Origin of the sequence: Flavobacterium anhuiense (assembly GCF_004151235.1) — a bacterium.
GTDB lineage: Bacteria > Bacteroidota > Bacteroidia > Flavobacteriales > Flavobacteriaceae > Flavobacterium > Flavobacterium anhuiense_A.
On the sequence record NZ_JUIV01000007.1, the window covers coordinates 115,343 to 206,060 of the forward strand.

Annotated in this window: 85 protein-coding genes and 2 tRNA genes (1 of these 87 only partly in view); 44 read left to right on the plus strand and 43 right to left on the minus strand. The window is 32.4% G+C overall.

The features are described 5' to 3' along the window. The 3 genes from NU08_RS11020 to NU08_RS11030 form a co-directional block, all read right to left on the minus strand. A protein-coding gene (locus NU08_RS11020; RefSeq protein ID WP_129747159.1) for a phosphoenolpyruvate carboxylase crosses the window boundary here: on the minus strand, positions 1-1,312 show its 5' portion. The gene continues 1,274 nt to the left of window position 1, outside the view; only the first 1,312 of its 2,586 coding nucleotides appear in the window; its start codon is at positions 1,310-1,312; the stop codon falls past the left edge of the window. A 92-nt stretch (positions 1,313-1,404) separates the two neighbouring features. Continuing rightward, complete coding sequence (locus NU08_RS11025; protein WP_008468989.1) at positions 1,405-1,884, minus strand: Lrp/AsnC family transcriptional regulator; 480 nt, start codon at positions 1,882-1,884, stop codon at positions 1,405-1,407. Positions 1,885-1,961: 77 nt separating this feature from the next. Beyond that, positions 1,962-3,116, minus strand: coding sequence for a M14 metallopeptidase family protein (locus NU08_RS11030; protein WP_129747160.1), 1,155 nt, complete (start codon positions 3,114-3,116; stop codon positions 1,962-1,964). A 312-nt stretch (positions 3,117-3,428) separates the two neighbouring features. Between NU08_RS11030 and NU08_RS11035 the strand changes: the two genes are divergently transcribed. Further along, the gene (locus NU08_RS11035; protein WP_129747161.1) at positions 3,429-3,884 is read left to right on the plus strand and encodes a helix-turn-helix domain-containing protein; all 456 of its coding nucleotides are present in this window, start codon (positions 3,429-3,431) and stop codon (positions 3,882-3,884) included. A gap of 84 nt (positions 3,885-3,968) precedes the next feature. Here the strand turns inward: NU08_RS11035 and NU08_RS11040 are convergent, their stop codons facing one another. After that, positions 3,969-4,520, minus strand: a complete 552-nt coding sequence (locus tag NU08_RS11040; protein ID WP_129747162.1) for a 1-acyl-sn-glycerol-3-phosphate acyltransferase — start codon at positions 4,518-4,520, stop codon at positions 3,969-3,971. A gap of 64 nt (positions 4,521-4,584) precedes the next feature. On the opposite strand from NU08_RS11040, the gene NU08_RS11045 reads away from it, so the two are divergent. The 5 genes from NU08_RS11045 to NU08_RS11065 are packed head-to-tail and all read left to right on the plus strand — an operon-like array spanning position 4,585 to position 7,468. Next, entirely contained in the window at positions 4,585-5,250 is a 666-nt protein-coding gene (locus NU08_RS11045) for a spermidine synthase (RefSeq protein ID WP_129747163.1), read from the plus strand. Between the two features lie 4 nt (positions 5,251-5,254). After that, a complete protein-coding gene (locus tag NU08_RS11050; protein ID WP_129747164.1) occupies positions 5,255-5,932 on the plus strand; it encodes a peptidoglycan DD-metalloendopeptidase family protein in 678 nt (225 codons plus the stop codon). A 6-nt stretch (positions 5,933-5,938) separates the two neighbouring features. After that, positions 5,939-6,415 (plus strand): hypothetical protein, encoded by a 477-nt coding sequence (locus NU08_RS11055; RefSeq protein ID WP_129747165.1) that lies wholly within the window; start codon positions 5,939-5,941, stop codon positions 6,413-6,415. 12 nt (positions 6,416-6,427) lie between these two features. Next, positions 6,428-6,952 (plus strand): hypothetical protein, encoded by a 525-nt coding sequence (locus tag NU08_RS11060; RefSeq protein ID WP_129747166.1) that lies wholly within the window; start codon positions 6,428-6,430, stop codon positions 6,950-6,952. A gap of 48 nt (positions 6,953-7,000) precedes the next feature. Next, positions 7,001-7,468, plus strand: a complete 468-nt coding sequence (locus tag NU08_RS11065) for a nuclear transport factor 2 family protein (protein WP_008468974.1) — start codon at positions 7,001-7,003, stop codon at positions 7,466-7,468. A gap of 234 nt (positions 7,469-7,702) precedes the next feature. Here NU08_RS11065 and NU08_RS11070 read toward each other — a convergent pair whose 3' ends face one another. After that, entirely contained in the window at positions 7,703-9,190 is a 1,488-nt protein-coding gene (locus tag NU08_RS11070; RefSeq protein ID WP_129747167.1) for an aminotransferase class V-fold PLP-dependent enzyme, read from the minus strand. Between the two features lie 185 nt (positions 9,191-9,375). Here NU08_RS11070 and msrA point away from each other — a divergent pair, with 185 nt between their 5' ends. Then, positions 9,376-9,909 (plus strand): peptide-methionine (S)-S-oxide reductase MsrA, encoded by a 534-nt coding sequence (gene msrA / locus NU08_RS11075; protein WP_129747168.1) that lies wholly within the window; start codon positions 9,376-9,378, stop codon positions 9,907-9,909. A gap of 175 nt (positions 9,910-10,084) precedes the next feature. Beyond that, complete coding sequence (locus tag NU08_RS11080; protein ID WP_129747169.1) at positions 10,085-11,653, plus strand: protein adenylyltransferase SelO; 1,569 nt, start codon at positions 10,085-10,087, stop codon at positions 11,651-11,653. Between the two features lie 107 nt (positions 11,654-11,760). On the opposite strand, the gene NU08_RS11085 is transcribed toward NU08_RS11080, so the two are convergent. Together NU08_RS11085 and NU08_RS11090 are read right to left on the minus strand one after the other, a co-directional pair. Continuing rightward, positions 11,761-12,729 carry a YpdA family putative bacillithiol disulfide reductase gene (locus NU08_RS11085; protein ID WP_129747170.1) on the minus strand — a complete coding sequence of 323 codons (969 nt, stop codon included), beginning with the start codon at positions 12,727-12,729 and terminating at the stop codon, positions 11,761-11,763. Position 12,730: 1 nt separating this feature from the next. Beyond that, the gene (locus NU08_RS11090) at positions 12,731-13,204 is read right to left on the minus strand and encodes a CYTH domain-containing protein (RefSeq protein WP_129747171.1); all 474 of its coding nucleotides are present in this window, start codon (positions 13,202-13,204) and stop codon (positions 12,731-12,733) included. A 261-nt stretch (positions 13,205-13,465) separates the two neighbouring features. Between NU08_RS11090 and NU08_RS11095 the strand changes: the two genes are divergently transcribed. Continuing rightward, positions 13,466-13,990, plus strand: a complete 525-nt coding sequence (locus tag NU08_RS11095; RefSeq protein ID WP_129747172.1) for a hypothetical protein — start codon at positions 13,466-13,468, stop codon at positions 13,988-13,990. A 98-nt stretch (positions 13,991-14,088) separates the two neighbouring features. Here NU08_RS11095 and NU08_RS11100 read toward each other — a convergent pair whose 3' ends face one another. The 8 genes from NU08_RS11100 to menD all read right to left on the minus strand — a co-directional run bounded on the left by NU08_RS11100 (position 14,089) and on the right by menD (position 23,235). Beyond that, positions 14,089-15,129, minus strand: coding sequence for an o-succinylbenzoate synthase (locus tag NU08_RS11100; protein ID WP_129747173.1), 1,041 nt, complete (start codon positions 15,127-15,129; stop codon positions 14,089-14,091). Between the two features lie 140 nt (positions 15,130-15,269). Then, the gene (locus tag NU08_RS11105) at positions 15,270-16,508 is read right to left on the minus strand and encodes a tetratricopeptide repeat protein (protein WP_129747174.1); all 1,239 of its coding nucleotides are present in this window, start codon (positions 16,506-16,508) and stop codon (positions 15,270-15,272) included. 211 nt (positions 16,509-16,719) lie between these two features. Then, the gene (locus tag NU08_RS11110) at positions 16,720-17,397 is read right to left on the minus strand and encodes a metal-dependent hydrolase (RefSeq protein WP_129747175.1); all 678 of its coding nucleotides are present in this window, start codon (positions 17,395-17,397) and stop codon (positions 16,720-16,722) included. Positions 17,398-17,429: 32 nt separating this feature from the next. Next, positions 17,430-18,392 carry a 1,4-dihydroxy-2-naphthoate octaprenyltransferase gene (menA, locus tag NU08_RS11115; protein ID WP_129747176.1) on the minus strand — a complete coding sequence of 321 codons (963 nt, stop codon included), beginning with the start codon at positions 18,390-18,392 and terminating at the stop codon, positions 17,430-17,432. A gap of 94 nt (positions 18,393-18,486) precedes the next feature. After that, positions 18,487-19,320, minus strand: a complete 834-nt coding sequence (locus NU08_RS11120) for a 1,4-dihydroxy-2-naphthoyl-CoA synthase (protein ID WP_129747177.1) — start codon at positions 19,318-19,320, stop codon at positions 18,487-18,489. Positions 19,321-20,120: 800 nt separating this feature from the next. Next, entirely contained in the window at positions 20,121-20,975 is an 855-nt protein-coding gene (locus tag NU08_RS11125; RefSeq protein ID WP_008468957.1) for a S1 RNA-binding domain-containing protein, read from the minus strand. A 170-nt stretch (positions 20,976-21,145) separates the two neighbouring features. Then, positions 21,146-21,487 (minus strand): DUF2853 family protein, encoded by a 342-nt coding sequence (locus tag NU08_RS11130; protein ID WP_091131571.1) that lies wholly within the window; start codon positions 21,485-21,487, stop codon positions 21,146-21,148. A gap of 86 nt (positions 21,488-21,573) precedes the next feature. After that, complete coding sequence (gene menD, locus NU08_RS11135; RefSeq protein WP_129747178.1) at positions 21,574-23,235, minus strand: 2-succinyl-5-enolpyruvyl-6-hydroxy-3-cyclohexene-1-carboxylic-acid synthase; 1,662 nt, start codon at positions 23,233-23,235, stop codon at positions 21,574-21,576. A 179-nt stretch (positions 23,236-23,414) separates the two neighbouring features. On the opposite strand from menD, the gene NU08_RS11140 reads away from it, so the two are divergent. Both NU08_RS11140 and NU08_RS11145 read left to right on the plus strand, forming a co-directional pair. Next, entirely contained in the window at positions 23,415-24,590 is a 1,176-nt protein-coding gene (locus tag NU08_RS11140; protein ID WP_129747179.1) for a thioredoxin family protein, read from the plus strand. 14 nt (positions 24,591-24,604) lie between these two features. Next, positions 24,605-25,102 (plus strand): GNAT family N-acetyltransferase, encoded by a 498-nt coding sequence (locus tag NU08_RS11145; protein WP_008468951.1) that lies wholly within the window; start codon positions 24,605-24,607, stop codon positions 25,100-25,102. Between the two features lie 128 nt (positions 25,103-25,230). Here NU08_RS11145 and NU08_RS11150 read toward each other — a convergent pair whose 3' ends face one another. Both NU08_RS11150 and NU08_RS22335 read right to left on the minus strand, forming a co-directional pair. Beyond that, positions 25,231-25,818, minus strand: coding sequence for a glutathione peroxidase (locus NU08_RS11150; RefSeq protein WP_129747180.1), 588 nt, complete (start codon positions 25,816-25,818; stop codon positions 25,231-25,233). Between the two features lie 343 nt (positions 25,819-26,161). Next, complete coding sequence (locus NU08_RS22335; protein WP_165352449.1) at positions 26,162-26,305, minus strand: hypothetical protein; 144 nt, start codon at positions 26,303-26,305, stop codon at positions 26,162-26,164. A gap of 269 nt (positions 26,306-26,574) precedes the next feature. Here NU08_RS22335 and NU08_RS11155 point away from each other — a divergent pair, with 269 nt between their 5' ends. The 4 genes from NU08_RS11155 to NU08_RS11170 all read left to right on the plus strand — a co-directional run bounded on the left by NU08_RS11155 (position 26,575) and on the right by NU08_RS11170 (position 29,108). Then, positions 26,575-27,105 (plus strand): RNA polymerase sigma factor, encoded by a 531-nt coding sequence (locus NU08_RS11155; protein ID WP_111369022.1) that lies wholly within the window; start codon positions 26,575-26,577, stop codon positions 27,103-27,105. Then, positions 27,105-27,893: an anti-sigma factor domain-containing protein gene (locus tag NU08_RS11160; protein WP_129747181.1), complete on the plus strand. Its 789-nt coding sequence runs from the start codon at positions 27,105-27,107 to the stop codon at positions 27,891-27,893. The genes NU08_RS11155 and NU08_RS11160 overlap by 1 nt, the downstream gene beginning before the upstream one ends. Positions 27,894-27,971: 78 nt before the next feature. Next, complete coding sequence (locus NU08_RS11165; RefSeq protein WP_129747182.1) at positions 27,972-28,358, plus strand: DoxX family protein; 387 nt, start codon at positions 27,972-27,974, stop codon at positions 28,356-28,358. Positions 28,359-28,376: 18 nt separating this feature from the next. Beyond that, positions 28,377-29,108, plus strand: coding sequence for a DUF3667 domain-containing protein (locus NU08_RS11170; protein ID WP_129747183.1), 732 nt, complete (start codon positions 28,377-28,379; stop codon positions 29,106-29,108). Positions 29,109-29,177: 69 nt separating this feature from the next. On the opposite strand, the gene ccsA is transcribed toward NU08_RS11170, so the two are convergent. Next, the gene (gene ccsA, locus NU08_RS11175) at positions 29,178-32,399 is read right to left on the minus strand and encodes a cytochrome c biogenesis protein CcsA (protein ID WP_129747184.1); all 3,222 of its coding nucleotides are present in this window, start codon (positions 32,397-32,399) and stop codon (positions 29,178-29,180) included. A gap of 287 nt (positions 32,400-32,686) precedes the next feature. On the opposite strand from ccsA, the gene NU08_RS11180 reads away from it, so the two are divergent. The 13 genes from NU08_RS11180 to NU08_RS11240 all read left to right on the plus strand — a co-directional run bounded on the left by NU08_RS11180 (position 32,687) and on the right by NU08_RS11240 (position 47,648). Next, positions 32,687-33,448 carry a Rossmann-like and DUF2520 domain-containing protein gene (locus NU08_RS11180; RefSeq protein ID WP_129747185.1) on the plus strand — a complete coding sequence of 254 codons (762 nt, stop codon included), beginning with the start codon at positions 32,687-32,689 and terminating at the stop codon, positions 33,446-33,448. Then, positions 33,432-33,959 (plus strand): KdsC family phosphatase, encoded by a 528-nt coding sequence (locus tag NU08_RS11185; protein WP_129747186.1) that lies wholly within the window; start codon positions 33,432-33,434, stop codon positions 33,957-33,959. The genes NU08_RS11180 and NU08_RS11185 overlap by 17 nt, the downstream gene beginning before the upstream one ends. 74 nt (positions 33,960-34,033) lie before the next feature. Then, positions 34,034-34,960, plus strand: a complete 927-nt coding sequence (locus tag NU08_RS11190) for a geranylgeranylglycerol-phosphate geranylgeranyltransferase (RefSeq protein ID WP_129747187.1) — start codon at positions 34,034-34,036, stop codon at positions 34,958-34,960. Then, positions 34,953-35,537: a Maf-like protein gene (locus NU08_RS11195; RefSeq protein WP_129747188.1), complete on the plus strand. Its 585-nt coding sequence runs from the start codon at positions 34,953-34,955 to the stop codon at positions 35,535-35,537. The genes NU08_RS11190 and NU08_RS11195 overlap by 8 nt, the downstream gene beginning before the upstream one ends. A gap of 10 nt (positions 35,538-35,547) precedes the next feature. Beyond that, positions 35,548-36,078, plus strand: coding sequence for a mechanosensitive ion channel domain-containing protein (locus NU08_RS11200; RefSeq protein WP_129747189.1), 531 nt, complete (start codon positions 35,548-35,550; stop codon positions 36,076-36,078). Positions 36,079-36,180: 102 nt separating this feature from the next. After that, a complete protein-coding gene (locus tag NU08_RS11205) occupies positions 36,181-37,281 on the plus strand; it encodes an AI-2E family transporter (protein WP_129747190.1) in 1,101 nt (366 codons plus the stop codon). Between the two features lie 78 nt (positions 37,282-37,359). Beyond that, entirely contained in the window at positions 37,360-39,192 is a 1,833-nt protein-coding gene (locus NU08_RS11210) for a hypothetical protein (RefSeq protein WP_129747191.1), read from the plus strand. A gap of 183 nt (positions 39,193-39,375) precedes the next feature. Next, entirely contained in the window at positions 39,376-39,888 is a 513-nt protein-coding gene (locus NU08_RS11215; protein WP_129747192.1) for a hypothetical protein, read from the plus strand. A 207-nt stretch (positions 39,889-40,095) separates the two neighbouring features. Further along, on the plus strand, positions 40,096-41,721 hold the full coding sequence (locus NU08_RS11220; protein WP_129747193.1) for a hypothetical protein: 1,626 nt from the start codon (positions 40,096-40,098) through the stop codon (positions 41,719-41,721). A gap of 170 nt (positions 41,722-41,891) precedes the next feature. Then, complete coding sequence (locus tag NU08_RS11225) at positions 41,892-44,423, plus strand: PIG-L family deacetylase (RefSeq protein WP_129747194.1); 2,532 nt, start codon at positions 41,892-41,894, stop codon at positions 44,421-44,423. Positions 44,424-44,537: 114 nt separating this feature from the next. Continuing rightward, positions 44,538-46,262, plus strand: coding sequence for a sodium:solute symporter (locus NU08_RS11230; RefSeq protein WP_129747195.1), 1,725 nt, complete (start codon positions 44,538-44,540; stop codon positions 46,260-46,262). A gap of 260 nt (positions 46,263-46,522) precedes the next feature. Continuing rightward, complete coding sequence (locus tag NU08_RS11235; protein ID WP_207214068.1) at positions 46,523-46,996, plus strand: hypothetical protein; 474 nt, start codon at positions 46,523-46,525, stop codon at positions 46,994-46,996. 22 nt (positions 46,997-47,018) lie between these two features. Beyond that, entirely contained in the window at positions 47,019-47,648 is a 630-nt protein-coding gene (locus NU08_RS11240) for an MCP four helix bundle domain-containing protein (RefSeq protein WP_129747197.1), read from the plus strand. 13 nt (positions 47,649-47,661) lie between these two features. Here NU08_RS11240 and NU08_RS11245 read toward each other — a convergent pair whose 3' ends face one another. From NU08_RS11245 to NU08_RS11275, 7 genes are all read right to left on the minus strand, one after another. After that, positions 47,662-48,075 carry a nuclear transport factor 2 family protein gene (locus NU08_RS11245; protein WP_129747198.1) on the minus strand — a complete coding sequence of 138 codons (414 nt, stop codon included), beginning with the start codon at positions 48,073-48,075 and terminating at the stop codon, positions 47,662-47,664. Next, positions 48,075-48,602 carry a TetR/AcrR family transcriptional regulator gene (locus NU08_RS11250; protein WP_129747199.1) on the minus strand — a complete coding sequence of 176 codons (528 nt, stop codon included), beginning with the start codon at positions 48,600-48,602 and terminating at the stop codon, positions 48,075-48,077. Before NU08_RS11250 ends, NU08_RS11245 begins: the two co-directional genes overlap by 1 nt. A gap of 179 nt (positions 48,603-48,781) precedes the next feature. Beyond that, the gene (locus NU08_RS11255) at positions 48,782-49,624 is read right to left on the minus strand and encodes a DUF2911 domain-containing protein (protein WP_129747200.1); all 843 of its coding nucleotides are present in this window, start codon (positions 49,622-49,624) and stop codon (positions 48,782-48,784) included. Between the two features lie 70 nt (positions 49,625-49,694). Continuing rightward, positions 49,695-50,357, minus strand: coding sequence for an HAD family hydrolase (locus tag NU08_RS11260; RefSeq protein WP_129747201.1), 663 nt, complete (start codon positions 50,355-50,357; stop codon positions 49,695-49,697). Positions 50,358-50,553: 196 nt separating this feature from the next. After that, the gene (locus NU08_RS11265) at positions 50,554-51,267 is read right to left on the minus strand and encodes a ThiF family adenylyltransferase (RefSeq protein WP_129747202.1); all 714 of its coding nucleotides are present in this window, start codon (positions 51,265-51,267) and stop codon (positions 50,554-50,556) included. A gap of 142 nt (positions 51,268-51,409) precedes the next feature. After that, positions 51,410-52,054 (minus strand): TatD family hydrolase, encoded by a 645-nt coding sequence (locus tag NU08_RS11270; RefSeq protein ID WP_129747203.1) that lies wholly within the window; start codon positions 52,052-52,054, stop codon positions 51,410-51,412. Continuing rightward, positions 52,054-52,653 (minus strand): DUF1684 domain-containing protein, encoded by a 600-nt coding sequence (locus tag NU08_RS11275; protein ID WP_129747204.1) that lies wholly within the window; start codon positions 52,651-52,653, stop codon positions 52,054-52,056. The genes NU08_RS11270 and NU08_RS11275 overlap by 1 nt, the downstream gene beginning before the upstream one ends. A gap of 99 nt (positions 52,654-52,752) precedes the next feature. On the opposite strand from NU08_RS11275, the gene NU08_RS11280 reads away from it, so the two are divergent. The 8 genes from NU08_RS11280 to NU08_RS11315 all read left to right on the plus strand — a co-directional run bounded on the left by NU08_RS11280 (position 52,753) and on the right by NU08_RS11315 (position 61,009). After that, positions 52,753-53,970 carry an MDR family MFS transporter gene (locus NU08_RS11280; RefSeq protein ID WP_129747205.1) on the plus strand — a complete coding sequence of 406 codons (1,218 nt, stop codon included), beginning with the start codon at positions 52,753-52,755 and terminating at the stop codon, positions 53,968-53,970. Between the two features lie 166 nt (positions 53,971-54,136). After that, on the plus strand, positions 54,137-54,505 hold the full coding sequence (locus tag NU08_RS11285) for a BlaI/MecI/CopY family transcriptional regulator (protein WP_066034576.1): 369 nt from the start codon (positions 54,137-54,139) through the stop codon (positions 54,503-54,505). Between the two features lie 8 nt (positions 54,506-54,513). Continuing rightward, a complete protein-coding gene (locus NU08_RS11290) occupies positions 54,514-56,121 on the plus strand; it encodes a M56 family metallopeptidase (protein WP_129747206.1) in 1,608 nt (535 codons plus the stop codon). 29 nt (positions 56,122-56,150) lie between these two features. Further along, complete coding sequence (locus tag NU08_RS11295; protein WP_008468912.1) at positions 56,151-56,519, plus strand: BlaI/MecI/CopY family transcriptional regulator; 369 nt, start codon at positions 56,151-56,153, stop codon at positions 56,517-56,519. A 10-nt stretch (positions 56,520-56,529) separates the two neighbouring features. Continuing rightward, on the plus strand, positions 56,530-58,380 hold the full coding sequence (locus tag NU08_RS11300; protein WP_129747207.1) for a M56 family metallopeptidase: 1,851 nt from the start codon (positions 56,530-56,532) through the stop codon (positions 58,378-58,380). A 67-nt stretch (positions 58,381-58,447) separates the two neighbouring features. After that, on the plus strand, positions 58,448-59,878 hold the full coding sequence (locus tag NU08_RS11305) for a serine hydrolase (RefSeq protein ID WP_129747208.1): 1,431 nt from the start codon (positions 58,448-58,450) through the stop codon (positions 59,876-59,878). 82 nt (positions 59,879-59,960) lie between these two features. Then, positions 59,961-60,104 carry an SsrA-binding protein gene (locus NU08_RS11310; protein ID WP_111368963.1) on the plus strand — a complete coding sequence of 48 codons (144 nt, stop codon included), beginning with the start codon at positions 59,961-59,963 and terminating at the stop codon, positions 60,102-60,104. A gap of 59 nt (positions 60,105-60,163) precedes the next feature. Beyond that, a complete protein-coding gene (locus NU08_RS11315; RefSeq protein WP_129747209.1) occupies positions 60,164-61,009 on the plus strand; it encodes an EamA family transporter in 846 nt (281 codons plus the stop codon). A gap of 79 nt (positions 61,010-61,088) precedes the next feature. Here NU08_RS11315 and NU08_RS11320 read toward each other — a convergent pair whose 3' ends face one another. Further along, positions 61,089-61,643, minus strand: a complete 555-nt coding sequence (locus NU08_RS11320) for a fasciclin domain-containing protein (protein ID WP_129747210.1) — start codon at positions 61,641-61,643, stop codon at positions 61,089-61,091. 214 nt (positions 61,644-61,857) lie between these two features. On the opposite strand from NU08_RS11320, the gene NU08_RS11325 reads away from it, so the two are divergent. Both NU08_RS11325 and NU08_RS11330 read left to right on the plus strand, forming a co-directional pair. Then, entirely contained in the window at positions 61,858-62,382 is a 525-nt protein-coding gene (locus tag NU08_RS11325) for an ExbD/TolR family protein (RefSeq protein WP_129747211.1), read from the plus strand. Between the two features lie 34 nt (positions 62,383-62,416). Beyond that, positions 62,417-62,941 (plus strand): ExbD/TolR family protein, encoded by a 525-nt coding sequence (locus NU08_RS11330; protein WP_129747212.1) that lies wholly within the window; start codon positions 62,417-62,419, stop codon positions 62,939-62,941. Positions 62,942-63,053: 112 nt separating this feature from the next. On the opposite strand, the gene NU08_RS11335 is transcribed toward NU08_RS11330, so the two are convergent. The 7 genes from NU08_RS11335 to NU08_RS11365 all read right to left on the minus strand — a co-directional run bounded on the left by NU08_RS11335 (position 63,054) and on the right by NU08_RS11365 (position 74,976). Continuing rightward, entirely contained in the window at positions 63,054-65,756 is a 2,703-nt protein-coding gene (locus tag NU08_RS11335; protein ID WP_129747213.1) for a T9SS type A sorting domain-containing protein, read from the minus strand. Between the two features lie 141 nt (positions 65,757-65,897). After that, positions 65,898-67,673 carry a 30S ribosomal protein S1 gene (gene rpsA, locus NU08_RS11340; protein ID WP_012024823.1) on the minus strand — a complete coding sequence of 592 codons (1,776 nt, stop codon included), beginning with the start codon at positions 67,671-67,673 and terminating at the stop codon, positions 65,898-65,900. A gap of 414 nt (positions 67,674-68,087) precedes the next feature. Then, a complete protein-coding gene (locus NU08_RS11345; protein ID WP_129747214.1) occupies positions 68,088-69,464 on the minus strand; it encodes a nucleoside permease in 1,377 nt (458 codons plus the stop codon). Positions 69,465-69,533: 69 nt separating this feature from the next. Beyond that, entirely contained in the window at positions 69,534-70,226 is a 693-nt protein-coding gene (cmk, locus tag NU08_RS11350) for a (d)CMP kinase (RefSeq protein WP_129747215.1), read from the minus strand. A gap of 190 nt (positions 70,227-70,416) precedes the next feature. Beyond that, positions 70,417-71,436 (minus strand): type IX secretion system protein PorQ, encoded by a 1,020-nt coding sequence (gene porQ, locus NU08_RS11355; RefSeq protein WP_129747216.1) that lies wholly within the window; start codon positions 71,434-71,436, stop codon positions 70,417-70,419. A 142-nt stretch (positions 71,437-71,578) separates the two neighbouring features. Further along, positions 71,579-74,032, minus strand: coding sequence for an endopeptidase La (gene lon, locus NU08_RS11360; protein WP_129747217.1), 2,454 nt, complete (start codon positions 74,030-74,032; stop codon positions 71,579-71,581). A 260-nt stretch (positions 74,033-74,292) separates the two neighbouring features. Continuing rightward, a complete protein-coding gene (locus NU08_RS11365) occupies positions 74,293-74,976 on the minus strand; it encodes a hypothetical protein (RefSeq protein WP_129747218.1) in 684 nt (227 codons plus the stop codon). A gap of 163 nt (positions 74,977-75,139) precedes the next feature. Here NU08_RS11365 and NU08_RS11370 point away from each other — a divergent pair, with 163 nt between their 5' ends. The 4 genes from NU08_RS11370 to NU08_RS11385 are packed head-to-tail and all read left to right on the plus strand — an operon-like array spanning position 75,140 to position 78,023. Then, positions 75,140-75,694, plus strand: a complete 555-nt coding sequence (locus NU08_RS11370) for an RNA polymerase sigma factor (protein ID WP_129747219.1) — start codon at positions 75,140-75,142, stop codon at positions 75,692-75,694. A 14-nt stretch (positions 75,695-75,708) separates the two neighbouring features. Then, complete coding sequence (locus NU08_RS11375) at positions 75,709-76,242, plus strand: anti-sigma factor (protein ID WP_129747220.1); 534 nt, start codon at positions 75,709-75,711, stop codon at positions 76,240-76,242. After that, complete coding sequence (locus NU08_RS11380; protein WP_129747221.1) at positions 76,226-77,284, plus strand: hypothetical protein; 1,059 nt, start codon at positions 76,226-76,228, stop codon at positions 77,282-77,284. The genes NU08_RS11375 and NU08_RS11380 overlap by 17 nt, the downstream gene beginning before the upstream one ends. 19 nt (positions 77,285-77,303) lie before the next feature. After that, complete coding sequence (locus NU08_RS11385; protein ID WP_129747222.1) at positions 77,304-78,023, plus strand: head GIN domain-containing protein; 720 nt, start codon at positions 77,304-77,306, stop codon at positions 78,021-78,023. Between the two features lie 92 nt (positions 78,024-78,115). Here NU08_RS11385 and NU08_RS11390 read toward each other — a convergent pair whose 3' ends face one another. The 6 genes from NU08_RS11390 to NU08_RS11415 form a co-directional block, all read right to left on the minus strand. Beyond that, on the minus strand, positions 78,116-79,420 hold the full coding sequence (locus NU08_RS11390) for an MFS transporter (protein ID WP_129747223.1): 1,305 nt from the start codon (positions 79,418-79,420) through the stop codon (positions 78,116-78,118). Between the two features lie 143 nt (positions 79,421-79,563). After that, the gene (locus tag NU08_RS11395) at positions 79,564-80,373 is read right to left on the minus strand and encodes a M48 family metallopeptidase (RefSeq protein ID WP_129747224.1); all 810 of its coding nucleotides are present in this window, start codon (positions 80,371-80,373) and stop codon (positions 79,564-79,566) included. Between the two features lie 84 nt (positions 80,374-80,457). Continuing rightward, positions 80,458-82,857, minus strand: coding sequence for a glycoside hydrolase family 31 protein (locus NU08_RS11400; RefSeq protein ID WP_129747225.1), 2,400 nt, complete (start codon positions 82,855-82,857; stop codon positions 80,458-80,460). A 187-nt stretch (positions 82,858-83,044) separates the two neighbouring features. After that, positions 83,045-84,952 (minus strand): 1,4-alpha-glucan branching protein GlgB, encoded by a 1,908-nt coding sequence (gene glgB / locus NU08_RS11405; RefSeq protein WP_129747226.1) that lies wholly within the window; start codon positions 84,950-84,952, stop codon positions 83,045-83,047. Positions 84,953-85,013: 61 nt separating this feature from the next. Continuing rightward, positions 85,014-86,294, minus strand: coding sequence for a glucose-1-phosphate adenylyltransferase (locus NU08_RS11410; RefSeq protein ID WP_119791109.1), 1,281 nt, complete (start codon positions 86,292-86,294; stop codon positions 85,014-85,016). Beyond that, positions 86,284-87,711 (minus strand): glycogen synthase, encoded by a 1,428-nt coding sequence (locus NU08_RS11415; RefSeq protein WP_129747227.1) that lies wholly within the window; start codon positions 87,709-87,711, stop codon positions 86,284-86,286. The genes NU08_RS11410 and NU08_RS11415 overlap by 11 nt, the downstream gene beginning before the upstream one ends. Positions 87,712-87,828: 117 nt before the next feature. Between NU08_RS11415 and NU08_RS11420 the strand changes: the two genes are divergently transcribed. Continuing rightward, positions 87,829-88,695 (plus strand): alpha/beta hydrolase, encoded by an 867-nt coding sequence (locus tag NU08_RS11420; protein WP_129747228.1) that lies wholly within the window; start codon positions 87,829-87,831, stop codon positions 88,693-88,695. Between the two features lie 50 nt (positions 88,696-88,745). Then, positions 88,746-89,390: an endonuclease III domain-containing protein gene (locus NU08_RS11425; RefSeq protein ID WP_129747229.1), complete on the plus strand. Its 645-nt coding sequence runs from the start codon at positions 88,746-88,748 to the stop codon at positions 89,388-89,390. Here NU08_RS11425 and NU08_RS11430 read toward each other — a convergent pair whose 3' ends face one another. From NU08_RS11430 to NU08_RS11445, 4 genes are all read right to left on the minus strand, one after another. Beyond that, positions 89,391-89,825, minus strand: coding sequence for a nuclear transport factor 2 family protein (locus NU08_RS11430; RefSeq protein WP_129747230.1), 435 nt, complete (start codon positions 89,823-89,825; stop codon positions 89,391-89,393). It lies immediately after the preceding gene. Positions 89,826-89,839: 14 nt separating this feature from the next. Beyond that, complete coding sequence (locus tag NU08_RS11435) at positions 89,840-90,292, minus strand: DUF1569 domain-containing protein (protein WP_129747231.1); 453 nt, start codon at positions 90,290-90,292, stop codon at positions 89,840-89,842. 165 nt (positions 90,293-90,457) lie between these two features. Then, a tRNA-Leu gene (locus tag NU08_RS11440) sits at positions 90,458-90,543 on the minus strand. Between the two features lie 6 nt (positions 90,544-90,549). Beyond that, positions 90,550-90,622, minus strand: a tRNA-Phe gene (locus tag NU08_RS11445). Positions 90,623-90,718 lie beyond the last annotated feature (96 nt).

Genomic DNA, 90,718 nt, shown 5'->3' on the forward strand with positions numbered 1-90,718 from the left:
CTTCACCATTGTTTTGCTGAATCGTTTTAATCGCTTGAACAGATTCTAAAGTATATCTAGTAATTTCATTTTCAAAATCAGCTGGATTTAGATTTCCTTTAACTTTCGATAAAACATTGATTTTTTGGTCTTCTGTCAATTCGAAATAATTTTTCGGAAAAACATCTGAACCAGAATTCAAATAATAATTTACAACATCTTTGAAAACTGCATTGTGAATTTTACTGTTTTGACGAATATCTAAAGTTGCAAAATGGAATCCGAATAAATTAATTTTTACTAAAAGAGCGTCTAATTCGTCCAAATATAAAGATTGATGCTTCTCAATAATTATAGTTCGAATTGTGTTTAATTGCGTTAATAATTCTTCTAATGTGATAAAAATATCTCCTTTAGAATAGAATACAGAACGATAAAGCTTATGTTCAAGTTCTGCAACTAAAGCATCTACACCTGAGAAAGTTAACTTACGTTTTAAGTTTCTCATTTCTACATAATAGCATTTCAAAATTGATGTACGCAAACGATCTGCAACTTTAAGCGTAATGTCTGTCGTAACAAAAGGATTTCCGTCACGATCACCTCCTGGCCAGAAACCAAGTTTGATTAGTTGATTGTGAATTGGATTTCCTTCTAAAATATTCTTTTGTAAGTAATGAACAATTTCTCCAGCTGTAGCATAAAAGACGTTTTCAAGGTACCAAATCAAACTTACCGCTTCATCATAAGGATTTGGTTTTTCTTTTTGAATGAAAGGCGTTTTTCCAAGCTGAGCCAGTAATTGTTTAATTTTCAGCAAATCATTTTGACGAATTGCTTCTGTCAAATCATTTATAATTCCTAAAACGGGACCAGGATAAAACTGAGTTGGATGCGCCGTTAAAACGGTACGAACATTAAAACTTTCTAGAAATTCACTTAATTCTTCGTCTTTTTCTTTAGCATCAGATTTCTCTTTGATGTCACGAAGAGATCCGCGTCCTTCCATGTTGTTAACTTCAGGAAAAGCTGCGTCTTCAATAGCATCAAACAATACAATCTGGCGCTCGATATATTGAATAAATCGAAACATAAGATCGATTTTTTCCTCTTCAGAAGCGTTATTTAAGAATTTATTTGAGAAGAAATCTACAATTTCTTTTGGTGTTTCTTGTTTTTTAAAGCCTGTTTCGCAAGTTTCTGTAAATAAAGGAAGTAAAACTCCCGTATTATCTATAGAATCAAATGGTAATGTTATGAAAACACTATTATAAATGTGGTATTTTGAGAGAACGTCTTGATTAAAACGCTCAATTTTTGGCAACGTATACATAATCGTGTTATAGTTGGTTGGTTAATTAGTCATAAAAAAACCCCAAGAATAAACTTGAGGTTATATTTTAATATAGCATTCAAGAAAAGTTCTTACATATTTTTGAAAATAGTATGCATCAAACGCTTCTTATCGTTTATACTTTCCTCTAATGAAATCATAGTTTCTGTTCTGTAAACACCATCAATATCGTCAATCATAAAGATAACTTCTTTCGCGTGCTTAGTATCTTTTGCTCTAATTTTGCAAAAGATGTTGAATTTTCCTGTAGTTACAGAAGCTACAGTTACGAATGGAATTTGATTGATTCTCTCTAATACAAATTTAGTTTGAGATGTATTATTAAGAAAAACCCCTACATAAGCAATAAATGAATAACCTAATTTATCGTAATCTAAGGCTAATGAAGATCCCATGATGATACCGGCATCTTCCATCTTTTTAACTCTAACGTGTACTGTACCAGCAGATATCAAAAGTTTTTTTGCAATGTCAGTAAACGGAACTCTCGTATTGTCTATTAACATATCTAAAATCTGGTGATCTACTTCATCTAAACGAAATTTACTCATAATTGTTTAATTAATATTACTAATTGCTATTACAAAGTATAAAATTATATATAAAAAACAACAAATTCACATAAAAATTAACTTTTTATTAATCCGTTAACAAATTTAACATTTTTATTTAAATAAAAATTTGCTTTCTGACCCGTTTTTGGAAAGTTTTGGAAATCGTCCGAATATTCTGCGCCTTTTGCGTCGTATTCGTAATGACCAAAATAATTTTCCAACTCGCCTACTTCAACTATGTAAGCGTTAAAATGAATCTTATTTTCGATTAATTCTTCTTTGTATTGTGCGACAAAATTCGTAATAATTTCGATACCATCATAATTTATTTTGACATTTTTATACATAAAATCATAAAAAACCACATTATTTTGTGAAATATTCAAATATTCGGAAAATCTATTGTCAACTAAATCGTTTTCGGATATCAGTTTAAAGCTTAAAATTAACGCGAAAAATATGAATTTCCTAGTGATTTCTCGCTCATAATCCTCTGGAAAATGTCCTGCCTCAAATAAGATAGTTGGAACGCCTAAAAACTGAAAAGTGTCTCCTATACAGTTAATATTGAAGGAGTCATCAAAACGTCCAACTTGTCCGGGAATATATTTTTGCAGTTCTTCATTGATTCCTGCAATTATATTAATGGCTTTTAATCTATTATCGTTTATGTCTCTTTCTTCATTATATGAAGGAGCTAAAAAAGAAACAGTTGCAGGTTTTCCAGTTGTTCCTGCTCCAAATATAGTACGCTGATCATGAAGATTAAAGCAGAAGTCAGGTTTAAATTCTTCAAAAATCTGGCGTAACACATTGCTTTCAGGTTGAGTCAAATCTTGCGAATCACGATTTAAGTCAATTTCGTTTGCGTTTGCTCTAGTATAAAGTCTTGCACCATCAGGATTAAGCATCGGAATGCAGTAAAATGTGAACGTATTCAGCATTTGTTTAGCAAAATCGGTATCGTCATTCAGTAAATTAATGAAATCAAATAAAGCTTTTGTAGTTGTACTTTCATTTCCGTGCATTTGAGACCATAGGTATGCGCGCGTTTTTCCCGTTCCAATTTGATAACTATATATAGGTTCTCCCAAAACAGATGTGCCAATAATCTGTACTTGACCATTTGTATTTAACTTATCTAAAAGTGGTTTAATATGATCTAAAGTTAGATATCTGCCAGATATGGACTGTTCTTTGTATTGTGTAAAAAGCTGTTCTAAATTCATTGCATTTCGATTAGTTTACAAAAGTAAACATCTTTATTTTTACAATTGTAAACTGATAAAAAAAATAATAATTTAGAATTGTAAACAGTTTTTGAAGAGTTTTGACATTATTGAGTATAACTTGTTTTAAGTGAGATTTTTATATCACATACAAATACTTAAATAAATAAATTTCAGTTAATTATAATTATCTATTTAAATTTTAAATTTAACATTAAAATGAACTCTAATTAAAATTACAACAATAATATTCAAATACTCTTTCTTTTTGTTTACATTTGTAAATGGAAGAATTTAAAGCACGAATTTACAATGGTAAACATAGATGATTTTGTAAAAAGACTTGAATCTGTATTGGAATATTATGGTTTAAACGCATCTGCTTTTGCTGATAAAATTGGCGTGCAACGTTCTAGTATGTCGCATCTTTTGTCAGGAAGAAATAGGCCAAGTTTAGATTTTGTAATGAAAATTCTAGAAGTTTTTCCAGATGTAGATTTATATTGGATTTTGATAGGAAGAGGAACTTTTCCTAAAATTAATAATGAAGAATCAGTTGAAACTCAAAAATCTTCTTCTCCTATTCTATCAAATGAAAATATGGGAAATGATTTATTCTCGGCTATAGAAATAAATTCGGAAGAAGAAAAAAGAGAAACCAAAAAAAATCCTGTTCTAAAAAACGAAAATTTCAGTTTGGAAGATGATCAAATTGAAAAAATTGTCTTGTTCTATAAAAACGGCACATTTAAGGCCTATTCTTCATAACGCAAAAATTAGCGCGTATTTGAATCTTTGTCCAGAAAATTTTCAAATACGCGATTCTCACGCGTTTGGAAAAATTCTCAGAAATTACAATTTTATGCCATTTTCAGGAATTTTTCCTAAAACACCTTCATAATGCTTCTTCAAAATTTCATAATCGGCTTCATAATTTCCGGTTGGATAAATTGCTTTGCCTAGATCCACTTCTTTTTTACCCCAATCAAAAGCAACGGGAACAATTGGCACATTCGCTTTAAGCGCAATAAAATAAAATCCAGTTTTTATTTCAGTAACTTTTTTTCTAGTTCCCTCTGGTGCAACAGCCAAACGAAAGATTTCTTTTCTATCAAAAATAGAAGCAATTGCATCCACTTTATTTAATCCGCCAGTACGATCTAGTGGCTCTCCGCCCACATTTCTAAAATAAAAACCAAATGGAAATTTAAATAACTCCTTCTTTGCTACAAAATTCATCTGCAATCCAGATATGCCGCGAGTTAATAGACCTATATAAAAGTCATGATTGCTGGTATGAGGCATTACTACTAATACACATTTTTTCACTTCTGCATTCTCTATTCCCACTATCTTCCAGCCCATTAGCTTATAAAAGATGAATTTGTATAATAGTTTTTTCATGAAAGATTTAATATTTGGTGCAAAATAAAAGATTTAATGGTAAATTTGAGTAAAAGCATAAAAAATGATTCGAAAATTTTTCAGTTATATAATTCCAATAAAAATATTTAAGAAAAAATCAGCTAGAAGCAAAATGATCGAAGTTACATGGGCAAATGGCGAATTAGTATTGGACACTGAAAACACAAATTATTCATACGGAAGTTTACAACGCATATTAAGGTATGGACTTCGAAATATTGGTTACGATAAAATCTTAGAAATGGAACATATTCTGCTATTGGGAGTTGCCGGCGGAAGTGTGGTCAAAACCTTAGTAGACGAGATTGCTTACAAAGAAAAAATTACAGGAGTTGAAATCGATCCGGATATGATTCAGATTGCCAATGAGTATTTTAATCTTAATCAAATTAAACAGTTAGAAGTTGTTATTGATGACGCATTTGAATTTGTGCTCAAGACAAAAGACAAATACGATCTCATTATTATAGACATTTTTGAAGATACGCATATGCCGAATTTTTTGTTTGAAAAGTTTTTTGTTGATAGAGTCTGCACTATTTTAAAAGATAATGGCTTTGTTTTGTTCAACACCATGATATTAGACGAAGCGCACAATGTTAGAAACAGAAAATATGTTGCTGAAGTAAATCCGAAAATGTTCAAAACCAAGATGCTGCCTCGCATAGAAATACATAACGAATTAATAATTATAAATAAAGTAGCTTAATTTTATGAAACCCCTTGCCTCAATTTTAAACGCCTTACCACCTACTAAAGTTATTGACACCTCAATTAATCTATCCGAATATGTACCTTTAAATTTATCGGTTTCGAATCAAGAACTGGCAAATCAGAAATTAGATACTTCGGAAGATTTTGAAAGATATATTTCAAGTTTTCTAAAAGAAAACAATGCCAAAGTTGCATTTGGCGGTTATATAGAAGGAAGATTTTTATATCAAAGAAGTCCTATTTTTTTAGATGCCTCAAAACCCGAACGCAATATTCACATCGGATTAGATTTGTGGGCAGAAGCTGGAACTGCTGTGCTTGCCGCACTTGATGGAAAAGTACATAGTTTTAAAAATAATATTGGTTTGGGCGACTATGGTCCTACTATTATATTGGAACATGAAGTAGAAAATGAGAAATTTTATACTTTATACGGACATTTGTCGTTAGAAAGTATAGAGAATTTAAATGTCGGAGACAATTTTAAGAAAGGTGAAAAAATTGCAACCTTAGGAAAAGCCTCTGTAAATGGCGATTATGCACCTCATGTCCATTTTCAGATTATCCACAACATTGGAGATTATTGGGGAGACTATCCTGGAGTCTGCAACACAAAAGACCTAAACTTCTATATCGAAAATTGTCCCGATCCTAACTTATTATTAAAAATTACTTAAATAGTTATGAAGAAAGCAGGATTGATTATATGTTTGTTGTTATTAATTGGATGTAAATCTAAAACCGTTAGCAGAGATACAGAAGATTTAAAAATTAAAAAAGTTTCTGGAGCAGATGTAAATGCAAATCAGCAGCGTAAAGCGTATGATTTAGGAAAGAGAGTCTTAGAAACTTGTAATACTTCAAAATTTAAACCTTTTAATGAAACGGAAGTAACTAAATCGGTTATGGAGAACACAACAGAAGAGCGTTTAACCAAAACCTGCCAAAGATTTAGACAATACTATGGAAGTTTTATAGATTTAAAATTAGATGGAGTTTACAAAACCAAACATGAAGTCATTTACCGCTATCATGCTTTGTACACCAAAAAAGTTGCCAATAAAGAATTGCGCATCTTTGTAAATGAAGACAATCTCATTTCTGCCATAAAATCTATGGATTGGGATGAAAAATTTGATGCCAAGTTAGCCGATCAATAAATTATAATACTTATGAATTTTAAACTACCGCTTCTTCTTTTATTATTTGTTTCAATATTTGCTTCTGCACAGCAAACTATTACTGTAAAAGGTTCTGTGCCATATCCTGCAACACAAGAATATACTTTTATCTGCGAAAAATATGCTTATTCTGGTGAGATAAATGTACAGATAGCCAAAACAGAAAAAGGCGGTATTTTAAAACTAACCATTTCTACGGCGAGCGACAAAGCAAAAATTGCTGGAGGCGTTTACGTTGATTTGACAAATGCCGATGTCATTGCTTGCACAGATAAAAATGTAAAAGAATCGGCAGACGGCAAAACAACTGCTTACTATTATTTTACACCCGCAGAATGGCAGAAGCTTAAAAAGACAGATATTTATGCGATAAGATTTATCATTGCTGGCGGGCCAGATATTTCAGGAAATCTAACTGGACATTTTACAGCTTATAGCAAAGTGAAATATTTCTCTACAGCGTTTGATAAATCTAAAAAAACATTTGATACAGCTAAAGAAATTAGTGTTTTATAGTGATTTTTTAATATAATAAATCTTATATTTAACATAAATATTTTTTTTATGAACTCAAATGAAGCCTTGATTACAAAATTTTATACCGCTTTCGCGAATGCCGACGCTAAAACCATGAGCGAATGCTATCATCCGAAAGTTCATTTTATAGATCCAGCTTTTGGTTTGTTAAAAGAAGAACAGGTTTCTAAAATGTGGGAAATGCTGCTGTTAAAAAGTAAAGGCAACTTAAAAATTGAATTTTCAAATGTTAAGGCAGACGACACAACAGGTTCTGCAAATTGGATTGCTACTTACAATTTTAGCAAAACAAACAGAAAAGTCATTAATAAAATTTCAGCCGAATTTATCTTTCAAGACGGCTTAATTATCAAACATACCGATAATTTTGATGTCTGGAAATGGTCTAAACAAGCCTTTGGACTTACCGGTTATTTATTAGGCTGGACTGGTTTCTTTCAGAAAAAAGTGCAATCGCAAGCTCTTTCTGCGCTGAAACAATTTCAAAAGATTTAATTTCCTTTTAAAAATTAAAAAAACAAACGCGACAGGTTTTTAAACCTTTCGCGTTTGTAACTTTGCGACCTCAATAACCACAGAGATAATCAAGAAAGCTTAAAAAAAAATCTTTGCGCTCTTTGCGTTAAAAAAACTAGCCACAGATTATAAAGATTAAAAGGATTTAAAAAAATCTGCGCTAATCAGTATAATCTGTGGCTAAAAAATCTTTATTGGCTTTTTTAGTAAAATCTAAGATTTAAACCAGCTTTCAACCAATTCGTCTTCAAACGAAGTAGCGTCTTTATGAATAAACTCATTGCGATTTTTATCATAAGAATAATCCAAAGCCCAAGTTTTATGATTGGCAGCCAATTCTTTAATGCTTTTACAAACAAAAGCAATTTCTTCATCAGTTGTAGTTGGGTGAATTGACATTCTAATCCATCCTGGTTTTTTGATCAAATCACCAATAGTAATTTCGTTGACCAATTTATTTGAAGTTTCCTGATCAACATGCAATAAATAATGGCCATAAGTCCCAGCACAGCTGCATCCTCCTCTAGTTTGAATTCCAAAACGGTCGTTTAAGATTTTAACCCCTAAATTAAAATGAAGATCATCAATAAAAAATGAAATTACCCCAAGACGTTCTTTGTGTTGTCCAGCTAAAATTTTGATATTTGAAACAGGATCTAATTCAGAGAAAACATAATTGACAATTTCATGTTCACGCTCCATAATGTTTTCAATTCCCATTTCCTCTTTTAGCTCAATTGCCAGAGCAGTTTTGATAACTTGAAGAAAACCTGGTGTTCCGCCATCTTCACGATCTTCAATATTATCAATATATTTATGCTCTCCCCACGGATTTGTCCAACTCACTGTTCCTCCGCCCGGACAATCAGGAATCATGTTATTGTATAATTTTTTATTGAAAATCAAAACGCCTGAAGTTCCAGGACCGCCAAGGAATTTATGAGGCGACATAAAAACAGCGTCCAAATAAGCTTCTGGATCAGCGGGATGCATGTCAATTTCCACATAAGGACCAGAACAAGCAAAATCAACAAAACAGACACCATTATACTGATGCATTAACTTTGCCGCTTCGTGAAAAGGAGTTCTTAAACCTGTAACATTAGAACAGGCAGTAATAGAAGCAATTTTGATTGTTCTATCTTTATATTTTTCTAATAATGCTTCAAGGTTCTCTAAATTAAAAAGACCTTTCTCGCAAGACGGAATAATCTCAACATCTGCAATAGTTTCCAACCATGAAGTCTGGTTAGAATGGTGTTCCATATGAGAAATAAAAACAATAGGTTTTTTTTCTGCAGGAACATTGGTAAAACTCTTTAAATTCTCAGGAACTTTCAATCCTAAAATACGCTGAAATTTATTGATAACTCCAGTCATTCCAGTTCCATCCGTAATTAAAACATCATCGTTGTTTGCATTGGCATGACGCTTTATAATATGTCTGGCATGATGATATGCTTTTGTCATAGCAGTACCAGATACAGTAGTTTCGGTATGAGTATTAGCGACAAAAGGACCAAACTGATTTAATAGTTTTTCTTCAATCGGACGATATAGTCTTCCGCTGGCAGTCCAATCTGTGTAAATTATTGATTTTCTGCCATAAGGCGAAGTAAATTCTTGATTTATACCGACAATATTCTGTCTAAATTCCTGGAAGTAAGTTTCCAGTGTCATGGTACTATTTTTGCTATTCATTAGTTGTGCCTTGTGTTTGATTGCAAATATATATAGTTTTTTTATAAAATTGCGAATTTATCAATAGTAAACTTCAAACACTATATTACCGTTTAGTATTTTTAGTTAAAACAACTTTTTTTTAATAAATTATCATAATATCCTATCGAATTAATAGGCATTAAACTTTAAAGAAAGTATTATTTATGGGAAATTTATCTGTAGCTACCTTTGGTGGCGGATGTTTTTGGTGTATAGAAGCTGTAATTCAGCGTTTAAAAGGTGTAGAATCAATAAAATCGGGTTATTCAGACGGATTTATAAAGAATCCTGCTTATCGTGAAGTGTGTACAGGCAGAACCGGACATGCAGAAGTGATTCAAGTGACTTTCAACCCTGACATAATTTCATATCATGACTTAATTTTCATTTTCATGACAAGTCATGATCCGACAACTTTAAATCGCCAAGGAGGCGATAGCGGAACTCAATATCGTTCGATAATTTTATATCACGATGATACGCAAAAAGAAATTGCAGAAAAAGTTTTTGAAGAAGTGCAACCTGCTTATGCAGATCCTATTGTAACGCAATTAAAACCTTTTGAAGTTTTTTACGAAGCCGAAGATTATCATCAAAACTATTATAATGAAAACTCCGAAGCTGGATATTGCCAAGTTGTGATCGATCCTAAAATTCAGAAACTTAAAAAAATGTATGCTGATAGATTAGCGGACTAATTTTATAAGTTTTGCCACAGATTATTTTTTTTTGTTTGCCAATTTCCACTAATTTTTAGATTTAGTTGAAAAAACATTCGTGAAAATTTGTGCAATTCGTGGCAAATAGATAACACAGAAAATCTTTTTAATCTTTTTAATCTTTGTAATCTGTGGCATATAGAAAGAAAACAAAATGAAAAATCTAAAAATAAATAATAGATTTACTGCCGAATTACCAGCAGATCCAGATTTGACAAATGAAATTCGTCAGGTAAAAAATACGCTGTTTTCGTACGTAAATCCGACACAGCCTTCAAATCCAAAATTGATTCACGCTTCTGAAGAAGTTGCTGAATTGGTTGGTATTTCTAAAGATGAAATTCAATCAGAAGAATTTCTGAATGTTTTTTCTGGAAAAGAGATTCTTCCGGAAACTAAGCCGTATGCCATGTGTTATGCAGGGCATCAATTTGGAAATTGGGCAGGACAATTGGGCGATGGCCGTGCTATCAATTTAACAGAAGTTGGAAGCAACAATCAATTTTATACGCTTCAATTAAAAGGTGCTGGAAAAACTCCATATTCAAGAACTGCAGATGGTTTGGCTGTTTTACGTTCTTCAATAAGAGAGTACTTATGTGCCGAAGCAATGCATTATTTGGGAGTTCCCACTACTCGATCGCTTTCACTTGCCCTCTCAGGAGATCAGGTTTTAAGAGATATTTTGTATAACGGAAATCCAGCTTATGAAAAAGGTGCTGTCGTTTGCCGAGTAGCTCCTTCTTTTATTCGTTTTGGAAGCTATGAAATGCTTACAGCTAGAAATGAATTGAAAAATCTTAAACAATTTGTAGAATTTACTATTAAGCATTATTTCCCTGAAATCACAGGAGAACCAAAAGAACAGTATTTGCAATTCTTCCAAAAAGTGGCTGATACAACGCGTGAAATGATCTTGCATTGGCAACGAGTTGGATTTGTTCATGGAGTAATGAACACAGACAATATGTCGATTCATGGAATTACGATAGATTACGGACCTTATGGTTGGCTAGAAAATTATGACCCTGACTGGACTCCAAATACAACAGACAGTCAAAACAGAAGATACCGTTTCGGAAATCAGCCTCATGTTGCTCAATGGAATCTGTTTCAATTGGCAAATGCTCTTTATCCATTAATTAATGAAGCTGCCCCTTTAGAGAAAATCCTAGACACATTTATAACTGACTTTGAAAAGGATTACAAAACAATGTTTTTGAGTAAACTAGGAATATTTACTTCAAGTGAAGCTGATGATAAAATCATTAAAGGTTTGGAAGAAATTTTGCAGTTATCAGAAACTGATATGACTATCTTTTTTAGAAATCTTAGTAAAATTAAAAAAGAGGATTCTGTAGAACAAGCATTCGAAAAAATAGAATATGCATTTTATATCCCTGAAGAAATAAAAGAAAACATTCTTGATGCTTGGCAAAAGTGGTTTACCGTTTATCTGGAAAGATTAAATACAGAAAAGCTTTCTGATGAAGAACGTTCAGAAAAAATGAACCAGATTAATCCAAAATATGTACTGCGAAATTATATGGCGCAATTAGCCATTGATGCGGCAGATAAAGAAGATTATTCTTTGGTTGATGAATTATTTCAGCTTTTGAAAAATCCATATGACGAACAACCAGAATCTGAAAAATGGTTTGCAAAACGCCCAGATTGGGCTAGAACTAAGGTTGGCTGTTCTATGTTGTCTTGTAGTTCCTAAAAGTTTTTTTGCCACGAATTACACGAATTTACGCTAATTTCCTTTTTATAAAGTAAAAACTAAACTTATAAAATTTGTGCAAATTCGTGCAATTCGTGGCAAACTTTTTACTTTGAGCTTATAAAATCGACAATCATATTAGCATGAACTCTCGAGTTTTCTATAAACCATTTATGAGTCTGCATTCCGCCACAAACTACTCCGGCAAGAAATAAACCTTCTACATTAGTTTCCATCGTTTCTGGATTATAAACAGGGATTTTCAGTTCGTCATTAGAAAGCTGAATTCCGATTTTTTCAAGAAAATTCAAATCTGGTTTATATCCCGTTAGTGCTAAAACGAAGTCATTTTCAATTGTAACTTTTCCGTTTGGTGTTTGAATTTCTACTTCATTTTCACGGATTTCGGTAATATTAGATTCAAAATAAGCTTTAATGCTTCCTTCTGCAATTCTATTTTCAATATCAGGTTTTACCCAATATTTTACACGGTTATTAATCTCATTTTTACGAATAACCATGGTAACTTCTGCTCCTTTTCTCCAACATTCCAAAGCAGCATCCACAGAAGAATTATTGGCTCCGACAACCAAAACTTTTCTGAACGCATATTCGTGTGCTTCTTTATAATAATGGCGGACTTTTGGAAAATTTTCTCCTGAAACATTCATTTCAATCGGAATATCATAAAAGCCGGTTGCGATTATAACATTCTTAGATTCGTAATTGTTTTTATCCGTTGCAATCTTGAAAATTTTTTGATTTTTCTGAATATCAAGAACTTTTTCAAATAAATTAATATTGAATTTGAAATAGCGATGAATATTTCTATAATATTCCAAAGCTTCTTGTCGTCCTGGTTTTGGCGCTAGACAATTGAACGGAATTCCGCCAATTTCTAATCTTTCTGCGGTAGAAAAAAAGGTCATATAAAGCGGATAGTTAAAAATACTATTAACGATTGCGCCCTTTTCTATAATTACATATTTTAATTTTTTCTTTTCAGCTTCTATTGCACAGGCAAGACCAATCGGTCCGCCTCCTACAATAACAAGGTCATATATTGATTCTGTCATTTTATTTTTGCCAGTCTTTATAAGGATTTTTGCTTAAATAAGCATTGTAATATCTTTCGTCGTTTGTAACTTCTTCTCCAAGCCATTCTGGTTTTTCAAAAATTTCAGCCTCAGAATTTAGTTCAATTTCAGCCATTACTAAGCCTTCATTTTCTCCATAAAATTCATCGACTTCAATTACATGTTCTCCAGATTGTATTTCGTAACGCGTTTTTTCAATTTTACCCTTTTCGCATAGTTTTAGTAATTCCTGTGCTTCATCAAGCGGAATTTCATTTTCCCATTCAAAACGAGACATACCGCCGCTATGGCTTATTCCCTTTATGGTTATATAGCCTTTATGCCCTTTTATTCTAACCCTAACTGTACGCTCAGGAGCAGAGCTCAAATAGCCTTGAGCAATTTTATTCTGAGTAAAAGCTTGATTCTTGTAAACGTCAGATTTTACAAGAAACTTTCTTTCTATTTCAACCATCTTAATTTTAGATTATTTTTTATGCAAGTTACTCATTTTAATCAAGCCTTTGAGCTTATAAAAAATGAAAAATATGTTAATTCATTATTTTTTATCCAAAACCAAAAGGAATCAAAATAACTGATTATTAACATCTTGTAATTATTATTTTAAGTAATTTTGATAGAATTAATTCCTCGTCAAACAACTAGTTATCAGTCTAAGACAATTTTACGCATAACTAAAAACTTACTACAGTTTAAACTCTAAAATAGAACGATCATGAATGTACCTTATGTTGTAATACCAATAGCACTAGGTGTAATCTGCGGGATTTTAGGTTACATACTAGGAAAAATTACTTTTAAGAATGATAATGCCCTTTCAACGTCTCTTCAAGCCGATTTAGATGTTTGCAAAGCGCATACAAAAAATTTAAATGCAAGAATCTTAAAATTAGAAGCTGAACTTGCCGCAAAAAACAAAACAATAGTTCCTGAAATAATTCCTTTCGAGCCTACATTAGCCTTAAATGCTTTAGGTAAAAAAGTAAAGGAAAATGACTTGAAAATAGTGGAAGGAATTGGACCAAAGATAGAATCCTTATTTATCGAGGCAGGAATAAAGACGTGGCAAAACCTTTCGCAAGCTTCAACAGAAAAGTTACAGGCTATTTTGGATGCCGGCGGTGAAAACTACGCTATGCATAATCCGAGTACTTGGGCAAAACAAGCATTAATGGCTTATCAAGGAAAATGGAAGGAATTGAAAGATTGGCAAGATAGTTTGTTGGGTGGAAAAGAGTGACTAAAAAAGATGCTGAGTTTCTAAGACGCTAAGATTTAATTACTAGATAACTAAAGACTTAAAAACTCAGAAACTCAGAAACTCAGAATCTTAGAATCTTAGAAACTTAGAAACTTTTCCCAACTCTTAGAAGAATTGTACCAAAGCTGGCCTTTTTTTACTTCAAGTGGACAATCTATATTATTAGTATATAATGTTCCAGTTCCTAAACCTTGTGGCATGTTTGAATTTAATGTAAATGCCCATTGTGCAATTGCGTTTAGTCCAATATTGCTTTCTAAAGCAGATGTAATCCACCAGCCAATATTATATTTTTCTGCTAAAGTGATCCATTCTTGCGTGCCGCGAAAACCGCCAATAAAGCTTGGTTTTAAAATGATATATTGAGGCTTAATATCCTTAAGCAATTTTTCTTTTTCTTCAAACGAAAACACCCCAATGAGTTCTTCATCTAAAGCAATAGGAAATGGTGTCTGTTTGCACAATTCAGCCATTTCAGCAATTTGACCTTTTTTGATAGGCTGTTCTATGCTATGAAGGTGAAATTGTTTTAATTGATTCAGTTTGTCTAAAGCATTGGTTGGAGAAAAAGCACCATTTGCATCTACTCTGATTTCTATTTCTTCTGCAGAAAAATGACTTCTGATAAATTGCAGTAATTCTAATTCTTTATGAAAATCAATAGCTCCAATTTTAAGTTTTATACAGCTAAAACCATCAGCCAATTTTTCTTCAATCTGCTGTTTCATAAAAGCAGATTCACCCATCCAAACTAATCCGTTTATGGTAATTGAACTTGAAGTATTGGTAAAATCAGACGGAAATAATAGATATGGATCTTCACTTTTAAGAGATAAAAAAGCTATTTCTATTCCGAATTGTATGGAGGGAAATTCTAATAAAGCATTCCAAAGAGCTGTTTCGCCTAAATGAATATTATCGCAAGCCCATTTTAGTTTCTCTTCATAATCTGAACGATCATCTGCGCTTAAGCCACGTAGAATACCACACTCTCCTATTCCTTTTTTGCCATTTTCTTCCAGTACTATAAACCAAGTTTCTTTCTCGGTCATTATTCCTCGTGAAGTTCCTGACGGACGTTTAAATTCTAGTAAGTATTTATGATAAGATGCGTTCATTTTTTTTTAAGTTGCTAAGATGCTGAGTTATTGAGATACTAAGTTCTGAAATACGGAGTTGAAAGAAGATGCTTTAAAAAGCATCTCACATCTAAGCTACTTAGAATCTTAGCATCTTAGTAACTTAGTATCTCAGCAACTTAGTTAAACAATTTTAAGATTTTTTCAAAATCTTTCGATGGTAAACCTGCTTTCTCAAATACTTGAAAATCAAGTTTCGTTTTTGCAATCCAGCTTAAACTATCAGTTACGTTTTGATTTTGATATTTTTTGTAAATGGCTTTGGCAGCACTGTAATCATCGCTCACTAAATAAGTATGAGCTAAATTTAATTTGACTAATAATTCTGTATCGTCCAGCTTTTCTCCTTCTTGAAGCGCTTTTAAGGCTTTTGCATATTGTTTGGTCAAAATATAGCAGTATCCAAGCGAACTGTAATCTAATGCAGTTGCTTTTCCTTCGTTTACAATTGTATTTAATTTCGGAATTGCTTCGTTGTATTTTTGAGCTTTTATTAAAGACGCCACTTGTGTTCTTAAATCGTTGAATACATTTTTAGAAATATCAGCATCTTTGTAACAGCTGTTTCCAAAATCTTTATACACTTTTGTTTTTTCGACAGCCAACAATTTTTGAAACTCATCATAACGATATTGTTTCATGATTTTATTGAGAATACAAACGCAAAAATCATCAGAATTGGCCATTTTCTGTGCCATTGTAGATGTTTTGCACAAACTTATAATTTCGTTTTTATTGTCCTGATTCCAACCACGGTTTAGTTTTGTATCTACCCAAGGCACTACTTCTAAAACTACTTTTTGACTTAAAAGCCAGTTTTTGCTTTCAAAACCAAACCAAATTGTGCTGATGTTTTCTTTTAAACAAGACGATTTATTTACAGATAAGCGTTTAGCATCTTTGCTAACAGGTTCTGCCTGAGAATAGCAAGCTTTATCAATTTTACCATCTGTAACATACTTTTTTGCATTTTCATTAGAGGTAAAAATCGAATAGGTGCATTCATCATCACCTGAAATTTTTGACATCAAGAAAACAGCACCTGCAGAACCTTGACTAACGCCTGTTGGATCTGGAATTGCTTTTAAAAGAGAGACCAAACTATTGGCCATTTCTTGATTTTTATCTAAAAGGGTAATTCTATAGACAATTTCTGTAGTTCCAACAGGTAAATCTTCTGTTGGTATAGAAATCCTATCGCGTGCTGGAACCATAATTTCTTTGGTTGTAGCACGTTCTTTATCCCAATAACCGTCTTTTTGTGCGAACGCGTTACAGGAGATTGCGATAAATAGTAATAAAATGTTTTTTCTGAAAGTTGTATTTTGTGATGACGCTTTAATTGCCACAGATTTCACAGATTAAAATGATTTTTACTTTTAAAACTCAAAATTCAATTAACATAGATTATGCCAAATAACTTTCTTATGGAATTGAGTGCCCTAGCCCCGATAGAGGCGGTATCTCCCGATTAACAAAACAAGGCTTTTTCAGCCGTAGTTTTTGTTAATCGGGAATTTAGCCGAAAGCGGGATTAGCTCCTTCTTTCGACTCCGCTCAAGATGACTATTATAATTCAATAGAATCTCCGATTGGCAAAAGCATTAAATCTTTTCCTTTATCAAAGAATTTACGGATTGATTCTTCGTGATTGATTTCGATATAACCAAAAGTATCATAGTGATATCCTAGAACTTTGTCACATTCTACAAAATCTGATGCAATAATAGCGTCTTCAACATCCATTGTAAAGTTGTTTCCAATTGGAAGAATTACCAAATCCAATTTTGTGCGAAGCGGAATCAATTTCATGTCATAGGTCAATGCCGTGTCTCCAGCAATGTAAATGTTTTTATGCTCGCCTTCGATTACAAAACCTCCAGGATTTCCTCCGTAAGAACCGTCTGGAAAACTACTTGAGTGAATGGCGTTTACATATTTTACTTTTCCGAAATCAAATTTCCAGCTTCCGCCATGATTCATTGGGTGTGAGTTGAATCCTTTTTTGGCATAGTAGCTTGCAATTTCAGCGTTTGAAACAATTACTGCATTCGTGTTTTTAGCAATGGCCTCAACATCTAAAACGTGATCAGCGTGTGCATGCGTTAGTAAAATATAATCGGCTTTTATTGTGCTAAGGTTGATTGATGCAGCTTGTGGGTTTCCGGTAATAAATGGATCCACAATAATGTATTTTCCTCCTACTTCAATTCCTAATGAAGCGTGTCCGTAGTATGTAATTTTCATTTTGTTACCTTTTTTAAATTAAACATTTGTTTTTATCTTCCTCCTAAAAAGAGGTTTACAATGATGTCTGAAATCAGCGAAATCATACACACTGTAAGTAATATAGAAAGCAAAAATGTGCTTAATGCCAGTTTTTTCAATTCTGGATCTAATAATTTTGGATCTTGGTTTTTGTAAACCGTGATTAAATGTTTTGTCAACGGAATATAAGCCAGTACAAATAAGTATTGGTCAAAGTTATAATCGCTTAAAATAGCAAATACAACCACCAAAACCATCGCTGTAATGATTAGGAAAAAGTGGTATTTTTTGGCATTTTGAGCTCCAATCTGTACTACGATTGTGTTTTTTCCTGATTTTTTATCAGATTCCTGATCGCGCATATTGTTTAAGTTCAGAACACCAACGCTTAATAATCCGATTGCTACAGCTGGAAGGATTAAAAGAGGATCGACTTCTTTTGCATACAAAAAGTTAACCCCTAAAGTACTCACTAATCCGAAGAAAATGAAAACGAATACATCTCCTAGTCCTCTATAGCCATACGCTGAATTACCTACGGTATATTTAATCGCCGCTACAATAGCTGCGATTCCTAATAGAAGAAAAAAGATAGAATATCCGAAATTATCTTTTCCAAAAGCAAAATAGATCAAGATTATAGCAGATAATAAAGTCAAAAGTGAAGTAATAATAATGGCTTTTTTCATTGCCTGCGGCGTAATAACACCACTCTGAATAGCACGTTGCGGCCCTACTCGATCTGCATTATCAGTACCTTTTACTCCATCGCCATAATCATTTGCAAAATTGGATAAAACCTGTAATCCTAAAGTTGTCAATAAGGCAAAACCAAAAACTTTCCAGCTGAATACTTCGGTTGGCGTATTGATAGTTTCGGTTGGATTTGACAAAGCATAAATACTTCCAACTATAATTCCGGAAACTGATAAAGGTAATGTGCGCAATCTAGCGGCTTCAATCCAATGTTTCATGTTTTAATTTTAGATTTTAGAATATAGATTTTAGATTATTATGTTCTGATTTAAAATTATAGATTGAAAATCTAAAATCAGAAATCTAAAATTATTAAGGTATCCATTTATTTTCACCGAAGTTTGGTTTTCTTTTTTCTAAGAAAGCGTTTCTTCCCTCTTTAGCTTCTTCGGTCATGTAAGCCAAACGAGTTGCTTCTCCTGCAAAAACTTGTTGTCCGACCATTCCGTCATCTGTTAAGTTCATTGCAAATTTTAGCATTTTTATAGATGTTGGTGATTTTTGAAGAATTTCCTGAGCCCATTCGTAAGCAGTAGTTTCCAATTCGTCATGAGGAATTACTGCGTTTACCATTCCCATTTCAAAAGCTTCTTGAGCAGAATAGTTTCTACCTAAAAAGAAAATCTCACGTGCTTTTTTCTGCCCTACCATTTTAGCCAAATATGCCGATCCATAACCACCATCAAAACTAGTTACGTCAGCGTCAGTTTGTTTAAAAATAGCGTGTTCTTTACTAGCAAGCGTCATATCGCAAACTACATGTAAACTGTGTCCGCCACCTACAGCCCAGCCTGGAACAACAGCAATAACTACTTTAGGCATAAAACGAATTAAACGTTGCACTTCTAGAATATTCAAACGATGCTGTCCATCATCTCCGACATATCCTTGATGTCCGCGTGCATTTTGATCTCCGCCGCTGCAGAAAGAATAAACTCCATCTTTTGTTGAAGGTCCTTCAGCAGAAAGTAAAACAACTCCAATTGAAGTGTCTTCTTGCGCGTCGTAAAAAGCTTGGTATAATTCTGAAGTAGTTTTAGGACGGAATGCATTTCTAACATTTGGTCTGTTAAAGGCAATTCTTGCTACTCCGTTGCATTTTTTATAAGTTATATCTTCAAATTCTCTGGCTGTAATCCAATCCATTTTGATTTTTTGTTTTAATAATTATACGGTAAAAATAAAGCATTTTTACTACTTTACCTACTCAATCTGCCTTAAGTCTTTGCTAAATTACCCTTCAATGTTAACAATTGGTATTTACTTACAAAAAATAACATTTTTTAACATTAGTTTAGAAAAATAATAATTAATTTTACACCCTAGAAATCAATGAGATAGAAAATATTTCAAAGATTTCAGATTGATTTTCTTTCACTGATTTATTAACCTAAAAAATGATTTTTTTGAGAAAATTTAAAAAATTTGTCGCTCATTTTTTTAGGGTTTTCACGAATAAACCTCAATTAAAAGAGCAAATGATTTATGTGTTTGTCGAAACTTCAAAAAGAAAAAAGTAACACCTAAGGTTAAATGTTAGAATTGTATCTATAATTAGTATAGAAATGATAACGAAAAGAGGAAAAAAGTACTAATTCGCACTTTCTAAAAGTTATTTTATAAAACCAATGGATGAGCCGTGAAATTTATTTTTTTGCTTTTGAGATAGGTACATTTATTATTTAAAAGACATACCCATCAATAGAATAATTTCTAAAATTCGTAAAGCTATTGTTCTGAGATGGACTCGAATTATTTTATTTCTGTTTTTTTTTAATTACAATTTTTTTTAAAACTGAATAAAAAGCGAAAGGCTGCTTGTAATGAGCAGCCTTTTGTGTTATAATAATTTTGCTAACACAAAATAAATTCCAAATTTTAAACTCCAAATTCCAATGGATTGTGTTGAATCAGTCTCGGAATTTGGAATTTTTAAATTGGAATTTCTATTCCTTTACCAAATAAATCCCGTCTTCTTTAATTTCAATCAGTTTTTCTTTGTATAAAGCTCCGATTGCTTTTTTGAATGATTTTTTACTCATTTTCAAAACGGTTTTAATGTCTTCGGGATGAGAATTATCATTCAATCTAAGAAACCCTCTGCTAGCTCTTAGCTCGCTTAATATTTTTTCAGCATTTGGTTCTATGCTTTCAAAGCCTTGTGCTTGAAGCGCAACGTCTATTTTATTGTCAGGACGAATGTTTTTGATATAACCGCGCATTCTGTCTCCAGTTCTTATTGAATCGTCATAAACTTCGTCTTTATACAAAAGCCCTTTGTGACGCTCATTTATGATAACATTGATTCCCATATCTGTAATATGAGAAACAATTAAATCAACTTCCTCTCCTTTTTCAACTGTCAACGTATCGTTGCTCAAAAATTGATTGGTTTTGCTTGAAGCGACTAAACGATTAGTCTGTTTGTCCATGTATAAATACACCAAGTAGCGTTTTCCTTTTTCCATTGGACGTGCCTGTTCTTTGAACGGAACAAGAATATCTTTTTCCATTCCCCAATCCATAAAAGCACCAACATTATTGATGTAGTTTACACGTAAAAGAGCAAATTCATTCAATAAAATGTACGGAACCAAAGTGGTTGCAACTGGTCGCTGTTCGTGATCTAAGTAAACAAAAACGATTAATTCTTCGCCAATTTCAAATACTTTTGGCACATATTTATTGGGAAGCAAAACGTCGTGAACTCCATCTGGATCATTTTCTGGGTCTCCTAAAAATAAACCAACTTTGGTATCACGTAATATAGTTAGCGTATTGTATTTTCCTATTTCTAGCATTTTTATAAGTTTCTAAGCAGTCGAACTGCTAAGTTTCTGAGGCGCAAAGGTACGAAGTTTGGTGCGGTACAAAGAAATTAATTTTAACAAAACTTAATTTGCAGGAAAAAAATAGAAAATCCCCTTACAACAGTCGTTATAAAGGGATTTTAAATTATGCCAAATGTATATTATTTGTAAACACTTTCTTTTTTAAAGTGAACTGTCAATAAATAATACACAACAGCTCTGTATTTGTGTTTGTTAGATTTTCCGTATTTTTCTAATACAGCGTGAATTGCTCCGAATAATTCTGGGCTATCTTTTAAACCTAGCTTTTTAACTAAAAAATTGTTTTTTACCGTCTCTAATTCAGATTCTTGAGATCCTGCTACAACTGATGCATCATCATTATATATAGAAGGACCGCAGCCAATGGTAACTTTAGTCAATAAATCCATGTTTGGAGTTACTCCACATTTATCTTTCAAATCTGAAGCATACTTTTTAATTAATTCTTCTCTCTTGCTCATAATTATATAATTTGGTGAATAATAGACCAAATGTATAATTAAGGAAGTTTTAAAACAATAATTTTAACAATAATTTTCTTTCAATTTTAAATTAAGTATTTAAAATACTGCTTTAAAACAACATCATTCTCAACTGTTGGCGTAAAGATTTCTAGAATACACGGGGTTTCGTTAGAATCATATAGAGAATTGATTCCGTTTTCTAATGATTGAACATCATGAGCTGTAAAATAATTTAAACCATACATTTTTGCTAAATGTTCTGCAGTCAATTTATGCGATGTTTCGAAATAAGTATTGAAAACAGGTTTTTCCTGATGTCCTGGAAGAATTCTAAAGATTCCTCCTCCTCCATTATTCACTAAAATAATCTTGAAATTTTTAGGAATATAAGAGTTCCACAGAGCATTGCTATCGTATAAGAAACTTATATCTCCAGTAACAAAAATGGTTTGTTTTTCGTTTCCAACCGCTGCACCGATTGCTGTAGAAGTGCTTCCGTCAATTCCGCTTGTTCCTCGATTGCAAAAAACTTCTATAGAATTATCAATATCAATAAGCTGTGCATAACGAATAGCAGAACTGTTGCTAATCTGTAGCATGCTGTTTTTAGGCAATGATTCGATTATTTTTTCAAAAACTTTAAAATCTGAAAATTCGATTTTATTTAAATAGTCTTTTCTTCTCTCTAATCTTGTCTGGTAAACCGTATTTACATTATTAAAATAATTACTTTTTACAAAAGATGTTTTTGAAAGCAAGTCTTTAAAGAAATCATTTGGCTGCATCTCAAAATGCTTGGTCAATGCACCAAATGTATCATAAGCCCGCAAAGTATCTATGTGCCAATGATGTTTTGGTTTGTATTTTCGCAGAAATCCTTTTATTCTTTTTGAAACCACCATTCCACCAAAAGTAACCAATACTTCAGGGTTAAATTTCTTAAAATCAAAATCATCAAAAGGCGTAATTAAAGTATCTATTGAATTGATAAAACTTTCGTGATGAAGATTTGAAGTCGTTTCTGTAAGCACGACAACAGATGGATCTGAAGCTAAATTTTCAATAATTTCTTTATCAATTGTATTCGCTTCGTTAACTCCAACTAAGATTAATTTTCGTTTTGCAGTATTCCAAACAGAAATTACTTCTTCATTATTTTCTATTATTAATGGAAAAGCTTCTGGCTTTGGATTTGTAATTTTTGGCTGTACAGAAAGCTCTTCTGTTGTTTCGTATAAAGGTTCTTCAAAAGGCGCATTAATATGCACGGGGCCTTTTTTAAGAATTGCAGTTTCAATTGCCAGATTGATTTTCAGATCATTCTCTTCTGATGCTTCTTCGGTTAAATTCGCATTGAAAACAGAATGATTAGCAAAAACATTTTCCTGACGAATGGTTTGTCCGTCACCAATATCAATTTTGTTCTGCGGACGGTCAGCAGAAATGACAATCAGTGGAATCTGACTGTAAAACGCTTCTGCCAAAGCAGGATAATAATTTAATAAAGCTGATCCTGAAGTACAGACTATTGCCGTTGGCTGTTTGGTTTGCTGTGCAATTCCTAAAGCAAAAAAAGCGGCACAACGCTCGTCTGCAATACTGTAACAGTTGAAGTTTGGATTTTGAGCAAACCCGATGGTTAATGGTGCATTTCTAGATCCTGGAGAAATTATAATATTGACAATGTCTTTGGCAGATAAAATTTCGATAATGCTTTGTGCAAGCGCTATTTTGGGGTAAATCATTCCTGTGGTGTATTACTTTTTTTTTTAAGAAAATTCTTTAATTCGTTTTTCCTCATCTTGCTTACAAAGTTACAAACTTCACACTTGATTTATGTTATAATTAGGAATATATTAAGGCTCTTTCTCGAAAAAGGGAATATATTTGTAAAATCGAATAATTAATAAAAGCCTGACCTAATATGCGTTTCTTATTTATACTTTTTTTATCTGTTACTTTTCAAACCATAACTTCTCAGAATCAATTTGTTCCTGTAGATGTTCCGTACAAAACGGCTTTAGAAAATGCAAAAAAAGAAGGAAAACCACTTTTTGTTATGCTTTATGCTGATTGGTGTCCACATTGTAATTTAATGAAAGCGGAAGTTTTGAGCGATCCTGCTGTTATGGATTTTTTGAATAAAAATTTTGTTTGCACTTATAAAAACATTGAAAAAGAAGAAGGAACTGCATTAAAGAATAAATTCAATACCAAATCGCTTCCTACTTTCTTATTTCTTGATAGTAATGAAACTTTAATTTATGCATTAAAAGGCGAAATGAAAAAGCCTGAATTCTTAAATGAACTCAACAATGCTTTGAATCCGAAAATGCAATTGCCTCATTTAGAGAAACAATTTCTTGCAGATCCTAGCAATTCAGATAAGTTCTTTTATTATTTAAATACTTTAAGAAAAGGAAAAGACAGAACAGAATTGTCAATACCAACGCATATTTATCTGAATACTCAAACAGACAAGCAATTGGTTAGCGAAGTAAACTGGCGAGTTATTGCAAATGGAGTTACTGATATTAAATCTAGAGAATTTCAGTATGTTTTAAATCATCAGAAAGAGTTTGCGGCTGTTGCTTCTCAAAATCGAGTTGACCGTAAAATTGAAAGTATTGTAAACGAACTGCTTCGTCCTTTGATTGACAATTTAGATACCGTAAACTATTACAAACAAAGAGAAGTTGCTAAATCGATCAGATTGCAAAAAACTGATTCTTTGGTTTTTAAATATGATTTAACATTGGCAGAAAGAACTGAAAAATGGGACTTTTACAAAAAAGTTACGCTCGAAGAAACCCAAAAATTGGTTTGGAATGATGCGAGCTTTTTAAAAGATATCGGAAACACTTATTTTAAACATATTAATGATAAAGAGAGTTTAAAAAAAGCCATCTCTTGGGTAGATCGTTCTTTAGAATTAAATGATTCGTATGACGGTAATTTGCTTGAAGCAAAACTTTACAATAAAATAAAAGACAAAAAGAAAGCTTTAGAATACGCCAAAAATGCCAAAGCCATAGCCAAAGAAATGGACTGGAATTCTAAAGAAGTAGACACTTTATTAGCTGAATTGAATACCAAATAACTGTAATAATACCAATGAGCATTATATTAAGACCTGCAACAACAAACGATTTGCAAAAAATTCTAGAAATTGTAAATCATTCCATATTACATACTACTGCTAATTATAGTTATGAAATTCAGACTTTGGAAGTTCAAACAAAATGGTTTGAAGATAAAATGGCTAAAAATCTTCCTGTAATTGTAGCCGATTTAGACGGCGAAGTGGTTGGTTTTGGGAGTTACGGGCAGTTTAGAGAAAAGATTGGCTATCAATATACTGTTGAACATTCTGTTTATGTGGTCGATAATATAATAGGAAAAGGAATTGGCTCTAAACTTTTGACAGAATTAATCCGTTTGGCTAAAGAACAAGGATATCATGTTATGATTGGCGCTATTGACGCTGATAATGCAGGAAGTATTGCTTTTCATGAAAAATTCGGATTTGTTGCTACAGGAACAATTCGCGAAGTAGGCTATAAATTTGACCACTGGTTGGATTTAGTTTTTATGCAGCTTATTTTGGTTTAACCGCAAAGCACGCTAAGAATACGCAAAGTTCGCAAAGTATCTAAAAACTCTTTCCCTTTGCCTCTTTGTAACTTTGGACCTAAAAAAAACACAAATTTGAAAATTCAAATTTGTGTTTTTTTTTAAATTTAGCTTTTAATCCAATTGATAACTTCTGGTTCTGTTACTAAAGTTTTTGGTTTAATTACTTTTACCAATTCTCCTTTTTCGTTGATTAAGTATTTCTGAAAATTCCATTCAACTTCAGAATCTTGCAGACCGTTTCTTGATTTTTCAGTTAAGAATTTATAGACATCACACATATCGCTTCCTTTAACTGAAACTTTACTCATCATAGGAAAAGAAACACCATAGTTTTGCTGGCAGAAAGTTTCGATTTCTTTATTTGTTCCTGGCTCCTGAGATGCAAAGTTATTTGCAGGGAAACCAACAATTACAAAACCTTTATCTTTATATTCTTTGTAAACCGCTTCTAAATCTTTGTACTGTGGAGTTAAACCACATTTTGAAGCCGTATTGACAATCATGATTTTTTTGCCTTTCAAAGATGCAAAGTCAAAAGTATCTCCTGATAAATCTTCTACTTTAAATTGATAAATTGTTTCTTTTGCCATGGTTTTATCTTTTTTAGATAATTTGTTTGAACTGGTTTGAGCATTTAATCCTGTTGCAGATAAAACTGCTGCTCCAAATAGTATAAAAAGTATTTTTTTCATCTTATAATTTTTTATAAAATTAGCTAAAATCCATTTTACAAAAACTTTTTTTTTGCTAATCAAAAGTTAAATAAAAATGAAGCCTAACGTTAATCAGACGTTAGGCTTCCCCCCATACAAACAAATCAAACCATGAATTAATTATTATGTAACCTTTTATAAGTTATAGTTGATGACTCGGTTATGTCGAAAATTTATTTACCCCCTATATGTCTTGTGTTTTTCAAATAATCAAATGGCTTGTAATGATGTAAAGTTGACATATTAAAAAAATCTTCTGTCTGGAAGTCCGAGTGCATCAACTATATAATATTTTAAAATATTTTTTTATAATCAAATCTTATTAAGCATCAATTGCTGGATGCTTGCTGTTTATGTAACCTGATAAAGTTTCTTTCACAAAATCTTTTTCAGTAAAAATGGTCAATGACAAAACTGTTGTTAATCCTATTATTAATATTTTGACTACTATTTTGCTATCCATCATATTCTCAATACTATTTTAACAACAGCTTTTTTGAATTTTAATAATGTGCCTAAGATTTTTCTGATCTCTTTAAATACATTTACGTAATAGGATTGTTTTTGGTTTTAAAAAAAGTAAAAAAAAACGCATTTTTTTTCTGAAGCCTTTATTTTCCTAGGTTTTAGACTGTTAAAAAAAATAAAAAAATGATAAAAAAATAAATTAACTTTATAACTGCTTAACATATAATGCTTTTAATTTCTAAAGTTTAAACTTAAAAATCCCAATCTATGAGTCAAGAAGAACTGCTAGTTTTAATTTACAAAAAGGACGAAAAAGCTTTTACACATTTATATGACATGTATTCAAAAAGCTTGTTTTCAGTCATTCATGTGCTAATCAAGAATCGCGAAGAAGCAGAAGATGTGCTTCAAGACGTTTTTGTCAAAATATGGAAAAACATAGATTCTTATAACGAAAGCAAAGGACGATTTTACACGTGGATCCTTAATATCGCCCGAAATACGTCGATCGATAAACTTCGTTCTAAAGACTATAATAACAGCCAAAAAAACCTTTCATCAGATAATTTCGTAAATCTTTTAGATGAGAGTAATAAATTGAGTCATAAACTTGATGCAATTGGAATTCAGGAATTTGTAAAAAAACTAAAACCAAAATGTATCGAAATAATCAATTTGTTGTTCTTTAAAGGGTATACCCAGCAAGAAGCTTCAGAAGAATTGGCATTGCCACTGGGAACCATAAAAACTCAAAACAGAAACTGTATTAACGATTTACGTAATTATTTGAAAATATAATGGAAGCACAAGAATATATAGAATCAGGAATTTTAGAGCTATACGTTTATGGCTTATTAAGTGAAAAAGAAAACCTAGAAATTGCCGAATTGGCAAAAAATAATCCTGAAGTGGATCAAGAAATAATTTCTATTGAAAAGGCTGTTATTGCTCTTTCATCGAGCTTCTCTCCTTTCCATTCTGTAGAAAATTTCGAGAAAATTAAAGCCCGCCTTGAACTTAAACACGGGAAAGTAGTTGAAATGAAACCAACTTCAAATTGGTCGCAATATGTAGGCTGGGCAGCTGCAGTATTATTACTACTTGGTTTAGGATATCAGACTTTAGAATTGACAAAAACTAAAGAAGCGATTTCTACTGTTGGGAATGAAAAGAACAAGATTCAAAGAGAATATGCCTTTTTAGATCAGCAAAATAAGCAAACCGAGAAAAACTTAAGTATTGTTAGAGATATCAAGAATACGGGTGTAACTCTTGGAGGGCAAGCTGTTTCTCCAACTTCTTTTGCTAAAGTTTACTGGAACAAACAGACTAAAACGACTTATATTGATGCTGCTGGATTGCCAACTCCTCCGAAAGGAATGGTTTATCAGGTTTGGTCTTTAAAACTAAGTCCTGTACTTACTCCAACAAGCATTGGTTTACTGGATAATTTTGAAGGCAACAAGCAAAAAATCTTTGCTGTAAATCAAACCGATTCAGCAGAGGCTTTCGGAATCACTCTCGAGCCAGCTGGCGGAAGTCTTACTCCAACAATGGAACAACTTTATACTTTAGGAAAAGTTTAAAATAAACTCAATTGTAAACTTTAAGCGCATATTAATTAATTTTAATATGCGTTTTTTATAATCCAAAATTAAATAATCATGAACGGAACTCTACTACTAAGAATTGCTACTGCTATTATACTTCTTACACATTCTGTTTTTGGAATGTTTAACGGTGGAATCAATGATTTTGGAAATCTATACTTAAATCAGATTGGTTTTGCTCCTTTTGGTGTATTTCTCGCTTGGTCAATTAAGATTTCGCATATTATAGCAGCTATTTTATTACTGTCAAATAAATATATTATGCCAGCAGGTTTTATCACCATTTTTATTCTAATTATGGGGATCGTTTTGGTTCATTTCCAAGAAGGCTGGTTTGTTGTAGGCGGCGGAAGAAACGGTGTAGAATATAACTTTCTGCTAATAATCGTTTTATTAGCAATTATGTATCCGAATGGAATTTCAAGAAAAAGTAATTCATAAATAAAATATTGAACTGAAATGGAAATAATGTGCAAGAATTGCCATCAGATTTTTAAAGGTCATTATTGTAATAATTGTGGGCAGACAGCAGAAACACACAAAATCAATGCGCATTTTTTGTGGCACGATATTCAGCATGGTTTGTTGCATTTTGACAAAGGAATTTTATATTCTTTAAAACAATTATTTACTAGGCCTGGACATTCTATTCGCGAGTTTATTGAAGGAAAAAGAGTTCGTCATTTTAAGCCTTTGTCTTTAGTTGTACTTCTGGCAACACTGTACGGATTTATGTGTCATTATTTTGAAATTAATTTTTTCAAAAACTCATCGAGTGAATATTTAGATTACAATCATTTGAATGAATGGTTTGCCACTCATTTTTCTTGGGTCACAATCGCTACAATTCCTTTTTATACTATAGGAACTTATGCCGTTTTTAGAAATCAAGGATACAACTTTGTAGAGTTTTTTGTGCTCAATACATTTAAGGCGTCTCAAAGACTTTTTGTTCAAATTTTGATGTTTCCAGTTTTACTATATCTAAACAAAACAGATCATATACAGCAATTTTCAAGCATAACTTATCCTATTGGCTTAATATTGATATTCTGGACCAATGTTCAATTTTTTAATAAAATGTCAAAAACAAAGGCTTTTCTATTATCTATTTTAAGTCACCTAATTTTCTTCCTTTCTTTTTTTACTTTCCTAACGATTGTGTTTTTATTAAGCGGAAAGTTCTCTTGAGAAACAAAATTTTAAGCAATAAAAAAGGGTTCAAAAATTTGAACCCTTTTTTTACATCAATCAACTTAATTATTTTTTTACTTTTTTCGTTTTATAGTATTTTCTATATTTTGGATAAGTAATAGCTCCAATTATAGAAATTGTAATTAAGCAATAATAAATCCAATTTAATGAATGCGCTTCACCGCTTGCGTAAGAGTGTAAACCTACTAAGTGGAAATTCACACCATAATAGGTAAACAAAATAGATACAAAAGCATACATACTCATTAAGTTAAAGAACCACTTTCCTCTTAAAGCTGGAACAAAACGAGCGTGAATTACAAACGCATAAACCATAATCGAGATTAAAGCCCAAGTTTCTTTTGGATCCCATCCCCAGTAGCGTCCCCAGCTTTCATTTGCCCATTGCCCTCCTAAGAAGTTTCCAATCGTCAACATGATAAGACCGATTGTTAAAGACATTTCGTTGATATAAGTGATTTCTTTAATATTTAGTTCCATTCTTGCTTTGTTTTTCTCAGTTGTAAACAAAATCAATAATAGCGATACGAAACCTAAAATCATTCCTAATGCAGTTGGACCATAACTACCCACAATAACAGCAACGTGAATCATTAACCAATATGAATTAAGAACTGGCTGTAAGTTTGCAATTTCTGGGTCAATCCAATTCAAGTATGCCGCCATCAAAATCATAGCAGTAACGAAAGCAGATGAAGCAACTGTCAATTTTGATTTTCTGTCAAAAGCCAATCCGAAGAACATCGTTGACCAAGATACATATACAATAGATTCGTAAGCATTACTCCAAGGAGCATGACCCGAAATATACCAGCGTCCTATTAATCCTAATGTATGAAGCACAAATAATAATCCAATAATAATATGGAATCCATTTATTGTAATACGAAGCCATTTTTTCTCAAAGAAAATATTGACAATAATAAAAATGAACATAAAACTTGCAGCTGTAATATACCAATACGGTAATTTTTGAAAAACGTCGTATTTGTTATAAGCAATCTCTGCATCAATCTTTTGCTCGCTTGGTCTTACTTTGGCTCCAAATTTCTTTTGAAAGCCATTAATGCTTTCTACTAAATTATCGGCTGTATCAAAATTTTTCTCAATAGAACCGTTATTTAAGGCGCTAAAATATAAAGGTAGAATTTGTTTCACATAAGTAGAATCCATGCCTTTAAATCCTGCATTATCACGTTCTAAGTAAGAAACCCATTTGTTTCCAGGATCATTTGGAACAGGAAATATTTTTAAAATACGTCCACTCAAAGCAGATTCCATTAAGTTTACCTTTTTGTCTGTTTCGACAAAATCTTTTTCAAAACTATTTGGATTTGCCGCTTTATAAGCAGCATCTAAATAAGGTGATAATTTATAATTTCCTTGTTCGTCAAAGAATTTTACAAACGGTGCGTATTTATCTTTTGAATCGATACCAATGATTTTACGAATACTGTCATTCTTTGTATTAATATAAATAATAGGAACCTGAATCCAAACCTGAGCGTATTGCGTCATTGATAAAAACACCTGATCAGAATTCATTCCGTTGTAGGTATCATCATGGCTCACTTTACGAAGCAATTCAGATGAAAACGTATTGATAGGCTTCATTCTACCGCCAGCATCCTGAATAATCAGACGGCCGAATTTTGCAGCGTGAGCTTCTGGAGCTTTATAGATATTTAATAATGAATCAAGTTGTTTCTTACTTGGCGGTGCCGTAACATGATTCGCGTGATCGTTTGGATCTGCAGAATGTGCGTGATCATGAGTATGATCGTGTGAATGAACATGAGGCGTTTGCTGTGCAAAACCATTTAATCCGATCAATAAAACTAAAATCGTAATTAGTTTTTCTTTTTTCTTTTTAACAGCTTCAAGTTTACGTTTCAGATCACCAAAACGAGAATGCTTAGTAAACATAATAGCCATTAAGCCAATATATAATAGATAGTACCCAAAATATGTAATATTTGTTCCCCAGAAATCATGGTTTACAGATAAGACAGTTCCTTTTTCATCTGGATCAAATGAAGACTGGAAGAAACGGAATCCTTTATAATCTAGAACGTGGTTCATAAAAATATCTGCATCAAAAGTTTCTGTAGAATCCTGAACAGTTACTTTACTTTTGTATGAAGAATAGCTTTTTTCTGTTCCAGGATATTTCTCAGCAATAAAGTCATTCAAACGAATTTTAAATGGCAAAACATAAGCTTTGCTTCCAAAAAATAAAGAATATTCGATATTGCCAATTTTAACTGTTTTAGCTTCTCCAACTTGTCCTTTGTTACCAAAAAGCATTACTTCTTTTTCTTGTCCTTCTGCTTTTACTTTTACAACCAAAGCATCTCTATGAGATTTTGCTTTAAAATCGTTATTAGATTCATAGTCTACTTTACCTTTCAATGGTGGTTCTGGAAATACAATTCTAATATCTCCAATGCTGTATAACGAACGCATCATTAAAGGCTGTACATTATCTTTTGTAACTTTTCCTTTAAACTGATCTGCCATTCGCATAAATTCACCTTCAAAAGGAGTCTGAATAGTATACTCTTTTCCTGTTGTATTGATATTGATTGCACCGTCTGTCTGCTTATTTAAGGCAAATAAAACGTTGTGAATATTCTGAACCTCACCTTCTTTAAGGTAATGTTCTTCACGTCCGCCAGCACCAGCTTCAACTAATTTAAGATATAAAGTTCCGTTTGGATCTGGTTTAACCACTTCTTTCGCTCCCATGATGTAGTTAGAATAGCTAACTTCAAAAGGAGTTTCATCAAATTTTCCAGAAATGCTAAAATCGTTATTGGTTACAGGAGAAAGTATAAGGCTTTTTTCAAAAACTCTTCTTTTCATTTCGCCTTTATATTCACCGTCAGCAAAAATGGTTAGAAAAGTTTTATCTGAATAAACTTGGTTTTCTGCCGCGCCTTCGCGAATTGGCATCATTCCTTCATAACTGATATAACGAGTAATAAAAGCTCCTAAAAGGATAAAAATAAATGCAAGGTGCAATAATAGCGTAGCCCATTTTTCTTTTTTATGCAGTTGATATCTTTTGATGTTTCCGAAAAAATTGATCATAAAGATGACCATAATTGCTTCAAACCACCATGTGTTGTAAATTAATATTCTGGCTGTGTCGGTATTGTATTTACTTTCGATAAAAGTTCCAATACCCATTGCAATTGCAAATGTTAAAAAAAGAACGGCCATTAAACGTGTAGAAAACAAAAAAGAGAATATTTTTTTATCCATTTCTTAGGGATTACATTGTATAAAAGTGCGACAAAAGTACTTAAAAATGTTGATTAGCAGGCTTTGCCTTTTGTTAATAAAAACCAAAAATAAGGACTATTTTTTAAACGAATTGATAATATAGAAAGTTTAAACTTACAAAATCAGTATGCGTTTTTTGATTCGTTCTTTTTATTCAAATTGTGTTAGAATTCTAACAAAAAACAAAAGGCAATAAAAACTTCAAAAATGCATTATCAGTAACCAATAGACTCTTGATTAAAAAAAATAATACTAATTTTGCTTTCATGATTCAGATAACAATAATCGGTTCCGGCAACGTTGCGCAGCATTTGATAAAGGCTTTTTCTGCCAGCAAAATTGTTGAAATTAAACAGGTTTTTTCACGAAAGAAAGAAGCCTTACTTCATTTAATTGATTCTGAAAAGATTGTAACTGATTTTGCAGCATTAGAACCTGCTGATTTACATATTATTTCAGTTTCTGATAATGCTATTACAGAAGTTTCAGACCAACTTCCGTTTAATAATCAACTTGTGGTTCATACATCTGGTACATCTTCAATTGAGCTTTTAAATCCTAAGAACCGACGCGGTGTTTTTTATCCGCTTCAGACATTTTCTAAAAATAAAGAAATCGATTATTCTGTAGTTCCCTTTTGCTTAGAAGGAGAAAACGCAGCCGATTTTAAACTTTTGGAAACCATTGCAAAAAGCGTTTCAACTGCAGTTTATTCTATCAGTTCAGAACAGCGTAAAGCACTTCACGTAGCAGCTGTTTTTGTAAGCAATTTTACGAATCATTTATACCAAATGGGGCAAGAAATCTGTGAAGAAAATCAAGTGCCTTTTGCTGTTTTAAGACCATTAATTCAAGAAACCGCTGATAAAATCAATACACTCGATCCTATTGACGCCCAAACTGGGCCAGCGATACGCCACGATTCAAATACCACAAATGCGCATCTGGCTTTTTTACAAGACGAAAACAAAAAAAATATCTATAAAATCCTAACACAATCTATACAGCATAATGGCAAAAAGTTATAAAGAATTAATGAATGACATCACAACCTTTGTTTTTGATGTAGACGGCGTACTTACAGACAGTTCTGTTTTTGTGACCAATGAAGGCGAAATGTTAAGAACAATGAATATTCGTGATGGATTTGCAATGAAAGCGGCAATCGAAAGCGGTTATCATGTTTGCATTATTTCTGGAGGAAGCAATGAAGGCGTACGTATTCGTCTTCGCAACTTAGGTATCACAGATATTCATTTAGGAACTCCTGATAAAGTAAAAACTTTTACGGCATATATAGAAACTCATAATATAAAACCTGAAAATGTATTATATATGGGAGACGATATTCCTGATTTTCATGTAATGAAATTAGTTGGACTTCCAACATGTCCGCAAGATGCAAGTCCAGAAATTAAAAAAATATGCCGATATATTTCGCACGTAAAAGGCGGACGCGGCGCTGCCAGAGATGTTATCGAGCAAGTAATGAAAGTGCAAGGAAAATGGATGGAATATTTTAACGGAAAGCACGATTAATTTAATTGTGAATTATAAATTGTTAATTAAAAAACTTAACATCTTAGAATCTTAGCCCCTTAGAACCTTAAAAAATGAAATTCCTCAAACTCATTCGTTACAAAAACCTTTTAATGCTTGCTTTTATGCAACTGCTTTTTCGTTATGCCTTTTTAAAACAGCAGGAAATTCCGCTGGCTTTATCCGATTGGCAATACGGGCTACTCGTTTTAAGCACTGTTTTATTGGCTGCTGCAGGTTATGTTATCAATAACATTTATGATGTAGGAACCGACAGCATTAACAAGCCAAATGATGTTGTTGTCGGAAAAGGAATTACAGAAACCGCAGCTTATAACATTTATATTGGTCTGAATATTTCGGGAGTTGCAATTGGTTTTATTCTGTCGAATATCATTATGAGGCCTACTTTTGCTTCGCTTTTTATTTTAATCGCGTCGCTGTTATATTTTTATGCAACAACTCTTAAGCAAATCATGATTTTAGGCAATTTTGTCGTTGCGTTGCTTTTGGCTGTGAGTGTTTTGATTATAGGAGTTTTTGATCTTTTTCCTGCTACTACAGCCGAAAATCAGGCGCAAATGGCAAGTTTATTTTCTATTTTAATTGATTATGCTTTATTTGCTTTTATGATCAATTTTATTCGAGAAATTGTAAAAGATATTGAAGATGTAAATGGTGACTACAATATGGGAATGAATACTCTGCCAGTTGCAATTGGAGTTAACCGAGCAGCAAAAATAGCTTTAGGTTTTGCGGTCATTGCATTTATTCTATCTGGTCTTTATTGCAATACTTATTTCATGCAAAACAAACTTTACATTACAGTATTTTATGCTTTTGCAACTGTTTTGGCGCCTTTGCTTTATTTTATTGTAAAAATATTTAGTGCCAAATCTCAGAAAGAATTTCATCATTTAAGCAGTATTTTAAAACTTATTTTGTTCTTCGGAATTTTATCAATTCTAGTTATTGCTTTAAATATCAAATACAATGCTTAAAGAAAAATTAAAAAAATATAAAATTATTTTAGCTTCGGGTTCGCCTCGCAGACAACAGTTTTTTAAGGATTTAGATCTAGATTTCGAAATTCGCTTAAAAGATGTTGAAGAAATCTATCCGCCAGAATTAAAAGCTGCAGAAATCACAGATTATCTGGCTGAATTAAAAGCTAATGCATTTGAAGGTGAACTGGCAGCAAATGAAATTTTGGTTACAAGCGACACTATTGTTTGGCATCAGAACAAAGCTTTAGGAAAACCAAAAAGCGCTGAAGAAGCTTTTGCTATGATAAAATCGATGTCAAATGCAACGCATGAAGTAATTACCTCGGTTTGTTTTAAAACCGCAGACTCCTCTACTCTTTTGCACGATATTACTAAAGTAACTTTCAATGACTTGTCAGATGAAGCTATTTTGTATTATATCGAAAATTACAAACCTTACGATAAAGCTGGTGCATATGGCATACAAGAATGGTTTGGTTTTATGGCAGTTGCAAAAGTAGAAGGCTCTTATACCAATGTTATGGGACTTCCGACAGCCAAAGTTTATGAATTTTTGACTACATTAGTGTAAAAATCTATTTATGTTTTCTTTTAAAGAGTATAGCCGAGAAATAATAGCAACAATCATTCTTATTGGAGTTTTGATTGTATTGCGAATGGTAATCGCTAAACTAATAAGACGTTTTGCCGCTACAAGCCAATTATTTGAACACCGAACTAATTTGGTTATAAAGTATATTAATATCTTAATGAATATACTGGTTGTAACCACTCTAATAGTAATCTGGGGAGTTCAGACAGAAGATATTTTTATTACCATTTCTTCCATTGCAACTGTAATTGGAGTAGCGATGTTTGCCCAATGGTCTATTTTAAGCAATATTACTTCCGGAATGATTTTATTTTTCTCCTTTCCTTTTAGAATTGGAGATACTATAAAAATACACGACAAAGATTTTCCTATCGAAGCTGAAATCGAAGACATAAATACCTTTCATGTAAGCTTAAAAACAAAAGAAGGTGAAAAAATAATTTTTCCAAATAATCTATTACTTCAAAAAGGGATTTCGATTATTCCTGCAAAGTACGAAGAGCGTGAGTTTTTCGACTAAAATATAATGGGAATTTTATAACGGGCAGTCAAAAAGCTGGAACGCAAAAAGACAAATAAAGTGTAATATTTGTTTTATAAATTCAGCTAAATAAAATAAAAAATGACTCGGCCCGTAACATTACCCTTTTATGCAAAACTTTCTTTCATTCTTGTTACCTTAATTTGTTTTGCATTTATTTTTTGCCTCGGAAAAGATATCCTTACTCCTATTTTAATGGCATTTTTATTTGCCGTTTTATTACTTCCGATTTTTACTTTTTTAAATACAAAGCTTAAATTTCCAAGGCATCTTGCGGCAATAATCTGTCTTGCCATTTTTATCTCCATTATTGTCGGAATATTGGTTTTTATTTCCTATCAAGTCACTTATATGGCAAATGATTTTGAAACCATAAAGAAAAACGCAAACTCATTTATTCTTGAAATCCATAAATTTATAAGAGAAAATTTTGAGGTAAGCATTGGAGAACAGAAAAAATATCTGGATTCTGTTACAAAAGATTCTGTAAAAACAGGTCAAGCAAAACTAGGCTCGTTTATTATATCTATAAGCGATGTTGTTTTAGACAGCACCATTATGATTATTTACACCTTTTTGTTTCTGATTTACAAAGAACATTTCAAACTGTTTTTTGCGAAATTAATCAAACAGGAAAATCATGCTGTTTTGCAGGATATTTTATCTCAGATAAAAGTTTCTATCAACAATTACATTGTAAGTTTAATTATCGAAATGATTGTTGTCTCGGTATTGACCAGTCTTGGTTTATGGATTATTGGCGTTAAATATTTTATTCTTCTCGGACTAATCACAGGAATTCTGAATCTAATACCTTATATCGGAATTTTTATTGCTGGAGTTATCACCGTTTTGGCTTCACTAACTGGATCTGGAGAAATATCGGTAATCCTAGGTATTCTTATTGTAAATATTATTGTTCAGTTTATTGATAATAATCTGCTTGTGCCATTAATCATTAATTCTAAAGTAGAAATAAATGCTTTTGTATCTATTATGGGAATCATTGTTGGAGGCGCCGCAGCTGGAATTGCCGGAATGTTTTTAGCTATTCCTCTTTTAGCTATTTTAAAAATCATTTTTGATCGAATTGAATCGCTCTCGGCTTGGGGTTATCTTATGGGAAATCATGTTCCAAGAAAATTTGTTTGGAGAAAAAGAAAAATTAAAACAGAAAATTAAAAAAAGCGTTATGCTAGCATAGCATTTATTTATTCATTATATTCATAAAACTAAAATTTATTAGAAGAAAACTACTGAATGTCTCAACACAACCAAATACTGATTTTCATTTTGCTTTGCTTTTGTTTACAAAGTGGACATGCGCAGGTAGAAGGTAGTAGAAAAGAATCAAAAAAGGAAAAAGATACTACAGAAATCTATACTAAAATTAGAAATTATTCTAAAAAAAATAAGTTTACGCAGGCAATGCATAAATTATTCTTTAGATCTAAGAAACCTAAGAAAAAAGACGAATTGCTTGTTTCTATTGATTCTACTAATTATGAAGGCAAAATTATTAGAAAGATTAATATTGTTACTTTAGATCCTTTTGGATACTCTATTTCCGATACTACTCAAATTCCTAAAAATTGGGGAGAAAGAATGGGTAATAGGCTTCACCTTAAAACAAAAAAAATAGCAATATATAATTTATTGCTTTTTAAGAAAAACACACCTTATAACACCTATAAAGTTTTAGAGACTGAACGTTTAATTCGTGCGCAGCGTTATGTAACAGCGGTTAAAATTTCCAATCAGAGTGTTGGTAGAGCCTCAGATTCTGTAGATGTCACCATTCGAGTTTTAGATTCTTGGAGTACAATTCCGAGGTTCTCTATTTCCAGTAATCAGGTTTCTATTGGGTTTAAGGAAAAAGACTTTTTTGGAACAGGCCAGCAATTGGAATATCGTTTTACCAACCGCTTTGATGATGGCCAAAATGGCAATGAAGCAACTTATACAGTTCCTAATATTAAGAATACCTATATCGGAACTGTTTTCCATTATAAAATGGATTTGGACAATAACTACATTAAAAGCATTGATATTGAACGAGACTTTTACTCTCCTCTAACAAAATGGGCTGGTGGTTTATATATGGATGAAAATTTTAGAAGAGATACGCTTCAAGCTCCAGACTCTACATTTGCTTATCAGCCTAAGAAATATACATCACAAGATGTTTGGGTTGGTCGTGCTTTTAAAGTATTCGAAGACAATAATAAAGCAATTACAAATCTAATCACAACTGCTCGATTTCTGAATGTCAATTATAGCGAATCGCCTTCAGAACTTTATGATCCCAATCATTTTTATTCTTCTGAGAAACTAATTCTTAGCGGAATTGGATTTAATACAAGAAAATTTATCAAAGACAGTTACATTTTTAGGAATGGGCAAACAGAAGACGTCTCGATAGGTAGAATATATGGTATAACTTTTGGTTATCAATATAAAAATACTTTTTGGAGGCCCTACATTGGAGCTCAGTTTTCTTTTGGAAATTACTACCGTTTAGGTTTTCTAAGTATGAATTTTGAAGCGGGAACTTTTTTCCATCAGTCTAAAACTTATCAAACTTCTTTTTTGTTTGAAACCAATTATTTTACCAAATTATTCAGCATCGGAAATTGGAAACTTAGACAATTCATAAATCCCAAAGTAGTAATTGGAATAAATCGGGATGATATTGTTGGAGATCAATTAAATATAAATGAACAAAATGGTTTGGCAGGGTTTAACAGCTACTTGTACGGAACCAGTAAAGCTATTTTATCACTTCAGACACAAACATATTCTCCACATTCTTTATTAGGATTCCGTTTAAACCCATTTTTTAACTATTCAATTGCAGTATTGGGGAGTCCTGAAATAGCAATGACAAAGAGTAAAGCTTACTCTAAGCTTACCGTAGGACTCTTAATTAGTAATGATTATTTGGTTTTCAGTTCATTCCAACTATCATTGTCATATTATCCTAGTATTCCGCAGGAAGGAGACAATGTGTTTAAGACCAATACTTTTGAAACAACCGATTATCGACTTCAAAGTTTTGAACTTACCAAACCTCGTGTTGTCAATTACAAATAATTTATATTTTTTTTAAGAAATTCAAAAACAAACAAAACCACTAATTATCAATAAATTACAACTGTTTAAACTTTTTATTTATTCGATGAAATGCATTTTTATTCGACAAAATACATCTCAATGTTTTTTTGGCACAGTATATGAGTATCCCTATTCAAGATTAACATTAAAAAAACAAAAAAGATGAAAACGATAAAATTAGCAATAGCCGGATTATTTCTAATGATTGCAAACGCCACACAAGCCCAAGTATCAGTAAATGTAAATATAGGTACTCCACCTGCTTGGGGACCAGTAGGATATTCAGACATGGAATATTACTATCTTCCAGATATTGAAGCTTACTACGATGTTCGTGCTGCTCAGTTTATCTATTTCGGAGGAGGAAGATGGGTAAGAGCAACTTACTTGCCAAGACAATATAGAAATTATGATTTATATGGAGGTTATAAAGTAGTTTTAACAGACTATCACGGTAGAACTCCTTATGTATATTTTGATCGTCATAAAGTGAAATACTACAAAGGCTATTATGGAGCTCCACAAAGACCTTACAGACCAAGACCTGTATATGGTTATGACGACAGAAGAGATTACAAACGTTATGACAAACATTACGATAAACACCATGGAAAACATGATCGTCACGATCACGATGATGATCACGACCATGGTCACGGACACGGAAGAAGATAATTGCTAAATTATTAGTAATCAATACAAGAGAGTATCAAAAACATGATACTCTCTTTTTTTATGCCAACTAAATCTCGAAGTTTTGTTAAAAATTTATAATTCATGTATAAATCACTGTAAAAGAATAGGTTTTAGCAGAATTAACCTTTGTTTAATGTGATTATGATATATCTTTGCGCCGAATTTTTAAATCCAAAAAAGAAATTTATGAAAAAGAATGTTTATTTGCTTTCATTTTTAGCTATGTCACTGTTAATAGGTTGTGACGATAATAATGACAACAAAAACGATGGACAATCGTCAAATAACATTACTATTACCTCAGATCAATCTACATTGAATCAAAGACTTGACTTAACCAATTCAGGGGTAATTTCAATCGAAAATGGTTCTCTAACAGGAAAAGCAACTGAAAATTCTAACACTTCTTTTCCTTTAGTTCAAATTGCCGAAGTCAAACCTCCAGTTGATGCTAACGGAAGAACGCTTCAAGCGAGCCATGTAACTGTCAACGGAAATTATGCTTATGTATCTTATATTATGAGAGGCGATGCTTATTCTGGAGCTATTGATGTAATTGATGTTTCAGATCCGTACAAACCAAAATTGGTTGCTTCTGCCCTAATTCCTAATACAGATATTACATCTCTAACTTTTTCTGGTTCAAATTTAATTATCGGAGCAGCGAAAGATGTTGATAAAGATCCGCTTCTAACAAACAATCCTGCTATTGTGCTTAATATGGAATTAAGTTCTGGAATGCTTACAGATAAATTCAAAGCCAATTATTTAGAAAGCAGAGTTACAACTGACGTTGCGGCCAATGTTTCTAATTACTTTGCTGTGACTGGAGACAACGGAAGTTTATTTAAATTAAGCAGTTCTACAAAAGAAATCACAGGAAAAGTTGCTGTAGCCGATTTACGTTCTATTGCTTTAACAAGCGATAAAGTGGTAACTTTAAGCGGTACAAAAGGCGTTAATATTTACAATCAATCGACTCTTGCTCTGCAAAAAAGCTTTACAACATCAACAGATGTAAGTGGCGCAAAAAGAACAATGGATATTGATGGAACAAAACTTTTTGTTTCTGAAGGTCCAAACGGTCTTGGCGTATACGATATCAACAGCGGTTCTAAATTGCAAAGCATTGCAATTGCAACAGCTGGAGAAGATAATGTAACAAATGCTGTTTCTTTTAATGATGGTTATGCTTTTGTGGCAAACGGTGCTCTTGGATTGAATGTGTACCAATCTGCAACACAACTTAATTTATTAGGTTCTGTTGGAATTGCAGGTTCGTCAAACTATGTAAAATCAAGCGGCAATTATATTTATGTTGCGAGCGGAACAGGTGGTTTGAAAATCATAAAAATGGAAAAACCAAACACAACTTTTGCAAACTGTACCTCATATAGCATTTACAATCAAGGTAAGGATCTGATTTTGAATTCAAACGACATAAAATCATATCAAGGTGCGACTGCTATTAACTCAGCAATTATTAATTCTAATGCAGTTTTAACACATTGCGGATCAATTACTGTTCAAAATAGTTTGATTTTAAATAGCGGTGGCACTTTCAACATGACAGGGAGTTTGTCTCAAGGAAAATACCAGCAATCGAATCCGACCGAGTTAATTATCAATAATAATGCTCATTTGCAAGTTGAAGGTTCTGTTGTAATCTGGGGAGATTTAAGATTAAACAGCGGTGCTAAAATTAACTTTATCGGAAATAACTCTTCTATAACAATCTACGGAAAAGTTACAAAAGGAAGCAATGTAACCATTACAGGAACTTACAAAGACACTGAAAACAAATTGAAGTAAAATTCAAAAACACTTATATTAAGCTGTTAGAATTAGGTTCTAACAGCTTTTTTTGTTTTATAAATTTAAAGAAAGGTATAATTATTGAGCGTTAACAATTCATTTAAATAATCTTACATAAAATAATTACTATTTTTGAAATAATTTCAAAAAAACATCTAACACTCACCATGCGAAAAATACAGGTTCAGATCTTTCTTTTATTTTTTATCGGTTTTCAGGTTTCATTTGCACAGCAGCCACAAAAACCAAATTCAGTTGAAATTTACAATCAAATCAAAAAGCTAAACTTTTTAGGTTCTGTATTGTATGTTGCCGCACATCCTGACGATGAAAATACCAGAATGATTTCGTTTTTGGCCAATGAAATGAATGCCAGAACAGGATATTTGTCATTGACTCGAGGTGACGGAGGTCAAAATTTAATTGGGCCTCAATTGCGTGAACTTCTAGGTGTTATTAGAACTCAAGAATTAATTGAAGCTAGAAAAATTGACGGAGGAGAACAGTTTTTCTCAAGAGCAAATGATTTTGGTTTTTCTAAAAATCCTGACGAAACTTTAGATATTTGGGACAAAAATAAAGTCCTTGCCGATGTAGTTTGGACAATCAGAAAATTCCAACCAGATATTATCATCAATCGTTTTGATCATCGTTCGCCAGGCACAACACACGGGCATCATACATCTTCAGCAATGTTGAGCGTTGAAAGTTTCAAATTGACAAACGATCCTAAAATTTATCCTGAACAATTAAAATACGTTTCGCCTTGGCAGGTAAAACGCCAATTCTTCAATCCGTCTTGGTGGTTTTACGGAAGCCAAGAAAAATTTGATGCCGCTAATAAATCTAAATTTACAAAGCTAGAAACTGGTGTTTACTACACAGGAATCGGAAAATCAAATCAAGAAATTGCTGCTTTAAGCCGAAGCTGCCATCAATCGCAAGGTTTTGGTAGCACGGGAGTTCGTGGTGAAGAAACCGAATATTTAGAACTAATTAATGGTGAAACTCCAAAAGAGCGCGATAATTTATTTGACGGAATTGATACAAGCTGGAACCGCGTTAAAAACGGAAAACCAGTTGGCGACTTAATTTCTTCAATCATTTCAAAATACGATTTCAGCCATCCTTCTGCAAGTATTCCTGATTTAGTTAAAGCTTATAGTATGATTCAAGCTTTAGACGATACACATTGGAAAGAAATTAAATCGACAGCGATAAAAAACATTATTGCATCTTGTTCTGGTTTATATCTTGAAGCTGTTGCCAATGAGCAAGAAGCAACTCCAGGAAGCACTATTAAACTAAGTCTTGAAGCAATAAACAGATGTTCTGTTGGAATGCAGTTAGTTAGCGTGACAACACTTCCAGATAATCAGACAACAGCCCAAAATATCGTTTTAAAAAACAATAACGATCAGAAAATCAATTTGCAGTTACAGCTTCCAAACAATATTGAGTACACTCAGCCTTATTGGCTAAAAGAAAAAGCTACAGTTGGAATGTATACCGTTTCGAATCAAGAAAATATTGGTATCCCTGATATTATACGAGACACAAAAGTAGTTTTTAATGTAAAAATCAATGATGTTGAAATTCCTTTTGAGCGAACTGTTGTTTACAAATACAATGATGGCGTAAAAGGCGAAATGTATAATTTCCTTGATATTGTGCCAGAAGTTACTACTTCGATATTAGAAAGAGTTTTGATTTTTGGAAGCACCAAAAGCAAAATGGTTCCAGTAAAAGTTCGTGCTGGAAAAGACGATGTAAAAGGAAATCTGCAATTAGAATTGCCAAAAAGCTGGAATGTTTCTCCAAAAGAAATTCCGTTTGCTTTAGACAAAAAAGGCACAGAACAAATCTATTACTTTGAAGTAACCCCTCCAGTAAATCCAGAAGAAGTTATAGCAAAAAGTGTTGCTATTGTTGACAATAAACGTTTTGATAAAGACCAAACGATCATTGATTTCCCTCATATTACCAAACAAATGGTTTTGAAACCAGCAGAATCAAAATGCATCAGAATTGATTTGAAAATTTCTGGAGATGCCATTGCCTATATTATGGGGGCTGGTGACGAAGTTCCGGAAAGTTTAACCCAAATGGGATACAAAGTTTCTATCTTAAAACCAGAAGAAATTACACCTCAAAAGCTAGATTCTTTCAACACTGTAATTACAGGAGTTCGTGCCTACAATACCGTAAATGCTTTGGCAAACAAACAAAATATACTATTCAATTTTGTTAAGAGCGGTAAAAATATGATTGTACAGTACAATACAAATGGTAAACTAGTTACTGATAAAATAGCGCCATATCCGTTAAAATTGTCAAACGACCGCGTGACAGAAGAAAATGCTAAAATTACATTCTTAGCGCCAAATCATCCTGTTTTAAATACTCCAAATAAAATCTCTGAAAAAGATTTTCAAGGCTGGACACAAGAGCAAGGTTTATATTATCCAAACGAATACGATCCTGCCTTCACTCCTATTATTTCATCGCATGACAAAGGAGAATCTGCAAAAGATGGAGCTTTACTTGTAGCACCGTACGGAAAAGGATACTATATTTACACCGGTTTGAGTTTCTTTAGAGAATTGCCAGAAGGTGTTTCTGGAGCATATCGATTATTATCGAATATCATTTCTCTAAAACAGCCCATTGAAGCTCCAAAACAAGATTTAAAGCAATAAAATATGGAAGCCAAAAAAACAAAAAAATGGAAAAAAAGCTACACTTATGTATTGGTAGTTAATGCGATCTACATAGCTATTTTTCTTTTAATCATGCAATTATACTCATAACCTATGCAGCTATTTGACTGGATCGTACTTATTGTCACATTATTATTTATTGTTGGATACGGCTCTTGGAAAACTCGAGGCAGTAAAAACGTAGAAGATTTCATTTTAGGAAACAATGAAACGCCTTGGTATACTGTCGGACTTTCTGTAATGGCCACACAAGCCAGCGCAATTACCTTCTTATCTACGCCAGGACAAGCATATCACGACGGAATGGGTTTTGTACAGTTTTATTTTGGTCTGCCAATTGCCATGATTGTCATTTGTTTGACTTTTATTCCGCTTTATCATAAAAGTAAAGTTTTTACAGCTTATGAGTTTTTAGAACGCCGATTTGATGTTAAAACACGTTCGCTTGCTGCTATTTTGTTTTTGGTTCAAAGAGGTTTAGGAACAGGATTGACCATTTATGCACCAGCCATTATTTTATCTGCTCTTTTAGGATGGAACTTGACTGTAATGAATATTATCATTGGAGTTATGGTTATAATCTATACTTTTTCTGGAGGTACAAAAGCAGTAAACGTAACCCAAAAACAGCAGATGTTTGTCATAATGTCTGGAATGTTTATCACATTTTTCTTAATTCTGCACTATCTTCCAAACGATATGACTTTCAACAGCGCACTACATATCGCAGGCGCAAATGATAAAATGAATATTGTTGATTTTTCTTTTGATCCTGAAGAAAAATATACTTTTTGGAGCGGTATTACAGGAGGTTTCTTCCTGGCTCTTGCCTATTTTGGGACAGACCAATCGCAGGTTGGACGATATTTATCGGGTAAATCAGTTCGTGAAAGTCAGATGGGATTAATCATGAATGGATTGCTGAAAGTGCCAATGCAATTCTTTATACTTTTAACGGGAGTTATGGTTTTTGTCTTTTTTCAATTCAATCCTGTGCCGTTAAATTTTAATCCGAATAATAAAATTGCTATTGAAAAATCTGCCTTTAAACAGGAATATCATGTTTTAGAAGAAAAACTGGTAAAACTTTCAGAAGACAAAAAGGTTATAAACTTATTGTATATCGATCAGCTGAATCAGGATTATGATAATCCAATTTTACGTAAAGAATTGGTTGCATTATCAAACAAAGAGAAAGATCTTCGTGATAAAGCCAAAGAAATCATTTCGAGAGCCGATAGTAATTCTGAAACGAATGATAAAGATTACGTATTCTTCCATTTCATTCTACATTATTTGCCAAAAGGACTTATCGGATTGTTATTGGCCGTTATTCTTTCGGCAGCGATGTCTTCTACAGCTTCTGGTTTGACAGCTTTGGCCTCTACAACTGCAATTGATATTTACAAACGAAATCAGAAAGAAGAAAAATCAGAGAAGCATTATTTGCATGTCACTAAGTTTTTTACTCTTTTCTGGGGAATTGTAGCGATACTTTTTGCCTGCGTTGGAACTTTGTTTGAAAATTTAATTCAGCTCGTAAATATTATTGGTTCAATTTTCTACGGAACTGTTTTAGGAATTTTTCTTGTTGGCTTTTACACCAAAAAAGTTCAGGCAAAGCCAATGTTTATTAGTGCTATTATAAGCCAACTTACCATTTTTGTCATTTATTATTTCATGATTTACCGTCAGGAAAAATTAGGCTATTTATGGCTGAATTTTATTGGAGCAATTTTGACAATTGTATTAGCGCTTTTATTGCAGTTTTTGTTTTTCAAAGGAAAAACGGATGATAATGAGTTAATTCTTGAATAAAATATGATTCTAAAGTTGTTTTTATAAATATCATTTTTTTTCATTAGAATATAATTTCTCCATTTATTGTAAGTAAAAAAGACTATTTTAGTAAGTTGTAAAACTGACCAAACTAATCTTAAGCTAGAGAAATGAAGATTTCAGACGATTTAGAAAAGCTATTGCCTTTTGGATATTTATTTCTAATATTAATGGGAATATTAAAGGATAGTATATTTTACTACCAATTTGGAATTAACATATTGCGGTATTCTACAATAATGGATATATTAATTAGTCCGATTGCTGAATTTACTTCAAACCCAGTGATTTTAGGAGCAATTATTTTACTTTTTTTGCTTCATTTTTATCTTCCTTCCTTCTTAGCCAAGAATAAAGATTTGCCGTTTGTAAAAAAATCTTTTGAACTGAAATCAACTGACGAATTATCACCACAAGAAACTAAAAGCTACTATAATGGTATTGCCATAAAATCGCTTGTTATTTTTTTATTGTCCTTTTTTTTAGGTTATGGATTAGCTGGAGGCTATTTCACTACGAAAAAACTAAAAGAAAATCGATTGGATTACAGCTATCAGTTGGATTTTAATGAAGGTGAATCTAAGAATGTTTTTATCATCGGAAATAATAGCTTGTATTATTTCTATCTCATTAAAGGAGACAAAAAAATAAAAATTACTCCTTTGTCATCCATAAAAAACATTGCACTCGTAGAAAACAAAATGATTGATTAAAATTTTAGTTTCCCAAAAAGCTATGAAAGATCACAGAAGATACAGCAATAAAACTAAAGCAGCTTTTATTTTACTAGTCGTAATGCTTATCATTCTGCTTGGTAACTTTAATACGCTGCGAAACTCCAAAAATGTAAACGACAATATCAATGCGATTTACAAAGATCGTTTGGTTGTGGCACATTATATTTTTCAATATTCAAAAGAACTTCATTTTATAAAAGCTGAAGCCGAAAAACTCAATTTAAGCGACAATATTAAAAAAAATGAAATCATTCACACACTTGATATTATTCATGATATTGACGATTTGTATGCTAAAACCGTTTTAACAAATAAAGAAAAACAATATTTTGATGCCTTTTTGCTTTCCTGCAAAGAAATAAATAAGCAAGTTGAAAGCAAAAACTGGGATAAAATTGCCATTTCCAGCGCAGAAGCTCTAAAAACGCTTGAATCCCTTTCTCAAATTCAGATCGAAGAAGGAAAAGCTAAACTTGCAGCTGCGAATGCGATGTACAGCAGAAATAATAGTTTAGGCCAACTTCAAATTGCTTTATTGATTATTCTAGGCGGCATTACTTTTTATCTTTTGATTGTGAAGAAAATCAAGCAGAAAATTAAAATTCCTGAACCACCTAGTATGAATTAGTTTTTGTTTCGCTTTATTTAAATTTTCTGTCTTGTTCAGAAATCTGAAGATCGTTTATACTTGCAAATCTTTTCTGCATTAAACCGTTTGCGTCAAACTCCCAGTTTTCATTTCCGTAAGCTCTAAACCAATTTCCATCAATATCCTGATATTCATATTCAAAACGTACTGCAATTCTGTTTTCGGTATGAGCCCAATATTCCTTTTTCAATTTATAATTTCTTTCTTTTTTCCATTTTTCAGTCAAAAAAAGAATGATTTCATCACGCCCGTTTACAAATTTGTCTCTGTTTCTCCATTCACTATCTATCGTGTAGGCTTTTGAAACTCTTTCTGGGTCTTGGCTGTTCCATGCGTCTTCTGCCAATTGGATTTTTTCCAATGCCGTTTCTAAAGAGAACGGAGGCAGCGGTAATTTCTGTTCCATTATTTTAAAATTAAAGTTTGAATTATCTTTTTTGATTGTTCGATTAACCGATTTGATTTAAACAACTGACTTTCGATTATACAGCTTTCAAATAATAAATAGATGTGGTCCGCCAGCAAATCATCTTTTAAAAAATCTTTAAAATAAACTCGCAAATCACTTTTATGACTTTGAATAACGTTGAGTATCTTAACATTATCAGACGGAATCTCTGATAGTATATTTAGAAAACTGCATCCTCTAAAATTTTCATTTTTATTCATGTAAATCAAAAAATCAAATGATGCCATAACCTTCAAGTTAGAATCTTCAGCATTTGAAGTAAATTTCAATAATTCGTTAAACCAAAAAGAATGGCGCTGCTCTAGAAAAGCTACGCACAAATCTTCTTTAGATTTAAAGTGCTGATAAAAACTGGCTTTAGCCACTTTTGCCTCCTCAATAATCTGATTTATCCCTGTGGCATTATAACCTTGCTTATGAAATAAAGTAAAAGTCTTTTCTAAAATTCGTTCTTTAGGCTGCATCTTAAAATGTATTATTTCTATATATATCGGTCTAGACTAATGCTAAACAGTTACAAATGTAATAAAAATTTAAATATACAGACAAGTCTGTCTGAATTTATTTCAAAAAAAATTCCAAAACCCGAAAGCTTTGGAATTTGTAATTTTTATAATTGGAATTTAATAATTCGGAAGAATTATTATCTGCTCCACTCAGCGATACTATCTTTGTTCAATTTAACGTAATCTGCATTGTTTGCAGCTTCAGCAGATGCCAAAGAAGCTTTTGCCGTTTCGATTGCACCTTTTTTGTCACCTTGTTTTGCTTGGATCAATGATTTTAATCTTGAAACATAATAAGGTTTATCTGAACTCATATCAAGCGCTTTGTCTACATAATTTCTTGCTGTTTCAATATTTCCGTTTGATTGGAATAAATATTGAGATGCTGCAAAATAATCGTTCCAAGTTGGACCAGACAAAGTCTTATCGATACTTGCAGTAGCAATTTTAGCAGTTGGAACTTCAAATTTTAAAGCTACATGAGAGTTTTCCCAAGAAATATCTAAATATCCAAAATTTGGATCTAAACCATTAATTCCGATTGTAAATGTTTCAACAGGAGTTGGCAATGCATCTTCTTTTACCGTAGTTTTCAAAGCAACATACGCATCGCTCCAATTTTCTGGCAATCCCCAGTTGTCTGTAGAAAGATAAAAAATGATATCCCAGCTTTCAATTCTAGGAATGGTATAGATGGCATATTTTCCTTTCTTTAGCGTTTTCCCGTCAATTACAACATCATCGCTAAAGTTTATGATTGTATTTTCATTTGCTCCTGTTCTCCATAGTTTCCCAAACGGAACTAAATTTCCGAACACAGCTCTTCCTCTTGCTCCTGGTCTTGAATACGTAACTTCAACATCAGTTAAACCAACAGTTTGTTTAATATATCCTTTTGGACTTGCTTGCGGCGTTTTTACTTGTGCTTCTGATGCTAATGGAGCGATAATCAGGGCTAAAGCAATAAGTAGTTTCTTCATTATTTTAAGTTTTTATTTTATTTCAAATTTACAAATTCAATCAGCTAAGAAATGTTAAATTTTATATAATTCAAGCTTTAAGCTGTGATATTTTTTCAGCATTTAATTCGTTAAAATGATCTATAACCAAGTCTGCTTCAGATAAATCCTGCAAATGCGAATGTTCGCTTTTATATCCCACACAATAAATACCTGCACCTTTTGCAGCTTTTACGCCGTTTGTACTATCTTCAATAATAATACATTCTTCTTTTGGCGCAATCGATAATGAAGCTGCGTGAATAAATATCGCTGGATTTGGTTTTGATTGTGGAAAATCTTCACCGCTCACAATATGTGTAAAATACTGATGAAGATTAAATCTTGTAAAAACGCGATCGATAGTAACTTTTGAAGCCGAAGAAGCTAAAATCAATTGTATTCCGTTGTGGTACAAATCTTTAATCAAATCTTCGACACCATCCAAAAGATGCAAATCTTCCTTAGTATCAAAAGCATCATTGAAAATAGTTCTTTTTCTTTGAATCAAATCTTCTACCTCCTGCTCTACAGTTGGAAAATAACTTTTTAAAGTCTGGAATGTATTTCTAGTAGAAAATCCTGTAAATGTGGTATACATTTCTTCAGGAACTTCGATATTCAATTCTGAAAATTGCAAATAATAGGCATAACGATGAACGGGTTCTGTGTCAACAATTACACCATCCATATCAAAAATTACTGTTTTAATCATTTTTTTTTTAAGTTTCTGAGATTCTGAGATTCTGAGATTCTGAGATGCTAAGATTCTAAGGTTTCTCTTTTGTGTGTTAACTTTGCCAAAGTTTTAAACTTTGACAAAGTTTGCTTTGAGTTCTATTTATAAGGTCTAAAAATTAAGATTCATTTTCACAGCTACAAAAAACTTAGCAACTTAGAATCTTAGCATCTTATTTGCTCAACAAATGTCTAATCACCGTTTCTGCAGCGTGCAAGCCAAATAATCCTGGCATATAACTATTTGTTCCGTAAAATGATTTTTTGAAGTTTTTGCCGTCTGTCAATTTTAAGCTTTTTTCGTCTTGAATTTCAGAAGAGAAAACTACTTTCAATTTATTGATTTTTGCTTCTTTTAAACGCTTGCGAATTGTTTTTGAAAAGTAGCAATTAATTGTTTTTGAAATATCACTCACTTTTACTTTTGAAGCCAGCATTTTTCCGCCAGCCCCCATACTGCTGATAATTTTTACTCTTTTGCGTTTTGCAGCAATTATCAGATTTAATTTTGGAGTAATACTGTCGATGCAGTCCAAAACATAATCAAATTCTGGAGAAACAATTTCAAAAGCACGTTCTGGAGAAAGAAATTCCTGAACACGAGTTAGATTTAATTCTGGATTAATATCCATCAAACGATCACCCACAATCTTAATTTTTGGCTGACCAACTGTTGAATGTAAAGCTGGCAATTGACGGTTAATATTGGTGATATCTACAACGTCTCCGTCCACAATTGTCATGTTTCCTACTCCTGCTCTTGCTAAAAATTCAGCTGCAAAAGATCCAACTCCTCCTAGTCCAACGACTAAAACATTAGATTTTTGTAAATTTTCTAATCCTTCTTTAGTAAACAAAAGCTCAGCTCTTTCTGTCCATTCTGCCATATATTCTTTTTTGTTGTTTTTATTCTTTTTGTTTCAAGTTTAATGTTTCAAGTTTTTTACTGTTGTCACCCTGAGCGGAGTCGAAGGGCGTTCCAATTGGAATGAGGCTTCGACTCCGCTCAGCCTGACATTTCACATTTGATTATTCAAATACATTTCTATAATTACTTGAAATAATACCTTCTAATTCTTTTAATTTTAATCCTTTATATTCACAAGCTATTTCGTAAACTTGCTTAATTGATTCTTCCATAATATCAGTTTCTAAGAAAAAACGATTATTAGGAACATTTTGAAAAACAGTTTTCAAATCTGGATTTTTCAATAAATATTTTCCAAATGAAAGATAAAATCCAGCACCGATTAATTGTTCTGCGAGTTGATTATTTTTTGAAAAACCATGAATAATCATTGGAACACTTATCTTCATTTTTTTCTTGATTGCCATTACTTCTTGAAAAGCGGCAACGCAATGAATCACTACAGGTTTTTTAAATTTTTGAGCTAATTCCAATTGCTTTTCAAAAACAGAAACTTGTAAATCAAACGGAACTTCTATTCTTTTATCCAAACCGCATTCGCCTATTGCCAGACAATTTTTAGTTTGCAGTTTTTCTTCAATAATCTTCAAATCTTCATCAAGTCGAGTTTCCTCAATATACCACGGATGAATTCCTATTGAGTAAAATGGAATTGACGCATCAAAATCTTTTGGATATTGATTAACCAATTCTAAAACATCTGATTGATTGGTAAATTGATGCGTATGAAGATTAAAATATTTCATTAATGAAAAGTCTTTACACCCGCTTTGATTTCAATTTTTAAATCATTTTCCTGTGGCACAAGCGGACAAGAATACTTGTAGTTATAAGCGCAATACGGATTATAAGCTTTATTAAAATCGACTGCTATTGTATTTCCTTTCGGAATTTCTAAATCAATATAACGCCCTCCGATGTAACTTTCTTTGCCCGTTGTTAAATCTGAAAAAGGCAAGAACAAGTGATTTTTATATTGTTCCTGTACAATAAGATCTAAACTTTGGTAAACCGCAAGCTGAAAAGGTTTTCCATTTATTTTAAAATGTAAAGTTCCGTACTTAGTATATTTTGGAGTACGCGTTCCAGAAGTTTTCATTTCAAAAACTTTTCCGCCTTTGGCTTTTACCAAAGTTGCGTTCACAAAATAAGTTTCAGAAATAGGAAAAAAATCTAAGCTTTTAAAAGTTTTTAGATCTTCAGCCATCAATGGACTTGTCTTAGGATCAGCATATTCAGAGTTGATTTTCTTTTGAAACTTCTGAACATCAGTTTTACTAAACTTTTTTTGTGCAAAGCCAAAATTAAAAACCAACAATAAAGCTAGGGCGTTTATAGTTTTCATCTTAGAAATTTTCTGCAAAAATAGTTCAAAAGTAACAAAACAACAACCACTTAACGAGACAAAGTTTGCTAACTTTGTGACGATAATCTATCACACAAAATGCTTAAAACAGCCCTAACCCACTACATCAATAACTTTCGAGGTTTTACCAGAGAAGTTTGGATTCTTGCCATCATCACTTTTATCAACCGCGCTGGAACAATGGTTCTTCCTTTTTTATCAAAATATTTAAAAGAAGATCTTCATTTTACCTACAATCAAGTTGGATGGATTATGGTCGCATTTGGTTTTGGGTCAATGCTCGGCTCTTGGTTGGGAGGTAAACTATCAGATAAGATAGGATTCTATAAAATCATGATTTTTAGTTTATTTACCAGTGGGGTTTCTCTTTTCTTTGTACAATATATTACTACTTTCTGGGCACTTTGCGCTGCGATGTTTGTTCTTATGACCATTGCAGATATGTTTCGCCCTGCGATGTTTGTGTCTCTTGGAGCTTATGCTAAACCAGAAAATAGAACTCGTGCATTGACATTGGTTCGTCTTGCCGTAAATTTAGGTTTTGCTGCCGGTCCAGCACTTGGAGGTTTAATTATTATGGGAATGGGATATTCAGGTTTGTTTTGGGTTGACGGAGCTTCATGTATCATTTCAATCTCCATTTTTGCTTTATTGGTAAAAGAAAAGAAAAAAGCCACTCACGATGATAAAGAAGAAAGTGCTTCTGATGTAAAATCGGTTTTTCATGATAAAATTTTCTGGGTTTTCTTATTCGTAAGTTTTATCACGGCTATGATTTTCTTCCAGCTTTTTACAACTCTTCCTTTATATCATAATGAAAAATTTGGCTTAAGCGAATTCCAAACTGGTCTTTTAATGACTCTAAACGGTCTTTTAATATTCTCTCTCGAAATGCCAACTGTTGGGTTTTTAGAACGAAAAGCTTTTCCTAAAATTAGAATTATAATTGTGGGCTCTTTTGTAATGGCTTCAAGCTTCTTTTTGCTTCTTATTAATTTCTGGGCAGGAATATTGGTTGTCAGTATGGTTTGTATTTCTATTGGTGAAGTCCTTACTTTTCCGTTTTCCAATGCATTCGCATTAAGCCGTGCGCCACGCGGACAAGAAGGACGCTATATGGCGCTTTATACCATGAGTTTTAGTCTTGCTCATATTGTAAGTTCTAAACTTGGCTTTGAGATTATTACCCGATTTGGCTACCAAATCAACTGGCTTTTTATGGCTTGCATTGGAGTTGTTGCAACGGGATGCTGCATTTGGATAAAAAATGCTTTAATCAACAAAAAGGCTTCATAAACAACTTTTAACTTTTTAAAACCTTATAATTCAATTTATTACCATTAAATTTGAATGGCTTTTCTGCGTCCAAAATTGAAATCAAACTTAATTTTTAGTTAAATAACTATTTTTATAGTTGCGTAACTAAAAAAATAGTTGTAGGTTTGAATTAAAATTAGAGAAGATGCAGAAGTTAACAAACAAAGAAGAAGAAATTATGATGATTTTATGGAAGCTGAAAAAAGCTTTTGTAAAAGAAATTCAAGCTGAAATCACAGAAGATCAGCCACATTACAACACATTATCTACTATTGTGCGTAATCTGGAAGAAAAGGGATATGTTGGCCATAATGCTTTTGGAAATACACATCAGTACTTTCCAATAGTGCCGATTGAAGATTACAGAAAAGGATTTATGAAAACCGCAATCGATAATTACTTTAATAGTTCTTATAAAAGCATGGTTTCCTTTTTTGCTAAAGAAGAGAAAATTTCAGCTGATGAATTGCGTGAAATTTTATCGATGATCGAAAATAAAAAAGAAGATAAATAATTCAGATTATGGAAGCACTTTTCATCTACATTATCAAATCAAGCGGTTTAATGCTTTTGTTTTATTGCGCGTACTTTTTTTTATTGCGCAAAGAAACGTTCTTTAACAGCAACAGATGGTTTCTTTTGTCAGGTTTAATTGTATCGGCAATTCTACCATTATTGACTTATACGAAGGTAATATGGATAAATGCTGCTCCCCAGTTTAATACCGATTTTCAGAATTTTGTATCAAACGCATCTCAAGATGAATCTTCAGAATTTAATTGGAATTATGTTATTCTAGGTCTTTACGCCGCTGGTCTTTTGATATTCTTAATAAAATTGGCAATTGATTTTTATAGTTTGAATTCCATCATTAAAGGAAAAAAAATCAAACAGCAAGCCGATTTCAAATTCATAGACATAAACGAAAACATTGCTCCTTTCTCCTATTTTGAATATATTGTGTACAACTCATCACTGTATACAGCTTCAGAATTGGAAAACATAATTGAACACGAAAAAGTGCACAGCGATCAAAATCATACATTTGATGTTTTGATTTCTAGAATATTCAGCATCATTTTCTGGTTCAATCCGATTGTCTGGTTTTACAAAAAAGCAATAACTCAAAACTTAGAATTTATTGCCGACAGCGAGGCCGCAAAAAAACTTTTAGATAAAAAAGCCTATCAATACACGCTTTTAAAAATAACAACGCACGAAAACTGTGTTGCAATCACCAATCATTTTTATCAATCATTAATCAAAAAACGAATCGTCATGTTAAACAAAAATCAATCGAAAAGAAGGAATTACTGGAAGTATTATGCTGTAATTCCTGCTCTTGTTGCATTTGTATTATTATTTCAGATTGAAGTAGTTGCAAAAGAAAGACAACCAAACACAAAAGTAGTTTCAACAGAAATTGAGTCTGTAGATGTGTACAAAATCTTGAAAAATTCAACAGATGCAGAACTAAAAGAGATAAAAGAAAAGTTAAAGAAACTGCACAACATCAACTTTGAAGTTTCTCAAATCAAAAGAAACTCAGAAAACGAGTTAACTTCAATTAAAGTTGACATAATTAATGGAAGTGACAAATCTCAATCTATACAAACGGGAGGAGATAAAACCATTAAAGATTTTGGGATAATTGTCATAACAGACAAAAATGGAAAGAAAAAAGCTGGCATTCAAACTTCTGATGAGAAAATCACTGTCAGCAAAAAAGTTTCTATGGATGGCAAAACTAATAAAAATTCGGAAAGAAAAACTATAACTACTAATACAGAAAGCAATGTTAACACTAATTCTATTACTAGTACAAAAACTAACAGTGATACTAATACAAATATTAGCACTACTGTAATAATAAACAAAGACAACAACACTAAAGTTATTACGACTGGCACAAGTACAGCGGTTGCCGTTTCTAATGGTACAAAAACGAATATTAAAATATCTAGTCCGCTTGTAATTGTTGATGGAGAAGAAATGCCTGCTGGTTTTGATTATAACAGTATTAAGCCAACTGATATTGAATCTGTAAATGTTTTAACTGGAGTCAATGCAACTGGTCAATATGGCAATAAAGCTTCAAATGGAGTAATTGAAATCGAAACCAAAAAATAAAACCTTTCTAATTTTTAAACAGAAAAGAAATGCAAAAACTAACCAACAAAGAAGAAGAAATCATGCATATTTTATGGAAGCTGAAAAAAGCTTTTGTAAAAGAAATTCAAGCAGAGATTTTAGAAGATCAGCCGCATTACAATACTTTGTCTACCATTGTTCGTAATCTGGAAGAGAAAGGTTATGTCGCGCACAATGCTTTTGGAAATACACATCAGTATTATCCAGCTGTAAGCATTGAAGATTATAGAAAAGGTTTTATGAGTACTGCTATTGACAATTATTTCAATAGTTCTTATAAAAGCATGGTTTCATTTTTTGCCAAAGAAGAAAAAATTTCGGCAGATGAACTGCGTGAAATCTTAGATATGATCGAAAATCCAAAAGAAGGTAAATAATCAAAATAGTATGGAAGCACTTTTCATTTTTATCCTAAAATCAAGCGGGTTACTAGCAATGTTTTATTTTGCTTACATTTTTTTACTTCGCAAAGAGACTTTTTTCAACAGCAGCCGCTGGTTTTTAATTGCTGGTTTAATTACTTCTGTTGTACTGCCTTTTGTAGTTTACACCAAAGTGGTTTTGGTCGAAGCACCGCCCGCGATTGCTCCTGCTCCAATTATTACAACTACGGAAAATGCTGTAAAAAACATTCCCGTTTCAAATCAAGATGCCATTGTTTACACACCTCAGTACAAACCAACAAAGGTTACAGTTGTTGAGGAGAAAAATTTTGAAATCAATTGGAGTTTAGTTCTAGCTGTAGTTTACGGAATTGGTTTCTTGGCCTTTATGATCAAATTTGCTCTTGATTTTTACAGTTTAAACGCTGTTTTGAAAGGAAAGAAAATTGAACAGCAAAGTGATTTTAAATTCATTGATGTGGATGAAAACATTGCTCCCTTCTCCTATTTCGATTACATTGTATATAACTCATCACTATATACAGCTACAGAATTAGAGAATATTCTAGAACATGAAAAAGTGCACAGCGATCAAAAACACACTGTAGATGTTTTGATTTCTAGGGTTTTCTGCATCCTCTTTTGGTTTAATCCAATTGTTTGGCTTTACAAAAAAGCAATTTTGCAAAATCTTGAATTTATCGCTGATAGTGAAGCTTCTAAAAAAATTGCAGACAAAAAAGCCTATCAATACACACTTTTAAAAATCACAACGCACGAAACTTGCGTTGCAATCACCAATCATTTTTATCAATCATTAATCAAAAAACGAATTGTCATGTTAAACAAAAATCAATCAAAGAAAAGAAACTACTGGAAATATTCGGCAGTAATTCCTGCTCTTGGTGCATTTGTTCTTTTATTTCAAATAAGAACCATCGCACAAGAAAAGAAACAAAATGAAACTGCTGTTCAAAGAGATACCATCAAAGATTCTGATGAAACAATCAAAATAACAAAAAATACAACTGACAAGGAATTAAACGAACTTCCTGGAAAGTTAAAAGCAAATCATAATCTTGACGTTGAGATTTCAGATGTAAAAAGAAATACTAAAGAAGAGTTGACTGCGATTCAGATCAAAGTAAAATCGGACTCTGGTAAAAAACAAACCATCAAAATTGACGGAGACGAAGCTATAAAAGATTGCGAACTGGCCATTGGAACAGATGAAAATGGAGCAAAATCGATTAACATTAACACAGACAAAAACTTTAAAGTCCCTGTAATAATTAGAAACGAAAGAGTTATTGTTCGTAATGGAGATATCGCTCCTCCAACACCGCCAACGCCACCAGCATTTCCTTCAGGACCACTGCCTCCTGCTCCTGCAGTTGATATGTCAAAAATGCCTAAACCTCCAGTTGCTCCTAAAAACCCAAAAGATAAAGTGGCTATGGCTAAATTTGAAAAAGACATGGAAGCTTTTGAAAAACAAATGGAAGCATGGGAACCTCAGATGGATGCGTATGAGAAACAAATTGAAACTATTATGTCTCAAAGAGAAGCTATTTATGAGAAAGAAATGGCTAAATATGAGCTTGCAATGGAAAAATTCAATACGCAAATGGAAAAGTTCAGCTATGACTTTAAGTTTAACTTTGGAGATGATTCTAAAGACTATGAAAATAGCATGAAGCAATACGAACAAGACATGAAACAGTATGAGCTTGATATGAAACAGCATGCAAAAGACATGAAGCAACATTCGAAAGACATGAAACAACATGAAAAGGATATGAAGCAGCATGAAAAAGACATGAAGGAAATGGAAAAACAAAACAAAAAAGCTTAATAATCTCATTTTGAGAAAGAAAAACCAGTGCACGACACTGGTTTTTCTTTTTAAAAAGAACACACAAATGAAAAAACATATCTCAATTTTATTTCTGTGCTTTAGTTTTTCAATTTGGGCGCAGAAAAGTTCGGCTGAAAAAGATGTTTTTATGGCAATGGACAAAACGGCATCTATTCTTTCAGAAAAATCAAAAGGAAACTCAATTTCGATTGGTGTTGTAAAAAAGGGAAAAACGTATACCAGACATTACGGAGAAATTGATAAAGGAAAGGAAAACATTGCCAACAACAATACTGTTTTTGAAGTTGCGTCTATAACCAAACTTTTTACAGGATTACTTACTGCACAAGCAGTTTTAGAAGGAAAATTAAATCTGGATGAGGATATCAGAAAATATATTACAGGCTCTTATCCGAATTTAGAATACAACGGAACACCTATAGCAATTAAGGATTTAGTTTCGTTTAGAACAGGATTCAATAAAGATCTTCCTGATAATTCTGAATTACGAAAAAATCGAAATGATAGCAGTTATCTCGCTTTCAAAAAAATGGATGAAGAATATAGTCGTGAAAAATTCTTTGAAGATCTTAGAACGATAAAATTAGACACTTTACCTGGAACTAAATTTAAATATAGCAACGGAAGCCTTAATTTGACAGCGCATATTCTAGAAAATGTATACCAGAAAAGTTATGAAACGCTTTTGAAAGAGAACATTTTTTCAAAATTAGATATGAAATCAAGCGGTATCAATTTGAATTCAAATATAATTGCAAACGGATACAATCAGAAAGGAGTTTTGATGCCAAACATTTCAGATAATCTTTGGGGAGCTGCAGGAATGCTAAAATCTACTTTAGGTGATTTAACCAAATTTATTGCTTATGAGTTAAATACAAAGAATAAAATTGTACAAGAATCGCAACGAAATCTTTTAAACAGCCCAACAATATGGAATGGTTATTTTTGGGATTATATTCAAGTAGATGAAAACGGAAAAAACTGCTGGAAACATGGCGGTGCATTTGGAACTCAAAACATGCTGGTTATTTATCCCGAACGCCAATTAGGCATTTCGATTATTGTAAATATTAGTGATGAAAATACCGCAAATGCATTAGGAGAAGCTATTATTAGACTTTCTAATGATTTATTGGCTGAAAACAAAAAGCAAACGGGTATCTATGGCTACAAAATTGTAAATGAAAATATCGTATTTGTGTACGAACATGATAAAGACCTAGACCCTAATCTAGTAAAAAGTGTTTCAATTGCAGGTTCGTTTGACAAATGGAATCCAAATGACAGCAATTTTCAAATGATTCAGAAAAACAAAAATACCTTTGAATTGTCAATTCCTAAATCACAACTTGGAAAAGACAAAACACATCTTTTTAAATTTGTCATCAACAAAACTGGCTGGATGGAAGCTCCAAAAAATGCTATAAATCGTGAAACAGATGGACATGAGAACCTGATTCTCAAAATTTAAATACTTTTTTCATTTTATCGCCAAAAGACTTTGCTTCAAACACAAAGTCTTTTTTTTATATCTTTGACGAAACAAATCTACTATGTATAAATTATTAGCCAAACTAAATAAACTACTTTTGCCAAGCTTTACCAAACAAGGTCTAGATATTTCTAAAGCAAAGAAATGGCAAATGGCAATTATTGGTTACCGCGCCTATGTTACCAAAAAAGCATTAGGCAATTAATTTAGAATACATTTTATATACCCGACAGAAATAAACCTTTATTTTCTGTCACCCTTTTTATGAAAAACAGAGAAATAAGTCTCCCTCCTGTTCCAGCAGTATTATTAGCGATTATTAGTGTGCAATGTGGCGCCGCAATTGCAAAAACACTTTTTCCTACAATTGGCGCAGCTGGTACGGCATCTATACGCATTGGCGTTTCGGCATTAATTTTATTATTGGCATACAGACCAAATCTTAAAGCAATAACTCCGCAACAGTGGAAAATTGTAATTCCGTATGGTTTGTCACTAGGCGCGATGAATTTAATTTTTTACATCGCGATAGAAAGAATTCCAATTGGTTTAGCGGTAACTTTAGAATTCGTTGGACCTCTATTACTTGCAATTGCTGGTTCAAAACGTTTGGTAGATTATTGTTGGGTATTGCTTGCTGCAATTGGTATTTTATTAATTGCACCTTGGACAAATGATCGTTTAGATCCAATCGGAATTATATGCGCTCTTTTGGCAGGAGCATTTTGGAGCGCTTATATTGTTTTAGGAGGCAAAGTATCAAGAATAATGAATGACGGTTACGCGGTGACAACAGGAATGCTATTTGCCGCTCTTTTGGTTCTGCCATTTGGATTTCTAGACAGCGGATTAAGCAATCTTACGCCAAAATTATTCGGAATGGGCGTTGCTCTTGCTTTATTATCGAGTGCAATTCCGTTTACCTTAGAAATGAAAGCTTTAGGAAAACTTCCTCCTCGTACTTTTAGCATTTTAATGAGTTTAGAACCGGCAGCCGCTTCCATCTGTGCTTTTATTTTTCTTAACGAAAGTTTGAATCTTTATGAAATTCTAGCCGTAATTTGTGTTGTAATCGCTTCAGCAGGAAGTACTTTGACTGCTAAAAAATAATTTGAAAATGTCCTAAATTCAAAATTCCAAATCCCAATATGCTTGGAATTTGGAATTTTTAAGTTGGAATTTGAACCTATTATTTTTTAGGAAGCAGTACTGCATCAACAACGTGAATTACTCCATTTGATTGATTTACATCTGCGATAGTAACTTTTGCTTTATTACCATTTTCATCCGTAATGTATAAGTCTTTTCCTTTCATCCAAGCTGTTAGGGTTCCACCATTTACCGCTTTTATAGTTGCTTTTCCTTTACCTTCTTTTATTGCTTTTGCAATATCAGAAGCATTCCATTTTCCAGCTGCAACATGATAAGTCAAAATGTTTTGAAGTTGCTTTTTATTCTCTGGTTTTAACAATGTTTCTACGGTTCCTTTTGGCAATTTATCAAAGGCTTCATTTGTTGGAGCAAAAACGGTAAAAGGGCCATTTCCTTTTAAAGTCTCAACTAAATCGGCGGCTTTAACAGCTGCAACCAATGTTGTATGATCTTTTGAATTTACAGCGTTTTCAATAATATTTTTGTTTGGATACATAGCTGCACCACCAACCATTACTGATTTTTGTGCATTTGATGTAAATGCAAATCCTAAAGCTAAAACTGCAAGGGCTAAAAATTTTCTAGTTTTCATATTTAAATGATTTTAAGTTATAAGCTCATTTACGCAGATAAAATTGTTTTGGTTTTAATTTGAAAATTATTTTAGGTCAAAAAAATCTGATTTTCTCCTAAGCCTCCCGTAAAACAAGACATTAAAGTATTCTAAAATTTTTTCTAAAAAATATAAAAACTCCTAATTTTTGTATCGATTTTATTATTAAATTTAAAAACAAAACTTACTAATCATGAAAAATTTTTCTCAAAAAATCAGAAGCAGAAAGTTAAGTTCAAGAGTAGATTTAACCGCAATGGTCAGTGTTTGTTTTTTACTGATTGTATTTTTTATGGCTGCTAAGAAATTATTAAAGCCTGAAACAATGAATCTTTCTTTCCCAGAAAACTATGTCTATTTAGAAAATATTGGATGTGTCAAAACTGATCGATTATATACAATATTGTTAGATAAAAATGGTAAAATAATAACTTATTCAGGTCAGCTAGAGTTTCCAATCGACAAACCAAAAGAGTTTAATTTTGAAAAAAATGAGATTAGACAAGAAATCTTCCGTAAAAAGGAAGAAGTTCATAACTATATGACCTCCGAAGGAAAACCAAAGAGTGAAGTAATTGTTATTATAAAACCTAGTAAAAATTCAAACTATGGAAGCTTAGTAAATATCGTAGATGAAATGAAAATTGCCAATATTGAAAACTATTCAATAGTAAATGATTTTACTCAAGAAGAATCAAAATTATTGGCCTCACACTAATTCAATTGTGTCACAATTCTAAATCAAAAAGCCTATGAAAAATCTACCTCAAAAAGTCAGAAGCAGAAAGTTAAATTCAAGAGTGGATTTGACGGCCATGGTTAGTGTTTCATTTTTGTTGATTATCTTTTTTATGGTTGTTGGGGAATTATCGAAATCAAAAGCAATGGATCTTGCTTTACCTGAAAAAGATCTATGCAGATGGAGTCATGCATGTATCAAAGCTGATAGGGTCTATACCATATTATTAGACGAAAACGATAAAATAATAACTTATTCTGGAATATTAGAATTTCCCAAGGAAACGCCAAAGGAATTTAAATCTGGGAAAAATGAAATTAACCAAGAAGTATTCCGTAAAAAGAAAGAAGTTCATGATTATATGATTTCAGTAGGAAAACCAATGAATGGTGTAATTGTAATAATAAAGCCAAGTAAAAAATCAAACTACGGTAATTTAGTAAACATACTCGATCTGATGAAGGTTGCCAATATTGAAACCTATTCAATAGTGGATGAATTTAGTGCAGAAGAATCAAATTTGTTAGCTTCAAACTAATTCAATAAATATCGTTTCCAAAAAGGTTCTCAACTCCCTCTCGACAATATAGAAATATAACTTGAATCAAGACGTTACAAACAGAAAGCCCACATATTTGTGGGCTTTCTGTTTAATTCTTGATAAATTTCATATTGGAACTTCCTTTATCTGATTTTACTCTTATAAAGTAATTACCCGTTCTAAGTTTAGAAATATCAATATTTGAAGTTGCTTTTGCGTTTGGAACAGCGATTAGTAATTGACCTAAAACATCATAAATTTCAAATGACTCTATATCTATATTGTCAGTTTTTGAAATATTTAAAATCTGACTACTTGGATTTGGATGCAAAACAAAGTATTTAGAAAAAGCAAAATCTTTAGTTGCCAAAGTAGTTTTAAAAGTTGAAGTTGCCTTATTAGTTAAAATCGGAAAATTATAATCAAAATAAATATTCGCATCATTAGTAAATGAATCTCCTACTGTCAATGTAGGTTTTGTCTTTATTTTAAAAGCAATATACCCATCATTACTAGCGTTATCAAAAGGCAAATTAATATTTTCAAATATAAACTCTACTTTATTTCCATCTGAAATTTTAGTCACAAAAGAATGACTAGAACTTGTTGGAATCAAAGTTGAAATATCAAACTTACTCAAATCTATAATATCCTTCACTACAATATTTTGCGCTGGATATGTGCCTGTGTTTTCAAAGCGAATCATATAATGAACATAATCTCCTATTAGGTCTGGAGTGACAATGGAACCCTCCAAGCAAGTCTTATCGTTTGGATCATAAGAACCTACAACTGTTTGATTCAAAGTAAAATTGTTATCCAAAGGAGTTTTATCATTATTCTGCGAAGTAATAGCTACTGTATATTTTAGCACATCGCCATTATTAACTGCCGGTGTGTCTGTTGGCCTATTAACTTTGAGGGTTAAAATAATTTCTTTAGTTGCAAATGGAGTCAAATCGGTAAAATTCCAAGATAATTTATTATATGTTTTACTCTCTGCCAATGGATTAGAAGCTATTAAATCCAAAATATCATTATTAAAAGTAAAATTAACAACACCTGCTTGAGTAATATTTCCTTTATTTCTATATACTATTTTATATTTTGAATCAAAACCTGGACGTGCAACATCTATAGGAATTAAAACCACTTCTAAATCAGGTTGATTCCCATTTGAAGAAATACAAAAATCTTGTATAAAAGGGCTACTTTGAGCAGGAAAAGTAACATTTACAAAAGAAGGAGAAACAACAAAATATTCAGGATTCTCAACATTAGGTGTAATAGTCACTGTTCCTTCTTGTACAGCTATAGAATAAGAGCCATCTTTGGTCGAATAAAAATCACCAATATTGCTTCCGTTCGCAACAGTATATTTGATATTTGAAAATAATGAATTATTTGCTGTACATCCTTTATTATCAACATTATATTTATTAATCCCTTTAATAATATAATGTTCTTTACCCGAAACAAAACTACAATAAGTATTGATCTCACAATTATCGATTCCACTCTGGGTCAATACCTGTTTATAATACTCAATGTTTTCATCATCTACACATAAATACTTAAGTTTTGGGGCGTTTAAGAAATAATTTTTATATGTTCTCCCATTCTTTAACAATAAGTAAAGTAATGAATTACTTCCTGTTAGACTTACATCAAGTAGTTTTTTCAATGGTGATAAATCTAAAAACTCAACTTTAGTCTGTGAAGCTGTAAGAATCTCTAAATTCAAGTTATTTTTTAAATCTAAAGCTGTTAACGAAGTATTAGAACAATTTAATGTCTCTAAATTTTCTAATGCTGAAATATTAAGTGTAGTTAATAAGGTGTTGAAATTACAAGTTACATTTTTTAAATTTGGGCATTTTTCTAAATTTAAACTTACTAGTTTATTGTTGCTACAATTTAATTGTTTTAATGAACTTAGGTCTGAAAGACTTAATGATGTTAAAGCACAATCATATACAGTTAACTTCCCTAAAGCTGGAAGGTTTTCAAAGTTTGCTAGTTTTAGAAGAGAATTTTGATGCAATTCAAGATTTTCTAATTTTGGCATGTCTTTGATTGATAGACTAGCAAATTTATTTTTATAAGCAATTACATTAACTAGATTTTTACAAGCCGATAAATCTAATTCAGTTAATGAATTAAAAGAACAATATAAATTTTCTAAGCTACTTAATTCACTCAAATTTAAGTTTGTTAGCAAGTTACTGCCAATATCTAAGGTTTTAAGTTTTTTTAAACCTGATAAATTTATAGATGTAAGAACTGTACTGTTACAGATTAGAGTTTCTAAATTTGGAAACTGAGAAAGCCCAACATTTCCATCAGTTGCCGTCAAAAAAGGCTTCATTAAACCTGTACCTGATGCGTTAAGTTTCTTTAAATTTAGTCCTTCAAGATTAATTCCAACAGGAAAATCAGTGTTATAACTACAATCTAAATCTTCTAAATAAATTAATGTCCTTAAATCCGCCCCTGAAACTCTATTGGAACTATAATTTAAAGATCTAAGATTTGTAAAATATTCAATACCATATATATTATAAAATTGTGGATCAGTATTATTACCACTAGCATCCAGATAATAAACTTCTAATGCTTCAGAAATTTCAATTTCTTTATTTCCGTTACTATCAATTTTAATATTATTACCGTTTTTATCCTTGGCATAACCATTTTGTGTATCAGCAGCTAATAAACGGTTTTTAAAAGCAGGGCTTCCAAAAGTAATACTTTGAGCACTTATATTATTGTACAAGAATAAAACAAGGAATAAAAAGTAGAGTTTTTTCATATCAAGAAATTTTAAAACAAAAATAACTTTTTACTACAATAACACAATTTTTATTATTAAATTTTCAAACAAAACAAAAAAAAAGAAAACAAAAAAAGTCCCGCATTTCTGCGGGACTTTCTATTTAGATGAAACTAAGAATTATTTTTTCTCAGTTTTTTCCATTTTAGCTTTTAAAGCAGCTAATACATCATTGTTATCACCTAAAGTAGCAGCTGGTGCGTTTGTAGATGCAGATGCAGTAGTTTCAGCAGCAGCTTTCACGTTTTTCTCTTCTTCTTCTCTGAAGATAGCAGTGTGAGAAGCAACTACTCTTTTGAATTCTTTGTTGAACTCGATTACTTTGAAATCAGCAGTATCACCTTTTTTCAATTTCTTTCCGTCTTCTTTTTCAAGGTGACGAGTAGGAATGAAAGCAACGATATCATCTCCGAATTCTACAGTAGCTCCTTTGTCAACGATTTCAGAAATCTCACCGTTGTGGATAGTTCCTACAGCGAAAGAATCTTCGTATTGATCCCAAGGATTAGCAGTAGTTTGTTTGTGACCTAAAGATAATTTACGTCCTTCAACATCTAATTCTAATACTACAACATCAAGTTTTTCACCAACGTTTACAAACTCAGATGGGTGTTTAATTTTCTTAGTCCAAGATAAGTCAGAAATGTAGATTAATCCATCAATTCCTTCTTCTAATTCTACGAAAATACCAAAGTTTGTAAAGTTTCTAACGATACCTGTATGTTTAGAACCTACTGGGTATTTAGAAGTAATGTCAGTCCATGGATCTTGAGTCAATTGTTTGATACCTAATGACATCTTACGATCTTCTCTGTCAAGAGTTAAGATAACTGCTTCAACAACATCTCCAACTTTCACGAAGTCCTGAGCAGAACGTAAGTGAGTTGACCATGACATTTCAGAAACGTGGATTAAACCTTCAACACCTTCAGCAACTTCGATGAAAGCACCATAATCAGCGATTACAACTACTTTACCTTTAACTTTGTCACCAACAGTTAAGTTAGCATCTAAAGCATCCCATGGGTGAGCGTTTAATTGTTTCAATCCTAATTGAATTCTTGTTTTCTCATCATCGAAATCAAGGATTACAACGTTTAATTTTTGGTCTAATTCAAGAACTTCACTTGGGTGGTTGATTCTACTCCAAGAAAGGTCAGTAATGTGAATTAATCCGTCAACACCACCTAAGTCAATGAACACACCATAAGAAGTAATGTTTTTAACAACACCTTCTAATACTTGTCCTTTTTGTAATTGACCGATGATTTCTTTTTTCTGTACTTCAATGTCAGCCTCGATAAGCGCTTTATGAGATACAACTACGTTTTTGAATTCGTGGTTGATTTTTACCACTTTGAATTCCATCATTTTGTTTACATATACATCGTAGTCTCTAATTGGCTTAACGTCAATTTGAGATCCAGGTAAGAACGCTTCGATTCCGAATACGTCAACAATCATACCTCCTTTAGTTCTACATTTAACAAAACCGTTAACGATTTCTCCAGTTTCATTAGCTGCAATAACTCTATCCCAAGATTTGATAGTACGTGCTTTTCTGTGAGATAATACTAATTGACCTGTTTTATCCTCACGGATGTCGATTAATACTTCTACTTTGTCACCTACTTTTAAGTTTGGGTTGTAACGAAATTCGTTTAAAGAAATAACACCTTCAGATTTAGCATTGATATCAACGATAACGTCTCTATCTGTAATTCTAACTACAACTCCTTCAACTACTTCTTCTTGATCTGTAGCGATGAAAGTTTTAGATACTAGTTCCTCAAACTCTTGTAAGTTTTTTTCATCTACTGCATCGATTCCTTCTTGGAAGTTGTGCCAGTTAAAATTTGCTAAAAACTCTTCTTGTGATTTTGTTTGTTCAGACATGCTGATAAAAAAATTTGTATTCTGTTTTTCTCGAGTTTCTCTATGCGATAGAAAATACAGAAGTTGTTTTACATAAATGGTTGATACCTAAAGGAAACTCTTCTCTGCCAAAAGGTTTGCAAAATTACTACAAATATTTGGATTTACAAAATATTTTCTGATTGATTATCAGTTGATTATTAAGAAGCAGAAGATTTGGGGTTTCAAAAGACGCTTAGTCCCGCTATCCGTTGCAATCTTTTGTGCCAAACACCGGCACAAAAGGATTTCCACTTCTATCGGGGCTAGATTAGAAAGTCTCGTTTTCATAAGAACCTTAAAAACGAAACCCGACAGGTTTAAAAACCTGTCGGGCTTACTATGTGCAACTATCTTTGTTGTAGTTTTAAAATTCAACAAAGATTATTTCTAATACTAATGACTCAAATTCTCAATCTCTTTTGGATCATGTTTGTGTTTAAACAAAACAGCAAAAGCAATTGCAATCACCAAAGCATAAAGTGCAAACGAAAGCCAGATTGTGTGCCAGTCTTTCATTAAAACTGGATTTGTAAAAATTCCGTCTGCAGAAATAGAGTTTCCTTGACTTTTTACAAATTCTACCATCTTTTCATTAGTAGCATCTGTTTGTAAAAATCCTGCTAATTCTGTAGTATTAGCAAACGATTCTGTAAAGAAACGATCAATTGCCCAACCAGAAGTCAAACTTCCTAAAACCGCTCCTACTCCATTGGTCATCATCATAAATAAACCTTGTGCAGAAGAACGAATTTTAGAATCGGTATTACTTTCTACGAATAAAGAACCTGAAATATTGAAGAAATCAAATGCCATTCCGTAAACGATACAAGAAAGGATAATCATCCATAAACCATTTACAGGATCTCCAAAAGCAAATAATCCGAAACGTAAAACCCAAGCCAACATACTGATCAGCATAACTTGTTTGATTCCGAAACGTCTCAAGAAAAACGGAATTGCCAAAATAAACAACGTCTCAGAAACCTGAGAAATCGACATAATAATAGTCGAATATTTAATCACAAATGAATCTGCATATTTAGGAAAATGTTTAAATTCATCCAAAAACACATCTCCATAAGCATTTGTTAATTGAAGCGCTCCTCCTAAAAACATAGAAAAAACAAAAAACAAAGCCATTTTGTAATTAGCAAAAAGCTTAAACGATTCTAAACCAAAAGTTTCAATCCAAGTTGCATTTTCCTTAATTAAACGTTGTGGTTCACATTTTGGCAATGTAAAAGCGTATAAACCTAAAATTAAAGCGCCTGCTCCAGCAATATAAAACTGATATTCAGTTGCTTTACTTCCACTCAAATTGGTAATCCACATGGCAACAATAAAACCAATTGTACCCCAAACACGAATTGGCGGAAAATCTTTTACAATGTTTTTATTGTTTAACTTAAGCGAAGTATAAGATATAGAGTTACTTAAAGCAATTGTTGGCATATAGCAGCACATTGCCAAAAGCATAACTATAATAAAAGTATCTGGTGTAGTAACTTGCGCAATTCCAAATAAAACTGCAGCGTATAAAATATGAAGAATTCCGTAAAGCTTTTCAGCATTTACCCATCTGTCGGCAATAATACCTGTTAGAGTTGGCATAAAAAGAGAAGCGATTCCCATAGTTCCGAAAACTAGTCCAAATTGAGTTCCTTCCCAGTTTTTTGTGCCAAACCAATAATTTCCAATTGTTATAAGCCAGGCTCCCCAAACAAAAAATTGAAGAAAGCTCATTAAAATCAATCTATTTTTAATCCCCATATAATTAAAATTGTTCTTTAGTAAAAATGAAGCGGTAAAACTACCATTTAAAATAATATCTGCAAAAAATTATGCTGTTTTAACAACATCATTCACTAATTCAAGAACTGCAGCAAATTGTTCTTCTCTACTTAAGTAAGAATTATCAATCTCAATCGCATCATCAGCAATGACCAAAGGAGAATCTGCACGGTGCGTATCCATATCATCTCTTTCGATAACATTTTTCAAAACATCTTCATAAGACACATTGTCTCCTTTTGCCTGTAACTCGTCAAAACGTCTTTGCGCACGAGTTTCAGCGCTTGCTGTCATGAAAATTTTAAGTTCTGCATTTGGAAAAACAACGGTTCCAATATCACGACCATCCATCACGATGGCTTTATTTTTTCCCATTTCCTGCTGCTGTTCTACTAATTTAGCACGAACTTCTGAAACTGCCGCTACTTTACTTACAAAATTAGAAACTTCGATAGTTCTAATCTGCTTCTCCACGTTTTCACCATTCAAATACATTTCGGCAAAACCCAAATCTGCATTATATCTAAATTCAAGTTTAATATCGGCTAATGCTTCAATCAAAGCTTCTTTCTTAAAAAAATCTGCTCCAATCAAATTATGTTGCATGGCAAAATACGCTACTGCCCGATACATCGCTCCAGTATCTACATAAACATACTCTAGTTCTTTTGCCAATTGTTTTGCAAGAGTACTTTTTCCTGTAGATGAAAATCCGTCGATCGCAATGGTAATTTTTTTCAATTTTTTGTTTTTAAATTTTTATTCTATTAAAGACTGCTTCAAGTCAAAAACAGTCAAAACTAATGCAAATGTAGCCATCTTTATTTTTATATAAAGCATCTAAATTATTTGTTTTATCAGGAATAAATTATAGAACAAAAACTTTTATTATATGGCTATAAAAAAAAGCAAATAAAACAGCTTCATGAAATTATTGAAAATTTAAAGTCAAGCCAAAAAGACTTGTATTGGCCGCCAATGTATATCTAGAATACGAATAATTAAACTTTAACTTATTCATTCTTAAACCGAAACCTAATGAGACACCAGAAAAATTGCGCTGTTCATTAACCCTTAATTCTTCGCCTCTTCTAAAATTATATCCTACACGAAAATTAAATGCTCTTTTAGGAAAAAGCTCCACTCCAAAAGCCACGTGTCTCAAAGCATTATTTACAAATGAAACTTTCTCAGGACTCGTAGATCCGTCAATGTTGGTTTCTCCACGATTGGGATTCGAAAAAGAGATATTCCATTGTTGCAAATTTTCTAATGAAAGATGCCAACGAATGGGCACATGTTCTAATTCTTGCGAAATACCAGCTACGATTTCAAACGGAAGATTTTCTTTAATTCCTGAATACGTTGTAAACTGTGTTCCCATATTTCTAAACACAAGAGCAAAATTCAGATCATTCATTTCATTTACATAAAGAAAACCCAAATCAAGTGCGCCACCAATCGAATTATAACTTTCTAGAGATGACGTAATCAATTTAGCACTTGCTCCTATATAAAAGTCTGTAAAAGGGACATTGTATGCATATCCAAGTGACAAAGCGCCTTCGCTTCCTGTAAAATTAGAAGTTGCCTGGCCATTTTCGTCATAACCTTCAAATGTACCATAGTTTACATACGTAACGCCAGCATAAAAAGTCTGCACATGCCTATCATAAGTATAGGCGTACGACGCTGTTCCGTATGAAGCTTCTCCGTAATAACTTCCGTAATTCAATGCCAAATGATTATCCATGTCTGAGTTTATTAGTGCAGGATTTGACATGGCTTGATTGACATCTTCATCATAGATCGTGATTATATCGCCTCCTAATGCGGCCTGTCTTGGCGAAGTGGTTAGATTTAAAAATTGATAGGTGTAGCGCCCTCCTACTTGTCCGAAAGAATACGAACAAATTAAGATCACAGAAAATAAAACAACTTTTTTAAACATTTGTTTTTGGCGCACCTATATGGGAATAACGCAACTGCAAATATAAAATTATATCCCTCTTAAAATAAAGTCAAATAAAAAAATTCCAAATCCCAATGAGAAAATTGGAATTTGGAATTTGACAATTTAAAGTTTTTAAAATTTACTTTAATTCTTTTGCATTTTTAACTTTTTGATCAGTCAAAGCGATTGCTAAAACTTCGCTCATTTCTTTTACATAATGAAAAGAAAGACCTTCTAAGTACTCCGCTTTTATTTCATCAATATCGCTTTTGTTTTCGTGGCAAAGAATGATTTCTTTTATTCCAGCTCTTTTAGCAGCTAAGATTTTCTCTTTGATTCCGCCAACTGGAAGCACTTTTCCGCGAAGAGTGATTTCTCCTGTCATAGCTAGGCTTTTCTTAACTTTTTTCTGAGTTAAAAGCGAAACTAACGAAGTAAGCATTGCAATACCAGCACTTGGTCCGTCTTTTGGAGTTGCTCCTTCTGGAACGTGCAAGTGAATGTTGTATTTCTGGAACAATTCTGTGCTAATACCTAATTTCTTAGCATTTGCCTTAATATATTCTAATGCAATTGTAGCAGATTCTTTCATTACAGTTCCAAGATTTCCTGTAATGGTCAATGAACCTTTTCCTTCAGAAATTAAAGATTCAATAAAGAGAATATCTCCTCCAACACTTGTCCAAGCTAAACCTGTTACAACACCGGCAACATCATTATTTTCGTATTTATCACGCTCTAATCTTGGCACTCCCAAAATTGCCACAATATCTTCATCTGTAACTTTTTTGTTGTACTCCTCTTCCATCGCAACAGATTTTGCTGCATTTCTGATAACTTGAGCAATTTTAGTTTCTAAGTTACGAACGCCAGATTCTCTTGTATAACCTTCAATGATTTTTTCTAATTGTTTTTTGCCAATAGTTAAATCTTTTGCAGTTAAACCGTGAGCTTCCAACTGTTTTGGAAATAAATGTCTTTTCGCAATTTCTACTTTTTCTTCGATTGTATAACCTGACATTTTGATTACTTCCATTCTGTCACGCAAAGCTGGCTGAATTGCCGCCATGTTATTTGAAGTCGCAATAAACATCACTTTAGACAGATCATATCCCATTTCAAGGAAGTTATCATAAAAAGCACTGTTTTGCTCAGGATCTAAAACCTCCAATAAAGCTGAAGATGGATCGCCACTATTGCCGTTTGATAATTTATCAATCTCATCTAAAATAAATACAGGATTTGATGTTCCTGCCTTTTTCAAGCTCTGAATTATACGTCCTGGCATTGCTCCAATATACGTTTTTCTGTGTCCGCGAATTTCCGCTTCGTCACGTAAACCTCCTAAAGAAATACGAACATATTCTCTTCCTAAAGCTTCTGCCACAGAACGCCCAATAGAAGTTTTACCAACTCCTGGAGGCCCTGTTAAACATATAATTGGTGATTTCATGTCATTTCGCAATTTCAAAACTGCCAAATGCTCAATCATTCTTTTCTTAACTTCATCAAGACCAAAATGATCTTTATCTAAAACTTTCTGTGCGTGTTTTAAATCAAACTTATCTTTAGAATATTCGCCCCAAGGCAATTCTAAAAATAACTCTAAATAATTGCGCTGAATTCCAAAATCTGGAGATTGTGGATTCATACGACGCATTTTAGACAATTCTTTCTCGAAATGTTTCTGTGTTTTTTCGTCCCACTTTTTGGTTTTCGCCTTCTGCCCCATTTCGTCCATTTCTTCTTCCTGAGAAACTCCACCCAATTCTTCTTGAATGGTTTTCATTTGCTGGTGAAGGAAATATTCTCTTTGCTGCTGATCTAAATCAAAACGAACTTTTGACTGAATGTCATTCTTCAATTCTAATTTTTGAAGTTCAACATTCATATAACGCAATGTCTCTAAAGCTCGTTCTTTTAATCCATTTATTGATAAAAGCCCTTGTTTCTCTTTTACAGATAAATTCATGTTTGAAGAAACAAAATTGATCAAAAACGATTGGCTTTCAATATTTTTAATGGCAAAAGTAGCTTCAGAAGGAATATTTGGACTTTCTTTAATAATCTGAATTGCCAGTTCTTTTACTGAATCTAAAATCGCTGTAAACTCAGTATCATTTTCGTCTGGACGTTCTTCTGCAACTTCTTTGATTGTTGCTGTCATGTACGGCTCTTCTAAAACAACTTCATCAATTTCGAAGCGTTTTTTTCCTTGAAGAATAACCGTAACGTTTCCGTCAGGCATTTTAAGCACACGCAAAATACGCGCTACAGTTCCTACTTTATGAATATCATCTTTTGACGGATCTTCGTCTTCCTCATTAATTTGAGATACAACACCAATAATTTTTCCGCCTGCGTTAGCATCATTAATTAGTTTGATAGACTTATCTCTTCCAGCAGAAATCGGAATAACAACTCCTGGAAACAATACAGTATTACGTAAAGGTAAAATTGGAAGCGAAACAGGAAGTTCTTCATTATTCATTTCCTCCTCGTCTTCTGGCGTCAACAATGGAATTAATTCTGCCTCTGAGTCAAATTCTTGAAGTGACAGATTGTCAATAGTAAGTATTTTATGGTTTGACATAATAAAATATAAGTCGTTTTGTCATTAAAATTGTTATGCTATCTGTAAAAAGAGTATTGCTTATTGAAGTTTTTACTGAAAATACGTTTCGTATTTCAATTACAAGATAGGGCATAAAAATAGACAATCATTGTGCCAAAACAAACTTAAAGTACAAATAATTCCAATTAATCAATTTCAAAACACAATCGATTGTAAAGTTTAGAAAATAAAAAACCCGAAAATCATTTTTCGGGTTTTATAACATATTATTTCTGCTATTACTTCAAAGAGTACGAAACGAGTTCTGAAGTAGTTCCTGATGATTCTAATTTTACAATTCCAACATCTTTAGCAATCCAATAGTAGATATCAGATGAAGAAGTTTGCTCTTGCGTTGAAGCTTCAATATGCAGTTTAAACTTGATTACATTATTATACGTTACTTCTTTAACTTTTAAGCTTATTCCTTTTTCCAAAATAGTACCAGTGTAATTTGCATTCATTTTCAAAGATGGAAAATTTGGTATGTTAAAGCTTGTTTCTAAAGAATAAGATCCTGCCCATGTTTGATTTACATCAAGATAATCCTTAAAAAGAATATATTCATAACCAGTTGTTTTTCCAGTTATTCCTTCAGAACTATAACTCACTTCATCAATAACGATATAATAATCTCCTTTTACTTTTTTAAGTGAAGCACCAACTGTTCCAGAAATTTCGTCAGTAGCACCAAATAGTTGGTTAAATTTATAATACGTATTGCCATCTTTATTAGATGAACTCTGAATTTTCACTGTGCTTTCAGTGCCATCTTGGTCAAAGACCCATTGATTTCCCACTTTTGAAGGCCAATAATCTCCTGTTGATTCTCCGGCAGTCTCTTCAGAATCACTGCTACATGAATTGAACATAAGTCCTGTCATAACAAACAGGATTGCAAAGCATTTGTTTAGTTTTCTCATAATTGAATTTGTTTTTGGTATTAAAATTTTATGTGAAATTATAGCAATGAACATATTATACCTTACGGCATTACGTAAAATCAAAAAATATTTTTTATTTTTTTATCAAAACTGTAACAAACAAAAAAAAGCCAAGTCTATATTAAAAACCAAAAGCCACTACTTGAATATAAACAACCAAAATATCGAAGAACTGATTGCGCTTTGTAAAAGCAACAATCAAAAAGCGCAGTTTGAAATATACAATCGCTATTGTAAGGCGATGTATAACGTGGCTTTTCGTATTGTAAAAGACGAACATTTTGCACAAGACGTCATGCAGGAAGGTTTCTTAAAAGCTTTTACAAAAATCAATGACTATAAACAAGAAGTGGCTTTTGGAGCATGGTTAAAAAAAATAATCATCAATTATAGCATCGATTTTTACAAGAAAAACAACTCTTTTCAAGTAGAAGATTTAAGTAAACAGCTTTATAAAATCGAAGAAAACGACGGAATTATTTCTGAAAATATTGACTTAAACTCTCTAAAAGTAAAACAGGTTTTAGATACAATTCTGCAGCTGAAAGATAATTACAGAATGGTGCTGACACTTTTTTATATAGAAGGTTATGATCAAGAAGAAATCTGCGAAATTTTAAACATCACATACGCAAATTGCAGAACAACTTTGAGCAGAGCAAAAGATAGTTTGAGAAAAAAATTGGAAGAGATATAAAATGAATTGGAATTATGAAAAATGAAAAAGACAACTTAGACAAATTATTCAACAAATTTGAAAATCAGTGGGATATTCAGGAATTAAATCCGGATCATCAGATGGATTTTCTTCAAAAACTAAACAAAAAAGAGCCTAAGAAAAGATATTGGTTCGTGACTGCTATTGCCGCCTCGATTGTATTAATGCTTGGAATATCTCTTTTTTATAAAAATGAAAAACCAAAAGAATTCAAATTTGCTTCTAAAGAAACTAAACGCACCGATTCTATTTTCAATATTCTAATTGACAACGAACTGGTTAAACTGAAAGAGAAAAACTCGCCAGAAAATCAGCAGATTATTGATGATGCAATGAAGCAGATGAAAACCTTTGATGCTGACTATCAAAAAATCATCAATGAATTGCAGAAAAATGGTGAGAACAAACAAATAATTTATGCGATGATTAGCAATCTGCAAACGCGTATTTCTTTTTTACAAACCGTTTTGAAAAGAATTGAAGACAACGAAAAACTAAAAAACACCTCTAATGAAAAAACACTATAATTTACTCATCTTATTTCTTTTGATTCCTTTCTTGGGATTTTCAAACGATGACTCTTTTATAACGAAACAAAAAAGCATTAAAAAAACGTATATCGTAAATTCGAATGCAGGAATCGATATTGACAACAAATACGGAAGTATCACTGTAACCACTTGGGATGAAGACAAAATTGATCTCGACATTACGATAAAAGTTAATGGACCAAACGAAAATTGGGTAAACGAACGATTAAACAGCATTGATGTAGAGATCACAGCTCTTAAAAGCATGGTGACAGCTGTAACATCTTTAGGAAGTTCTAATCTTAAAAGTAAAGGAAGCAATAACAGTTTTGAAATTAACTATGTTATTAAGATTCCGAAAAATGGTTCAATTAAATTAGCCAATAAGTATGGAAATATTTCTATTCCCAGTGCAGAATCTTCTACAAATATCGAATGTAAATATGGAAAAGTTACATTAGGAAAATTAAACGGGTCTAGCAATCAAATATCGATTCAATACTGCCAAAATTCAAGTATTGATTACATAAAAGCAGGAAATATCGATGCTAGATATTCAAATCTTAAAATTAATGATTCTGGAAACCTAAATATTAATGCAAACTACACAGATATCAACCTAAATGACGGTCAAAACATTAAAGCGGATTGCAATTATGGTACATTTAAATTTCAAAAAATCAATTCTTTAAGCGGTTCAGGGAATTACTTAACTTTTATTATTGGCGAAGTGTCAAGTAACTTTAGTTATGATACCAATTACAGTAAAATCAGTATTGGAACAGTGACCGAAAAAGCTGGAAATATTAGCATAAACTCAGGATATACTGATATTACAATTGGCTATGTTCCAAACTACGCTTTTGACTTTGACATTTCGGCGAGATATTCGAATATCAAACATGATAATTCTTTAGAAGTTTCTGTTTCTGAAGTTAAAAGCAACAGCAAAAGAATCGCGGGTTTTTACAAGAAAAAAGGCCAGAATAAAATCAACATCAATTCGAACTACGGAAATATTTCGCTAACAAAAAATTAATCATCTAAAAATCAAAACAATGAAAAAGTCAATTTTACTACTAGCGCTAGCTGTATTTTTTACAAATAGCACAATTAATGCGCAAAACAAAGTACAAGGTAACGGAAAGATAGTTACCGAAACGAGAACTACTGGAGATTACGACGGTATTAAAATAGCAGGTTCTTTTGATGTGGATTTAGTATCTGGAAAAGAGGGAAAAATTACCCTTAAAGGAGAAGAAAATTTATTAGCCGTTATCAAAGTTGAAGTTGAAGATAATTCGCTAAAAATTTATGTAGAAAAAGGCACTCAAATCCGTACAAGTTCAGGTAAAATTCAAGTTACAGTTCCTTTTGAGAAAATTTCAGAATTAAGTTTAGCCGGTTCAGGAGATATCCAATCAAAAGACGTAATTAAAAATGATAATCTTGCTGTGAAATTATCTGGTTCCGGAAATTTTAATTTGCCAGTTGACACAAATAACTTAGAATTGCATGTTAGCGGATCTGGAAATATTCATTTAAAAGGAACTGCAGACAAACTTACAACTAAACTTTCTGGTTCTGGAGATATTGACGCTTCGAACTTAAAATCTAAAATTGTAGAAGCCAACGTTTCTGGATCAGGAAATAGCAAAGTAACTTGTGCCGAAAGTATTACAGCTAGAGTTGCTGGTTCTGGAAATATAAAATATATAGGAAATCCTGAGAAAAGAGATGTAAAAGTTTCTGGATCTGGAACTATTACAAAAGGTTAATTTTCTAAAAAAAATATCACGAATTACAAAAGAAATCATCAATCAAACAATCCTTGCAATTCGTGATATTGGTTATTGTAAAAGGCGTTTCATTAATTTGAAACGTCTTTTTTATGTACTCTTCTTAAAAGGAAAATTGAGGTTACAAAGAATATCGCCAAAATCACAATAGCCGCACGCGGACTTCCTGTAATCTGATCGATGATTCCGTAAACACACATTCCGATTACGATTCCTATTTTTTCTGCCACATCATAAAAACTGAAGAATGATGCTGTATCTTCTGTTTCTGGCAATAATTTAGAATATGTAGATCGTGATAAAGCTTGAATTCCTCCCATTACAAATCCTACAACAGTTGCCATAACATAAAAGTGTGTCGGCAATGTTATAAAGTAAGCTAAAGCACAGAAAACTGCCCAAATCGCATTGATAAAAATCAAAGTTGGAACGTTACCCCATTTAGAAGAAGCATAAGAAGTTAAAAGTGCTCCAAAAACAGCTACAATCTGAATTAATAGAATACAAATTATTAAACCTATTGTACTTTCTTCTTTTGAAGACCATTGAATTTCCTGAGCTCCAAAATAGGTTGCTACAAGCATTACAGTTTGAACTGCCATACTGGAAACAAAGAAACCTCCTAAGTAACGCTTTAAAGGAATATTTTCCTGTAATAATGCCCAAACCTTTTTTAATTCTTTAAAACCATTAAACACAACAGCTTTTGTTAGTTTCTGTCCTGTTTCTTTACTTCCTTTTGGCAAATAATAATAAGTATATTGGCTAAATAAAATCCACCATACTCCTACCATTACAAAAGAATAACGCATAGCTTCCATTCTTGCAGCATCATTTTCAGCTCCCATTATCATCCATAAATTGATAGCCAACAAAAGAACACTTCCTATATATCCTAAAGAATATCCTTTAGCACTAATTCTGTCTTGCTGTTCTTCAAATGCTATATCTGGAAGATATGAGTTATAGAAAACCAAACTCCCCCAGTATCCTAATAGTCCAAGGAAATAAAATGCTAATCCGACATAAATATTTTCAAGATCAAACCAATATAATCCCATGCATGACAAAGCTCCCACGTAACAGAAAAATTTCATGAAGGATTTCTTGTTTCCAACATAATCGGCAATACCTGATAATAATGGAGAAATAAAAGACACAACCAAAAAGGCCGCTGCCGTGATAAAACTAATTAATGCTGAATTTTTTAAATGAAGACCGAAAACATCAATGTAATGATCACGATCGCTGAATAACGCTTCATAAAAAATTGGAAATACTGCCGAAGCGATTGTAAGTGTATAAACTGAATTGGCCCAATCATAAAATGCCCAAGCATTTAAAAGCTTCTTATCTCCTTTTGGTAGGTTTTTCATAGAAATGGTTTGTTAAATAGGCTACGAATTTATCTATTTTTTATGATAATCAAATACAAATTATCTAATTCGTTCATTAATAAATTATAAACAAAAAAGCCATTCATAATGAATAGCTTTTCTTAATATCCTAAAAATATATTTTATTTAATAGTTCCTACTTTTAATGCAATTGCTTTTGCTTCGGGAATCAAAGCTTTAATATTAGCAATCCTTGTAGCATCAGAAGGGTGAGTGCTCATGAATTCTGGAGTTCCTGAACCACCTGATTTCGCCGCCATCCTGCTCCAAAAAGCAACAGCATCATCTGGATTGTAACCTGCAATTGCCATTAAAGTCAAACCGATTTTATCAGCTTCACTTTCGTTGCTTCTGCTAAATGGAAGCATAACTCCTACTTCAGAACCAATTCCGTAGGCTTGAGCAAATATTTGTTGTGTTGCTTCAGATTTTCCGCTTGTTGCAGCTCCTAAAGCCGCACCTCCTATTTGCTGTAATTGTGCCGCAGACATTCTTTGTGCACCGTGATTTGCCAAAGCGTGAGAAACTTCATGCCCCATTACCGTTGCCAAACCTGATTCGTTTTGTGTAATTGGAAGAATTCCAGAATAAACCACAATTTTACCTCCTGGAAGACACCATGCATTTACTTCTTTGTTGTCTACCAATTTATATTCCCAACGATAATCTTTTAGATATTGTGTCTGACCTAAATAATTCAAATATCTTTCTGCAGCTGCCTTTATTTTAAACCCTACAGTTTCAACAAGTTTTGCGTCTGCTGTTCCGGTAATAACTTTGTTTTCAGACAAAAAAGTACTGTATTGCTGAAAAGAGGATGGAAATAATTCGCTATTTGAAACAAAATTCAAATTTTGTTTTCCCGTAATTGGATTTGTTGCGCAACCCATAATAAGTGCTCCAAAAACCCCTAAAAACACATATTTTTTCATAATTCGAGCTATTTTTATAGCAAAAATACGATTAAAAAAGATAAAATGTTTTATACGATAAATCAAAAAATTATCAAAATTTAACTATTCTCCAATAATGTGAAGCTCATTAAACTCTTTATCAACCACTAAGAAATTATTTTGCTCGAAACTAATTTTATCAAACTCTATTTTTTCATTGTCAATTTCAATTTCTGTAACTTTAAATGGAAGTCCAATTAAATTGATTTTATATTTAGAATAAGGCGTTTCGTATTTTCCTTCTTTGTGAAGCTGAATAATAAGCTCTTTTTCTTTTCCTATATTTCTTAGTGACAAATAACTGTAACGCCCTTTTTTATAATCATAGCCATCTTGAGCATCTTCATAAACTGCTGACTGCTCTTTACCGTTTTTATAGTAAACATCAAGTGTCAATTCATCAAATTCTAATTCTCCTACATATTGCTGAACTGGATATTTAGGAATAATTGCACCCGCTTTTACAAAAACCGGAATCTCATCAAATTTACTATCAATCCAGATTTCTCTTCCTCCAATAAAAAGCTCATTTGTCCAGTAGTTATACCATTCTCCTCTAGGAATATACATACGTCTACCTACAGCGTTAGGTTCAAGTATTGGACACACCAAAATTTGATTTCCGAAGATAAATTCATCATTGCGATAATGTGTCTGCGTATCATCCTGATCAAAATAAACTAGCGGTTTTAACATCGGAACTCCTTCTTCAATATATTGCCAAAACATGGTGTATAAATAAGGAAGCAATTGATAGCGAAGACTAACAAATTTTCTAGTGATATTAATTACTTCTTCGTCAAATGACCACGGTTCCTGGTTTCCGTGATCTCCTGAAGAGTGTGTTCTACAAAAAGGATGAAAAACGCCTAACTGAATCCAACGTGCATATAACTCACCTGAAGGCTGTTCTGCAAATCCACCAATATCAGAGCCTGTGAATCCCATTCCAGAAATAGACATTCTCTGCACTTGTATATTTGCAATCCATAAATGTTCCCAAGTTGCTACGTTATCTCCTGTCCAAGAAGAAGTGTATCGCTGAGCCCCAGAATAAGCCGATCTTGTAATTACAAATGGACGTTTCGGATAAGCGAATCGTTTCACACCATGATAAGTTGCCCTTGCCATCTGAGTTCCGTAAATATTATGGGCTTTTCTATGACTGCAAGGATTTCCATCGTAAAAGTGGCGAACATCCATTGGAAATGTTTTATTGGGAACTTCCATTACAGCAGGTTCATTCATATCATTCCAAACACCTTTTACTCCTATCTCTGAAACTAATTCTTTAAACAAACCGGCCCACCATTCTCTAACTGCGGGATTTGTATAATCTGGAAAATTGCATTCGCCTGGCCAAACTTTTCCTTTCATATAAGGACCATCGGCTCTTTTGCAGAAATAATCTTTTTCTAAAGCTTCCTTGTAAACCCAATAATCTTTATCAATTTTAATTCCGGGATCGATGATTACAACCGTTTTAAAACCATCTTCGGCTAGTTCAGCAACCATCTTTTTGGGATCTGGAAAATAGTTTTTGTTCCAAGTGAAACACCTAAAACCATCCATATAATCAATGTCCAAATAAATGGCATCACATGGAATTTGAAGTTCTCTGAATTTTGAAGTGATTTCTTTTACTTTACTTTCCGGATAATAACTCCATTTACATTGATGATAGCCTAAAACCCAAAGTGGCGGTAATTCTGGTTTTCCAGTTAAATCGGTATAAGTAGTAACAACATCTTGCATCTGCGGGCCATAAATGAAGTAATAATTCATTTCACCACCTTCTGCCCAAAAACTGGTAATATTTCTTCTTTCCTGACAAAAATCAAAGAAAGTTCTAAATGTATTGTCAAAAAATATTCCGTAAGATTGTTTGTTGTGCAAGCCAATGTAAAACGGAACAACTTTATATAAAGGTTCCTGATCTTTTTGGTAAGCATATTGATCTGTAGCAAAATTTTCTACTCTTTTGCCTTTAAGATTCATTTGAGTGGCTTTATCTCCAAGACCGTAATAACATTCTCCGTCTTTAGAGTATTTACTCATTTTTACAATGTTTCCACCATATTCATAGCTTTCTTCCCAATGAAAACCAAGTTCATCTTCTAGAATTAGAAAATCGTTTAAATCATAAATTGAGAGACGAAGATCTGCTTTTTGGATTTTACATTTTACTTTGCTTGTTCTAATCTGGAAATACGTTTCTTCTTCAGTAAGTTCCAAAAAATTATAACCGTGAAGCTGACTTTTATCGATAGCATATGAGAAGTCATTGCTGAAATACCCTTTTGTAGTAAAACGGAATCGAATTAGACTATCACGAAGAACAGTAACTTTTAAAATTACTTTGTTGTCGGTGTTAAAGAAAATAGAATCTCCTTCATGTTCATAAGAGACAATTTTTGATGGGTATAAATCGCCTTTGTATTCTAATGATGTGTTTGTAATCATATCTCAAATGAATTAATTTAACATTTTCCTCATATCCAAACATACAAAAAAAGTTCGTAACGCCCTATGAATAAAAGGTTTATTCACGAAAACGTTTTTTCTGAATGAGTTTCAAATTACAAAACAAAAAATCAGCAATTTGATAATTTTGAAACGATATAATGACAAAACCTTAGTTCAAGATTTTTTATTCAATCAAAGAATATACAGTAACACTTAAAGGCGGTAAGATTAATGCAACAGAAAAATCTCTTCCATCATAAGCAACTGTTTCTATTTTTAATGTATTAGAATTTTCTACGCCACTTCCACCGTAAATTGTGGCATCGCTATTAAAAATCTCTTTCAATTTGCCTTTTTTGGGAATACCAATTCTATAATTTTCTCGAACAACTTCAGTAAAATTGCACACCACAATTAAATTCTCATCAGGATTATTTCCCTTTCGCATGTATGATAAAATAGCATTTTGGTGATCTGAATAATTAATCCATTCAAAACCATCGCCACTAAATTGTTTTTCGTATAAAGCTGGCTGTGACTTATACAATTGATTCAAATCTGTAATCAATCTTTTTATTCCAGAATGAAAATCATATTGCAGTAAATGCCAGTCTAAACTTTGTTCAAAATTCCATTCTGAAGTTTGACCAAATTCAGCTCCCATAAACAGAAGTTTTGTTCCAGGGTGCGTAAACATATAGCTATACAGTAATCTCAAATTTGCAAAACGCTGCCATTCGTCACCAGGCATTTTATAGATAAGCGAATTTTTGCCATACACCACTTCGTCATGCGAAAATGGAAGCATGAAATTTTCAGTAAAAGCATAGGTCATCGAAAAAGTCAATTCATTCTGATGGTATTTTCTATAGACGGTTTCTTTTTGAAAATATTTTAAAGTATCGTGCATCCAGCCCATCATCCATTTCATTCCAAAACCTAAACCTCCTATAGAAGTGGGTCTTGAAACCATCGGAAAAGAAGTGCTTTCTTCTGCAATAGTTTGAATTCCATCAAAATTAGAATAGATTACTTCATTGAATTCTTTAAGAAAGCTAATGGAATCAAGATTTTCTCTTCCTCCAAAAATATTAGCTTCCCATTCTCCATCTTTTCTAGAATAATCCAAATAAAGCATAGAAGCCACAGCATCGACTCTAAGTCCGTCAATGTGATAATTTTGAAGCCAAAAAACAGCATTACTGATTAGAAAAGCACGAACTTCATTTCTTCCATAATTAAAAACTAAACTCTTCCAATCAGGATGATACCCTTTTCTCCTATCTGGATGTTCATATAAATGCGAACCATCAAAAAAGCCTAAACCATGAGCATCATCAGGAAAGTGCGACGGAACCCAGTCTAAAATTACTCCAATTCCTTCCTGATGCAATCTATCAACCAAAACCATAAAATCCTGTGGTTTGCCAAAGCGTGAAGTCGGTGCAAAATATCCCGTCAATTGGTAACCCCAAGAAGGATCGTACGGATATTCCATTATAGGCATAAACTCAACATGCGTAAAACCAGTTTCTTTTACATATTTTACTAAATCATCTGCAAGTTCCAAATAAGTCAAAAACCGATTATGTTCTGCTCTTCTCCAAGACCCCAAATGTACTTCATAAACCGAATATGGTTTATCTAATGCATTATAATCCTGACGTTTCTGCATCCAATTTTCATCCTTCCACTTATAATCCAAATCCCAAACAACAGAAGCTGTATGAGGCGGTTTTTCACAATAAAGTGCAAAAGGATCGGCTTTTTCGGTAATTACACCATTGATATTAGATCGGATTTTATATTTATAAAGTGCTCCTTTTGAAATATCAGGAATAAATCCTTCCCAAATTCCAGAAGAATCCCAACGCACATTTAGATTATGTTCGCCCTGAGTCCAATAATTGAAATCGCCCACAACAGAAACCGACTGCGCAGTTGGAGCCCAAACTGCAAAGTAAACACCTTTAACTCCGTTCACCTCAGTTAAATGAGCTCCTAATTTTTCATATAATCTGAAGTGTTTCCCAGCTTTGAATAAATCTATGTCAAAATCGGTAAAAAGAGAATGTGCGATTACTTTAGTCATGTTTGATTTTTAAGGCGATTGAAATTTGGAATTTGGGATTTTTATAATATTTTTTCAGGTTTTATTCAATTCTAAAGTTGTCTGAAAGCGTAACTCCTTTTTTGATGACAACAATACCATCTTTTATACTATACAATTCATTCGTAAAATTGTCTAAATGTTTTCCTCCACTAATGTGAACATTATTTCCAATACGAACATTTTTATCAATTAAAGCATTATTAATAAAGCAGTTTTCGCCAATTCCGACATGAATTTTATTAATACTACTTTCATGGTTTAATTCGTCAAGATCTTGATAAAAATCATTACCCATAACGTAGCAGTTCTCCAAAACGGTTCCTTCTCCAATTCTGGAACGAATCCCTATTACTGAACTTTTGATTTCTTTGGCATTAATAATACAGCCTTCTGATATCAGAGATTGATTGATAATCGAATTTCTAAATTTAGATGGAGGCAGTAATCTAGGTCTTGTAAAAATTTTATTCTCGTTATCAAACAAATTAAACTCTGGAATATCTGCTGTTAAACCAATGTTTGCTTCAAAAAATGATTCGATATTTCCAATATCAGTCCAATATCCTTCATATTGGTAGCTTAAGATTTTATGTTTTCCAACAGATTGGGGAATTATTTCTTTACCAAAATCTTTTGTTTCTTGGTCAGCCATTAATTCTACAAGCAATGATTTATTGAAAATATAAATCCCCATAGAAGCCAGATATTTTTTGCCTTTTTCCTGCATTTGCTCACTCACTTCAGATTCCCATTCTGGCAATAAAGAAGCATGAGGTTTTTCTATAAATGCATGAATATTGTTTTCGTGATCGGTTTTAAGAATACCAAATTCAGGTGCATCCTTTGCATTTACAGGCAAAGTTGCAATAGAAATTTCAGCGTCAGCAGCAATATGCGCTTCGAGCATTTCATTAAAATCCATTTGATACAATTGATCTCCAGAAAGAATTAAAGCGTGATCAAAATCGTGTTTCAAAAAATGTGACATACATTGTCTCACAGCATCGGCCGTTCCTTGAAACCAAGTTGGATTGTCTGGAGTTTGTTCAGCAGCTAAAATATCAACAAAAGACTGACTAAAAATACTGAAATTAAAAGTGTTTTTAATGTGAGCATTTAGTGACGCAGAATTAAATTGTGTCAAAACAAATATTTTAAAAATATCCGAATTTATACAATTTGAAATAGGAATATCAACCAAACGATATTTTCCTCCAATCGGAACCGCCGGTTTTGATCTTGTTTCTGTCAATGGAAATAAACGTGAACCTTGTCCACCTCCTAAAATAATGGCGACTACATTTTTCTTTTTAAATTTCATCTTGCTGAATTATTAAGTTGTATATTTCGATATATTCTTGGCAAACTCTTTCCCAGGAATGATCTGCTGACATTCCTCTTTTTAAAACTTTATTGAAGTTTATTTTATCCTCATACAACCTAACAGCACGATTTATTGAATAGCATATATCAGCCACAGAAGCTTGATCATGACAAACTCCATTTCCTTCATCACCAAAATCAATAACCGTATCTCTCAATCCTCCAGTTCTTCTAACAATTGGAATTGTTCCGTAACGCATCGCATACATCTGATTTAATCCGCATGGCTCTACCCTTGAGGGCATTAAAATATAATCTGAACCTGCATAAATCAAATGCGCCAATTCTTCATTATAACCTATAAAAACATTGTAATTTCCTTTATAATCATTTCGCAGTTGAGTCAGCTGTGATTCAATTGCTGCATTTCCTGATCCCAAAATCAAAATATTAATTTCTTCAAAATGTTCTGACAAAGCCAAAGCAGAAGCATGCGGAAGCAAATCGCCTCCTTTTTCTTCAAACAATCTTCCAATAAAGCTAAACAGTGGCTTTGAAGGGTCTAAATCAAATTCTTCACACAGTTTTTCTTTATTTTTCTGTTTTCCTATTTCAAAATCTTCAATCGAATAATTTTCTACAATCATTTTATCTTTTATCGGATTCCAAACTTCAATATCGATTCCATTTAAAATTCCCCTTGATTTATTTCTTACAGAATTAAACAATGATTCTAAACCATTTGCCGAAATATTAATTTCATTTAAATAACTTGGAGAAACTGTTGTTACCGCATTTGCACATTTTATTCCTACTGCTAAAGAGTTTATCGAATTGCTCCATTCTAAAAACCCAACATGTTTCAAGTCAAACTCTGGTAAATAATACAATTTATCAAAACCAAACCATCCTTGATACAAACCATTATGAATCGTTATGGCCATTTTTACATTTTTTATACTTTCATATTTATAAGCAAATTGCAATAAAAACGGAATAACTCCAGTGTGATGATCGTGGCAATTAATAATGTCTGGAATTTTATTTCGTGCTATAATCCAATCCAATGTCGCAATTTGAAAAGACAAAAATCTTTCTATATCATCTTCGTACCCATAGACATTCGGACGATTGAATAATTCATTAATCTCGATCAGATACAGCTCATATCCTAATTTATCTGTTGTTTCCTTTAAAACACTAAACGGAAAATTAAAATCTCCTAATTTAACTGTACCCCAATGGACACATTCAAAATCATTTTCGTGCCTAAACTTTGTGTCGTAACAAGGAATTACAACTCTAACTTCATGTCCAGCAGACTGCTGATATTTTGGCAATGCACCAACTACATCTCCCAAGCCTCCAACTTTTGCCACAGGGTAGCATTCTGCACTAATATGAAATATTTCCATTCAAGAAATTAATTTATGATTATAGATAAGAAGCAATCATTTAAATACTACTTTTATGTTTTCTAAATTTAGCAAAAAATCAAGCAAAAATCTTTAGTTTAAACAAGTTTTATTGAAATGGCAAAAAAGGCAATTAATCCTACTAAATCATTAAAAATTCCTAAGATTATTATAATTTCTGCGAAAATTTGCGCATTTATTTCAACAAATTTAGTCACAAAATTTGCTGCAAAGATTTTCACAACGCCTATAAAGCATAAAGTTCCCAAACGGGAATTGGAAATGGATTCAAAAAGTCAGCAAAAGATAGTTTATGTCCCTGCTATCGATAAAAGTGTAGTTACTTATATATATGGCGATAACCCACGCAAAGTATTATTGGTTCATGGCTGGTCTGGAAGAGGAACACAACTTTTTAAAATAGCTGATGAACTTTTAGCAAATGGCTATTCGACAGTTAGTTTTGATGCCCCAGCACATGGAAAATCAAAAGGCAAGACAACTATAATGTCCGAATTTATAGCTTCTATATTGGAAATAGAAAAACAATTTGGTCCTTTTGAAATCGCAATTGGACATTCTTTAGGTGGAATGTCTGTTTTAAATTCGATAAAAGATGGACTTAAAGTAGAAAAAGCAGTAATTATAGGAAGCGGCGATATTGTTCAAGATATTTTAGATGAATTTACATTTAAACTAGGATTAAAGAAAGAAATTAGCATACACCTAAGAGTCTATTTTGAAAATATGTATCAGGTTAAAATGGATGATTTTTCTGCTTATAAAGCTGCTCAAAAGGTAGAAATTCCTGTTTTAGTTATGCATGATAATGATGATCCTGAAGTTTCTGTTAAAGCTGGAATACATATTCACGAAAACCTTAAAAATGGTTCTTTATTTTTAACTGATGGTCTTGGTCACAGGAAAATTTTAGGAAATCATAGTGTTATTAAAAAAATTCTAGAATTCATACAAAATCCGTAAATTTATAAATATAAAAAACTAATTATCAATATTTTAAACTTAAAAACCAAATGGATTTATTTGAACAGACTTCGGATTGGGAAACAAAATTAAAACCCATTTTAAAAAAATACAAAGGAAAGAAACATCCTTTGGAATATCATAACACTTATCAATTGCTTGTAATGGTTATTCTTTCAGCACAAGATTCTGATGCCAATATAAATACTATAGCACCAAAATTATTTGAAAAATACCCAACACTAAAAAGCATATCTCAAACTGATATAGAAACTTTTATATCACATATTACTAAAGTTCGAAATTACACTACAAAAGCTCAATGGATTCTAGATATAGCAAAAACTATTAAAGAAAACGCAAATATTCCACTAACAATGTCAGGATTAACAGCCTTAAAAGGCGTTGGAAGAAAATCTGCGAATGTTATTCTGAGAGAATCAAATAAACCAGCTGAAGGAATTATCGCTGACTTACATGTTATTCGTGTAGCCCCTAGAATCGGAATTATAAAAGAAAGCAAAGACGGAAACAAAGTAGAAAAAGATTTAATGCAAGTTCTTCCTAAGAATATTTGGTCAGAAATTGGAATGGCAATTTCTTTTTTAGGAAGAGAGACCTGCAGACCAAAACCTAAATGTCTTGAATGCCTATTAGCAGACATTTGCTTATACTATAATACAGAAGTAATCTAACTATTTCCTTCTTGTATCAATTAAATAAATAATCTTCCAAGAATCTTTTTCTTTAAATAATGTAAAAGCATTCACTCCTGTATGACTTAATTTATCATTGATGTAAAATTCGTAGGGAGTCCAAACATGTGCCATACTACCATCAATCTGAATATTATAGCTTAAAATTTTCTCTTGAAATTTCATGCTCGTAGGAATTGAAGCAATAGATTTATAAAACTCTTTTGCACTTTCATTGGACAATTTATTCCCTTTTACAATGCTTTCGCTAATAGACTGCAAAATCATTTTATCTGCACAAACTAATTTAATCTTTGTTGTGTCTCTTTGATGGAATCCTTCAAAAAAAGATTCGATACATTTTTGAGCTTCTTGTTTTTGAGCATTAGAAGATAGCCCTAAAAGAAGAAAAAGAATGATTATATAAATTCTCATAATCGTAGATTAAATTAAACACCAAATTGAGAAAAATGATGGTCTAAATGTTTTACAAACATATTATTCCATTCTTTAGAAGACAATACACCAAAAGAAAACGATTCTTTACCCTCAAATTCTTTTTCTCCTAATTCTTGCGTTTTTTGAATATAAGAAATCAATCTGCTTTTCTCCAGCTCAAAATCACGATCTCCTTTAATGATAAATTGCGGAGCTGTACTAAGATTTCTTGGATAAGGAGATTCGCTTACTACTTTGTTTTTAGCCAATAGTTTTAAAAGAAGTTTCATTAAAGCGTTTGGTTTAGGATGAATATTATCATAAACCATTTCATACGTTACATTGCAGTGAGCCAACATCTGATCTACAGACATCTTACCCCAAAGTGGTTGTGTATTAGCTGTAAGCTGATTAATTCTACTTATAAATTGATCACAATCTTCTTTAAGAAAAACATTTTGCATCGCTGAAAGTAATAGTTAAAGTTAAATAGAGAAGTAAAAATATAAAATTTCTGATTAAAACAGCTTTTGAAGTTTAATATTTTAGAATAGTGATAAAGAGAAAAACCTATTTCAGTTTAGAGCAAAAAAAAACTTCAATCAACAAAAGCTAATTGAAGTTTTTAGTACTCAGAGCGGGACTTGAACCCGCACGAACATTGCTGTTCACTGGATTTTAAGTCCAGCGTGTCTACCAATTTCACCATCCGAGCATGATGTGGTACCTCCAGGGATCGAACCAGGGACACATGGATTTTCAGTCCATTGCTCTACCATCTGAGCTAAGGTACCTTATTGTTTATATTTCTATAAGCAAAAATTTGAATAAAAAACCCCGTTTAAAAAACAGGGTTTTCAAAAGAAAGGCGACGACATACTCTCCCACAT

Bases quoted from the DNA above. Each gene is read 5' to 3' on its own strand.
- NU08_RS11025 (WP_008468989.1), bottom strand. From the start codon at position 1,884: ATGAGTAAATTTCGTTTAGATGAAGTAGATCACCAGATTTTAGATATG.
- NU08_RS11030 (WP_129747160.1), bottom strand. From the start codon at position 3,116: ATGAATTTAGAACAGCTTTTTACACAATACAAAGAACAGTCCATATCT.
- NU08_RS11035 (WP_129747161.1), top strand. From the start codon at position 3,429: ATGGTAAACATAGATGATTTTGTAAAAAGACTTGAATCTGTATTGGAA.
- NU08_RS11040 (WP_129747162.1), bottom strand. From the start codon at position 4,520: ATGAAAAAACTATTATACAAATTCATCTTTTATAAGCTAATGGGCTGG.
- NU08_RS11045 (WP_129747163.1), top strand. From the start codon at position 4,585: ATGATTCGAAAATTTTTCAGTTATATAATTCCAATAAAAATATTTAAG.
- NU08_RS11050 (WP_129747164.1), top strand. From the start codon at position 5,255: ATGAAACCCCTTGCCTCAATTTTAAACGCCTTACCACCTACTAAAGTT.
- NU08_RS11055 (WP_129747165.1), top strand. From the start codon at position 5,939: ATGAAGAAAGCAGGATTGATTATATGTTTGTTGTTATTAATTGGATGT.
- NU08_RS11060 (WP_129747166.1), top strand. From the start codon at position 6,428: ATGAATTTTAAACTACCGCTTCTTCTTTTATTATTTGTTTCAATATTT.
- NU08_RS11065 (WP_008468974.1), top strand. From the start codon at position 7,001: ATGAACTCAAATGAAGCCTTGATTACAAAATTTTATACCGCTTTCGCG.
- NU08_RS11070 (WP_129747167.1), bottom strand. From the start codon at position 9,190: ATGAATAGCAAAAATAGTACCATGACACTGGAAACTTACTTCCAGGAA.
- msrA (WP_129747168.1), top strand. From the start codon at position 9,376: ATGGGAAATTTATCTGTAGCTACCTTTGGTGGCGGATGTTTTTGGTGT.
- NU08_RS11080 (WP_129747169.1), top strand. From the start codon at position 10,085: ATGAAAAATCTAAAAATAAATAATAGATTTACTGCCGAATTACCAGCA.
- NU08_RS11085 (WP_129747170.1), bottom strand. From the start codon at position 12,729: ATGACAGAATCAATATATGACCTTGTTATTGTAGGAGGCGGACCGATT.
- NU08_RS11090 (WP_129747171.1), bottom strand. From the start codon at position 13,204: ATGGTTGAAATAGAAAGAAAGTTTCTTGTAAAATCTGACGTTTACAAG.
- NU08_RS11095 (WP_129747172.1), top strand. From the start codon at position 13,466: ATGAATGTACCTTATGTTGTAATACCAATAGCACTAGGTGTAATCTGC.
- NU08_RS11100 (WP_129747173.1), bottom strand. From the start codon at position 15,129: ATGAACGCATCTTATCATAAATACTTACTAGAATTTAAACGTCCGTCA.
- NU08_RS11110 (WP_129747175.1), bottom strand. From the start codon at position 17,397: ATGAAAATTACATACTACGGACACGCTTCATTAGGAATTGAAGTAGGA.
- menA (WP_129747176.1), bottom strand. From the start codon at position 18,392: ATGAAACATTGGATTGAAGCCGCTAGATTGCGCACATTACCTTTATCA.
- NU08_RS11120 (WP_129747177.1), bottom strand. From the start codon at position 19,320: ATGGATTGGATTACAGCCAGAGAATTTGAAGATATAACTTATAAAAAA.
- NU08_RS11125 (WP_008468957.1), bottom strand. From the start codon at position 20,975: ATGCTAGAAATAGGAAAATACAATACGCTAACTATATTACGTGATACC.
- NU08_RS11130 (WP_091131571.1), bottom strand. From the start codon at position 21,487: ATGAGCAAGAGAGAAGAATTAATTAAAAAGTATGCTTCAGATTTGAAA.
- menD (WP_129747178.1), bottom strand. From the start codon at position 23,235: ATGATTTACCCCAAAATAGCGCTTGCACAAAGCATTATCGAAATTTTA.
- NU08_RS11140 (WP_129747179.1), top strand. From the start codon at position 23,415: ATGCGTTTCTTATTTATACTTTTTTTATCTGTTACTTTTCAAACCATA.
- NU08_RS11145 (WP_008468951.1), top strand. From the start codon at position 24,605: ATGAGCATTATATTAAGACCTGCAACAACAAACGATTTGCAAAAAATT.
- NU08_RS11150 (WP_129747180.1), bottom strand. From the start codon at position 25,818: ATGAAAAAAATACTTTTTATACTATTTGGAGCAGCAGTTTTATCTGCA.
- NU08_RS22335 (WP_165352449.1), bottom strand. From the start codon at position 26,305: ATGATGGATAGCAAAATAGTAGTCAAAATATTAATAATAGGATTAACA.
- NU08_RS11155 (WP_111369022.1), top strand. From the start codon at position 26,575: ATGAGTCAAGAAGAACTGCTAGTTTTAATTTACAAAAAGGACGAAAAA.
- NU08_RS11160 (WP_129747181.1), top strand. From the start codon at position 27,105: ATGGAAGCACAAGAATATATAGAATCAGGAATTTTAGAGCTATACGTT.
- NU08_RS11165 (WP_129747182.1), top strand. From the start codon at position 27,972: ATGAACGGAACTCTACTACTAAGAATTGCTACTGCTATTATACTTCTT.
- NU08_RS11170 (WP_129747183.1), top strand. From the start codon at position 28,377: ATGGAAATAATGTGCAAGAATTGCCATCAGATTTTTAAAGGTCATTAT.
- ccsA (WP_129747184.1), bottom strand. From the start codon at position 32,399: ATGGATAAAAAAATATTCTCTTTTTTGTTTTCTACACGTTTAATGGCC.
- NU08_RS11180 (WP_129747185.1), top strand. From the start codon at position 32,687: ATGATTCAGATAACAATAATCGGTTCCGGCAACGTTGCGCAGCATTTG.
- NU08_RS11185 (WP_129747186.1), top strand. From the start codon at position 33,432: ATGGCAAAAAGTTATAAAGAATTAATGAATGACATCACAACCTTTGTT.
- NU08_RS11190 (WP_129747187.1), top strand. From the start codon at position 34,034: ATGAAATTCCTCAAACTCATTCGTTACAAAAACCTTTTAATGCTTGCT.
- NU08_RS11195 (WP_129747188.1), top strand. From the start codon at position 34,953: ATGCTTAAAGAAAAATTAAAAAAATATAAAATTATTTTAGCTTCGGGT.
- NU08_RS11200 (WP_129747189.1), top strand. From the start codon at position 35,548: ATGTTTTCTTTTAAAGAGTATAGCCGAGAAATAATAGCAACAATCATT.
- NU08_RS11205 (WP_129747190.1), top strand. From the start codon at position 36,181: ATGACTCGGCCCGTAACATTACCCTTTTATGCAAAACTTTCTTTCATT.
- NU08_RS11210 (WP_129747191.1), top strand. From the start codon at position 37,360: ATGTCTCAACACAACCAAATACTGATTTTCATTTTGCTTTGCTTTTGT.
- NU08_RS11215 (WP_129747192.1), top strand. From the start codon at position 39,376: ATGAAAACGATAAAATTAGCAATAGCCGGATTATTTCTAATGATTGCA.
- NU08_RS11220 (WP_129747193.1), top strand. From the start codon at position 40,096: ATGAAAAAGAATGTTTATTTGCTTTCATTTTTAGCTATGTCACTGTTA.
- NU08_RS11225 (WP_129747194.1), top strand. From the start codon at position 41,892: ATGCGAAAAATACAGGTTCAGATCTTTCTTTTATTTTTTATCGGTTTT.
- NU08_RS11230 (WP_129747195.1), top strand. From the start codon at position 44,538: ATGCAGCTATTTGACTGGATCGTACTTATTGTCACATTATTATTTATT.
- NU08_RS11235 (WP_207214068.1), top strand. From the start codon at position 46,523: ATGGATATATTAATTAGTCCGATTGCTGAATTTACTTCAAACCCAGTG.
- NU08_RS11240 (WP_129747197.1), top strand. From the start codon at position 47,019: ATGAAAGATCACAGAAGATACAGCAATAAAACTAAAGCAGCTTTTATT.
- NU08_RS11245 (WP_129747198.1), bottom strand. From the start codon at position 48,075: ATGGAACAGAAATTACCGCTGCCTCCGTTCTCTTTAGAAACGGCATTG.
- NU08_RS11250 (WP_129747199.1), bottom strand. From the start codon at position 48,602: ATGCAGCCTAAAGAACGAATTTTAGAAAAGACTTTTACTTTATTTCAT.
- NU08_RS11255 (WP_129747200.1), bottom strand. From the start codon at position 49,624: ATGAAGAAACTACTTATTGCTTTAGCCCTGATTATCGCTCCATTAGCA.
- NU08_RS11260 (WP_129747201.1), bottom strand. From the start codon at position 50,357: ATGATTAAAACAGTAATTTTTGATATGGATGGTGTAATTGTTGACACA.
- NU08_RS11265 (WP_129747202.1), bottom strand. From the start codon at position 51,267: ATGGCAGAATGGACAGAAAGAGCTGAGCTTTTGTTTACTAAAGAAGGA.
- NU08_RS11270 (WP_129747203.1), bottom strand. From the start codon at position 52,054: ATGAAATATTTTAATCTTCATACGCATCAATTTACCAATCAATCAGAT.
- NU08_RS11275 (WP_129747204.1), bottom strand. From the start codon at position 52,653: ATGAAAACTATAAACGCCCTAGCTTTATTGTTGGTTTTTAATTTTGGC.
- NU08_RS11280 (WP_129747205.1), top strand. From the start codon at position 52,753: ATGCTTAAAACAGCCCTAACCCACTACATCAATAACTTTCGAGGTTTT.
- NU08_RS11285 (WP_066034576.1), top strand. From the start codon at position 54,137: ATGCAGAAGTTAACAAACAAAGAAGAAGAAATTATGATGATTTTATGG.
- NU08_RS11290 (WP_129747206.1), top strand. From the start codon at position 54,514: ATGGAAGCACTTTTCATCTACATTATCAAATCAAGCGGTTTAATGCTT.
- NU08_RS11295 (WP_008468912.1), top strand. From the start codon at position 56,151: ATGCAAAAACTAACCAACAAAGAAGAAGAAATCATGCATATTTTATGG.
- NU08_RS11300 (WP_129747207.1), top strand. From the start codon at position 56,530: ATGGAAGCACTTTTCATTTTTATCCTAAAATCAAGCGGGTTACTAGCA.
- NU08_RS11305 (WP_129747208.1), top strand. From the start codon at position 58,448: ATGAAAAAACATATCTCAATTTTATTTCTGTGCTTTAGTTTTTCAATT.
- NU08_RS11310 (WP_111368963.1), top strand. From the start codon at position 59,961: ATGTATAAATTATTAGCCAAACTAAATAAACTACTTTTGCCAAGCTTT.
- NU08_RS11315 (WP_129747209.1), top strand. From the start codon at position 60,164: ATGAAAAACAGAGAAATAAGTCTCCCTCCTGTTCCAGCAGTATTATTA.
- NU08_RS11320 (WP_129747210.1), bottom strand. From the start codon at position 61,643: ATGAAAACTAGAAAATTTTTAGCCCTTGCAGTTTTAGCTTTAGGATTT.
- NU08_RS11325 (WP_129747211.1), top strand. From the start codon at position 61,858: ATGAAAAATTTTTCTCAAAAAATCAGAAGCAGAAAGTTAAGTTCAAGA.
- NU08_RS11330 (WP_129747212.1), top strand. From the start codon at position 62,417: ATGAAAAATCTACCTCAAAAAGTCAGAAGCAGAAAGTTAAATTCAAGA.
- NU08_RS11335 (WP_129747213.1), bottom strand. From the start codon at position 65,756: ATGAAAAAACTCTACTTTTTATTCCTTGTTTTATTCTTGTACAATAAT.
- rpsA (WP_012024823.1), bottom strand. From the start codon at position 67,673: ATGTCTGAACAAACAAAATCACAAGAAGAGTTTTTAGCAAATTTTAAC.
- NU08_RS11345 (WP_129747214.1), bottom strand. From the start codon at position 69,464: ATGGGGATTAAAAATAGATTGATTTTAATGAGCTTTCTTCAATTTTTT.
- porQ (WP_129747216.1), bottom strand. From the start codon at position 71,436: ATGTTTAAAAAAGTTGTTTTATTTTCTGTGATCTTAATTTGTTCGTAT.
- lon (WP_129747217.1), bottom strand. From the start codon at position 74,032: ATGTCAAACCATAAAATACTTACTATTGACAATCTGTCACTTCAAGAA.
- NU08_RS11365 (WP_129747218.1), bottom strand. From the start codon at position 74,976: ATGAGAAAACTAAACAAATGCTTTGCAATCCTGTTTGTTATGACAGGA.
- NU08_RS11375 (WP_129747220.1), top strand. From the start codon at position 75,709: ATGAAAAATGAAAAAGACAACTTAGACAAATTATTCAACAAATTTGAA.
- NU08_RS11380 (WP_129747221.1), top strand. From the start codon at position 76,226: ATGAAAAAACACTATAATTTACTCATCTTATTTCTTTTGATTCCTTTC.
- NU08_RS11385 (WP_129747222.1), top strand. From the start codon at position 77,304: ATGAAAAAGTCAATTTTACTACTAGCGCTAGCTGTATTTTTTACAAAT.
- NU08_RS11390 (WP_129747223.1), bottom strand. From the start codon at position 79,420: ATGAAAAACCTACCAAAAGGAGATAAGAAGCTTTTAAATGCTTGGGCA.
- NU08_RS11395 (WP_129747224.1), bottom strand. From the start codon at position 80,373: ATGAAAAAATATGTGTTTTTAGGGGTTTTTGGAGCACTTATTATGGGT.
- NU08_RS11400 (WP_129747225.1), bottom strand. From the start codon at position 82,857: ATGATTACAAACACATCATTAGAATACAAAGGCGATTTATACCCATCA.
- glgB (WP_129747226.1), bottom strand. From the start codon at position 84,952: ATGACTAAAGTAATCGCACATTCTCTTTTTACCGATTTTGACATAGAT.
- NU08_RS11410 (WP_119791109.1), bottom strand. From the start codon at position 86,294: ATGAAATTTAAAAAGAAAAATGTAGTCGCCATTATTTTAGGAGGTGGA.
- NU08_RS11415 (WP_129747227.1), bottom strand. From the start codon at position 87,711: ATGGAAATATTTCATATTAGTGCAGAATGCTACCCTGTGGCAAAAGTT.
- NU08_RS11420 (WP_129747228.1), top strand. From the start codon at position 87,829: ATGGCAAAAAAGGCAATTAATCCTACTAAATCATTAAAAATTCCTAAG.
- NU08_RS11425 (WP_129747229.1), top strand. From the start codon at position 88,746: ATGGATTTATTTGAACAGACTTCGGATTGGGAAACAAAATTAAAACCC.
- NU08_RS11430 (WP_129747230.1), bottom strand. From the start codon at position 89,825: ATGAGAATTTATATAATCATTCTTTTTCTTCTTTTAGGGCTATCTTCT.
- NU08_RS11435 (WP_129747231.1), bottom strand. From the start codon at position 90,292: ATGCAAAATGTTTTTCTTAAAGAAGATTGTGATCAATTTATAAGTAGA.